We start from the raw sequence: 115343 nt of genomic DNA, 5'->3' as shown, positions 1-115343 counted from the left end.
AGTCGAGGTTGCTCAGTTCCAGCAGCAGCGGTCGCGCGCCCGGCAGCGTCGCCACGGATTCGGCGAAATCGTCGGCGTTGGTGACATCGACCTCGCCGGTCACCGCGACGGAGGGTGGGGCCCCGGTCAATCCGGCGGTGTGCAGTTCGAACGCGGCCCGTGTCATGGTGTGGCTCCGTTCCCTGGGTCGGGTGCGGCTGCGGCCGAAAGGTCGAACCGCAGGGTGATACGAGTGCCCCGCGCCGTGCGGACGGTGTCGACGCGCTCGGCCAGCCCGTTGATGAGCCGCAGGCCCCGCCCGCCCCGGGCGGTGCGATGGCTGGCCGAGGAATCCCGGAACCAGCGGCCGGTGTCGCTCACCGTCGCCGTCAGTCGCCCGTCGTGCCGGAACAGCTCCACCGCGACGGTGTCGCGCGGGTGCAGCCGGGCCCCGTGTTCGATCGCGTTGGTGACCGCCTCGCCGACGGCCAACAGGATGTCGTGGCGGCGCTGCGGTGCGATGCCGAGCCCGATCAGCCACTGCCGCAAGCGATCTCGCAGCGCGGGCAGGTGCGCGGGCGTGGCGGGCACGACGGTGGTCAGGCTGTTCGGGCCGATGTGGGTGGGCCGCACGGCCAGCAGCGCGACGTCGTCGGTGTAGCCGCCGGGCGGGGCCATCCGGCGGACCAGTTCGTCGCAGAACTCGCCCACCGGCAGCCGGGCGCAGTCGGCGACGGTCGCGCGCAGCCGCTCGAAGCCGTCGTCGAGCGTCTCGTCGTGCCGCTCGATCAGGCCGTCGGTGTAGAGCAGCACCAGGCTGCCGGGTGGAAGTTGTTCGTGCCCAGGATGTTCCACCCAGCGCCCCGCCCACGCCGCGACGGGCGGGCGACGGCCCGCGGTGAGATAGCGCGCGGTGCCGTCCGGGGTGACCAATAGGGGATAGGGGTGTCCGGCGCAGGTGTAGTCGAGGGTGCCGCGGGTGGCGTCGAGCACCGCGTAGGCGACGGTCGCGCACCGGGCCCCCGAGACCGTCGCCGCGTACCGGTCCAGGGTGTCGAGCACCGCGGCGGAATCGTCGGCGGTCAGCGCCACCGCCGCCAGGGCCGCGCGCAGGCGGCTCATCACGATCGCGGCCGACAGCCCGTGCCCGACCACGTCGCCGACCGAAATGCCCAGGCGCCCGGGCTGTTCCAGCGGCGAGACCAGATACCAGTCGCCGCCCACCCGCATCGCCTCACCGGCGGGCTGATAGACCCCCGACACCACCGCGTCGGTCGACCGATGGTCCAGATCGAGCAGATGCTCCTGGAAGTCCACGGCGATGCGGTGCTCGCGTTGCAGCACCCGCAGCCGGGCCAGCGCCGATTCGGTCATCTCCGCGGTGCGCGCGAGCACGTCGAGTTCGGTCGCGGCGAACGGATGCGGGCGCGACCAGAACAGCACGAGGGCCCCGAAGATCCGGCTGGCGTCGTCGCGCAGCGGGTACACCGCGAGCGCGCGCACGTGCTCGGCCACGTCCCGGGCGAAGTTCCGGTAGCGGCCGTCCAGGGTCAGCGTGTCGGGCACGACCATCGAGTGCCCGGTGCGCACCACGTCGGCGACCGGCATCGGCGCGTCCGGATCGAGCACGTGATAGCGGTCGCGCAGTTCGGTGGGCAGGGCACCGGCGTATTCGATTCGGACACGCTCGGTTTCGGCCTCGAGCGTCGCGATGCCCAGCCCCTCGGCCTCGGCCACCCCGATGCTCGACTCGAGCAGCGTCGCGAGGATCTCGCTCGCGGTGTCGGTGGCCTGCAACGCGGCGTCGAGCTGGGCCAGCGCGGTCGTGCGCAGCACATCGGCGTCGCGGTGGCGGCGCCGCGCGCTCTCCCGGGCCGCGGCCGCGAGCCGGGCCGCGACCCGGTCGATCAGCTCCCGCGAGCCGAACGGCTTGGGCAGGTAGTCGTCGGCGCCGTGGGCGAAACCGTCGGTGGCCGCCTCCGCCCCCGCCCGCGCCGAGAGCAGGAGCACCGGGGTCGCGGCGGTGCGCGGATCCGCGCGCACGGCCCGGATCAATTGGAAACCGTCCATGCCGGGCATCATCACGTCGGCGACGATCACATCGGGCCGGTGTTCGCGGACCGCCCGCAGCGCCGACTCCCCGTCGGCCACCAGCAGCGTGCGCCACCGGCCGGACAGCACGCGATCCAGGTGGCGGCGCATGTCGGCGTTGTCGTCGGCGATCAGGACCAGTTCGCGGCCGTCGTCGTCCGGGTGGGGCGCGGTGTCGAGATCGCTCAGCCACTGCCCGGCCTCGGTGACGTAGGGATTGTCGGAATCGATCGCGGGGGGTTCGGCGAGCGCGGGGTTCGCGGCCGCGGGCAGCCGGACGGTCACCGTGGTCCCCTGCCCGAGTTCGCTGTCGACCTCGATGGTCCCGCCCTGCAACTCGACCAGCCCGCGCGCCAGCGACAGGCCGATGCCGCTGCCCTCGACGCTGCGCCCGCGCGCGTTCCCGGCCCGGTAGAACCGTTCGAACAGCCGGGCCAGGTCGGCGCGGGAGATGCCGGTTCCGGTGTCGCGCACGGTGATTCGGCTGCCGTCCGGTTCCGCCCGCACCCGCACCTCGATCGATCCGGTGAAGGTGAACTTGACCGCGTTGGACAGCAGGTTCAGCACCACGGTCTCCCACATCGCGGTGTCGATCTCCGCCGTCACCGGCTCGCAGTCGATGACCAGTTCCAGCCCGGCCCGCCGGCACAGTTCGGTGAACGATTCCGCGAGTTGCGCGGTGAGCGCGCCCACGTCGACGGTCACCGGATCGGCGGTCGCGCGCCCGGCCTCCACCCGGGCGAAGCCCAGCAGCGAGTCGACCAGCCGCAGCAACCGGCCCGCGTTGCGGCGCGCGGTGGTCAGCCGATCGGCCAGCACCGGATCGTCGGCCTCGGCGAGCGCGTCGTCGAGCGGTCCCAGCAACAGCGTGAGCGGGGTGCGGAACTCGTGGCTGACATTGGTGAGGAAGGTCGTCTTCGACCGGTCGATCTCGGCGAGCGCGTCGGCGCGCTGCCGCTGCTGCTCGTAGGACACCGTGGCCGCGAAGGCCGAGGCGAGCTGATCGGTGAGCAGGCGGCAGAAGGCGCGGTACTGATCGTCCAGCGGCCGACGCGGATTCAGGCCCAGCACCACCGCTCCGCGCACCGGCCCGTCGCCCAGGGAGAGCACCAAGGCCTGTTCGAGCGCGTCGCCGCCGGTGCCCGTCAGTTCGGGACCCAGCTCGACCATCTCGGCGCGGGTCCGCGACCACCCGGCGGGATCGGAGGCGACGAGCGCCGTCAGCGCCGCCGGGGCGGCGTCGGCGACCTCGGGGGTCACCCCGCGCAGGCGCGGCTCACCCGTCTCGGCGTCCTGCGCGTAGACGGCCAGGAACGGCACATCCGCGGGTTGTTTGGCGCACGCGAACACCGCGGCCCGGACCGCGTCGTCGATCGTGCGGGTCTCCAGCACCGCGGCGGCCACCGCGTTCAGCGCGTGCAGGCGGCGTTCGCTGAGCACCTGCTGGGTGGTCTCGCGCACCGCGCAGAAGATGCCGTCGACGCCGCCGTCCGTGCCGAACAACGGGCTGTAGCTGAAGGTGAAGTACCGCTCCTCGGCGCGCCCGCCGGTCTGCAACGGCAGCATCAGATCGTCGGACCAGGTGGCCTCGCCGGTGCGCAGCACGCTCGCGATCAACGGTTCGATGGAATCCCAGACGTCGTACCAGACCTCGCGCGCGGGCCGGCCCAGCGCCTCGGGATGCTTGTCCCCGGCGATCGGCAGATAGGCGTCGTTGTAGAACTGGTACAGCGACTCCGCGCCGAGCCACAGCACGATGGGGAACCGGGAGGTCAGCGCCGTCGCGATGATCGACCGCACCGCCGCGGGCCAGGTATGCAGCGGCCCCAACGGGTGTGTGGCCCAATCGAATTCGGCGAGGCGGCGGCCCATCTCCCCGCCCAGTGCGAGCGCGGAGGCCAGATCGGCGGGGATCGCCGATGCGTCGCGCCCCGCCGCCGCGCCGGTCACGGCCGGTGCTCGGAATCCTCGGGCAGCAGCGCCTTCTCGAGGGTCGGGTAGACCGCGAGCACACTGTCGAGATTGGTCACCTGCAACGGCCGCAGCACGCGCGCGTGGTCGGCCACCAGCCGGACCGTGACGCCCGTCTCGCGGCCCTGCACGTGACATTCCAGCGCGGCGTTGAGCCCGGCGCTGCCGAAGTAGGTGACCTCCTGGAGATCGAGCACGAGTAGTCGGCGGGTGTGGGCGGCCGCCAGCCGCAACCCCTCGGTCAGCTGTTCGGCCAGTACCCCGACGGTGCTGATGTCCACGTCGCCGGCGGCGCGCACGATCACCGCGTCCACACCGACCTCGTGGTCGACCGTCAAACGTCTCACCTGAGTCCGCCTTGGTTCTTCGATCCGTTCGCTGCCGTACTAGAGATTACGGCCGCCGCGCCGCCGACGTCGGTCGCACCTGCTCGTCCGGGGTGGGCTCGGGCCGAATCCGCTCGTGCACGGTCAGCAGCAGATGATCGAATCGGCTCTGCACCGCGGGCGGCGAGGGCGGCAGCTGATCGAGTTCCTCGATCAGCCGGGCGGCCAGCGTGCGCAGCTTGACGTTGGTCTCCTGGGACCGCCAGCGCAGGATTCGGAACGCCTGATCGGCGTTGATCCGGTAGATGCGCATCAGCACGCCCTTGGCCTGCTCGATCACCGCCCGCGACTCGAACAGTTCGGGCAGCGTCTCGTCCAGGACCTCCTGCCGCTCCTCGGCCAGGGTGTCGGTGACGTCGATGTAGTAGCCCGAGGTGCCGATCACCGCGCCCGACTCGCCGAACATGCGGTCCGCCACCACGATCACGTTGTGCAGGCCGCCGCGGGTGTCGATGAACCGGTGGCGGCTGGAGAAGGACTCACCCGAGTGCAGCGCGTAGTCGAGCAGATCCTGAACGTGCGCGCGATCGTCGGGATGTTTGTGCGCGAGCAGCAGTTCGGTGGTCGGCACGACCGTCCCCGGTTCGTAGCCGTGCATCCGGGCGACCTCGTCGGACCACTCCCAGCGCTGACCGACGAAATAGAACCGGAAACTCCCGACGACCGGACTCGGCTCGGCGGTCGGCGTCTCTCGATCCGTCTCGGAATGGTCGGGCCCCTGCACCCATGGAGTATCCCACTAGCGCGACGACGCCACGAGCCCAGGCGTCGAAATTACGCATCGAGCATTGACTTTCGGCGGTGTCGAGTGTTACCGGGTGACAACGGTTCTCGCCTCGTAGATGGCGATCTTGTGGTCGAGCGCGCCGAGCGTCTGCTCGAGTTCCGCGATGCGGGAGAGCACCTCGGCGCGCGTCTTGCGGAACATCTCGAGCCGCTGCGGCGTCGTGGCGTCCCCGGCGCGGACCAGTTCCGCGTAGTGCAGCATGTCGGCCACCGACATGCCGGTGCAGCGCAGCTTGCCGATCAGGTCCAGCCAGTTCAGGTCCCGCTCGCTGAACCGGCGCTTGCCCGAGGCGTCGCGGCCGACGTAGTTCATCAGGCCGATCCGCTCGTACCAGCGCAGCGTGTCGCGCGACAGGCCGGACCGCTCGGCGGCCTCGCCGATCGAGTAGCGCGGCAGTTCGTAGCCGTCGTCGACGGGCTGTTCGGTTGTCACGGTGCTCATCGCCTCCACCTTCCACGCGAATCCCTCTCACGGTACCCACCTGGAGTCGACTCCGAGCAAGTCGGCGCGGACCGGCCTACGCTTGACGCATGGCAAAAGAGATCGACCGGATCCGGGCGCGTTCGGCCCTCGAGACGGTCCGCGAGAGTCCCGTCATCGCCCTCATCGCGGCGCTGCCGGTCCTGGCCGTGCTCGGCGTGGTCTGCTGGCTGACCAACTGGTTCGTCGCCCTGATCGTGCTGGTCCTGCTCGGCGCGGTCGTGGTGGTCCGGGGCCGGCTGATCCGCTAGCGCGGGACGTGGAATCGGGTCAGTTCACCCGTTCCGGTGTCCACGTCCGCCCACGGCCGATCGAATTCCAGCACCGCCAGCGCGGAGGTGGGGAACTTGCGGCTGAGTTCGGTCGCCGCGTCGGAGTCCCGATCGGCCGCCAATTCCCAAGCGGTCTGCGGCATTCCGGGCGCGTGCCCGATCACCAGCAGCGTGGCCACCTCGGGCTCGGTGAGCCGGACCAGTTCGATGAGCGTGCGCGGCACCGCCTCGTAGATCGCCGGTTCGAAGATCACCGGCGCCTCGATACCGGTGGCGGCGAGCGTCTCGCGGGTGCGCACGGCGGTCGAACAGCGCACGGCGTCGATCGGTGGCTGGGTCGCCCGCAGCCAGTCCCCGGCCAGTCCCGCCTCGCGGACGCCGCGCGGCGCCAGCGGTCGTTCGTGATCGGCGACGCCCGGCGGATAACCGGATTTGCCGTGCCGCATCAAGATCAGGGTCCGGGCCATGAGCACCACCGTAAGCCCGCTCAGGCCCCGGACCGGGCAGCCGTGCGGAGATGTAGCTCACTCTCGAGGCACACTGAATGTGGCGTCACAGCAGCCGCCGTGCGTAAATGGCTGTGAGGCATGCCCTGGCCCACCGGGTTTGGGTACCACCGAGATGTTTCGAGGATCTGCGAGATATGGCCTACGTGATCACGCAGCGCTGTTGCAACGACGCCAGCTGCGTACCCGAGTGCCCGGTCGATTGCATTCGTCCCACTCCCGAGCAACCCGAGTTCGCGACGACCGAGCAGCTCTACATCGACCCCGATACCTGTATCGACTGCGGTGCCTGCGTGGACGCGTGCCCGGTGGAGGCCATCTTCTCCGAGGACGATCTGACCGCGTCGCTCGCGCGGTTCCGGGAGATCAACGCCGGGTACTTCGAGCGGCATCCGCTCGAGTCGAACTTCGATCCGCTGGTGACCCCCGCGCGCCCGCCCAAGGAACTGGGCACGCTGCGGGTGGCGATCGTGGGCGCGGGCCCGGCCGCCTGCTACGCCGCCGACGAACTGCTGCGGCGCGCCGACGTGGAGGTCGAGATGTTCGACCGCCTGCCCACCCCGTGGGGGCTGGTGCGCGCCGGGGTGGCCCCGGATCATCCGGGCACCAAGACGGTGTCGAACATGTTCGACAGCGCCTTCCGCCGCGACACGCTGCAATACCACCTGAATGTCGAAGTGGGACAGCACATCTCGCACGAGGAGCTGCTGGCCCATCACCACGCGGTGATCTACGCGGTGGGCGCCTCCACCGATCGCCGCCTCGGCGTGCCGGGCGAGGAGCTGCCGGGCAGCCATTCCGCGACCGAGTTCGTGGCCTGGTACAACGGCCATCCCGATTTCGCCGAGCGCACCTTCGACCTGTCCGGCGAGCGGGCGGTGATCGTCGGCAACGGCAACGTCGCCCTGGACGTGGCCCGCGTGCTCACCCTGAGTCCCGACGAGCTGGCCAAGACCGATATCGCCGATCATGCCCTGGACGCCTTGCGGCAGAGCAACATTCGCGAGGTCGTGGTGCTGGGTCGGCGCGGTCCGGTGCAGGCCGCCTACACCTCGTCGGAGTTCCTCGCGCTGGGCTACCTGAAGGGCGTCGACGTCGTCATCGATCCCGCCGAGCTGGAACTCGATCCGCACAGCCGGGCGCTGCTCGACGATCCCGACGCCGAACCGTCGCTGGTGCTGAAGTACAAGCTGGCCCAGGAGTACGCGGCGAAGACGCCGGATCCGGCGAACAAGCGCATCGTCTTCCGCTACCTCGCTTCGCCCACCGCGGTCACCGGCGACGGCCGGGTCGAGGCGCTCGAGTTCGCGCACAACGAACTGGCCGACGAGGACGGGACGCTGGTGGCCCGCACCACCGACCGGACCGAGACCATTCCGGCCTCGCTGGTGCTGCGCTCGATCGGCTATCGCGGCGAACCGGTTCCGGATCTGCCGTTCGACGAGCGCGCCGGGATCATCCCGAACGAGGGCGGCCGGGTGCTCGCCGACGGCGAACCGCTGACCGGGGTCTACGTCGCGGGCTGGATCAAGCGCGGGGCGCGCGGGGTGATCGGCTCCAACCGCGTCGACGCCGCGCAGACTGTCGACCACCTGCTGGTCGACTTCACCTCGGGCCACCTCGCCACCCCGTCGGGCGACCGCGCCGCGCTGAAAACCCTTCTGGGACAACGGCAACCGGACCTGGTCGGCCGGGAGGGCTGGAAGGCCATCGATACCGCCGAGCGGTCGGCGGGTAAGTCCGGTGGGCGTCCGCGCGTCAAGTTCACCTCGCGCGAGGATCTGCTCAAGGCCGCGCGGCCGTAGCGCGTCCGGGCCGTTGCCGGGATCAGCTCGGCAACGGCCCGATCCGCACGGCCGTGGTCGTGGTGCCCGCCACCACGAACCACAGGCGTAAGAGGGGGTGCCCGGTGCGATCGCCGGGCTCGTACCGGCTGCGCACGCTGATGTGCTCGCGGGCCAGCACCGGCGCGATGTACTCGATCACCGCGCGGTGCGGCCCGGCCACCAGCTTCGGGAAGTCGACCAGGTAGTGCTCCACGCCCTGCCAGTAGGCGGCGTTGTTGACGTGGTTGAACTGGTCGATGTCGGTGGCGCGCACGGGGAACGGCAGATCGGTGTCGGACTCCGGCGGCGTCGGGTCGGTCAGCCAGGGCCGCCACCGCAGCCGGTGCTCGGTCGCGGTGCGGGCCAGATGCGCCAGCCCCTCGTCGCTGATCCGGGTGGGCCGATCGGTCATCTCGTTGATATTGATCCAGAATCCCTCGGTCTCGATGAGACCGCCGTTCGCGCTGGTGATCCGGACCCGCATATTCGTCCAGCGGGTCGACATCGCCGAGCACCATCGCCGCAGTTCGACCCGGTCCGGCCACAGCACCGGCCGTACCACGTCGATGACCGTCCGGCGCACGATCCACTGCGGATCGGTGCGATGGAAGAATCCGGCGTGCAACTCCTCTTCCGCGATGTCCTGGAGATAACGGGCCACGGCGTCGAACCGCAGCCGGTTGTAGGGATCCACATCACCAGCCCGGACGGGCCACGCCGAGGCAAAGCCCATGCCCTCCTGGGGAAGCGGGGCGAGTGGCTGATCGAGTGACACTGGTGCTCCTCGCGCTGCACGGTGTGCCGCGTTCTCGTGCGTGCTGTTGTGACACGACTTTACGGGTCCTACATCACACTGTGACGTCCAGTCCGCTCTACTGACGCGTAGCCAATGCCCGATTTGCGTTGTTGCGGACCGCCTGCTCCGGGCCCCTGCCGGTACTATCCCCCAGATGTCGCGCACCGGCCAGGTCGATGGTCATAGGGGAGGGGTGACGGGGTGAAACCGCTGGGGCCGCACGATCCGCGCAGCGCCGGGAGGCATCGGCTGATCGCGGTGATCGGTCAGGGCGCGATGGGCCGCGTCCTGCTCGGCAGCGCCCCCGACGGCCGTCCGGTCGCGGTCAAGATGATCCACCGGCATCTGGCCCGCCGCCCCGAGTTCCGCGCCCGCTTCCGGATGGAAGTGCTTGCGTCGCAGCGGGTTACGGGGGTGCACACCGCCGCGGTCGTGGACGCCGACCCCGACGCCCCCGAACCCTGGCTCGCCGCGCACTATGTCGCGGGCCCGTCGCTGCGCGCGGCCGTCGACCGGTTCGGTCCGCTGTCCCTCGGCGGCTTACGCCTGCTCACCGCGGGTCTCGCCGGGGCCCTGCTGGAGATCCACCGCGCCCGCGTGATCCACCGCGACCTCAAACCCGGCAATGTCCTGCTCGCCGCCGACGGCCCGCGCGTGATCGACTTCGGCATCGCCCGCGCGCTCACCCTCGACGCCCGGCTCACCGGCACCGGCGCCCTGGTGGGTTCGCCCGCGTTCATGTCCCCCGAACAGGCCGAGGGCCGCGAACTCACCCCCGCCAGCGATGTTTTCGCGGTCGGCGCCCTGCTGGTCCTCGCCGCCACCGGCCGCAGCCCCTTCCTCGGCGCGTCGACGACCCAGACGCTCTACAACGTCGTCCACGCCCGCCCCGACATCTCCGGCGTCCCCGAATCCGCCCGCGAGATCGTCGAGGCGTGTCTGGCCAAGACCCCCGCCGATCGCCCCACCCCCGGGCAACTGCTCGACGCCGCCGACCGCATTGCCGCCCGCCCGGCCTGGCCGCCCGCCGTCCGCCAGCGCATCGCCCAGGCCCAGCGGGAGGCCGAGCACCGCCGCGCCGAACCCGGCCCCCTCGAATCCGCCCGCGCGCCACGCCGTTCCGGCCGTCGCGTCCTGCTCGCCGCCGCCACGGCCACCACCCTGGCCGCCGTCCTCACCGCCGGAACCCTCCTCCTCGACCACGACCCCGCCACCCCGGCGCCCACCCGTCTCGACCTCCCGCCCGACCGCCTCCGCCTGGTCGACGCCTGCGCCCTCCTCACCCCCGACGTCCTGCCCCACCCGACCACCCCCGAACCGCGCGACACCACCACCTGCGCCGCCCACACCGACCGCGCCGACCTCACCCTCCGCGTCGGCGCCCCGATCGACTTCCCCGCCGCCCGCCCCACCCCCGGCACCGCGGGCGGCCTGGCGGTGCTGGACACCACGGCGTCGGCGACCACCTGCGGCCGAGCGATCGTCACCCCCGCGGAACCGCAGTCGGCGGTGGAGGTGACGGTCTCGGGCGAATCCGATTGCGGGCTCGCGGATTCGGCGTTGCGGGCGATCGTGGACCGGCTGTCGACGAATCCCCCGCTGCTGAATCCCGCCCGCGACTCGGTGCTCCGCCTCGATCCGTGCGCCACCGTCGGCCCTGCGATCATCGAGGCCGTGGTCACCGCACCCGCGACACCCCGGGGCGTGCACCAATGTCGTTGGAGCGGAGCCGATTACGAGCTGACGCTGGACCTCCAGGAGGCGAAGCGGGTGGACGCCGCGGACGATCCCCTGGACCAGATCGACGGCGGCGCGCTCGGCCCCCTACCGGTGTCGGTGCACACCGATCCCGACGGCACCGTCCGGACCTACCACCTGGTCCGGGCCACGACCGCGGACCGCGGCGAACTGATCACGCTCTCCGCCCGCCCGCACATCGCCACCCCGACCGAGGACGTCTTCCAGAGGCTCGCTCCCGTGCTCGTCGCCGTGGTGGATCGGCAGCGGAAACAATGAGGGCGACAATGCGATTCGCGGGATCTCCGAGCGCTCAGTACCCCTGGTAGTGCCCGGTCTGCTCGAACGATTCGACGCCGGGATGCCGCAGCGTGCCGTAGCGGTCGAGCGCGTACCGGGCGCCGGCGACGATATTGTCGACCGGATTCCAGATATCGGTATGGCCCGGCGCCGCATACGAATTGAAGGTGCTGTCGATGGTCTGCATCAGCCCCTTCGAGGGATGTCCGGCCGAGGCGTTGGAATCCCACAGGTTGATGGCGTTGGGGTCGCCGCCGGATTCGGCCTGGATGATGATCGCCAGGGCGTTCTCATCGATCTGGTCGGGGCGGTAACCCATTTGGAGGAGGATCTCCTTGGCCTGGGCGATCCACTGCTTCACATCGCCGCTCGCCGCGATCGCGGGCGGCCCGCCCGATGATCCCGTGCCCAGCCCGCCGCTGAAAGTCGTTCCGGTGAGCCCGGATCCGCCGTGATAGCCCGCCCCGTTCCCGCCGTAATGGCCCGAGCCGCCGTGGGAGACATTGCTGACCAGATGCGGGGTCTGCGCGGCGACGGGCGGGGCGGCGGGCGCCGAGGCCGCCGCGGGGGTGGTCGGCGCGGGCGCCGCCGTCCCCGCGCCCGTCACCGGATCCCCCAGAGCCGCTGTCGCGCTGTCCACTTTGCCCTTCGCCGTCGCGACCGCCGTCGCCGCCGATTCGGCCACGCTCTCCGCCTGCGACAGCGCCCGCGTCAGCTCCACCGTCCGCTGCTGCGCCTCCACGTCCTGGTGCAGGATCATGTCGGCCTTGCCCGGGGTGTCCTCGGGCAGGTTGGTCCGCAGCCACTTCTTGCGTTCCTCGGCGGTGACCGTGCCGTTGGCCGCGACCTCGAAGGCGCCGGGCGGGAAGGGCGCGTTCTCGGCGAGGTCGCGCAGCTTGAGCACCTCGTCCTTCACGTGCTGCAGATTCTCGACCTGCTGGCCGATCGCCCCCTGCAACTCCACCAGCGCCTGACTCACCGCCGACGCCCGCGTCTTCTCCGTCGTCATCCGCGTCTCGGCGACCTCGGCCGCCTGCCCGGTCCACTTGTTGTCGGTGCGCAGCGTCTGGGTGTCGGTGAGGCCCTTGTTCACGGCCTGGTCGAGGTCGGCGCCGAGTTTTCCGACCGCCGCGGCGGCGGTGGTGAGCTGGCCCGGGTTCCATTTCTCGACGTCGGGGATGCCGAGTGTCATTGGCGCAGTCCGATCGTGGTGAGTTTGTCGCGGAACTCGTCGTCGGTGAGTTGGACGGCCTTGCCGGACTGCTCGACGGCCCCGGCGATGGCGGTGAGGCGGTCGCCGATGCGGTGCAGCGCGCCATCGATCGAGGTCTTGGTCTGCGCGCAGGTCTCGGCCCAGCGGGTGCCCGGTAGCGCGCCCGACGCGTCGGCCAGGCCCGATTGCAGGCCGGTGATGCCCTGCGCCTCCGCGGTCAGATTGTTCGCGAAGGTGTGCAGCGCAGCGAGATCCACGAACATGCCGGTGCCGGACGACTCGTCGTTGCCCATGACTCCCCCTCGGACTCGGTGCGGCGTCTCAGCGTAACAAAATCCGGTCCCGTGGACAGGCCGATGCGAAGACCGGTTAACTTGGCGGCAGGCATCCGGACAGAGAGGTCGTTACATGCGCGCAGCCCAGGTCAGCAAGCTCGAGGGACCGGAATCCATCGAGATCGTCGACATTCCGGAGCCCGCCCCGCAGCCCGGCGGCGTGGTCATCGACGTGTACGCGGCGGGCGTCGCGTTCCCGGACGTCCTGATGACGCGCGGGCTCTATCAGATGAAGCCGGAACTGCCGTTCGTCGTCGGCGGCGAGGTCGCGGGCGTGGTCCGCTCGGCCCCCGAGGGCGCGCACGTCGCGGCGGGGGACCGCGTGCTGGCGCTGACCATGCTGGGCAATGCCATCGCGGAGGTCGCGGTGGTCCCCGCGGCGATGGTTTTCAAACTGCCGGACGCGGTTTCGTTCGAGGCGGGCGCGGGCGTGCTGTTCAACGACCTGACCGTGCACTTCTGCCTGCGCACCCGGGGTCGGCTGACCGCGGGCGAGACGGTCCTCGTGCACGGCGCCGCGGGCGGCATCGGCACCGCCACGCTGCGCCTGGCCGCCCCGCTCGGCGCGGGCCGGGTGGTCGCGGTTGTGAGCACCGAGGAGAAGGCCGAGGTCGCGCGGGCCAACGGCGCGACCGACGTGGTGCTCACCGACGGCTGGCTGGCCGCCGTCAAGGAACTCACCGGCGGGCGCGGCGTCGATATCGTGCTCGATCCGGTCGGCGGGGACCGCTTCACCGACAGCATCCGCTCGCTCGCCCCGGCCGGGCGGCTGCTCGTGGTCGGCTTCACCGGCGGCGACATCCCGACGGTGAAGGTGAATCGCCTGCTGCTCAACAATGTCGAGGTGGTCGGCGCGGGCTGGGGCGCGTGGGCCATGACCCATCCGGGCTACCTCCAGGAACAGTGGGCCGAACTGGAACCGCTGCTCGCCGACGGCCGGATCGCCCCGCCGGCGCCCGTGCTCTACCCCCTCGAGCGCACCGCCGAGGCGGTCGCCTCCCTCGAAAACCGCACCGCCACCGGCAAAGTCGTCGTGACGCTGCGCTGAACCCATGACCGACCGCCTGTCCGACCGGGTGCTCAATCGCACCCTGCTGGCCCGCCAGCATCTGTTGCGCCGCGAGCCGCTGTCCCCGGCGACCGTGTGCGAGCGGCTGGTGGGCTTGCAGGCCCAGGACGTCACCCCGCCGTTCGTCGGATTGTGGAGCCGCACAGCCGATTTCGATCCCGAGACCGTCTCGCGCGGGCTGACCGATCGCTCGCTGGTGCGCATCACGTTGCTGCGCGGCACGATTCACCTCGTGACCGCGCTCGACGCCCGCCGCATCGCCCCGCACGTCCAGCCCGAACTGGAGAAGATCCCGTTCCGCAAGGGTTTCAACTACGGGGCGATGGTCGGACTCGATCCGGAAGAGGTTCGCGCACACGGTGATCGGGTATTCGGCGACGAACCCGTGTCCGCCGCCGACCTGCGCGCGCGGGCGGCGCGGGTGTATCCCGATCGCGATCCCGGCGCGGTCGTGCAGACGTGGCTGTACCAGTTGCCGGTGTTGCAGACGCCGCCGCGCGGGCTGTGGCGGAACAACAGCCGCCCGGTGTGGTCGCGCATCGAACCCTGGCTCGGCGCGCCGCTGATACCCGATTATCCCTTGGGGGAGTTGGTCATTCGCTATCTGCGCGCGTTCGGCCCCGCCACCGCGCCGGACGTGCAGACCTGGTCCAAACTGCTCGGCATCAAGGAGGCCCTCACCGGACTGGGGGACCGGATCCGCACCTACACCGACGAGCGCGGCCGCACCCTCTACGACGCCGCCGACGCCGAACTCGCCGATCCGGACACGCCCGCCCCCGTGCGCTTCCTCGGCTGGTACGACAATGCCGTGCTGTCGCACAAGGATCGCTCCCGCATCGTGCCCGACAACGCCGCGCCGCCGCTGCGTCACCTCGCCGCCCAGGTCTCGCCCATCCTGATCGACGGCTACCTGTGGGGGATCTACAAGATCTTCCCCGACCGCGACCGGGCCCGGCTGCGCATCGTGCCGGGCCGGGAGTGGACCGGGGCCGAACGCGCGGAGGTCGAGGCGGAAGGGCTTGCGCTGCTGGCCTTCCTGGAACCAGACCGCGCCCCGAGCGTCGAAATCCTCACGCCCGGAGCGGATCCGCGCGTCTGAGTCAGGAGTTGGCGTTGCGGTAGGCGGGCGCCTTGCTCGTCCCGGCGGGGGTGAGGGTGCGCAGCAACGGCAGCGTGCGCTGGGGCACCACCGTCGACAACACGATCACGCTGTGCGAACGGGTCACGGCCGCACTGCGATCGATGCTCAGCAGCACCGCCTGTAGGCCCGCGTGCGACTCCGCGCCGATGCGGCACAGCACATCCGCCGAACCGGTGGTGGCGTACGCCTCGAGCACGCCCGGGATCGCCTCGAGGTCCTCGGCCACGGCGTCGAGCGCGCCCTGGGCGATCTCGAGGGTGACGAACGCCTGCACGTCGAATCCGGCCGCGGTGACGTCGATGTGCGGATCGTAGGAGGCGATCACCCCGGCCTCCTCCATGCGCGCGATCCGGGACTGGACGGTCGCCCGCGCGACCCGGGTGCGACGGGACAGCTCGAGGATGCCCGCCTTCTGGTATTCGTGCATGGCCGACAGGATCGCCAGGTCCAGTTCGTCCAGCTTCGCGACGGTGCGTCCCATGGCCCTCTTCCTCAGCTCGCGGGTGTGCTATTCAAATTGTCCAGCACGACGGGCGATCTGGTGACGCAATTCACCAGGGTGTCCAAATAATGTGGTCGATATTGCTCAGTGCGGCGGTTCGGCGATTCGCTTGTCGCATGACTACCGAGCAGCTGTTCAGCGATACCCGGCTCGTCGGGCTGGTCGACCACGATCCGCGTCGCGACCCGTTTCCCGTGCTCGGGTGGGACGCGCTGGTGTGGGTGGTCGGCAACGCCACCCAGTGCGCGCACTACCTGGAGTCGGCGTTCGGGATGCGGCTCGAGGCGTACTCGGGACCGGAGACCGGCAATCGCGATCACAAGGCGTACGTATTGCGCAGCGGCGGTGCGCGTTTCGTGATCCAGGGGGCGGTGGATCCGGACAGTCCGCTGGTGGCCCATCACGATCGGCACGGCGACGGGGTGGTCGACATCGCGCTCGAGGTCCCGGATGTGGACAAGTGCGTCGCGCACGCCCGCGCGGCCGGGGCCACGGTGCTCACCGAACCGCACGACGAGTCCGACGACTTCGGGGTCGTGCGGCTGGCGAGCCTGGCGGCCTACGGCGACACCCGGCACACCCTGGTCGACCGGTCCCGCTACGACGGCCCGTACCTGCCGGGCTATGTCGCGCGGCGCAGCGGCCTCGTCCCGCCCGCGGACGCGCCGCCGCGGCTGTTCCAGGCCATCGACCATGTGGTCGGCAATGTGGAACTGGGCCGGATGGACGAGTGGGTCGAGTTCTACCGGCGGGTCATGGGATTCGAGAACATGGCCGAATTCGTCGGCGCGGATATCGCCACCGAGTACTCGGCGCTGATGAGCAAGGTCGTCGCCAACGGCAATCACCGGGTCAAGTTCCCGCTCAACGAGCCCGCGGCGGGCCGCCGGAAATCCCAGATCGACGAGTACCTGGAGTTCTACCGCGGGCCCGGCGTACAGCACATCGCCCTGGCGACCGGCGACATCCTCACCACCGTCGACGCGCTGCGCCGCGCGGGCGTCGAATTCCTCGCCACCCCGGACGCCTACTACGACGACCCGGTGTTGCGCGCCCGCATCGGCGAGGTCCGCGTCCCCGTCGCCGAGCTGCGCTCGCGCGGCATCCTCGTCGACCGCGACGACGACGGCTATCTGCTCCAGATCTTCACCAAGCCCATCACCGACCGCCCGACCGTCTTCTTCGAACTCATCGAGCGCCACGGCTCCCTCGGCTTCGGCAAGGGCAACTTCAAGGCCCTGTTCGAGGCCATCGAGCGCGAACAGGAGGCGCGCGGGAATCTGTAATCCCAGTAGAGTTCCACCCATGCGGAGGATCTCGGCGGCCCTCGTCACGGCGACGGCCCTCGCGGCGCTGCTGGCGGCGTGCGGTTCGGGCGATTCGGGCGACAACACTCCGCCGGTGCGCCCGCCCATGAAGGTCGCCGCGCTCGGCCCGTTCACCGGCGAGTGCGGGAATGTGACCGACGACGAGGTGCGCGATCTGGGCGGGCTGGGACAGATCACCCAGACGTTCAAGAATTCGGTGGGCTGCAACTGGCAGGGCGGCGGCATCGACGGTCCCACGGTCACCTTCGCGTCCTACCGTGGCAGCCCGATCGAGCGGGAGCGGGCGTGGGTCACCGCGCAGGGCCGCAATCCGGAGGCGGTCGACGTCGGCGGGCACAAGGGGTTCCAGGACACCGATCCGCAGGGCCTGATCTGCGACTTCGCGGTCCAACTCGGCGACGACTTCTTCGAGTGGTCCACGTACGCGGGTTCGTTCGGGCGGCCCAGCGCCAACCCGTGCGAGAAGAACCGCAAACTGGCCGAGCTGACCGTGCAGCGATTGAAATGAGGGGCGCGATGAGATCACGAGCCGCGGTGGCCGCCTGCGCGGTGCTGGCGTTCGCGGCCACGCTGTCCGGCTGCGGCAAGACCGTGACCGGCACCCCGCAGCCCGCCGGGGGCAGCGGCGGCGGGGTCAACATGAACTTCGACAAGCTGCTGCGCGAGTGCGAGGTGGTCCAGCTCGACCAGATCGCCAAGATCACCGGCACCCAGACGCTGCCGCAGAGCAGCTTCAACGGCGCGGTCTGCATGTGGTCGCTCGCGGGCGCGCCCGGCGGGGACGGCATGGCCACCCTGAACTGGTACGAGATGGGGACGCTGAGCAACGAGAAACAGAACAACGACCGGCTCGGTTATCAGACGACGGACGTCAATGTGCAGGGCCGCCGCTCACTCCAGGTCCATCGCCCCAACGATCCCGACTCCTGCGGGGTGATGGCCCCGGCCGCGGACACCGGCATCATCGGCTGGTGGATCAACTATCGGCCGGGCGGCGGACACCCGGATCCGTGCGACGCGGCGCAGAAACTGGCAGAGTTGACGTTGAACCTCGCCCGCTAGACCGCACAACGCACCGACCCGTCGAACTACCACGGGGTACCCGCTTTTGCCCCCCGCCGCGCCGACGGGTATCGTGGATCGCTGTGCCCGGAAGCATGCGGGCAAGCTTGTGTGCAGGACGTAAGCCAGCGAGAGCGGCCGACCGTTTCAGCGTGCCCGAAATGACCGGTACGCGCTGCGCGCGACACGCCCGACCTCGGGGCGCGAGGAACGCGACTCGGGCCAGTGGGTGAAGGCTCGAAAACACAGACATGAAGAGTTCCAGACACCTGGTTACTGAATAAGGAAAGCCGGTATATGCCAACCATCAACCAGCTGGTCCGCAAGGGTCGCCGCGACAAGGTCGCGAAGACGAAGACCGCGGCCCTGAAGGGGAGCCCGCAGCGTCGTGGCGTGTGCACCCGCGTGTACACCACGACCCCGAAGAAGCCGAACTCCGCGCTGCGCAAGGTCGCGCGTGTTCGCCTGACCAGCCAGGTCGAGGTCACGGCCTACATCCCCGGCGAGGGCCACAACCTGCAGGAGCACTCGATGGTGCTCGTCCGCGGCGGTCGTGTGAAGGACCTCCCCGGTGTGCGCTACAAGATCATCCGCGGCTCGCTCGACACGCAGGGCGTGAAGAACCGCAAGCAGGCCCGCAGCCGCTACGGCGCCAAGAAGGAGAAGAGCTGATATGCCGCGCAAGGGCCCCGCACCCAAGCGTCCCCTGATCAACGATCCGGTCTACGGTTCGCCGCTGGTCACCCAGCTGGTCAACAAGGTGCTGCTGGACGGCAAGAAGTCGATCGCCGAGCGCATCGTCTACGGCGCGCTCGAGCAGGCGCGCGAGAAGACGGGCACCGATCCGGTCGTGACCCTCAAGCGCGCGCTGGACAACGTCAAGCCCGCCCTCGAGGTCAAGCCCCGGCGTGTCGGTGGCGCCACCTACCAGGTTCCGGTCGAGGTCCGTCCCGGCCGCGCCAACACCCTGGCCATGCGCTGGCTGGTGAACTTCTCCCGGCAGCGTCGCGAGAAGACCATGGTCGAGCGTCTCGCCAACGAGCTGCTGGACGCCAGCAACGGTCTGGGCGCTTCGGTGAAGCGTCGCGAGGACACCCACAAGATGGCCGAGTCCAACCGGGCGTTCGCGCACTACCGCTGGTGATTGGTCACCCGGCCCGCCGGTGAAGGAACGGCGCCGGGAGGCGAGTCACAGTCGGGCGTGGCACTTCTGGGCCACGCCCGACGTTGAAAAAGTGATGGCCTCGAGCTTCGCAAACGGAGCCAGGGTCGTTCCCGTCAATCCCAACTAGCTACGAGCGGGGAAGATTTCCGTGGCACAGGACGTGCTCACCGACCTCAACAAGGTCCGCAACATCGGCATCATGGCCCACATCGATGCCGGTAAGACCACGACAACCGAACGCATCCTCTTCTACACCGGCATCACCTACAAGATCGGTGAGGTCCACGACGGCGCGGCCACGATGGACTGGATGGCTCAGGAGCAGGAGCGCGGCATCACGATCACGTCGGCCGCGACGACCTGCTTCTGGAAAGACAACCAGATCAACATCATCGACACGCCGGGACACGTCGACTTCACGGTCGAGGTGGAGCGGTCGCTGCGCGTGCTCGACGGCGCGGTCGCGGTCTTCGACGGCAAAGAGGGCGTTGAGCCGCAGTCCGAGCAGGTCTGGCGGCAGGCCGACAAGTACGACGTCCCGCGCATCTGCTTCGTCAACAAGATGGACAAGCTGGGCGCCGACTTCTACTTCACGGTCCAGACCATCAAGGACCGGCTGGGTGCCAAGCCGCTGGTCGTGCAGCTGCCCATCGGCGCCGAGGACACCTTCGAGGGCATCGTCGACCTGGTCGAGAACAACGCCAAGGTGTGGCGTGGCGAGACCAAGCTCGGTGAGCAGTACGAGGTCGTCGAGATCCCCGAGGATCTGAAGGAGCGCGCCGAGCAGTACCGCCAGGAGCTGCTCGAGACCGTCGCGGAGTCCGACGAGGAGCTGCTCGAGAAGTTCCTCGGCGGCGAGGAGCTCTCGATCGAGGAGATCAAGGGCGCGATCCGCAAGCTGACCGTCAACTCGGAGCTCTACCCCGTGCTCTGTGGCTCGGCGTTCAAGAACAAGGGCGTGCAGCCCATGCTCGACGCCGTGATCGACTACCTGCCCAACCCGCTGGACGACGGCGGCACCGACGGCCACGTCCCGGGCAAGGAAGAGGAGATCATCCATCGCGACGCCGACGTCACCGCGCCCTTCGCGGCGCTGGCGTTCAAGATCGCGACGCACCCGTTCTTCGGCAAGCTGACCTACGTCCGCGTGTACTCGGGCAAGGTCGACTCCGGCGCCCAGGTCATCAACTCGACCAAGGGCAAGAAGGAGCGTCTGGGCAAGCTGTTCCAGATGCACTCCAACAAGGAGAACCCGGTCGGCGAGGCGCAGGCGGGCCACATCTACGCGGTCATCGGCCTCAAGGACACCACCACGGGCGACACCCTGTGCGATCCGCAGAACCAGATCGTGCTGGAGTCGATGACCTTCCCGGATCCGGTCATCGAGGTGGCCATCGAGCCGAAGACGAAGGCCGACCAGGAGAAGCTGGGCACCGCCATCCAGAAGTTCGCGGAGGAGGACCCCACCTTCAACGTGAAGCTGGATCAGGAGACCGGCCAGACCGTCATCGGCGGCATGGGCGAGCTCCAGCTCGACATCTACGTCGACCGCATGAAGCGCGAGTTCAAGGTCGAGGCCAACATCGGCAAGCCGCAGGTGGCCTACCGCGAGACCATCACCAAGCCGGTCGAGAAGTTCGAGTACACCCACAAGAAGCAGACCGGTGGCTCGGGCCAGTTCGCGCGCGTCATCATCGCCCTCGAGCCGTTCGTCGGCGAGGACGGCGCGACCTACGAGTTCGAGAACAAGGTCACCGGTGGCCGCGTGCCCAAGGAGTACATCCCCTCGGTGGACGCGGGCATCCAGGACGCCATGCAGTACGGTGTCCTCGCCGGCTACCCCCTGGTGAACCTGAAGGCCGCGCTGCTGGACGGCGCCTACCACGAGGTCGACTCCTCGGAGATGGCGTTCAAGATCGCTGGCGCGCAGGCCCTCAAGGAAGCGGCCCGCAAGGCCGGTCCGGTGATCCTCGAGCCGCTCATGGCCGTCGAGGTCACCACGCCCGAGGACTACATGGGCGAAGTGATCGGCGACCTGAACTCCCGCCGTGGTCAGATCCAGGCCATGGAGGAACGCAGTGGTGCCCGTGTCGTCAAGGCGCTGGTTCCGCTCTCGGAGATGTTCGGCTACATCGGTGATCTGCGGTCGAAGACCCAGGGCCGGGCGAACTTCTCCATGGTGTTCGATTCGTACGCGGAGGTTCCGGCCAACGTGTCGAAGGAGATCATCGCCAAGGCGACCGGCGAATAATCCGGGCGCGCTGTACGACCCAATCCCCGCGTACGCGGGGGTGATCCCACAACCGCACTGCTGCTTAGCAAGCACCAACAAGTCCAGGAGGACATCAAGTGGCGAAGGCGAAGTTCGAGCGGACGAAGCCCCACGTCAACATCGGCACCATCGGTCACGTCGACCACGGCAAGACCACGCTGACCGCGGCGATCACCAAGGTGCTGGCTGACAAGTACCCGGACCTGAACGCGGCCTTCGCGTTCGACCAGATCGACAAGGCTCCGGAGGAGAAGGCTCGTGGTATCACGATCAACATCTCCCACGTCGAGTACCAGACCGAGAAGCGGCACTACGCCCACGTCGACGCCCCGGGCCACGCCGACTACATCAAGAACATGATCACCGGTGCGGCCCAGATGGACGGCGCCATCCTGGTCGTGGCGGCCACCGACGGCCCGATGCCGCAGACCCGTGAGCACGTGCTGCTCGCCCGTCAGGTCGGCGTGCCCTACATCCTGGTCGCGCTGAACAAGTCGGACATGGTCGACGACGAGGAGATCCTCGAGCTCGTCGAGATGGAGGTCCGCGAGCTGCTGGCCTCGCAGGAGTTCGACGAGGACGCCCCCGTCGTGCGCGTCTCCGGCCTGAAGGCGCTGGAGGGCGACGAGAAGTGGGCCGAGTCGATCCTCGAGCTCATGAACGCCGTCGACGAGTCGATCCCGGACCCGGTCCGTGAGACCGACAAGCCGTTCCTGATGCCGATCGAGGACGTCTTCACGATCACCGGTCGTGGCACCGTCGTCACCGGTCGTATCGAGCGTGGCGTGATCAACGTCAACGAGGAAGTCGAGATCACCGGCATCCGCGAGAAGACCCAGAAGACCACCGTCACCGGTGTCGAGATGTTCCGCAAGCTGCTCGACCAGGGCCAGGCCGGCGACAACGTCGGTCTGCTGCTGCGCGGCCTCAAGCGTGAGGACGTGGAGCGCGGCCAGGTCGTCATCAAGCCGGGCACCACGACCCCGCACACGGAGTTCGAGGGCCAGGCGTACATCCTGTCGAAGGACGAGGGCGGCCGCCACACCCCGTTCTTCAACAACTACCGCCCGCAGTTCTACTTCCGCACCACCGACGTGACCGGCGTCGTGACCCTCCCCGAGGGCACCGAGATGGTCATGCCGGGCGACAACACCGAGATGAGCGTCAAGCTCATCCAGCCCGTCGCCATGGAAGAGGGCCTGCGCTTCGCCATCCGCGAGGGCGGCCGCACCGTCGGCGCCGGCCGGGTCACCAAGATCATCAAGTGATCTAGCCCCACCGAAAGGGCCGCTTCCCTTGGGAGGCGGCCCTTTTCGCGTGGGTACGCCTACTCCGGCTCACTCGCCGCCAGCAGCGCCCGCGCGAAATCCCGCATCTGTTCCGCCCCGCCGAACCACGCCGACACCAGATCCACGGCGGTCGAGCGGGTGTGCCGGGCGGCCCGGACGAACTCCGACAGCACCGCCTCGCCCGATTCCGCCTTGGCCGCAACGGTTTCCAGGTTGTGGCTGGCCAGCAGCAGGCGCATCACCAGGTGGATGTCGACGGTGGCGGGGGAGTTGTCGAGCGGGTTCGCCTCCCGTTCGGCGGCCGCGCGGCGGGCGGCGCGAGGCTGGGTGGGGCGAGCGGTTTCCGGGGGCTGGGCCGAGGTCTCCGGCGCGGCGCGGCGGGTCGGTTCCGCGGCGGGGCGGTAGGAGTTCTCCTCCAGACGCCGGGCCAGTTCCGTGGCGGACCGGTAGCCGTTTTCCTCGGCGCGGTGGCCGCTCTCCGAGCGCGGCTGCGCATCGGGCATGCGGTGCCCGCTCTCGGAACGCGGTTGCGCATCGGGCATGCGGTGGCCGCCGTCCGAGCGCGGCTGCGCATCGGGCACGCGGTGCCCGCTTTCCGAACGCGTCGAATCGGGCCGGGCCGCAGGGCTTTCCGGGATCGGTGGGGTGGGTTCCGGCCGGGCCGTGGGGGTTTCGGGCCGGGGGGTGGCGCCCGTCGGCCATGACGAACCCATATCGGGCTGGGTCCACTGCACACCGCTGTCGTGACCGAGGGTGGTCCGGCCCGTCGGATTGTCGTAGCCGGTCAGTCCGCTCGACGATGCCGGGGTGCTGTCGTTCACCGGATTGGTGAGGCGATATCCCTCCGGCCGCGAACGATTGGGCTCGCCGAAGGCGGCGAAATCGGCATCGGTCATAGTGGCCCATGCTAAGCCAGGGCGTCCCGTCGCGCCGGAGGGCATCGGAGTGAGTCCGATCGCGCCAGCGATTTGTCACTGACACCGGCCCGCCGAATCAACAGTCGCTGGGCGCGGGCTCACCCCGGAAACGCGCGTCGAGCCAGCTCACCATGGCGGGCATCCCGAGCACCGCCGCCGACAGATGCTCCGGCGAGGGCGTCAGCTGGGACTGCAGCCGAACCCCTGCCGCGCAGTACCGCCGATCGGTGTCGACGATGGCGTCCACCGGAATGAGCGGGTCGGTGGGCGAATGCCATTCGAAGATCGGCATGGTCGGCACCCCGTCGAACAGATGGAGGCTGTTGTCCTCCACCACCTTCCACGCCTCCGGATCGTCCACCAGCGAGGTGCTCGCCGCGTAGTCGAGCACGCTGTGCCCGGCCCCGATGCCCAGGATCTCGTTGACGCACCCGTTGGCCATGGCGTCGCGCGCCGCCACCCCGCGCCCGTTCAGATAGTCGCTGATCGGCAGCCGCTCCGGATACTCCCGCTCGAGCCCGATCGCCGCGGCCATCGCCAGCCCGAACGCCGGATGCGGATTGGTCCACAGCGCCCGCACCATCGTCTCCAGATTCATCGGCACCCCGCCGAGCGCCGCGCCCGCGATCTCCAGTTCCGGCGCGTAGGTCGGCTGCAATGCCGCCGCCCACGCCGTCGCCATCCCGCCCCCGGAGTACCCGGCCATGGTCACCGGACTGCGCCCCAGCGTGAGTTCCGGCACCCGCCGCACCGCCCGGATCCCGTCCAGGGTGATCTGCCCGCCCAGACGTGCCGCGCCGTAAGCGAATTGGGGCCCGAGATGATCCGGCAGCGCGATGCTCCAGCCGCGCAGCAACAGCGCGTTGAGCGCGGGCGCCTCCCGCACCGCCTTGTCGGGATCCCCGGTGTAGAGCACGTGCGACACCGCGCACTGCGTCCCCAGCCCGTTGATGATGTGCTGATACGACAGCAGCGGCGCGTCGGCCACATGCGTGAACGGCGTCAGCACGGTCGTGGTCGCCGCGATCGGATCGCCGTGCGAATTCGTGGACCGGAACTTGACCAGCGTGACCGAGGTCCCCGGAAAGGCGGGCACCGGCGGCATCGCCCGCACCGCCAGCACGTCACCCGCCGCGTGCGCGGCCAGGTCCGGCGGCGCGGCGTAGAAGGGATCGGGATCGGGCACGGGATAGATCGGCTGCGCCCCGGCGGGCACGGCCCCGAACAGGCCGAGCAGCACGCCGGTCGTCACGCCCAGGAACCGGCCGATACGGCCGACAACCGAACCCCTACAGGTCACGTCCAAAACCTCCCGGCAATCGATCAGTTACGAAACGGGCCGGTGGGTATTCAAATGGACCGCGCGCCTCCCCGGGCGGACGCGCCGAACCGGAAGCGAAATGGTTATCGAAGAAATTTCAGCCGAGCTGGGTCATCCCCGCCGCGACCACCCGCGAGATGTTGCGGATCTCCTCGGCCGTCGGCAGCGTCAGCCCGTCCAGGGCGTGCAGCCGATCGGTCGTGGCCACGGCCAGTACGGCCGAGACCCACGCCCCCGCGCAGGCGCGCAACGTCCCGTCCCGCACCGGGCCGGGCGCGCTCGCCGCCAGCACCCGCGAGGTGACGTCGAGCAGCTGATCGCGCATGCGCCGCAACTGTTTTCGCACATCGGGATGGGTATCGGCCTCGCGCCACATGATCACCCGCAGCACCGACGAGTGATGATCCCGAAGATTCAGCGCCGCATCGAGATTCACCAGGCTGCCCGCCGGATCGCCCGGCGTGACGAGGTTTTCGATGTCCTGCACCGGCGGGGCCGGGACGCGCTCGGCCATCAGCGCCGACAGGATGGACTCCTTGGTGGGGAAGTAGTAGAACACCAACCCCTTGGGCACGCCCGCGGTGGCCGCGATGGCCGCCGTCGCCGTGGCGTCGAAACCGTGTGTGGCGAACAGGCTTTCGGCGGCGTCCAGAATGAGTTGCCGGGCGTCGCCGTCCACCTCGCGGCTGCGGCGGCGCCCGGCCCGGCGGGGCCCGGCCACGTGCGTCAGTGGGCCGTGTGCATGCGCCCCGTCACCTGTGGCAGCGCCGCCACCGCGACCACCACGGTCAGCACTCCCACGATCCACGCCGTCCACGAGGCGCCATTGTAGGCGTGGAAGTCCATCACCCACGGGGAGATGAACAGCAGGACGCCGAGCGCGCCCATCGCGTAGTCGAGGCCGGTCATCGCCGGACGCGACAGCAGCGCCAGACCGGTGAGCGCGATGAGTATGCCCAGCACGATGAGCGTCCACATGCCTCGGTCGTTGTGGTCCACCCAGATGGGGGACAGTGCGGTGAAGACGCCCAGCACGACTGCGATGTAGTCCTGTGCGCGGCTATCGGTGAACATCGGGTGCCTCCTCGATGGGCAGGAAATATGTCCTCCCTTCGGTATAACTCTGATTGACCGCCCGATCAATACCTGATCGGCAACAATCGCCGTCGGCTATCACCGTGTCGGGCATCACGATAGAAATTAGAACGCGTTCTACAATATCGTGGGCTGATGACCACCGATGCGCGTCCGATCGTGATCGTGGGCGCGGGCCTGGCGGGCCTGCGCACCGCGGAGGAACTGCGGCGCGCCGGATACCCCGGCGGGCTGGTGCTGGTCGGCGACGAGCCGCGACTGCCCTACGACCGCCCCCCGCTGTCCAAACAGTTCGTGCGCGGCGAGACCGACGACACCACCCTGCGCCCGGCGGAGTTCTTCACCGAGAACGCGATCGACCTGCGCCTCGGCGTCCCCGCCGCGCGGGTGGACACCGCCGCGCGCCGGGTGTGGCTGTCCGACGGCTCCGCCCTCGACTACGACCAGCTCGTTCTCGCGACGGGCCTGCGCCCCAAGCGAATTCCCGGCCTGCCGGACGCGGCGGGCGTGCATGTGCTGCGCCGCCACGAGGACGCGGCCGCGCTGCGCGCCGAGACGGCCCGCGCGACAAGGGCTCTGGTGGTCGGCGCGGGCTTCATCGGCTGCGAACTCACCGCCAGCTTCCGCGCCCTCGGCCTCGAGGTCGTGCTGGTCGAACCCCAGCCCACCCCGCTGGCGGCCGCCCTGGGCGAGCGGGTCGGCGGACTCGTCGGGCGGCTGCACCGCGAGCAGGGCGTGGACCTGCGCTGCGGTGTCGGCCTGGATTCGCTACGCGTACAGGACGGTTCGGCCCGCGGCGCGATCCTGAGCGACGGCGGCGCGGTCGACGCCGATCTGGTGGTGATCGGCGTCGGCTCGGTCCCCGTCACCGAGTGGCTCGCCGATTCGGGCATCCCGCTGGCCGCCCCGGCCGCGGGCGGTGGCGTCCTGGCCGACGAGGTCGGCCGCACCTCCGTGCCGGGCGTGTGGGCGGTCGGCGACGTCGCGGCCTGGCGGCACGCCACCGGCGCACATCGCCGCGTCGAACACTGGACCAATGCCGGGGAACAGGCGCAACTGCTGGCCGCCGCCCTGCTCGGCGCGGAACCGCCCGCCGCCGCGCGCGTCCCGTACGTGTGGAGCGATCAGTACGACCTGAAGATCCAGGTGCTCGGCACGCCCGCGGCCGCCGACGCGGTGGAGATCGTCGAGGACGACGGCCGCAAGTTCGTGGCGCACTACCACGCCGACGGCGTGCTCACCGCGGTCATCGGCGCGGGACGTTCCGGTCAGGTCATGAAGATGCGCGCGCGGCTCGCCACCACCACCCCCGTCGGCCGATAGCGCGGGCCGCTAATACAGTTGGGCGTGTGATCGTCTCGCTCATCGACTCGGGACTGGGCCTGTTGCCCACGGGGGCGTGGCTGCGCACGCTGCGGCCGGATCTGGATCTGCTGCTGCAAACCGATCCCGACGGCGCGCCGTGGGGACCGAAACCCGAGTCGTGGGTGGTCGATCGGGTGCTGGAGGCCGCGCGCCGGGCGCTGCGACTGGGCGCGGAAGTGCTCGTGCTGCCGTGCAATACGGCCAGTGTGACCGCGCTGGAACACGTCCGCGCGGAGGTGGGCCCGGAGGTCCCGGTGATCGGCACGGTCCCGGCCATCAAACCGGCCGCCGCGGTCTGCCGGACGGTGGCGGTCTGGGCCACCGCAGCAACCACCGCGAGCCGCTATCAGGCCGATCTCATCGCCCGGTTCGGCGGCGACGCCGAGGTGATCGGCGTGGCGTGCCACGGCCTGGCCGACGCCATCGACCACGGCGATCTGCCCGCCATCGCCGCCGCGATCGAGAGCGCGGCCGCGCGCACCCCGCCCGACACCGAGGGCGTCGTCCTCGGCTGCACCCACTATCCGCTCGTCACGGAGTCGATCCTCGCCGCCCTGCCCGACCGGGTGCGCCTGTTCGACAGCGCGGAAGCCGTTGCGGCGCAGACTCTTCGGCGGATGGACGCGCTCGGCCGACCCGCCGCCGGAACCGGTACCGTCACCGTCCTGAACTCCGGCCGTCCCGGCGCGCTGCCCCCGGGCGCGGCGGCCTTCGAATCGGGCCGGGTGCTCGGCGCCACCGCCGATGTCGTCGCCCGCGGCTGAGCCGACCGCCGACGCGGTCCGCGACGCCCTGGCCGCCGTGGCCGACCCCGCCGACGCCATCCACCTGCAACGCTTCTTCAAAACCGGTCGCGGCGAATACGGCGAGGGCGACGTCTTCGTCGGCGTCCGCGTGCCCGCCACCCGCGCCGTCGCCAAGCGCTTCGCGGGCCTGCCGCTGTCCGAGATCGACCAACTGCTCGACAGCCCGATCCACGAACACCGCCTCGCCGGGTTGATCATCCTGAATGCCGCCATGGCGAGAGCGGTCAAGCCACGCGTGAACGACCTTGCCGCGCAACGCGATATCGTCGATCTCTACCTGGCGGCCGTGCGCCGCGGCCGGGTGAACAACTGGGACCTGGTCGACGTCTCCGCCGAGAACATCCTCGGCCCCTGGCTCCTGGACCGCCCGCGCGAGTTGCTGTTCGATCTGGCCGCCGCGGACTCGCTGTGGGAACGTCGCGTGGCCCTACTGACCACCTTCGCCTTCATCAAATCCGGCGACGCCACCACCACCCTCGCCCTGAGCGAGCGCCTGCTCACCGACCGCCGCGACCTCATCCAGAAGGCCGTCGGCTGGATGCTGCGCGAGGTCGGCAAGCGGGTCGACCGCGCCCTGCTGCTCGACTTCCTCGACCGGCACGCCGCCGAGATGGGCCGCACCGCTTTGAGTTACGCCACGGAACATCTCGAAAGCGCGGTGCGCCAACACTATCGAGATGTCCCGCGGCGATAATCACTGTGCCGCAACGACATCCGGCGACAGCGCCTAGAACTGGATCCGCAGATGGTCGGTCACCGGGTGCGCCTGGCAGCCCAGGATGTAGCCCGCCTCGATGTCCTCGGGATCGAGGATGTCGCAGGTGTCCATCTCGACCTTGCCCTCGAGCACCGTGCACGCGCACGAACCGCACTCGCCCTCCTGGCAGGAGTACGGCACGTCGATTCCCTTGGCCAGCATGATGTCCACCAGCGTCTGCCGGCGCGGCCAGCTCAGCTCGTGCACCTCGCCGTCGAGTTCGACCTCCACGGTCGCGGCGTCGGCGGCCTCCTCGGCGCTCACCTCCGCCGGGGCGGTCACCGAGAACGGGTCGCCCGCAAGGGAATTGAACACCTCGGCGTGGGTGCGGCCGCGCGGCACGCCGAGCTGGGCCAGCGCGTCGTGCACCCGATCCATGAACGCCCTGGGCCCGCACAGGAACGCCCGGTACCCGCTGTAGGGCCCGGCAAGCGCCGCCAGCCCGTCCACGCTCGGCAGCCCCTGCAACGTCTCCAGCCAGTGCACGACCGTCAGCCGCTGCGGATGCTTGTCGCCCAGCTCGCGCAGTTCGGCCGCGAAGATGACCGACTCCGCGTCGCGATTGGCGTACACCAACACGATTCGCCCGCTCCCACGCGCCAGCGCCGACTTCAGGATCGACATCACCGGGGTGATCCCGCTGCCCGCGGCGAACAACAGCAGATCCTCGTCGAGGTCCTTGGGCGTGAACACCCCCGACGGCGGCAGCACCTCGAGCTCGTGCCCGGCTTTCACGTTGTCGCACACCCAGTTCGACGCGTAGCCGTCGACCGTGCGCTTGACCGTGACCTTGGGCCGGTCGTCGGTGTGCGGCGAACTGGCCAGGGAGTAGCAGCGCGCCACCGATCCGGTCAGCTCGCTGGGGATGCGCAGGGTGAGGAATTGCCCCGGCTGATAGTCGAACCGCTCGCGCAGCTCCTCGGGCACGTCGAAGACCAGCGAGCACGCGTCGGCGGTCTCGGGGATGACCGCGGCGACCCGCAGCACGGCGGAGCGCGAGCCGTGTGGCACTTCAACCGTCGTCATGATGTCCTCTCGGGGGCGGGCAAAAGTAGAACGTGTTCTAGTTTTACTATACGTGGCCGTCCCGCTGCCGGACAAGCTGGGCCTCGAGCCCCGCGATCAGCACCCCGATGCCGAAGTCGTAGGAGTATTTCCCGCGCAGATCGCCGATGTACTTCACGGCCCGCTCGACCGACTCGGGCAGCGCGGCCTCGGTGAGCGCCGCGCGATCGCGCGGATTCACCCGCGCCCGGCCGAACAGATAGGTGTGGATGGTCGCGTAGGCGGCCAGCACATTGCGATCGTCGAAGCCCGCCTCGAACAGGATCTCCATCACCGCGGCGATCAGATCGAGCTGTTTGCCGAGCATCTGCTCGATGAGCACATCGCCGAGTCCCGGGTGTTTGCGCAGCTTTTCGTCGATCTGATCGATGAGTTCGCGCAGACGATGTTGCCAGGGACCGGATTCCGGCGGCGGTTTGCGGACTCCGGTCAGCGCCGCGCTGGCGACGAGATCGAGCAGTTCGCGTTTGTCGGCGACGTAGTAATAGGGGGCCATCGGGGAGACGCCGAGTTCGCGGGACAGCCGGCGCATGGATAGTTTGTCCACGCCGTCCTCCCGCACCACCCGCAACGCGGCCTCGACGATCTCGGATTCCGACAACGTATTGCCGCCCCCGCTCGTCTGCATCCGTCCGACTCCCATGTCACCTCGAGACCCGTGCCGCAGCCCCAACCGTCCGTCGGCAACCCGTCATCTACTGTTCAGCGTGCTTTTTCCCGCCACAGTCTAGAGCGCGGGTCCGGCCGCCGGTCCGTGTGTGCTCGGGTTGCCCGTCGCACGCTGAACGGCGGAATTAGCCGATCGTGCGCGGGCGGGTCGGCCGGGGTGATCTTCATCGCAACCAGCTGGAAGTTGCGACATGATTGCCAGCAACTCTCGCGAATGGCGTGTGGCGCGCCGCTCCGGGATGTGGCGGCCCACCGCGGTATTCGCATCGAATTCGATCCTCTTTTTTCGACACGATGTGCCCGAACGGCAATGACCGCATAGCATTCCAGGAATGCGCCATGATCGACTGCCCGACGGGTTCGGGGTGCGAATCGATCCGAGGGTGCGCACCTACTCCGGTGGCCGGTACCTGGTCGGGGGTTCGCCGACGAGGTTGCTACGACTCGCGCCGGAGGCGGCCGCCCTGATCGGTGACGGGTATCTGGAGGTGACCGACCACCGGTCGGCGGTGGTTGCCAGACGGCTGCTCGACTCCGGTGTCGCCAATCCCCGTCCGCGCCTGCTGCCCTCGCCCGAGGACGTCACGGTGGTGGTGCCGCACCACAACGACGCGGCCGGGCTGGAGCGGCTGCTCGGCACCCTGCGCGGGCACAGCGTGGTCGTGGTGGACGACGGGTCGGATCGGCCGGTGCGCATCCCGCGCACCCGCGGGCGCTGCCGGGTGACCGTGCTGCGGCACGACCGCAGGCAGGGCGCCGCGGCCGCGCGCAATGCCGGATTACGCGCCGCCACAACCGAATTCGTCGCCTTCCTCGATTCCGATGTGGTGCCGCGCGCCGGTTGGCTCGAGGTGATGCTGGGCCATTTCAGCGATCCGGAGGTGGCCCTGGTCGCCCCGCGCATCGTGGCCCGCGAACCCGACACCACCGTGCTCGGCCGCTACGAGCACACCCGCTCCTCGCTGGATCGCGGCCGCCGCGAGACGGCCGTCAGCTGGCACGGCGCGGTCTCCTATGTGCCGGGCGCCGCGCTGCTGGTCCGGCGGCAGGCGCTGCTGGCCGAGGGCGGTTTCGACGAGCGGATGCGCTCGGCCGCCGATATCGATCTGTGCCGCCGCCTGGAGCAGGCGGGCTGGCGGCTGCGCTACGAACCGGCCGCGCACGTCGGCCGCGAGTCCCCGGTATCGCTGGGAAAGTGGTTGCGCCGCAAGGCTTCCCACGGCGCGAGCGCCGCCCCGCTGGCCCGTCGCCATCCGGGGGTGGTGGCCCCGCTGTCTGTGCCGTTCTGGACCGTGGTGGCCACCGCCCTGCTGGCCGCGGCGACCCGCTGGAGCGTGCTGGGCGGGCTGGCCACGCTGCTGGCCGCGTTGGTCCGGTTGCGCCGCGTCTTCGCCGAACTCGACAATCCGACCCGGGTCGCCGCGATCCAATTGGCGCGCGGCTTCTCCGGCGGCGTGTGGCGGATCGTCTCCGCGCTGTCGCGGCACTACTGGCCGGTGACCGTGCTGGCGATGGTGTTCTCCGCGCGGGTGCGGCGGATCGCGATGACCATGGCGATCGCCGACGGCCTGGCCGACTGGTACACCCATCGCGAGCCCGGCGGCCTGGATCCGCTGCGCTATCTGTGCTGTAAACGGCTCGACGATCTGGCCTACGGCGCCGGTCTGTGGTGGGGCGCCGCGCGGGTCCGCAATGTCACCGCGCTGCGCCCGTCGGTGCCCCGTCGATAGGCGCTACCTCACATTTCGCGGTGGTCCCGTCGCCCTGTGACCTGGCGGACAAACGGCAGACTTCCGACGCCTCGCACCATTCCCGCCGGTACAGTTTGGAGCGGGAAGAAAGGCAAATGGTCAGCAATCTCGCCGGCGGCGGTGCCGGACAAGGGGTCGAGCCGGGCACGCAGCTCGGCGCGCTGGAATCCTATGCCGCCCAGGCCCACGGCTATCTGACCGTCGGTGGCGAGCAGTTGGCTCAGCTGCCCGGTCTGCTCCGGCCGCTGGTACTCGAATCGTGGCTGCGCAGTCTGCGCGGCGGCGTCGATCCGATGGACGAGGTCGACGGGCGCGGGCTGCGCGGCGCGGACCTCCAGCGCTATCGCGACAATCATCCGATCGCGGCGGTGATGCCGTTGGTGGACAAGCTGTTACTCCAGGACGCCACGAGCACGGGTCTGATCGTGGTGATCGCCGACCAGTTCGGCCGCGTGCTGTCGGTGCACGGCAACCCCGATCGGGTGAACGCCGCCGCCGAGGCCGGACTGCGCGAGGGCAACGACCTGAGCGAACGCCGCGTGGGCACCAACGCCATCGGGCTCGTCGTCCGCACCGGCCGCGCCGCCTGGATACACGGCCCCGAACACTATCTGCATCGAATGCACCGGATCACCGGCGCCGCGGCGCCCGTGCACGATCCCGACGGCCGTCCGGTCGGGGTGCTCATGATCGCGGGCGGGGTGCGGGTGGCCCGCCCCGAGATCCTGGCGCTGGTCAAGGCCGCGGCGACCGCGGCGGAGATGGATCTGGTGCTGGCCGCGGTCCGCTCCCGCCAGCGCGGCGCGGAACGCCTTGCCGCGGACGGGGATTCGCCGCCCCCGGCCCCGGCCGGGCGGCTCGCCTTGGACGTGCTGGGGCTCGGCCAGTCCCAGCTGACCGTCTCGGGGGAGCGAGTCCCGTTGTCGCAGCGGCACGCCGAGATCCTGCTGTTGCTCGCCGAACACGCCGAGGGCCTGTCGGCCGATCACCTCGCGCTGCTGCTCGACGACACCGATCTCGACAACGGCACCATCCGCGCGGCCATGTCCCGGCTGCGCGCGGTGGTCGGCCCGCAGGTCTTCGGATCCCGGCCCTATCGGCTGCGGGTCCCCCTCGCCACCGATGTCGAGGCGTTGCGCGCGGCCCTCGATTCCGGCGATGTCGACACCGCCGTGCGCCTCTACGCCGGACCGGTACTCCCGCGCTCGACCGCCCCGGGAGTCATAGACATTCGCGATGAACTGCGCGTCCGGCTGCGCACCGCGGTGCTGCGTTCCGGCGATCCGGCCGTGCTCAGCCGGTGGACCGCCGGGGCCGAGGGCCGCGACGACACCGCCGCGTGGATCGCGTATCGCGCCACGGTGGACCGGGATTCCGCCCTGTATGCCCAGATCGAGGCGAAGATCCGGGTGCTCGATCGGCGGATGGGCGCCGATGCAACGCAGATGCAACGTTTCGACTCATAGGCTCCGCCCCGAATCGTGTGGTGTCTCACAACGGCACCCCTACGGTTCTCGCGCGCGCCGATTCGGCCGCTCATCCGCCGATCGGACGCTTGTCCAGCTTTTTTTGAAGGAAACTATCCCGTTTTATTTCGTTAACGCCTAGTCTTCGCTGCATGGAACGAGGCCCCCGGAAGTGGGGGCCCAGAGGTAGGAGACAGCGCATTGCCGGGGTCGGCCCGGGTCTTGCGCGATTCGTTGAATTCACCATGGTGGGGCGGTGGCCGCTTGGTTCGTGCTGCCCGAAAAACGTTCGGCCACAGGTCGATTCGTGGATTTCGAGGAGGCTCTGGTGCAGATGGTCCCGCTGGCCCCGGCGCAGCTCGGCGTCTGGTACGCCCAGCAGCTCGACCCGGCGACGCCGATCAATATCGCCCAGTACGTGGACGTGCGCGGCGAGGTCGACGCGGCGGTGCTGCAAGAGGTTTCGGTGGCGGCCGCGCGCGAGTTCGGTTCCACCGTGGCGCGCGTGGTGGTTTCGGACGGGGAGCCGTGGCTGTGCGTGGATCCCGGCCTGCCGGTCGAGATTCCGCTGATCGATCTGCGGGGCGAGGCCGATCCGGTCGCGGCCGCGCGGACGTGGATGCGCGCGGACTACACCGCCCCGATCGATCTCACCGTCGACCGCCTGTTCGCGGGGGCCCTGCTGCGCGTCGCCGACCGCCGCTACTTCTGGTATCTGCGCGTCCATCACCTGGTGCTCGACGGGTACGGGGCGCTCACCAACACCCGCCGGGTCGCCGAGCGGTACACCGCGCGGCTGCGCGGGACCGATCCCGGCCCGAACACCGCGGGCGAGCTGTCGGACCTGGTCGCGCGGGAGCTGTCCTATCGCGACAGCACCCGGTTCGCCGCGGACCGCGACTACTGGGCCGAACGCGTGGCCGGATTGGAGCCGACCACCCTCGACGGCCGCAACGCCCCGCGCGCGGCGGGCAATCTCGTCTTCGGCCGCCGACTACCCGGCCGGGTCGTCGAACGCCTGAACGCGCGCGCCGCGGAACAGGATTCGACCCCGGCCGTCGTCCTGCTCGCCGCGTTCGCCGCGTACCTGGCCCGGATCACCGACCGCGACGAGGCCGTGCTCAGCCTTCCGGTCACCGCCCGCACCACCGCGCTCGCGCGCCGCTCGGCGGGGATGCTGTCCAATATCGTGCCGCTGCGACTGCCCGGGACGGGGAGCTGGGGTGCGCTGCTGCGCGCGGTCCGGGTGGAAGTGGCCGGGGCCCTGCGGCATCAGCGGTATCGGCACGAGGACATCCGCCGCGATCTGGGCCTGGACGGCGGCGCGGGTCGCGCGCTGTTCGGGCCGCTGGCCAATCTCATGCTGTTCCGGAGCGATCTGGCGTTGGGCGACACCGTCGGTCGCTATCACGTGCTGTCCACCGGCCCGGTCGAGGATCTGAGCCTGAACGTCTACTACGGCGACAGCGACCATGTGCACCTCGATCTCGAGGCCAATCCGAATCTCTACGACGCCGACGCTCTCGCCCGTCAGCACGCCCGCTTCGTCGGTTTCCTGGATCGGCTGCTCGACCTCGCCCCCGAACAGCCCGTGACCTCGGTCGAGGTGACCACGGGACTGGAACGCGAGGTGACCCTGCGGATCTGGAACGACACCGCCGTCGACATCCGCGAGTTGGCGGCGGGCGGCGCCCGCGCCACGCTGGTGTCGATGTTCGAGGCGCAGGCCGCCCGGACCCCGGACGCGGTGGCGCTGCGGTTCCAGGACCACCCCGACCACACCTACGCCGACCTGGCCTCGCGGGTGAATCGCCTTGCGCGCCACCTCATCTCGCTGGGCGTGGGCCCGGAGTCGCGGGTGGCACTGCATCTGGACCGCTCCCCGGAGCTGGTGGTGGCGGTGCACGCCGTGCTCGCCGCCGGGGCGGCCTACGTTCCGCTCGATCCGGACCATCCCGCCGACCGCACCGCCTACGTCCTGGCCACGGCCGAGCCGGTCTGCGTGCTCACCACCTCCGGCGGTTTCCCCGAATCGCCCGTCCCCCGGGTGGAACTTGATCGCCTCGACCTGTCGGGGCTGCCCGCGGGTCCGGTGTGGGATCGGGAGCGGACCGCGCCGCTGCGCCCGGAGCATCCGGCCTACGTGATCTTCACCTCCGGTTCGACCGGGCGACCCAAGGGCGTCGCGGTCGCCCACGCGGCGATCGTCAACCGGCTGGTGTGGATGCAGCGCGCCTATCGGCTGGGTCCCGGCGATGTCGTGTTGCAGAAGACCCCGGCCACCTTCGACGTGTCGGTGTGGGAGTTCTGCTGGCCCTTGCAGACCGGTGCGACGCTGGTGCCCGCGCTGCCGGACGGTCATCGCGACCCCGCCTACCTGTGCCGGACCATCGCCGAATACGGTGTCACCGCAATCCATTTCGTGCCGTCCATGCTCGAGGTCTTCCTCGCCGAGGCGGAGGTGACCGCGCTGCGGTCGCTGCGGCTGGTCTTCTGTTCCGGGGAGGCGCTGCCCGCGTCGACCGCGCGGCGGCTGCTGGCCGCGACGCGGGCCCGGCTGCACAACCTGTACGGTCCCACCGAGGCCGCGGTCGACGTGACCGCCCACGAGGTGACCGAGGCGGACTCGACCGGGGTGCCGATCGGCGCCCCGGTGTTCAACACCCGGCTGTACGTACTGGATTCACGGTTGCGGCCGGTGCCGGTCGGAGTCCCGGGTGAGCTGTATCTGTCGGGGGTTCAGCTCGCCCGGGGCTACGTCGGCGGATCGGGCCTCACCGCGGGCCGTTTCGTGGCCGACCCCTTCGGGGTACGTGATGGCGCCTCCGGCGATGACTCCGGTGGCGCCTCCCGCATGTACCGCACCGGCGATCTGGTGCGCTGGACGGCGTCGGGTGAGCTGGAGTATCTGGGCCGCACCGACTTCCAGGTGAAGCTGCGCGGGCAGCGGATCGAACCGGGGGAGATCGAGGCCGTACTCACGACGGTGGACGCGGTCGCGCGGGCCGTGGTGGTGGTGCGCGACGACACCGGCCTGGGCGAACAGCTGGTGGCCTATGTCGTCGAAACCGCCTCCGGCACAATCGATCCGCTGATCCTGCGGGCCGCGGTGGCCCGCCGCTTGCCCGCCTACATGATCCCCGCGGCCTTCGTCGTGCTGGACGCGCTGCCGGTGAACTCCTCCGGCAAACTCGACCGCGCCGCGCTGCCCGCCCCCACTCGCGCCGAGTCCCGCCGCGACCCGGAGACGGCGACCGAACGCGCGATCGCCCGGGTCTTCGCGGAGGTGCTGGGCCGGGACACGGTCGGCGCGGACGACGACTTCTTCGCCCTCGGCGGCAATTCGCTGGTGGCGACCCGGCTCGCGGCCCGGCTCAACGCCGACCTCGGCGCACGGCTCGGGGTGCGCGAGGTGTTCGCCGCGCCCACGGTCGCGGCCCTCGCCGCGGCCGTCGACACCGCGTTTCTCGACGAGGACGCCGCCGCGACCCGCCCCCTGCGGACGCGTCCGCGCCCGGAGGTGCTGCCGCTCTCCCCCGCGCAGCAGCGGATCTGGTTCTTGAATCGGCTCGAACGCGCGGGCGCGGCCTACAACATGCCGTTCGTGGTGCGGCTGTCCGGCGCCGCCGACCTTGACGCCTTGCGCGCGGCGCTGGCCGATGTGGCGGAGCGGCACGAGGTGCTGCGCACCGTATTCCCCACCCGCGCCGACGGTTCGGCCGAACAGCGGCTCGCCGCCTTCACCGCGCCCGCGATCGAGCCCGTCGCCGCGACCGAGCTCGACGCCGAACTGCGCCGGTTCGCGGCCCGCGGCTTCGACCTTGAGCACGAGATTCCCTTGCGCGCCAGACTGTTTCGCGTCACCGAGACGGACTGCGCGCTCGCCGTCGTGCTGCACCACATCGCCGCGGACGGCCTGTCGCTGCCCGTGCTGGCCCGGGAGGTGGCGTTCGCCTACACCGCCCGCCGCGCCGGACACGCGCCCGGCTGGCCGCCGCTGCCGGTGCAATACGCCGATTACACGCTGTGGCTGCGGGATCGGCTCGGCGATCCGGCCGATCCGGAATCGCTCGCGGCCGCGCAGCTGGCCCACTGGACCGCGGCCCTGGCCGGTGCGCCCGAACACCTGGACCTGCCCGCGGATCGGCCGCGCCCGGTGGTCGCCAGCGGTCGCGGCGCGGTGCACGCCTTCGCGATTCCCGACGACCTGTTCCACGCCGCCGCCGCGGCCGCGCGGAATCACGGGGTGTCGCTGTTCATGCTGGTACACACGGCCCTCGCGGTGTTGCTGGCCCGGCTGGCGGGCACCGACGACATCGTCATCGGCACCCCGGTATCGGGTCGCGGCGAGCGCGCGCTGGACGACCTGATCGGCATGTTCGTCAACACCCTCGCCCTGCGCACCCGGGTCCCGGCGGAACGCTCGTTCGCCGCGCTGCTCGCCGAGGTCCGGGACGCCGATCTGGCCGCCTTCGCGCACGCCGAGCTGCCGTTCGAACAGCTGGTGGAGGCCCTCGAACCGACCCGGTCGCGGGCCCGGCACCCGGTGTTCCAGGTGATGCTGTCCTTCGCGGGCGCCGACGCCGCCGCCCTCGAACTCCCCGGCCTGTCGGTGCGCACCGAGACCCTCGACACCGGCGTCACCAAATTCGATCTGCACCTCACCATCACCGAGCGCGCCACCAGCATCGACGCCGAATTCGCCTACGCCACCGACCTTTTCGACCCCGAGACCGTCGCCGGATTCGCGCGCGGATTCGTGCGGCTGCTGAGCGCGGCCCTCGCCGACGACGGCCGGGCCGTCGCCGATCTGCCCCTGCTGGACGCGGCCGAGCAGCGCCGGATCGAGGCGGCCGGACTGGGCGAGCGGTCGCCGCACCCCTACGAATCCGTGGTGGACGCGTTCCGGGCGCAGGCGCGCCGCACACCCGACGCCCTCGCCATCGTCGACGGCGAACACCGGCTCACCTTCGCCGACACCGCCGCCCGGGTCGACCGGCTCGCCCGGCACCTGCGTGCCCGCGGCGTCGGCCCCGAGACCACGGTCGTGCTGAACATCGGCCGCTCGGCCGAATTCGTCGTCGCCGCCTGCGCGGTCCTCGCGGCCGGGGGCGCGTACGTGCCGGTCGATCCCGACCAGCCCGAGGCCCGCCTGCGGCACGCGGTCGAGGTGGCCCGCCCGATCCGGGTGCTCACCGCCGAGGACGTGCGCGACCTGGATCGCCGCGAGCCGCCCGCGGCCGTCACGCCGTCGCCGCGGCCCGCCGGGCTCGCCTACGCGATCTTCACCTCCGGATCCACCGGGCAACCCAAAGGTGTTGCGATCCAGCATGATTCGCTGGCCAACCAGATCTCGTGGATCGCCGACGAATACGACATCACCCCCGCCGATGTGGTGCTGTTCAAGACGCCCACCACCTTCGACGTCTCGGTCTGGGAGATCTTCGCGCCGCTGTGCCGCGGGGCCCGGCTGGTGGTGGCGGCCCCCGGCGCGCACCGCGACACCGCCCAGCTGGCCCGCCTCATCGCCGAGCACGGCGTCACCATGACCTCCTTCGTGCCCGCGCAACTGGCGGTCTTCGCCGAGGAGATCGATCCCGCGCGCCTCGGCTCGCTGCGGCTGGTGTTCGCGGCGGGGGAGGCGCTGACCGGTGAGGTCGCCGCCGCCCTCCCGCCACACGTGCGGGTGCACAATCTCTACGGACCCACCGAATTCACCGTGCACGCCACGTACTTCGCGGTCACCGGCGCGCTCTCGGGGCCGGTCCCGATCGGCACGCCGGTGCGCGAGGGCCGGGCCCGCGTCCTCGACGCCCGGCTGCGCCCGGTGCCGGATCTCGTGCCCGGCGAGCTGTACCTGTCCGGCGTCCAGCTGGCCCGCGGCTATCTGGGCCGCGCGGGTCTGACCGCCGAACGCTTCGTGGCCGCGCCCGGCGGGGAACGCATGTACCGGACCGGGGATCTGGTGCGCCGCCGCCGCGACCGCGGGCTGGAATACCTGGGCCGCGGCGACTTCCAGGTCAAGGTGCGCGGCCAACGGGTCGAACTCGGCGAGATCGAGGCCGCGCTGCTGGCCGTGCCGGGCGTGCGCGCGGCGGCCGTCCGCGTCGTCGCGCACCGCGCCGGTGATCTGCTGGCCGCCTACCTCGTCACCGACCTGGCCGACCCGGAAACCATTGTGGCCGAACGACTCCGGGCCACCCTGCCGTCGTATCTGGTGCCGACGGTGTACCAGCGGCTCGACGCCCTGCCGCTGACCGCGTCCGGCAAACTCGACCGCAAGGCCCTGCCCGATCCGGTGCTCGCGCCGGTGCGGTTCCGGCCGCCGCGCACCCCCGCGGAGCGGACCGTCGCCGCTGTCTTCCGCCAGGTCCTCGGCGTGGATCGGGTCGGGCTCGACGACGACTTCTTCGCCCTGGGCGGCACTTCCCTGGCCGCCACCCGCATTTCGGGTCGGCTGGGCGGGCTGCTCGGCCGGGAGGTGCCGGTGCGCGCGCTGTTCGAACACCCGACCGTCGCCGCGCTGGCCCGGGGACTGAGCGGGGAGGTCGCGCGCGCGGTGCCCGCCCCCGCGGCGGGCGTGCGGCCCGCGGTGGTGCCGTTGTCGTACGCCCAGCAGCGCATGTGGTTCCTCAACCAGTTCGACGCCGACGCCGTGCACAATCTGATCGCCGCGATCGCGCTGCGCGGACCGCTGGACACCGCAGCGCTCGGCGCGGCCGTCCTCGACGTGCTGGACCGGCACGAGGCGCTGCGCACCCGGTACCCGGCCGTCGACGGCGTGCCCCGCCAGGAGATCCTCCGCACCGACGAGCTGACCCTCGATCCACGTCCCCAGGACGTACCGGAAAGCGCGGTGCCGGAATACCTTCGGACCCTGTCGGAAACCGCGTTCGCCGTCGCCGAGCAGCCCCCGATCCGAATCGAATTGCTGCGCACCGCACCCGGCGTGCACGTCCTGATCGTCGCCGTCCATCACATCGCCGCCGACGGCTGGTCCATCGGCCCGCTCACCCGAGACCTCCTGTGCGCCTACGCCGCCCGCGTCGACGGCACCCCGCCCGGCTGGCCCGAACTGCCTGTCCAGTACGCCGACTACACGCTGTGGCAGCGGGCGGTACTCGGCGCCGAGGACGATCCCGACTCGCTCATGGCCCGTCAGATCGCCTACTGGACAAGCGAACTCGACGCGCTGCCCGACGTGCTCGCCCTCCCGGCGGACCGGCCGCGCCCCGCGGTCGCCTCCGGCCGGGGCGCGCGCCACGAGTTCGTCCTCGACGCGCGGCGCGTGCACCGGCTGCGCGCGCTCGCCCGGGACGCGCACGCCTCGCTGTTCATGGCGCTGCACGCGGTGTTCGCGACGGTGCTGGCCAAGCTCGCCGCCACCGCCGACATCGCCATCGGCACCCCGGTCGCCGGGCGCGGCGCGCCCGAACTCGACGATCTCGTCGGCATGTTCGTCAACACCCTGGTACTGCGCACCGAGGTCGCGCCCGAGCGCTCGTTCACCGACCTGCTGGCGAGTGTGCGGGAGACCGACCTGCGCGCCTTCGCCCACGCCGACCTGCCCTTCGAGCGCCTCGTGGAGATCCTGAACCCGCCCCGCTCGCGGGCGCGGCATCCGCTGTTCCAGGTCATGCTCGACCTGCGCGACGCGGCGCCCGCCGCCCTCGAACTCGCGGGCCTCGCCGCCGAGCGTCTCGACATCGCCTCGGACACCGCCAAATTCGACCTGCACGCGATCCTCACCCCGCGCCCCGACGGCGGCCTGGCGGCCACCCTCGAATACGCGACCGATCTGTTCGACCCCGCGACCGTCGCCGATTTCGCCCACCGCTTGCCGCTCGCCGTCGACAAGCTCACCGCCCGGCCGCACGACCCGCTCGGCGCGGTGGACCTGCTGACCGACGCCGAACGTTCCCGGCTGCTCACCGCGTGGAACGACACCGCCCGCCCCTTGTCGGACACAGTGTTGGCCGCACTGTTCGCCGAGCGGGTGCGGCGCGCGCCCGACGCGCCCGCGCTCACCTTCGAGGGCACGACGCTCACCTATCGCGCCCTGTCCGATCGGGCCAACGCCCTCGCCCGGTATCTGCTCGACCGAGGCGCGGGCCCGGGAACCTGTGTCGCCCTGGCCCTGCCGCGTTCGCTCGATCTGGTGGTGGCCGTCTACGGGGTGACGCTCAGCGGCGCGGCGTACGTGCCGCTGGACCCGGATCATCCCCGCGCCCGGATCGAGGACATGCTCGCCACCGCGCGCCCGGTGTGCGTGCTGACCGAACTGCCGGACCTGTCGGGCGTCGACACCGCGCCGGTGACCGACGCCGACCGCCCGCGTCCGTCGCGGCCGTCGGACACCGCGTACATCATCTTCACCTCGGGCTCGACCGGTCGGCCCAAGGGTGTAGCGGTGCCGCAGTCGGCGATCGTGAACCGATTGCTGTGGATGCAGGCGGAATACGGGCTCACCGCGGCCGATGTGGTGTTGCAGAAGACCCCGGCGACCTTCGACGTGTCGGTGTGGGAGCTGTTCTGGCCCTTGCAGATCGGCGCGCGCCTGGTCGTGACCGAACCCGGCGGACATCGGGATCCGGCCTATCTCGCGGACCTCATCGCCGCCGAGGGTGTGACGGTCGCCCACTTCGTGCCGTCCATGCTGGCGGTGTTCGTCACCGAAAGCGCCGCCGCGCAATGCGTCTCGCTGCGGATGGTGTTCGCCTCGGGAGAGGCGTTGTCGCCCAGGCCCGCCCATCGGCTGCGCGAGCTGACCGGGGCGGAGCTGCACAACCTGTACGGGCCGACCGAGGCCGCGGTCGACGTCACCTATCACCGGGTCACCGACGCCGACACCGAGTCGGTGCCGATCGGCCGTCCCGTCGCCAATACCCGGGTCTATGTGCTGGACAACCGGTTACGTCCCGTCCCGCCAGGGGTGACGGGCGAGCTGTATCTCGCCGGTGTCCAGCTGGCGCACGGCTATGTCGCGCGCCCGGATCTGACCGCCGAGCGCTTCACCGCCGACCCCTTCACGGGACCGGAGGGCGGGCGCATGTATCGCACGGGCGACCTCGCCACCTGGACCGCCGACGGCGAACTGAAGTACCTGGGCCGCACCGACTTCCAGGTGAAACTGCGCGGCCTGCGGATCGAGCTCGGCGAGATCGAGGCCGCGCTCACCGCGATCGACGGCGTCGCCGGGGCGGTCGTCGCCCACCTCGACGAAACCTTGGTCGCCTATCTCGTGGCCGCCCCCGGCGTGGCCCTGGACGTTGATCTCGTCCGTGCCCGGCTCGCCGAGCGCGTGCCCGGGTACATGGTCCCGGCCGTCGTCATGGTCCTCGACGCATTCCCGCTCACCGCCTCCGGCAAGCTCGACCGCAAGGCGCTGCCCGCACCGGTGTTCGCGGCCACCGAGTTCCGTGCCCCCACCACCTCGGTGGAGGAGGCCGTGGCGGGTATCTTCGCCGATCTGCTGGGTCTGGAGAAGGTCGGTGCCGACGACGATTTCTTCGCCCTCGGCGGCAATTCCCTGCTGGCCGCCCGCGTGGTGGCCCGGCTCGGCGCGCTGCTGGGCGCCCGGTTCCCCGTCCGGCTGATCTTCGACGCCCCCACCGTCACGGCCCTGGCCGCGCGCGCCGAAGTCGCTGCCCGCCATCACCATCTGCCCGCCCTCACCCCGCGCCTGCGCCCCGCCCGCGTCCCGCTGGCCCCGGCCCAGCACCGGCTCTGGTTCCTCAACCGCTACCGGGCCGATCACCCCGACGGCCCGGCCGCGGCCGTCGACAGCATTCCGCTCGCCATCCGCCTCTCCGGCCCTCTCGACCGCGCGGCCCTGGCGGCGGCCCTGGTCGATCTCGTCACCCGGCACGAGACCCTGCGTACGATCCACCCCGACGGTCCGGACGGCCCCGAACAGGTCGTGGTGGCCCCCGACATCCGCCTCGAGGAGCTCCCCGATTCCGCCACAACGACTTTCGCGAGCCGCGGATTCGATCTCACCCGGCAGACCCCGTTGCGCGCGGCGCTGGTCCCGCTCGCGCCCACCGAACACGTCCTCGTGCTGGTGCTGCACCACATCGCGGCGGACGGGTTCTCCCTCGGCCCGCTGGCCCGGGATCTGGTGACCGCCTACGACGCCCGGCGGCGCGGACACCCGACGCACTGGCGGGAGCTGCCGGTGCGGTACGCGGATTACGCGCTCTGGCAGACCGAAATGCTCGGCGCCGCCGAGGATTTCGGCTCCGAACTGCACCGCCAGCTCACCTACTGGCGCGACGCGCTGGCCGGTGCGCCGGAGGCGCTCGCCCTGCCCACCGATCGCCCGCACCCGGCCGAACCGTCGCACGCGGCGGGCACCCACCGGCTGGGCATCGATTCCGATCTGCACGGCGAACTCGCCGAACTGGCCCGCAAATACGACGCCACCCTGTTCAGCACGGTGCACGCCGCGCTCGCGGTGCTGCTGGCCCGATTGTCGGGCGGGTCCGATATCACCATCGGCACACCGGTCGCCGGACGCGGTGACGCCGCCCTGGACGATCTGGTCGGCATGTTCGTCAACACCCTGGTGCTGCGCAGCGAGATCGATCTGCGCGAACGCTTCGACGACCTACTGAGAAAGGTTCGCGCCCAGGATATCTCGGCCCTCTCGCACGCCGATGTCCCGTTCGATCGGATCGTCGAGGAACTCGCCCCCGCCCGCGCCGCGCATCGGCATCCGCTGTTCCAGGTCGCGCTGACCTTCCAGAACTTCACCATCCCGGCGGTGCGGCTGGACGGCCTCACGGTGCGCCCCGAGCCGATGGACGCGCTCGGCGCGAAATTCGATCTCCAGTTCACGGTCACCGAGGCGCGTGGCGGCGACGGCCGGGCCGCCGGGATGGATATCGAGATCACCTACGCCACCGACGTTTTCGACGCCGAGACGGTCGCCGTGCTGGCCCGCCGCTTCGCCCAGGTCCTCGCCGCCGTCGCCGCGGACTCCACCGTGGTGGTCGGCGATATCCAGTTGCTCAGCGCCGAGGAGCAGCGCCGCGCCCTGCGCGAATGGGCCACCACCGCACCCAGCGTCGCCGAAAAGCACACGCTGACAGAAAGATTCGCGGTCGTGGCAGCCGCCCGCCCCGGGGCCGTGGCCGTCCGCGCGGGCGGCACGAGCCTGACCTACCGCGATCTCGACATCCGCTCCGACCGGCTGGCGCGCCGCCTGATCGAGACGGGTGTGGGCCCGGAAACACTGGTGGCCGTGGCCTTGCCGCGTTCGGCCGAACTCGCGGTGGCCCTGCTGGCGGTGCTGAAGGCCGGGGGCGGCTATCTGCCGGTCGATCCGGCCTACCCCGCCGATCGCATCGCCTACGTCCTCGCCGACGCCCGCCCGCTGTGCGCGGTCACCGGGGCCGGTGCGACCCTGCCCGCGGACCGGTTCCCGGGCCCGATCATCGATGTCGACCAGCCGGACGTCCCGGCCGGGGCGATCACCGACGCCGACCGGCGGACGCCCCTGCGGCCGGAACACCCCGCCTACGTCATCTACACCTCCGGCTCCACCGGCCGCCCCAAGGGCGTGCTGGTGCCGCACACGAATGTCGTTGCGCTGCTGGACAATACGAGCCACCTGTTCGACTTCGGGCCGTCGGATGTGTGGACACTGTTCCACTCCTACGCCTTCGACTTCTCGGTCTGGGAGCTGTGGGGCGCGCTGCTGCACGGCGGCACGGTCGTGGTCGTGGACTACTTCACCGCCCGCTCGCCGCAGCAGTTCCGGGAGCTGCTGATCACCGAGGGTGTGACCGTCCTCAACCAAACACCCTCGGCCTTCTACCAATTGGCCGCCGCCGACCTCGCCGAACCGCCCGCCGACCACGTCCTGCGCTACGTGATCTTCGGCGGCGAGGCCCTCGAACCGCGGCGGCTGCGCGACTGGTCGGCCCGCTACGGCGACACCCCGCGGCTGATCAATATGTACGGCATCACCGAGACCACGGTGCACGTCTCGCACCGCCCGATCGCGCCGGAGACCGACGCCTCCGGCGTCATCGGCGGCCCACTGCCGGGACTGACCGTGCGCCTACTGGATTCGCGGCTGCGTCCGGTTCCGGTCGGCGTGCCCGGCGAGATCTACGTCTCCGGCCCGCAGCTCGCCCGCGGCTACCTCGACCGGCCCGCCCTGACCGCGGCCCGCTTCGTCGCCGACCCGTACGGCGACACCGGCGCGACGGCCTACCGGTCCGGCGATCTGGCCCGCTGGACCCGCGACGGCGAACTCGAGTATCTGGGCCGCGCCGACCAGCAGGTGAATCTGCGCGGCTTCCGTGTCGAACTCGGCGAGATCGAGTCCGCCCTGCTCGCCGAGGACGAGGTGCGGGAGGCGGCCGTCGTCGTCCGCTCCGGCGACACCGCCGACCGGCTCGTCGGCTATGTGGTGGCCGCCGCCGCGACCGATCCGCGCGCGCTGCGCCGCCGCCTGGCGCTGCGGCTGCCCGAGCACATGGTGCCCGACGCGGTGGTCGTGGTCGACCGAATCCCGTTGACCGGCAACGGAAAACTCGACCGCGCCGCCCTGCCCGCCCCCACCTTCGAGGCCGCCGCCTACCGCCGCCCCGCCACCGTCACCGAACAGCTGGTGGCCGACGCCTACGCCCAGGTCCTCGGCCGCGCGACGGCGGTCGGCGCGGACGACGACTTCTTCGCCCTCGGCGGCAGCTCCCTGCTGGCCGCCAAGGCCGTCGCCCGCCTCGGCGCGGCCCTCGGCGCCCGGGTGCCGGTGCGCGCGGTCTTCGAGGCCCCCCGGGTGGCCGACCTCGCGGCTCGTCTCAGTGCGGACACCGACGCGCGCCCCGCCCTGATCGCCCGGGAACGGCCCGCCCACGTGCCGCTCTCGCCCGCCCAGCGGCGCATGTGGTTCCTCAACCGCTTCGACCGCACCACCACCGCCTACAACATCCCCCTCGCCCTGCGCCTCACCGGCCGCCTCGACCTCGCGGCCCTGCGGGCGGCCGTGCGGGACGTCGTCGAACGGCACGAAACCCTGCGCACGGTGTACCCGGAGACCCCGGACGGCCCGGCGCAGGTCGTGCTGCCGACGGACGCGGCCGTGCCCACCCTGCACCCGGCGGTCGTGCCGAATGCCGTTCTGGGACAACACCTCCGACAGCTCGCCGCGACCACCTTCGATGTCACCACCCGCGTTCCGGTCCACCTCGAACTGCTCGAATGCGGCGACGACGACCACGTACTCGCCGCGGTGCTGCACCACATCTGCGCCGACGGCTCCTCGATCGTGCCGTTCACCCGGGACCTGATGACCGCCTACACCGCCCGCCGCGGCGGCTCGGCGCCCGCCTGGGATCCGCTGCCGGTGCACTACGCCGACTACGCGCTGTGGCAGCGGGAATTGCTGGGCAGTGAACCGGATCCGGCGTCTCTCGCCGCCCGTCAGCTCGGTTTCTGGACCGAGACCCTGGCGGGACTGCCCGATCAACTGGAGCTGCCCACCGATCTGCCCCGGCCTGCCGTGCGGAGCCTGCGCGGCCGCACCCTGGACCTCACCGTGGACGCCGACCTGCACGCCCGGCTCGTCGCGGTGGCCCGCGCCCACGGGGCCACGCTGTTCATGGTGGTGCACGCCGCCTTCGCCGCCTGGCTGGCCCGGCTGTCCGGCACCGGCGACATCGCGGTCGGCACGCCGGTCGACGGTCGCGGGGACGCCGCGCTCGACGACGTCATCGGCATGTTCGTCAATACCGTGGTGCTGCGCACCGCCGTCGCCGAGGACGAACGGTTCATCGATCTGCTCACCCGGGTCCGCGCCGCCGACATCGCGGCCCTGTCGCACTCCGACATTCCCTTCGAACGCCTGGTGGAGGTGCTCAATCCGGACCGCTCCACGGCCCGGCACCCGCTGGTCCAGGTGGGCCTGTCGTTCCACAACCACGAGCGCCCGGACCTCCGGCTGCCCGGCCTCACCGTCGCGCCGATCGAAACCGCCCCGGACACGGCGCAATTCGATCTGCACCTGTTCGCCGTCGACAACTACACCGCCACCGGCGACCCGATCGGCATGGACCTCACTCTCGGCTGGGCCACCGACCTGTTCACCGAGCCGACCGCGCACCGGCTGCTCACCCAGCTGCGCGATGTGCTGGAAACCATTGCCGCCCAACCGGGTATCACGATCGGCGACCTGGATCTGCTCGGCGCGCAACGCGAGCTGCTTGCCGGATGGAACGACACCGATCACCCGCTGCCGCCCGCGACCCTGGCCGAACTGTTCGACCGGCAGGCCGCGGCCACCCCGGCCGCCGTCGCCCTCGTCGACGAGTCCGGCGCCACCCTCACCTACGCCGAATTCGACGCCCGCGCCAACCGTCTCGCCCGCCATCTGATCGCCGCCGGGGTGCGCCCGGAGACCACGGTCGCGCTGACCCTGCGCCGCTCGGCGGATCTCGTCGTCGCCATGTACGCGGTGGTCAAGGCGGGCGGCGCCTACGTGCCCCTCGACCCCGACCACCCCGCCGACCGCATCCGCCACATCCTCGACGCCGCCGCCCCGATCCGCGTGCTCGACACCCTCGACGGGCTGGACCTGTCGGACCACTCGCCGCTCCCGGTGACCGACGCCGACCGGCTCGCGCCCCTGCGTCCGGAGAACCCGGCGTATGTCATCTTCACCTCCGGATCCACCGGCACCCCCAAAGGCGTCGCGGTGCCGCACGCCGCCGTGGCCAACCAATTGCGCTGGCTGCGAGTGTGTTTCGGCCTCGACGGCGACCAGTGCGCCCTGCTGAAGACGCCCGCCACCTTCGATCTGTCGGTGTGGGAGTTCTGGTCGCCCCTCACCAGCGGCGGCCGGATCGTGGTGACCGCGCCCGGGGACGAACGCGATCCGGACCGGTTGCGCGCGGCGATGATTCGCCACGGCGTGACCGTTCTGCACGCGGTGCCCTCGCTGCTCGGCTTGCTGACCGCGACCGACGCCCCGCTGCCCGCCACGCTCCGCACGGTGCTCGCCATCGGCGAGGCGCTGCCGCCGTCGCTGGCCGCCGAGGTCCGCCGCCGCGGCGACGCCCGGCTGTACAACCTGTACGGACCCACCGAAACCGCCGTCTCCGTCACCGCTTTCGAGGTGACCGGCGACCACGAGCACACCGTCCCCATCGGCACACCGGTGTGGAACAGCCGCGCCCACGTCCTCGACCACCGGCTGCGGCCGGTCCCGGTCGGGGTGCCGGGCGAGTTGTACCTGTCGGGCGCGCAACTCGCGCGCGGCTACCAGGGCCGCGCCGCGCTCACCGCCGCCCGCTTCGTGGCCGATCCCTCCGGTGACGGGACGCGCGTGTACCGCACGGGCGATATCGTGCGCCGCCGCGCCGACGGCGGCCTCGAATACCTGGACCGTGCCGACTTCCAGGTCAAGGTCGGCGGTTTCCGCATCGAACTCGGCGAGATCGAGACCGCCCTGCTGCGCCGCCCCGGCGTGACCGCCGCCGTCGCGGTGGCCCATTCGGACCCCGACGCCGGAACGCGGCTCATCGCCTATGCCGCTGTGCCGCACGGCGATTCGACCGGCGAACGACTACGCGCGGCGCTGCTGCGGGAACTGCCCCGCTATATGGTCCCCGCGGCCGTGGTGGTGCTGAAGACGCTGCCGCTCAACGCCAATGGCAAGATCGACCGCGCCCGGCTGCCCCGCCCGGTGTTCACCGAGGCCGTCTTCCGCGCCCCGGTCGGCGCGACCGAGAACCGGATCGCCGCGGCCTTCGCCGAGCTGACCGGTGTCGCCGCCGCGGGCCGCGACGACGACTTCTTCGCCTTGGGCGGCAATTCGCTGCTCGCCACCCGGCTCGCGGCGCGGCTGGCCGCCGACCTGGGCGTCGGCGTCCCGGTGTCAGCGGTGTTCGCGGCACCCACCGTGGAAGGCCTTGCGGCCCTGGTCGATTCGGCCGAAACCGCCGCCGAACCGGCCCTCGTCCGCCGGCCCGGCGCCGAGCCCGCGCCGCTGTCCCCGGCCCAGCGGCGCATGTGGGTGCTCAACCGGCTGACCCCGGATTCGGCCGCCTACCACGTCCCGGTCGCCCTGCGGCTGCGCGGCGACCTCGATGTCGACGCCCTCGCGGCCGCCGCCATCGACCTGCTGGACCGGCACGAGATCCTGCGCACCCGCTATCCCGAACTCCGCGACGAACCGGTGCAACAGGTGTGCCCGGCCGCCGAGGTCGACCTCGACCTCACCCCGCGACCGATCAATCCCGACGAAACCGCCACGCGCATAGCCGAATTCGTCTCCCGCGGGTTCGACGTCACCGCCGCCCCGCCGATCCGGACGACGCTGCTGCGCCTCGGCCCCACCGAGCACATCGTGGTGGTGGTCGTGCACCACATCAGCGCCGACGGCTACTCCATGCTGCCCCTCGCCCAGGACCTCATGACCGCCTACACCAGCCGCCGCGCGGGCCGCGCCCCCGGCTGGCCGCCGCTCGCGGTCCAGTACGCCGACTACAGCCGGTGGCAGCACGAACTCCTCGGCTCCGACACCGACCCCGACAGCCGCGCGGGCCGCCAGCTCGCCTACTGGACCCGGCGGCTCGCCGACGCGCCCGACCTGCTGGACCTGCCCACCGACCGCCCCCGTCCGGCCCGCCGCGACACCCGCTGCGCCACCGTCGAATCGGAGCTCGACGCGGCCACCGCCGCCGCGCTGGGCGAGCTGGCCCGCGAGCACGGCACCACCCTGTTCACCGTGCTGCACAGCGCCTTCGCGGTGCTGCTGGCCAAGCTGTCCGGGGCCCGCGACCTCACCATCGGCGCCCCGGTCGCGGGCCGGGGACGGCGCGAACTCGACGGGATGATCGGCATGTTCGTCAATACGGTCGCGCTGCGCATCGAGATCGATCCGCGCGCGAGTTTCGCGGAACTGGTGCGGCACACCGGCGCCGGGAATCTGGCCGCGCTGCACCACACCGAGGTGCCCTTCGAGCGCGTGGTCGAGGCCACCGGCCGCCGCCGCGCGAGTTCGCACACCCCGCTGTTCCAGGTGCTGTTCACCTTCCAGAACCTGCCGCGGGTCGAGCTCGAACTGCCCGGCCTGACCGTCGAGGCCCTCGACCTCGGGGTGGGGGAGGCGAAATACGATCTGCACCTGACCGTGGTCGACCGGGACGACGCGGGCCTGGGCCTGCGATTCGACTACGCCACCGACATCTTCGACCACGACACCGTCGCGCGGCACGCCGAACGCCTGCTGCGCGTGCTCGCCGAGGTCGCCGCGGACCCGTCGATTCCCGTGCGCGCCATCGACATTCGCACCGACGCCGAACGCGGCGCACCCCCCGACCCGGACCGGCTCGACGACCTCCCCGACGTGATCGCCGCCGCCCCGCCCGCCGCGGTGGCCGTGCGGCACGACGGGCGCGAGATCACCTTCGCCGAACTGCACACCACCCTCACCGCCGTCCGCCGCGCGCTGGGCGCCGCCGCCACCGCGGAGGCCGTCCTGCACGTCGCCCTCGCGCGACTGGTCCCCGGCCTGCCCGCCGCCCTGGGGGCCGACGGCCTCACCCGAATCCTGCGTTCCCTGCGCGACCACGCCCGGGGACCGATCCGCTCGGAAGGAACTCTCTGATGTCGCACGCCGAGTACATCGCCTCCCTCCGGCCCAGCCGTCCCCGGCCGCCGCGCGACGCCTACGGCCTCGCCGACCTGCCGGACCTCGTCGCCACCGTCGCCGGGCTCGACCCCGGCCGCATCGCCCTGCGGCACGACGGCCACGCCCTCGCCTACGGTGAGCTCGCGGCCGAACTGGCCGCGCTCGGCGCGACGCTGGGCGGCGCGCTCGGTCCCGACGCGCTCGTCTCGATGGCCGTCTCCACCCGCCTGCCCGGCCTGCTGGACGCGGCCGAGGGCGCGCTGGCCGCCGCGCTCGACGACCTGCTCACCGACGCCCTCGACGCCGCCGCCGACGTGCTCGAGCCCAACCTCGCCCCGCCCGACACCCTCGCCACGCTGTTCGCCGAGCAGGTGCGCCGCACCCCCGACGCCGTCGCCCTCGAATTCCGGGGCGACACCCTCACCTACGCCGAAGTGGACGCGCGCGCAACGGCTCTCGCGCATCGCCTGGTCGATCTCGGCGTCGGCCCGGACGCGCTGGTCGGCATCGCGCTGCGGCGCTCGCTCGAGCTGCCGATCGCGCTGCACGCCGTGCACAAGGCGGGCGGCGCGTACGTGCCCCTCGATCCGGATCACCCGGCCGAACGCCTCGCCCACGTCCTCGAGGTGGCCGCGCCCGTCGTCGTGCTGACCGCCGCCGGTGACGAACCGGCCCTGCCGCCGGGCACCCCGGTGCTGCGCGTCGACGCGGCCGGGGGCGAGATCGGCTGCGACGCACCGCTGCCGACCGCGCTGCCCGACAATCTCGCCTACGTCATCTTCACCTCCGGCTCCACCGGCCGTCCCAAAGGCGTTGCGGTGTCGCATCGTTCGATCGTGGCGAACCTGCGCTGGCGGCAGCGCCGCTATCCGCTGCTGCCCACCGACGTGGTGGTGCAGAAGACCCCGGCGACCTTCGACGTGTCGGTGTGGGAGTTGTTCTGGCCCTTGCAGATCGGCGCCCGCCTCGTCGTCGCCGAACCCGACGGGCACCGCGACCCGGCGTATCTGATCCGCGTGATCACCGAGAAACGCGTCACCGTCGCCCATTTCGTGCCGTCCATGCTGGCCGTATTCGCCGACGCGGCCCGCGACCGGTCGGCCGGACTCGACTCGCTGCGTACCGTCTTCGCCTCCGGTGAGGCGTTGCCCGCCGAAACGGCCGCCGCCTTCCGCGAGATCAGCGGCGCCACCCTGCACAACCTGTACGGGCCGACCGAGGCGGCGGTGGACGTCACCGGCCACGAGGTGACCGGCGAGGATCGGCTGAGCGTGCCGATCGGCGCGGCCGCCGACGACGTCGAGCTGCTGATCCTCGACGACGCCCTGCGGCCGGTGCCGCCCGGCGTGGTGGGGGAGCTGTATCTGGCCGGGGTGCAGCTGGCGCGCGGCTACACCGCCCGCCCTGCCCTGACCGCGGAGCGTTTCGTCGCCGCCCCGGACGGCGCGCCCGGCGATCGCATGTACCGCACCGGCGATCTCGTGCGCCGCCGCCCGGCCCGCGACGGCGGACCGGGCGAACTGGAGTACCTGGGCCGCATCGACTTCCAGGTCAAACTGCGCGGCCTGCGGATCGAACTCGGCGATGTCGAGGCCGCGCTGCTGCGGCAGCACGCGGTCTCGCAGGCCGCGGTGGTGCTGCGTCCCGGAACCGCGGGCGATCGACTCATCGGGTACGTGGTCGCCGCCGCGGGCGAGACCGTCGACCGCGCCGCCGTGCTCGCCGACGCGCGGACGCGACTGCCCGACTACATGGTGCCGTCGGTGCTGGTCGAACTGGACGCCATGCCGGTGAACCCGAGCGGGAAACTGGATCGGCGTGCCCTGCCCGAACCCGAGATCGACACCGGGACAGCCGAATTCCGTGAACCCGGCACGGACGCGGAACGTGCGGTCGCGGAGATCTTCGCCGACCTGCTGGCCGTCGACCGGGTGGGCGCCGACGGCGACTTCTTCGCCCTCGGCGGCAACTCCCTCATCGCCACCCGGGTCATCGCCCGCATCGGCGCGGCGCTCGGCGTCGACCTCGATGTGCGCGACTTCTTCGACCGGCCCACCCCCGCCGGGCTGGCCGCCCGGTCCGCCGCCGCCCCGGCCCGCCCGCCGCTGGTCGCCGGACCGCGCCCCGACCGGATCCCGCTGTCCCCGGCGCAACGGCGCATGTGGTTCCTCAACCGCCTCGCGCACGACGAATCCGGTTCCGGCGCTGCGGCGGTCGACAACATCCCCGTCGCGCTGCGGCTGCGCGGCGCGCTGGACGTTCCCGCGCTGGCCGCCGCCGTCGCCGATGTGCTCGCCCGGCACGAGGTGCTGCGCACGGTCTACCCGGAGACCCCCGACGGCCCGGCGCAGCTGATCACCGCTGCCGGAGCGGTCGAACTCGACCCGATCGAGGTGCCGGAGCACGAACTCGCCGAGGTCGTCAGCGCCGTCGCCGCGACGGACTTCGACGTGACCCGCGAGGTGCCGGTTCGAATCCGGCTGCTGCGCACCGGAATCGACGACCACACGGTGGTCCTGGTCGTGCACCACATCGCCGCCGACGGCGTCTCGCTGGGCCCCCTGCTGCGCGATCTCGGCGCCGCCTACGCGGCCCGCCGGTCCGGGCACGCACCGGAGTGGACGCCGCTGCCCGTGCAGTACGCCGACTACGCGCTGTGGCAGCGCCGCGTGCTCGGCGCGGAGAGCGATCCCCGTTCCGAGGCGGCCCGCCAGATCGCCTTCTGGACAATGGAATTGGCCGATCTGCCCGCCCAGCTCGACCTGCCCGCCGACCGTCCCCGGCCCGCGGTGTCGAGCTATCGCGGCGCGACCACCGAATTCGCTATCGACGCCGCGACGCGCGCGGCGGTCGAGCGGCTCGCCGCGCGCCTGCGGGCGACGCCGTTCATGGTGCTGCACACCGCGCTCGCGATGCTCGCGGCCCGCCTGTCCGGCACCGGCGATATCGCGATCGGCACGCCGGTCGCCGGGCGCGGCGAACGCGGTCTCGACGACCTCGTGGGCATGTTCGTCAATACGGTCGTGCTGCGCACCGAGATTCGGGGCGAGCGCGGTTTCGCCGACCTCGTGGCCGCCGTCCGCGAGACCGACCTGCGCGCGTTCGCCCACCGCGACATCCCCTTCGAACGCCTGGTGGAGGTGCTCGACCCCGCGCGTTCCCGGGCCCGGCACCCGCTGTTCCAGCTGGCGCTGTTCATGCAGGACCTCGGCCTTCCGGCGGCCGCGTTCCCCGGGGCCGAGGCCGAACCGGTCGACTTCGACCCCGGTTTCGCCAAATTCGATCTGCAACTGACAGTTTCGCCCGCCGCGACCGGGTATCGCGCCGAATTCACCTACGCCACCGACCTTTTCGATCCCGCTACCGTGGACGAGTTCGCGGCGAAGTTCCTGCGCCTGCTCACCGCGGCCCTCGCCGACCCCGACCGCCCGGTGGGCGATCTGGAACTGCTCGACCCGGGCGAACTCGACTACGTCACCGGCACCTGGAACGCCAGCGGCCGCCGGGTGCCCGACCGCTTCCTGCACGAGGGCTTCGACGCTCAGGTGCGCCGCACCCCCAGCGCGCGGGCGCTCGTGTACGGCGATACCGAACTGACCTACGCCGACCTGTCCGAACGGGCCAACCGGCTGGCCCGCCTGCTCATCGAGACCGGGGTCGGCCCCGAGACACTCGTGGTGCTGGCCCTGCCGCGGTCGATCGATCTGGTGGTCGCCATGTACGCGGTGCTGCGGGCGGGCGCGGCCTATGTGCCGGTCGATCCCGCGCACCCGGCCGAGCGCATCGCGCACGTCCTCGCGGTCGCGCGCCCGCACACCGTGCTCACCACCTCGGCCGTGACCGTCGACCTGCCGCACGCGGGGCCCACGCACCGCCTCGACGAACTCGACCTGTCGGACCGGTCCGGCGTGCGGGTCGAGGACCGGGACCGCCGCGCCGCCCTGCACCCCGACCATCCGGCCTACGTCATCTTCACCTCCGGTTCGACCGGCGCCCCCAAGGGGGTGGCCGTGCCGCATCGCGCCATCGCCAATCAGCTGGCCTGGATGCGGGAGTGGTACGACGTGCGCGCGGATGACGTGTACCTCCAGAAGACCGCGACCACCTTCGACGTGTCGCTGTGGGGGTACTTCCTGCCGCATCGCGTCGGCGCGACCGTGGTCCTCGCCGATCCCGAGGGTCACCGGGACGTTGCCTATCTCGCGGAAACCATTGCGCGCCACGGCGTCACGCTCACCGATTTCGTGCCCTCCATGCTGGCGGTGTTCGCCGCGCATGTCCGCCGCGCCGACATCGCCTCGCTGCGCGACGTCTTCGTGATCGGCGAGGCCCTGCCGCCGGAGGTCGTCGCTGCCTTCCGGGCGGTGAGCGACGCCGGACTGCACAATCTGTACGGACCGACCGAGGCGGCGGTGTCCATCACCGCGCACGAGGCCACCGACGCCGATACGCGCGGCGTGCCGATCGGTGAGCCGGAATGGAATTCGCGCGTCTACGTGTTGGACGCGCGCCTGCACCCGGTCCCGATCGGGGTGCCCGGCGAACTGTATCTGGCGGGCGTGCAGCTGGCCCGGGGTTATCACGGCCGCGCGGACCTCACGGCACAGCGTTTCGTGGCCGACCCCTTCGGGGTCCATAGGAGCGCCGCTGGCAATCACAAGAGCGCCGCTGGCGATCGCAGGAGCGCCGCTGGCGAGCACAAGGGCGCCGCTGGCGAGACCGGCGCGCGCCTGTACCGCACCGGCGATCTCGTGCGCTGGACCGCCGAGGGCGAGCTGGAGTACCTGGGCCGCACCGATTTCCAGATCAAGTTCCGCGGGCAGCGGCTGGAACCGGCGGAGATCGAATCGGCGCTGCTGCGCTCGCCCGCGGTGAGCCAGGCCGTGGTCCGGCTCGTCGATGGCGATCACCTCGTCGCGTACGTCATCCGCCGTCCCGGAACCGAACTCGACACCGAGCGGCTGCGCGCGGATCTGGCGGCGGTGCTGCCGCCCGCGCTCGTGCCCACGGCCGTGCTGGAACTCGACGCGTTCCCGCTCAACACCAGCGGCAAACTCGATCGCGCCGCACTGCCGGTACCGGTGTTGCGCGCCAACGCCTTCCGCGCCCCCGCGACCCCCACCGAACGGCTGGTGGCGCGGGTGTTCGCGGAGGTGGTGCGGGCCGAACGCGTCGGCGCGGACGACGACTTCTTCGCCCTGGGCGGCGGCTCCCTGGCGGCCACCCAGGTCACCGCCCGCCTCGCCGCCGAATTCGGCACCCGGGTCCCGGTGCGGCTGCTGTTCGACGCCCCCACGGTGGCGGCCCTCGCGCACGCCCTGGACGCCCGCGGCGCGGACATCCCCCGGCCGCCGCTGACGACACAGCCACGGCCCCAACGGATTCCGCTCTCCCCGGCGCAACGGCGACTGTGGTTCCTCAACCGGGTCGAGGTCCAGGAGGGAGCCGCCCCCGCCTACAACCTGCCGGTCGCTTTCCGCCTCACCGGGCCGCTGCGGGTAGCCGCTCTCGAACACGCCCTGCGGGATGTCATTGCGCGCCAAGAGGTTCTGCGCACCCACTATCCGGACGACGGGGACGGCCCGTACCAGCACATCGCCGCCCCCGGCGAAATCGCCCTCGAGCTGACCCCGATGCCGGTCACCGAAGCCGAACTGCCCGCCGCGCTCGCGGCCGTGGCCGGTCGCACCTTCGATGTCACCCGCGCCGCGCCCGTCGCCGTCGCCCTGTTCCGGATCACCGCCACCGACCACGTTCTGATCGTGGTCCTGCACCACATCGCCGCGGACGCCCTGTCCGCGGCCCCCTTCGCCGCGGACCTGCTGCGCGCCTACCGCGATCGCCGCGCCGACACCGAACCCGGCTGGGACGCACTGCCCGTGCAGTACGCCGATTACAGCCTGTGGCAGCACGACCTGCTCGGCCCCGACACCGCGCCGAGCCCCTGGGCGCGCGAGCAACTGCGCTTTTGGCGAGACGCCCTCGCGGACCTGCCCGCCCAACTGCCCCTGCCCACCGACCGTCCTCGCCCCGCCCGGCCGACCGGCGCGGCCGCGGCCGTGGACTTCCCGCTCGATGCGGACCTCGAGGCCCGGCTGCGCGATCTGGCCGCCCGGCACGGCGCCACCCTGTTCATGGTGCTGCACGCCGCCTTCGCCGTCGTCCTGGCCCGCACCTGCGCCACCACGGATATCGCGGTGGGCACTCCCGTCGCCGGTCGCGGCGAGCGCGAAACCCGGGATCTGGTCGGCATGTTCGTCAACACGCTCGTCCTCCGCACCCCGGTCGCGGGCCACGACTCGTTCGCCGATCTGCTGAACCAGGTCCGTGACACCGATCTCGACGCCCTCGCCCACCCCGAACTCCCCTTCGAACGCCTGGTGGACGAGCTGGGCGTGGACCGCACCACCGGCGCCCACCCCCTGTTCCAGGTCATGTTCAGCGTCTTCGAGTCCGAGGACACCGCCCTGCCCGCGCTCGGGACGACCGACCTCACCCTCACCCCGCTCGACCTGCCCGACCCCACCGCCAAGGCCGACCTGCACCTGATCCTGCGCGCCGGGAACGGCATCGCCGGAAGCCTCCGCTTCGCGACCGACCTGTTCGACCCGGCCACCGCCGCCGCGCTGGCCGACCGCCTCACCCGCGTCCTCCGCGCCGTCGCCGCCGATCCCGGTGTGCCCGTGGGCGATATCGATCTGCTGAGCGCGGACGACCGCGCCCGGCTCGCACCCGTCCGGCACGTCGAGGCGTCGGCGGAGACGCTGGTGTCGTTGTTCGAGGCACAGGTGACGCGGACGCCGACGCGGCCCGCCATCTCGTTCGAGGACGTCACGCTGTCGTACGCCGAGTTCGCGGCCCGGGTGCATCGACTCGCGCATCATCTGGTCGAGCGGGGCGTGGGGCCGGATTCGGTGGTGGCGCTGCGATTCCCGCGCTCGATCGATCTGGTGGTGGGGATGTACGCCGTGGTGGCGGCGGGCGGGGCGTATCTGCCGCTCGATCCCGAGCATCCGGCCGAGCGGATCGCGCACATCCTCGCGGTCGCGCGGCCGGTGTGCGTGCTGTCGGCCGACGACGCGCCGGATCTGTCGGGCTATCCGGAAACCCCGCTGCCGCATCGTGATCCGCGCCCGGACAGCCTCGCCTACGTCCTGTTCACCTCCGGATCGACCGGCCGCCCCAAGGGCGTCGCGGTCACCCATCGCGCGATCGTGAACCGGCTGCGCTGGATGCAGGAGGAGTGCGTCACCCTGGACGGCGCCGACGCCGTCCTCCAGAAGACGCCCGCGACCTTCGATGTGTCGGTCCCCGAGTTCTTCTGGCCCTTACAGGCCGGGGCCCGGCTGGTGCTGGCGCGTCCCGACGGGCACCGCGATCCGGGATATCTGGCCGAGGTGATTCGCCGGGAGGCAATCACGGTCGCGCATTTCGTGCCGTCCATGCTCACCGCGTTCCTCGCCGAAGGCGCTGCCGCGCAGTGCGTTTCGCTGCGGCACTTGCTCTGCTCCGGGGAAGCGCTGCCCGCCCCCGCCGCGCGCCGCGCGCGGGAGCTGCTCGGGGCCCGCGTCCACAACCTCTACGGCCCGACCGAGGCCGCGGTGGAGGTCACCTGGCACGAGGTCACCGACGCCGACACCGAGACCGTCCCCATCGGCCGCCCGATCCGCGCCACCGGCTGCCACGTGCTGGACGCCCGGCTGCACCCGGTGCCCGTGGGCGTCGCCGGTGAGCTGTATCTGACCGGGCCGCAGCTGGCCCGCGGCTACCTCGGCCGCCCCGACCTCACCGCCGACCGTTTCGTCGCCGACCCCTTCGCGGCGACGGGCGCCCGCATGTATCGCACGGGCGACCTGGTGAAGCGGACCCGCGCGGGTGACCTGGAGTACCTGGGCCGCACCGACTTCCAGGTGAAGCTGCGCGGCCTGCGCATCGAACTCGGCGAGATCGAGGCCGTGCTCACCGCCCACGACACCGTGACCCACGCGGTGGTGACCGTGCGCGAGGACCGCCTCGTCGCCTACGTCGTCCCCGCCGGTCCGGACGAGGTCCACCCCGAAGACTTGAAAGCCACGCTCGCGCAACAGCTTCCGTCCTACATGGTCCCGGTCGACTGGATGGTGCTCGACCGGCTCCCGGTCACCGCGTCCGGCAAACTGGACCGCGCCGCGCTCCCGGCCCCCGCCCGCCCCGACACCGCCTTCCGCGCGCCGGAGACGGATGCGGAAATCCTGGTGGCCGAGACCTTCTCGGCCCTCCTCGGCATCGAACGAGTCGGGGCCGACGACGACTTCTTCGCCCTCGGCGGCAATTCCCTCGTCGCCACCCGGCTCACGGCCCGCCTCGCCGCGGCCACCCACACCGAACTGCCCGTCCGCGCCGTCTTCGACGACCCGACCGTGGCGGGTCTGGCCCGCGCCCTCGAAGTCGCCGAAACACGCACCGCGCCGATCCCCCTGGAGCCGCAGGAGCGCGGCGAACACGTGCCGCTCTCGATCGCCCAGCGGCGCATGTGGTTCCTCAACCGCTTCGACACCCGGGCGGGCGGCTACAACATCCCCTTCGCCCTGCGCCTCACCGGTGTCCTGCACGTCCCGGCCCTGCGCGCGGCCGTCGCCGATGTCATCGCCCGCCACGAAACCCTGCGCACCGTCTACCCCGACCGCGGCGGCGAACCGGCACAGCTGATCCTGCCCGCCCCCGCGGTCGACCTCGTGGCCGAGGACGTGACCGCCGTCGCCGCGGCCCGCCTCGTCGAGGACCTCGCCACCACCGCCTTCGACGTCACCGCCGAGGTTCCGCTGCGCGTCCGGTTGCTGCGCGTCACCGACGACCCGGACGCCGCGCACCTCCTGCTGTTCGTCGTCCACCACATCGCCGCCGACGGCTGGTCCTTCGCCCCGCTGGCCCGCGATCTGGCCGCCGCCTACGCCGCCCGCGCGGCCGGGACCGCGCCCCACTGGCCCGAATTGCCCGTCCAGTACGCCGATTTCGCCCTCTGGCAGCGACGAACCCTGGGCCACGCCGACGATCCCGCCTCGCCCCTGGCCCGCCAGCTGCGCTACTGGATCGACCGGCTCGACGGCATCCCGGACGTGGTCGAACTGCCCGCCGACCGCCCCCGCCCCGCCGTGGCCAGCGCCCGCGCCGGAGCCGTCACCGCCCGCCTGGACCGCGAAACGCACCGGGCCATAACGGAACTCGCCGCGACCCGGCGGGCCACCCCGTTCATGGTGCTGCACGCCGCGCTGGCCGCGGTGCTGGCCCGGCTCACCGGTTCCGAGGACATCGTGATCGGCACCCCCGTCGCCGGACGCGGCGCGGCGGCGCTGGACGAGCTGGTCGGCATGTTCGTCAACACCGTCGTCCTGCGCACCCGCGTCGATCCCGCCGGGGATCTGCTCGGCCTGCTCGACCGCGTGCGCGCCGACGATCTCGCCGCCTTCGACCACGCCGCCGTCCCCTTCGAGCAACTGGTCGACGCGCTGAATCCGGTGCGCTCCCAGGCGCATTCGCCGCTCTACCAGGTCTCGCTCACCCTCCAGAACCAGACCGAGCCCGAGTTCCGCCTGGGCGACCTCGCCCTCGAGGCCGTCGATCCGGGCGTCACCCCGACCACCCTCGATCTGGACTGGACCTGCACCGACCGCTACGACGCCACCGGCGCGCCGGACGGCATCGACGTGCACGTCCAGTACGCCCGCGACCTGTTCGACGAGGCGACCGTCCTCGGCTTCCTCGCCGCCGTCGAACGCATGGTGCGGGCCCTGGTCCACGCGCCGCACACCCCCGTCGGCGACGTCGACCTGCTCACCCCCGCCGAGCGCGAGCTGGTGCTGTCCCGCCCCAACGCCACCGCCCACCCCGTGCCGCGCGAAACCCTGGGCGACCTCCTCGACCGCCGCGCCGCCGCCACCCCGCACGCCGTCGCGGCGGTGTTCGAGGGCGCGTCGCTGACCTACGCCGAACTGGATGCCCGCTCGAACCGCTTGGCGCGCGGCCTGATCCGCGCGGGCGTCGGCCCCGACACCATTGTCGGCCTCGCCGCCCACCGCTCCCTCGATATGCTGGTGGCCCTGTTCGCCGTCGTGAAGGCGGGCGGCGCCTACCTGCCCGTGGACCCCGCGCACCCGGTGGAGCGCATCACCCAAGTGCTCGGCACCGCCGACGCGGAACTGGTCCTGCTGGCCGGGGGCGCGACGCTTCCGCCGCTTCCCGGGATACGGCTGCTCACGATCGACGAGAGCGTCTGCGGCACAGGCGATTCCGCGACCGTCACCGATGCCGATCGGCGCGCCCCGCTGCGCCCCGACAACCTCGCCTACGTCCTGTTCACCTCCGGCTCGACCGGCGCGCCCAAGGGCGTCGCCACCAGCCACCGCGCCATCGTCAACCAATTGCACTGGCTGCGTGCGCGGTACGACGTCACCGCCGCCGACCGCGTCATGCAACGCGCCCCGCTGACCTTCGACGTCTCGGTGTGGGAATGCTTCCTGCCCGCCCTGGTCGGCGCGACCCTGGTGATTCCCAAGCCCGGCGGACACCTGGATCTGGACTATCTGGCCGGGCTGATCCGCCACCACGAGATCAGCTTCGCCGAACACGTGCCGTCGGTGCTGGCCGCCCTCGTCGCCGAGGGCCACGGCGAGGTGCTGCGCTCGTTCCGGCACCTGCACTGCGGCGGCGAGGCGCTGCCGCCGGAACTGCTGACCGCCCTGCGGCGCTATGTCGGCGGGGCCGTCCACAACGCCTACGGCCCCACCGAGGCCGCCATCTCCACGATCTTCCACGAATTCGGCGACGGCGACGCGGGCGGCCTCGAGGTCCCCATCGGGCGGCCCTGCTGGAACACCCGCGCCTACGTGCTCGACGCTCGGCTGCGGCCGGTGCCGGTGGGCGTGACGGGTGAGCTGTATCTGGCGGGCGATCAACTGGCCCGCGGCTATCAGGGCCGCGGCGCGCTCACCGCCGAACGGTTCGTCGCCGACCCCTTCGGGGCGCACGGCGGCGGCGCTGGCGGGATCGGCGGCCGCATGTACCGCACCGGCGATCTGGCCCGCTGGAACCGCGCCGGGGAACTGGTGTACCTGGGCCGCAACGACTTCCAGGTCAAGGTGCGCGGTCAGCGCATCGAACTCGGCGAGATCGAGGCCGCCCTCACCACCGTGCCCGGCGTCACCCACGCCGCCGTCGTCGTGGCCGCCGACAGCACCGGGACCGACTGCCTCGTCGGCTACGTCAGCGGCGCCGAGACCGCGCCGCGCGTGCTCGCGCGGCTGCGAGACCTGTTGCCCGGCTACATGATTCCCGCGCATCTGGTGGTGCTCGACGAGCTGCCGCGCACCCCGGTCGGCAAACTGGACCGCAAGGCCCTGCCCGCCGTCGAATTCACCCGCGCCGCCGACGATTTCCGCGCCCCCGCCGAGGGCGCCGAAGCCGTGCTCGCCGCGATCGTCGCCGAACTGCTGGGCGGCGCGACCCCGGTCGGCGCGACCGACGACTTCTTCGCGCTCGGCGGCAACTCGCTGCTCGCCATGCGCCTGATCGCCCGCGCCAACGCCGCCCTCGGCGCCGACCTGAGCGTGCGCGAGGTGTTCGAGACCCCGACCGTGGCCGGACTCGCCGCCCGCGCGCTGCGCTCCGCGTCCGCACCGGCCCCCGCCCTCGTGCCCGTCGCCCGCCCCGCGCGAATCCCGTTGGCCCCGGCCCAGACCCGGATCTGGCTGCTGAACCGGCTCGACCCCGCCTCCCCGGTCTACAACATCCCGTTGGCGCTGCGCCTGACCGGCACCCTCGACGAGGGCGCGCTGCGGGCGGCCGTGCACGACATCCTGGAACGGCACGAATCGCTGCGCACGGTCTTCCCCGACGACGCGGAGGGGCCACACCAGGTGGTGCTCGCCACCGCGGACCTGCCGCCGCTCGCCCCGCACGTCCGGCCCGCCGGATCGGCACCGGCCGACGCCGCCGCCGAGGTCGCCGCGCGCGGATTCGATCTGCGCGTCGAACCGCCCGTCCGGGTCGCGCTGCTCCGCGTCGACCGCGACGACCACATCCTGGTCGTCGTCGTGCACCACATCGCCGCCGACGGCGTGTCGACCGGCCCGCTGGCCCGGGACCTCATGACCGCCTACGTCGCCCGCGCCGCGGGCCACGCCCCCGACTGGGCGCCGCTGCCGGTGCAGTACGCCGACTTCACGCTGTGGCAACGCGACCTGCTGGACTCCGTGCTGGCCGGCCAACTCGCCCACTGGCGCACCACCCTCGCCGGACTTCCCCCGGTGCTGGAACTACCCGCCGACCGCCCGCGCCCACCGGTGGCGTCCGGGCGCGGCGCGGGCGTCGAATTCGATCTGGACGCCGAAATCACCACGGCCCTGGGCGAATTGGCGCGCCGCGGTGGCACCTCGGTGTTCATGGTCGTGCACGCCGCCTTCGCGGCCCTGCTGGCCCGGCTGGCCGGAACCGAGGACATCGCCGTCGGCACCCCCATCGCCGGGCGCGCCCACGCCGAACTCGACGATCTGGTCGGCATGTTCGTCAACACCCTCGTGCTGCGCACCGCCGTGCCGCTCGGGGCCACCTTCACCGAACTGCTCACCGCGGTGCGCGCCGCCGACGTGCGCGCCTTCGCCCACGCCGACATTCCGTTCGACGTCCTGGTCGAGGACCTGAATCCGGTACGCTCCCCGGCCTATTCGCCGCTGGTGCAGGTGTTGCTCACCTTCGAACACCGCGACGACACCGTGCTGCGGCTGCCCGGCCTCGAGGTGAGCGGCGTGCCGATGCCGAACACCACGGCCCAGTTCGACCTGTCGCTGGCCCTCGCCGAATACGCCACCCCCGACGGCGACGCCCTGCACGCCGTGCTGCGCTACGCCACGGACCTGTTCGACGCCCCGACCGCGCGCGCCTTCGCCCGCCGCTTCACCCGCGTGCTGCGGGCGGCCGTGGCCGACCCCGAGATCCGGATCGGCGATATCGACCTGCTCGACGACGACGAACGGCTCCGGGTGCTGCACGCCTGGAACGACACCCGGCACCCGGTCGACGGAAAGCTCACGCTCGCTTCGATGTTCGCCGCCCGCGCCGCCGACAGCCCGGACGCCCCGGCGGTGACCTTCGACGGCGAGACGCTGACCTACGCGCGATTCGCCGCGCGCGTGCACCGGCTCGCCCGCCACCTGATCGCGCTCGGCGTGGGGCCGGGCGATGTGGTCGCCCTGCCGCTGCGCCGCTCCCTGGACCTGGTGCTCGGCGTGTACGCGGTGATCGCCGCGGGCGCGGCCTATCTGCCGCTCGATCCCGACCACCCGCGGGAGCGCAACCGGCACGCCCTCGCGACCGCGCGCCCCGCGCACATCCTCGCCGACCTCGATATCGACCTGTCCGGGTATTCCGCCGACCCGGTCACCGACGCCGACCGCCGCACCCCGCTGCGACCCGCCCACCCCGCCTACGTCATCTTCACCTCCGGTTCGACCGGCAGGCCGAAGGGCGTGGTCGTCCCGCACGCGGCCATCGTGAACCGGCTCGTGTGGATGCAGTCCGCGTACGGCCTCACCGCCGCCGACGTCGTCCTGCACAAGACCCCCGCCACCTTCGACGTTTCGGTGTGGGAACTGTTCTGGCCCTTGCAGATCGGCGCGCGCCTCGTCGTGGCGGCCCACGACGGCCATCGCGATCCGGCCTACCTGGCCCGGCTCATCGCCGCCGAACGGGTGACCACCCTGCATTTCGTGCCCGCCATGCTCGCCGCCTTCCTCCAGACCGGCCATGCCCACGCCGACACCACGCTGCGGCAGGTGTTCTGCTCGGGTGAGGCGCTGCCCGCCGACACCGCCCGGCGGCTGCGGGCGGCCACCGGCTGCCGCCTGCACAACCTGTACGGCCCGACCGAGGCGGCCGTGGACGTCACCTGCCACGAGGTCACCGACGCCGACACCGACTCGGTGCCGATCGGCGCGCCGGTCTTCAATACCGCTGTGCGCGTGCTGGATTCGCGGCTACGGCCGGTGCCGATCGGCGTGGCGGGCGAGCTGTACCTCGCGGGGGTCCAGCTGGCCACCGGCTACCTCGGCCGCCCCGAGCTGACCGCTGAACGGTTCGTGGCCGACCCCTTCGGCGACTCCGAAAGGCTCTACCGCACCGGGGATCTCGCGCGCTGGACCGAGGCGGGGGAGCTGGAGTACCTGGGCCGCACCGACTTCCAGCTGAAGCTGCGTGGCCTGCGCATCGAACCCGGCGAGATCGAGGCAGCGCTCACCGCCACCGACGCCGTCACCCAGGCGATCGTGACCGTCTCCGGCGATCGGCTCGTCGCCCATGTGGTCGGCGCGGCGCCCGATCCGGCCGCGCTGCGCGACCACCTCGCCACCGTGTTGCCCGAGTACATGGTCCCGGCCGCGATCGTCGTCCTCGACGCCCTCCCGCTCGGCCCCACCGGCAAGATCGATCGCCGGGCCCTGCCCGAACCGCCCGCCGAGACCCGCGCCTACCGGCCCCCCGCCACCGCCCTGGAACGCGTCGTCGCCGAAACCGTCGCCGACCTGCTGGGACTCGACCGCGTGGGCCGCGACGACGACTTCTTCGCGCTCGGCGGCAACTCCCTGCTCGCCACCCGGCTCATCGCCCGCCTCGGCGCGGATCTGCCCGTGCGCATCGTCTTCGAGGCGAGGACCGTCGCCGCGCTGGCCGAACGAATCCCGGTGGCGCACACCGAGACCGTGCCCGGACCCAGCGCCCGGCCGCCCGCCGACCTGGAACCGCTCGCACCCGCCCAGCAGCGCCTCTGGTTCCTCAACCGCCTCGATCCGGACGAGACCGCGCACCTCGTCCCGGTCGTGCTGCGCCTGACCGGCGATCTAGACCGGGCCGCGCTGCGCGCCGCCGTCGCCGATGTCGTCGCCCGCCACGACACTCTGCGCACGGTCTATCCGGACATCGAGGGCGTCGGGTACCAGCGCGTCCTTCCCGCCACCACCGTGCCCGACATCGTCGCGGTCCCCGCCGCCGAACTCGTCGAATTCGTCGCCGCCCCCTTCGATGTCACCGCCGCGGTGCCGCTGCGGATCGGCCTCGTCACCGTGCGCGCCGACGAGCATCTGCTGGCCCTGGCGGTGCACCACATCGCCGCCGACGGCTTCTCTCTCGGCCCGCTCGCCCGCGACCTCGCCGCCGCCTACGCCGCTCGCCGCACCGGCGCCGCGCCGCACTGGCCCGCCCTGCCCGTCCGCTACGCCGACTACGCGCACTGGCGGCGCGAAACCCTCGGCGAGGAAACCGATTCCGGCACTCCCGCGGCGCGGCAGTTGGCCTACTGGCGAGAGGCGTTGCGCGGCTTGCCCGCTCACCTGGATCTGCCCACCGACCGTCCCCGCCCCGCCGTGGCGAGCCACGCCGCCGCGGCGGTCACCGTCCCGCTCGAACCCGGCCTGCGCGCCGGAATCGACGCGCTCGCGGCCTCGTTCGCGGTCACCCCGTTCATGGTCGTGCACGCGGCCCTCGCCGCGCTGCTGGCCCGGCTGTCGGGCAGCGCCGACATCGCGATCGGCACGCCGATCGCCGGGCGCGGCCGTCCCGAACTCGACGATCTGGTCGGCATGTTCGTCAACACCCTCGTGTTGCGCACCCGCGTCGCCGAGACCGGGACCTTCGCCGACCTGCTCGACGCCGTCCGCACCACCGATCTGGACGCCTTCGCCCACGCCGACCTCCCCTTCGAACGGCTCGTGGAGGCCCTGGACCCGCCGCGCTCCCAGGCCCACCATCCGCTGTTCCAGGTGGCGCTGTTCTTCCAGAACCTCGCCCCCGTGGCGATCGAACTGCCCGGCCTCACCGTGACCGAGGCCGAATTCGACCGGGAGACAACCCGATTCGATCTCCAGGTGACCGTGGACGATCGGACGCTGCGCTGCACCTATGCCACCGACCTGTTCGACGAACCCACCGTGGCCCTGCTGGCGGTCCGGCTCGTGCGGACACTGCGCGCCGCCGTCGCCGACCCGGACCGCGTCGTCGGCGACATCGACCTGTTCGACACCGGCGAACGCCACCGCGTCGTGGTCGACTGGAACGACTCCGCACACCTCGCGTTCGCCCCCGAAACCCTGCTCGACGAATTCGAGGCCCAGGCCGCCGCCACCCCCGACCGCGTCGCCGTGCGCTACGCGGACACGCTGCTCACCTACGGACAACTCGAGCGCCGCGCCCACCGGCTCGCCCGGCACCTCATCGACCTCGGGGTCGGCCCGGAAACGCTGGTGGCCCTGGCCCTGCCGCGCTCGATCGACCTGGTCGTCGCCCTCTACGCCGTCCTCGCCGCGGGCGGGGCGTACGTGCCGATCGACCCCGACCACCCCGCCGCGCGCATCGGCCACATCCTCGGCGTCGCCCGCCCGCTGCGCGTCCTCACCACCACCGCCGCCGCGCCCGCGGGCGTCGCCGATCCGCTGTATCTGGATCGGCTCGACCTGTCGGACCGCTCCGACGCCCCGATCACCGACGCCGACCGGCGCGCGCCGCTGCGGCCCGCGCATCCGGCCTACGTGATCTTCACCTCCGGTTCGACCGGAAAACCCAAGGGCGTCAGCGTCTCCCACGCGGCCATCGTCAACCAGATGACCTGGATGCAGGCGCACTACGGACTGACCGAGGACGACGTCTACCTCCAGAAGACCGCCACCACCTTCGACGTGTCGCTGTGGGGCTGGTTCCTGCCGCTGCGCGTCGGGGCGACGCTGGTCCTCGCCACCCCCGACGGCCACCGCGACCCCGGCTACCTGGCCGAGCTCATCGCCCGGCACCGCGTCTCCACCACCGATTTCGTGCCGTCCATGCTCAGCGCCTTCGCCGCCGCGGCGGACCCCGCCGCGCTCGGGTCGCTGCGGCGGGTCTTCGTGATCGGCGAGGCCCTGCCCGCCGAGACCGTGCGCGCCTTCGCCGCGCTGACCCCCGCCCGCCTGCACAACCTGTACGGGCCCACCGAGGCCGCGGTCAGCATCACCTACCGCGACGTCACCGGCGACACCGCGCGGCCCGTCGCGCCGATCGGGCGGCCGGAGTGGAACAGCCGGGTCTACGTGCTGGATTCGCGGCTGCGGCCCACGCTGCCCGGGGTGCCGGGCGAACTGTATCTGGCGGGCGCGCAACTGGCCCGCGGCTACCACGGCCGACCCGATCTCACCGCGGACCGCTTCGTGGCGAATCCCTTCGGCGCGCCCGGGGAGCGCATGTACCGGACCGGCGACGTCGTGCGCTGGGGCCACGACGGCGACCGGCCCGAACTGATCTATCTGGGCCGCACCGACTTCCAGGTGAAACTGCGCGGCCAGCGCATCGAACTCGGTGAGATCGAGGCCGCGCTCGGCGCCGCGCCCGGCGTCACCCAGGCCGCCGCCCGGGTCGTCGCCACCGCCACCGGCGACCGGCTCGTCGGCTACCTCACCGGCACCGGCGTCGACCTCGCCGAGGTGCGGGCCGGCGCCGCGCGGCTGCTGCCGTCCTACATGATCCCCGCCGCCTACGTGGTGCTGGACGTCTTCCCGCTCAACGCCTCCGGCAAGCTCGACCGCGCGGCGCTGCCCGATCCGGTGCTCGACCGGACCGCCTACCGCGCGCCGGAGACCCCCGCCGAGATCGCGGTGGCCGAGGTCTACGCCGAGGTGCTCGGCGTCGAACCGGTCGGTGCCGACGACGACTTCTTCGACCTGGGCGGCAACTCCCTCATCGCCACCCGGGTGCTGGCCCGGCTGGGGGAGCGGCTGGGCCGCCGCATCCCCGTGCGGCGGCTGTTCGAGACGCCCGTGGTGCACGCGCTGGCCGCCGCGATCGCCGCCGACGCCGCCGAAACGCTGCCACCCTTGACGAGTGGCCTACGGCCGCAACACATTCCGCTGGCACCGGCGCAGCACGGCATGTGGGTGGCCAACCGCCTCGACCCCACCTCCCCGGCGCACAACATCCCCGTCGCCGTCCGCGTCCTCGGCGAAATCGACCACGCCGCACTGAGTTCCGCGTTCCTGGACGTGGTGGCCCGGCACGAGCCGCTGCGCACGATCTATCCGGCGGACGCCGACGGCACACCCCGGCAGGTGATCCTCGCCCCCGGCGACACCGGCCTCACCCTCGAGCTCGAGACCGTCGCATCCGTGGACGACCGAATCGCCGAATTCCTCGCCGACGGATTCGACGTCGCCGCGGCGGTACCCGTCCGCGCGGTGCTGCTGCGCGAATCGGAGACCAGCCACGTCCTCGTCGCGGTGCTGCACCACATCGCCGCCGACGGCTACTCGATGAATCCGCTGCTGCGCGACCTGATCTCGGCCTACCTGGCGCGCCGCGCGGGCGCCGCCCCGGCCTGGTCGCCGCCGCCCGTGCAGTACGCCGACTACACCCTGTGGCGGCACCGCCTGCTCGACACCCTCGCCGAGGCGCAACTCGCGTTCTGGCGCGAGCGCCTGCGCGACCTGCCCGAGGACGTCGCGCCGCCCGCCGACCGCCCCCGCCCGCCCGTCGCGAGCAAACGCGGCGCGGTCGTGCGCGGCCGCGTCGGCGGCGACCTCGGCGCGCGGATCCACGACCTCGCGCGCACCCACCGGGCCACCCCGTTCATGGTGCTGCACGCCGCGCTGGCCGTCCTGCTGGCCCGGCTCACCGGCTCCGGCGACGTCGTCATCGGCACCCCCGTCGCCGGGCGCGGCGCGGCCGCCCTGGACGAGCTGGTCGGCATGTTCGTCAACACGGTCGTGCTGCGCGGCCGGGTCGACGGCGCGGAGTCGTTCGCGGCGCTGCTGGACCGGGTGCGCGACGAGGACGTGGCCGCCCTCGCCCACGCCGAGGTGCCCTTCGATCGCGTGGTCGAGGCGCTCGGCGTCGCGCCCGATCCGGCCCGGCATCCGCTGTTCACCGTCGCGCTGAGCTATCTGGAATCGGCCGGATCCGGCGCGCATCCGCTCGCGCACGCCCACGCCGTCCCGGGCCTGGTGCTGGAACCGGTGCCCTTCGACGAACCGGTGGCACGGTTCGATCTCCAGTTCACCGTCGGTGGCGAACCGGACGGCGACGGTCATCTGACGGTCGAATTGGCCTACGCCACCGACCTTTACGACGCCGCCACCGCCGCCGCCCTGCTGCGCCGCTTCGGCCGCGTCCTCGGCGCGGTCACTGCCGATCCGGACGCCGCCGTGGCCGGGATCGATATCCTCGCCCCCGTCGAACGCGCCCGCGTCCTGGGTCGCCGGCGCCCGGCCCCGGTGCCGCCGCGCACGCTGGCCGAACTCATGGCCGCCGCCGTCGCGCGGAATCCGCTGGGCGTGGCCGTCGTCGACGGCGACCGCGAACTCACCTACCGTGAGCTGGACGAGCGCTCCGCGGCGCTGGCCCGGCTGCTGGCCGCGCGCGGCGTCGGCCCGGAGGACTTCGTCGCGGTGGCCGTGCCCCGCTCGGCCGAATCGCTGCTCGCCGTGTGGGCCGTCGCCAAGGCCGGGGCCGCGTTCGTCCCCGTCGACCCGACCTATCCGCGCGACCGGATCGCGCACATGCTCACCGATTCCGGTGCGCCGCTGGGCATCACGGTCCCGCACTGCCGCGCCGCGCTCCCCGGCGACATCGACTGGATCATTCTGGACGAGACCGTGGGCGACGTCGCGGGACCGGATCCGAAACCCATTGTGCGCCTGCGCAATCCCGCCTGGATGGTGTACACCTCCGGCTCCACCGGCGTCCCGAAGGGCGTCGTCGCCACCCACGCCGGAGTCGCGGGCGTCGCCGCGGCCCAGCGGGACCGCTACGCGGTGACCGCCGACTCGCGCGTATTGCATGTCGCCTCACCGAGTTTCGACGCCGCCATGCTGGAACTGCTGCTCGCGCTGGCGGCGAGCGCCACCCTCGTGGTCGCTCCGCCCGGCGGCTACGGCGGCGACGAACTCACCGCGCTGCTGCGCGACCGGCGGGTCACCCACGCCTTCCTCACCCCGGCCGTGCTGCGCACCCTCGACCCCGCCGCCGTGCCCGAACTGCGCCGCCTCACCGTCGGCGGCGAGTCCTACGGCCCGGACCTGGTCGAGCGCTGGGCACCCGGCCGCCGCTTCCACAACACCTACGGACCCACCGAGACCACGATCATCACCACGATCAGCGCCGCGCTGACCCCCGGCGGCGACTTCGACATGGGCGCACCCATTCCCGGCATGTCCGCGGTGATCCTCGACGACCGGCTGCGGCCGGTGCCCGACGGGGTGACCGGCGAACTGTATCTGCGCGGCCCCGGCGTGGCGCGCGGCTATCACGCCCGGCCCGGTCTGACCGCGGCGCGCTTCGTCGCCGATCCCTTCGGCGGTCCCGACTCCCGGCTGTACCGGACCGGCGATCTGGCCCGCTGGGTGCCGCGCCCGGACGGCCCGGTCCTCGAATACGCGGGCCGCGGCGACGATCAGGTGAAGGTGCGCGGCCTGCGCATCGAACTCGGCGAGATCGACGCGGTCCTCACCGCGCACGACGGCGTCGGCTTCGCGGTGACCGTCGGCCACGCCGACGCCGCGGGCGCGACCGCCCTGGTGTCGTATGTCGTTCCGGCCGAGGGGAAGACGATCGACACCGACGAACTCACCGCGTTCGCCGCCCGCTCGCTGGCCGCCTACATGGTGCCCGCCGCGATCACCGTGCTCGACGCCGTACCGCTGACCCCCGTCGGCAAGGTGGACCGGAAGGCATTGCCGGAACCGGTGTTCCGCGCCGCCGAATTCCGCGCGCCCGCACCGGGTCCCGAACGCGTCGTGGCCGATGTCGTCGCCGAGGTGCTCGGCCGCGCACCCGATCGCGTGGGCGCGGCCGACGACTTCTTCGCCCTCGGCGGGAACTCGCTCACCGCGACCCGGGTGGCGGCCCGGCTCACGGCCCGTCTCGGCGTCGCGGTCGGCGTGCGCGTGATCTTCGAACACCCCACGGTGGCGGCCCTGGCGGCGGCCGTGGGCGCGGACGCCACCGCGGCGCGCCCGCCCCTGACCCGGCGGACGCACCCCGGACCGGTGCCGCTGTCGCTGGCGCAGCAGCGCATGTGGCTGCTCAACCGGATCGATCGCCACTCCGACGCCTACCACATCCCGCTGGCCGTGCGGCTGGTCGGCGACCTCGACGTGGCCGCGCTCGACGCCGCCCTGGCCGATGTCGCCGCCCGGCACGAGGTGCTGCGCACCACCTACCCGATGACCGACGACGGACCGGTGCAGGTCGTGCTGCCGCCCGCCGCCGCGGGCACGCCCACCCTCACCGCCGTCGAGATCCCCGCCGCCGATCTGCCGGTGGCCGTCGCCGATCTCGTCGCCGAGGGTTTCGACGTGACAGCCGGAGTTCCGTTGCGCGCCAGGCTGTTCGCGCCCGTCGCCGCCGATGCCGCGCGCGAACACGTGCTGGTGGTGGTGATCCACCACATCGCCGCCGACGGGTCCTCGCTGGCCCCGCTGGCCCGCGACGTGATGACCGCGTACACGGCCCGCCTGCACGGCCGCGCGCCCGACTGGGCGCCGCTGCCGGTGCAGTACCGCGACTACAGCGTCTGGCAGCGCGAGGTCCTCGGCGCCGAGGACGATCCCGATTCCCTCGTCGCCCGCCAGATCGCCTTCTGGCGAACCGAATTGGCGGATCTGCCCACCCAGCTCGAGCTACCTGCGGATCGACCGCGCCCGGTCGTATTGTCCACGCGCGGAAAGCATCTCGACTTCACCGTCGACGCCGAACTGCACGCGGGACTGACCGAGCTGGCGCGGGCGCACGGGGTCACGCTGTTCATGGTGGTGCAGGCGGCCTTCGCGGTGCTGTTGGCGCGGCTGTCCGGCGGCACCGACATCGCGGTCGGCACCCCGGTCGCCGGGCGCGGGGACGCCCAACTCGACGATGTGGTCGGCATGTTCGTCAACACCCTGGTGCTGCGCACCCCGGTCGATCCCGCCGCCGATTTCACCGCCCTGCTCGACCGGGTGCGCCGCGCCGACGTGGCCGCCTTCGAACACGCCGACGTTCCCTTCGAGCGGCTCGTCGAGGTGCTCAACCCGGAACGCTCCACCGCCCGGCACCCGCTGTTCCAGGTCGGCTACTCCTTCCACAACCAGACCGCGGTCGATTTCACGCTCGCCGGACTCACCGCGACCGCGGCCGATTTCGACTCCGAGGTGTCCCAGGTCGATCTGCATCTGGTGGTCACCGATCGGTACGGCGAGGACGGGACCCCGGCGGGTCTGGCCGCCTCCTTCACCTACGCCACCGCCCTGTTCGACGAATCCACCGTCGCCGGATTCGCCGGGCGGCTGCACCGCCTGCTCGCCGCGGTCCGCGCGAATCCCACTGTGCCCGTGGGCGATCTGCCGATCCTCGACGCCGCCGAGGCCGAGCGGTTGCTGACCGTCTGGAATCCGCCCGCACCGGTTGCGCCGCCGCAAACCTTGCCCGCCGCCTTCGAGGCGCAGGCCGCGCGGACCCCGGGGGCGATCCTGGTCGAGGACGGCGCGACCGCGCTCACCTACGCGGAGTTCGCGGCCCGCGTGCACCGGCTCGCCCGCGTCCTCGTCGAATTCGGCGTGGCCCCGGAAACCCGCGTGGCGCTGGCGATTCCGCGCAGCGCCGACCTGGTGGTGGCCATGTACGCGGTGGTGTCGGCGGGCGGCGCGTACGTGCCGCTCGACCCGGACCATCCGGCCGACCGCACCGCCGCGGTACTCGCGGCCGCCCGGCCCGCACTGGTCTTGACCGCCGCGGCGCATCCCCTGCCGCTGCCCGCGGAACATCCTGCGACACTGGATATCTCGTCCGTCCCGGGCGATGCCGATCCGGGTCCGCTGACGGACGCGGATCGGCGCGCGCCGCTGCGCCCGGACCACACCGCCTACGTCATCTTCACCTCCGGTTCGACCGGCACCCCGAAGGGCGTGGCCGTCCCCCATGCCGCCGTCACCCACGAATTGACCTGGATGCAGGACGAATACGCGCTCGACGCCGACGACGCCGTGCTGCTGGCGACCTCGGCGGCGTTCGACCTGTCGATCTGGGAGTACTGGTGGGCCCCCCGTACCGGCGCGCGCGTGGTGGCCGCACCCGCTGGCGCGCAACGGGATCCGCGGGGTCTGCTGTGCCTTGTGGACCGGGCCGGGATCACCACCCTCACTCTGGTGCCGTCGCTGCTCGCCATGCTCGCGGAGGTCGCGGGGGAGCGGCTGCCGGAGAGCCTGCGCCGCGTCCTGGTGATCGGCGAGGCGCTGCCCGCCGCCACCGCCGACCGGGTGCGCGCTCTGACCGACGCGCGGCTGGACAACCTCTACGGCCCCACCGAGGCGGCCGTCTCGGTGACCCGCCACCGCGTCACCGCGGCCACCCCGCATCCGACCGTCCCCATCGGCACCCCGCAGACCGGGGTCCGGATGTACGTGCTCGACGACCGCCTGCACCCGGTCCCGGCCGGGGTGATCGGTGAACTGTATCTCGGTGGGCCGCAACTGGCGCGCGGCTACCTCGGCCGGTCCGCCGCCACCGCCGAACGGTTCGTGGCCAACCCCTTCGGGGTCCAAAAGAGCGCCGCTGGCGAGCACGAGAGCGGCGGACGGCTCTACCGCACCGGCGATATGGTCCGCTGGACCGCCGACGGCGAGCTGCGTTACGTCGACCGCCGCGACTTCCAGGTCAAGGTGCGCGGCTACCGCATCGAACTCGCCGAGATCGAACACGCCCTGCGCGCGCATCCCGCGGTCGCCGAGGCGGTCGTGGCCGCGCACGCGGATCAACTCGTCGGCTGGTACACCGCCACCGACCGGATCGAACCCGGCGACCTGCGGACCGCGCTGGCCGCCACCCTGCCCGGCTACATGGTGCCCCGGCACCTGATCCGGCTCGACGCGCTGCCCCGCACCGCCAACGGCAAGATCGACCGCGCCGCCCTCCCGGCACCGCGCCCGGTCTCCACCGAAACACGCGCAGCCGCAACGGAACTCGAGGAACTGGTCCGTGCCACCGTCGCCGACGTGCTCGGCGTGGCGCGAATCGGCATGGACGACAACTTCTTCGAACACGGTGGCAACTCGCTGCTCGCCACCCGGCTGAGCGTGCGGCTGGGTGCCGCACTGGCCGAACAGGTTCCGCCGCTGTGGGTGTTCCTCGCGCCGACCCCGGCCGGGCTGGCCGCCCAGCTCGAGGCCCGCCGAGCGGGCCGGGCCCGCGTCGACGCCGACGCCGCCTTCGACGTGCTGCTGCCGCTGCGCACCACCGGAAGCCGCGCACCGCTGTTCTGTATCCACCCGGCGGGCGGCGTGGCGTGGTCCTTCGCGGGCCTGGCCGCCCACGTCGAGGACCGCCCGATCTACGGCCTGCAATCACCGGCGCTGAATGCGGCCGCGCCGCCGCCGGATTCGATCGAGGCGTGGGCCCGCCGCTACGTCCGCGAGATCCGGGCCGTCCAACCCGAGGGCCCCTACCATCTGCTCGGCTGGTCGCTGGGCGGCGTCCTCGCCCACGCCGTCGCCGTCCAACTCCAGGACGAGGGTCAGCGGGTGGCGCTGCTGGCGGTCATGGACAGCGCGCTGCGCGTCGACCCGGACGCGACCGCCGCCGTCCCGCTCGCCGATCTGGCCGGGGGACTGCTCGGCGACGCCGCCGCGGACACCGACGCGGTCCTCGACCCCGCCGGGCTCACCGCCCGCCTCGCGGCCCTGCCCGAACCGTTCGCCTCCTTCGGCGCGGACCGCCTCGAGCGGGTACTCGCCGACGGCCTGCGCTCGCTGACGCTGATCGCCCACTACCGGCCCCGCCCGTTCAAGGGCAACCTGCTGTATTTCACCGCCGCACACGACGATCCGACCGGCGCCACGGGCGCGGGCGAATGGCTCGACGCCGTCTCCGGCACCGTCCACAACCACGCCACCCCGGCGACCCACTGGCGGATGACCTCCGGCGCCGCCCTGGAACGCGTCGGCCGCGTCCTGTCCGCGCACTGGGAGACCATCGATGGATGACGACGACCCGCCCTGCTACGTGCTGATCGACGCCGACGGCCGCCCCACGGTATGGCCCGCCTTCGCGGCCGTCCCCGGCGGCTGGACCGTCGCGCACGGCCCGGCCCCGCGCACGGACTGCCTCGACTACGCCGAAACCCACTGGACCGCCCTGCGACTGGCCGCGCTGCTCGCCGCCAGCCGCCCCGAGCCCACCTGAATCGAGCGCTCGCCCCCGCTTTATCGTCATTTTGACGATTACACTCCGATTCATGGGCAATGCTTTTCGCCTCAATGCGGCGGTCGCGGTGGAACTGGTCGTGCTCACCCTCGGCGCACGTCAGATCCCCAACGACACGCTGTGCGCCCTGCTGGTCCAACGCCTTTTCGCGCCCAATCGCGGACGCTGGGGACTGCCCGGCGGATTGGTGCAGACCGACGAGAGCCTGTCCGCGGCGGCCGTGCGGGTCCTGCGCGAGGAGACCGGGATCCGTGGTGACCGCCTGCACCTGGAACAGCTCGCCACCTACGGCGAACCGGGTCGCGATCCGCGCGGGCGCATGATCAGCATCGCCTATCTCGCGCTGGTGCCGAATCTGCCCGCCCCGACCGCCGGACCCGAGGCCGCCGCGGCCGCCATCTGGTCGGTGGATCAGATGCTCGCCGACCGCAACCGGCTGGCCTTCGACCACCACCGCATCCTCGCCGACGGCGTCGAACGGGCCCGCGCCAAACTCGAATACACCCCGCTCGCCACCGCGTTCTGCGGGCGTGAGTTCACCGTGGCCGATCTGCGGCGGGTGTACGAGGTGATGTGGGGCACGAGCATCGATCCGCGCAACTTCCACCGAAAGGTCACCAGCACACCGGGTTTCGTGGAGGCCACCGGCCGCACCACCGCCCGCGACGGCGGCCGCCCGGCGCAGCTCTACCGGGCGGGTCCGGCGCGCGTGCTGCACCCGCCGATGCTACGACCCAATTGACCCCGACCCTCGCTACGGCCGCGGACCGCCGAACAGCGTGACCTCCAGCAGCCGGATCACCTTGTCCTGCGGGCAGATCCGATCGTCGTGGAACGCGCGGCCCAGATCGACCACCAGGGCGAACGCCGCCTGCACCAGAATGCGGGCCTGCCCCTCGGACAGTTCGGGCCGCACCTGGACCAGCAGTTTCACCCATTCGGCCACGATCAGCCGCTGGATATTGCGCAGCACCGTGCGCTCCTCGGCGGGTACGTGCCCGAATTCGGCGTAGTAGACGAAGGTGAGTTCCCGCTCGGCGAACGAGCCCGCCACATAGAGGTCGATCAGCTTCGCCAACGCCTCCGCCGGACTGTTCGACGACGCCGTCGCCGGGCCGATCGCGCCCGAAACCCGGTCCGCCGCACGGCGGAACGCGGCGGCCAGCAGATCGCTCTTGCTGCGGTAGTACCGGTAGACCGCCGACGCCGCCGACAGATCGGCCGCCGTCGCGATGTCCTCGACGCTGACGTTCGGGTACCCGCGCTCGTGGAACAGCTCCACCGCCTTCTTCAGCAGCAGTTCATGTTTGAACGACTGCGGGATCTCCGCCGCCCGATGGGTGTCCGAAACCGGTTGCGGCGCGGGCAGATCCGCGCGCACGATCGTCCACGCGGCCGAATTCAGCGCCGCCGCCAGCGGTTTCACCGGCAGCGTGGCGTGGTGATCGCCGATGCTGCTGATCACGCTGAAGATCGCCACCGAGCGCACGCCGCGCTCGCGCCGCGACAGCTCCGGGCGCAGTTCCCCGATGAGGTCGCGCACCACCGCGACCGCCCTGGTGAATTCGCCGTCCAGCGTCTCGCGGTCGGTGTCGTCGAGATAGCGCCGCTCCCACCGCACCAGCGCCACCGTGGGGCGGTTGGCGATCGTCTCCGCGATGACGGCGTCGATCACGTGCCCCAGCCGCCGCTCCGCGGACCACTCCGCGGCCTCCTCGGGCAGCGTCACCGCGGCCACCGTCGCACCGCTCAGCCGCAGCAGTTCCTCCCGGAACAACGCGTATTTGCTCGGGTAGTGCCGGTAGAGTGCCGCGGAGGAGATGCCCAGGCGGGTGGCGATGTCCTCCATGCTCACCCCGTGGTAGCCGAGCGAACCGAAGGCGGCCGCGGAGGTCGCGGCGATTTGTGCACGGCGATTCTTCGGGCGTCGACGGATGACCCGCTCCGGCGGATCGCCGGCGGGCTGCTCGGTCGGCTGCGCGGCCCCGCGCTGTCCTCGGCTCAAGGTGATGGCCTGTCTCTCGGTTACGGCACGTCGCGCCGGGTTCCGGCGGGCGCGCTCGGGCTGGGGAACGGTGTCGCTGCCCGCACGGGCACGGCGGCGTTCCTCGACATTCATGGTCGCTATCGTAGCGAGCAGCGGTTTTGTGACTGATCAGTGTTACCGACGGTTTCGGCGAAACCGCACTATCCGGTATCGAAACGGCATCGGTTCGTCCCGTTGTACTGGTTCGCCCGGCGGCGCGGGCCGTAGGCTCCCCCAGTCCCAACTCTCTCATCCCCACCCCCGGTCGCCCGAACGGAGTACCCATGCGCACGTTGGACCTGGAACGCACCATCCAGGCGCCCATCGCCGACGTGTTCGAATGGTTGTCCGATGCCACGAATTACCAACGGGTACACCTGATTCGGCGCGTCACGCTGGTGCGGCCGGGCGATGTCGCCGAGCACGGCGTGGGCGCGGTCCGGCTGATCGTCACCCCGCTCGTGCGCGTCACCGTGCGGATCGTCGAATACGAGCCGCCGCGCCTGGTCCGCTACCAGCTCCTGAAGTCCGTTCCGCCGCTGCGCTATCAGGACGGCTTCCTCGCCTTCGCCGAGTCGGGCGCGGGCACGCGCGTGCACTGGCACGCCCGATTCGAGGTCGCCGCACCGCTTTTCGGCGGCCAGTGGACGCTCGCCCTGGCTCCGATCATGTCGCTGGGGGTACGCGGCGTGCTCGCCCGCGCCGATTTCGAACTGCGCCGCTGACTTACGCGTGAAGTAGGTGAACGCCTCCCCGCTACATCAGCCGCCGCATGAAATAGGTGAACCGCAGCGCCGTCGTGGTCGCGGACTCGTCGATGTTCGCGCCGGTGCCGTGTCCGCCCTCGGTGCCCTCGTAGAACAGATACGGATGGCCCTGGGCCGCGAGTTTCGCCGCGAACTTGCGGGCGTGCTGCGGGCCGACGCGGTCGTCCTTGGCGGTGGTCCACAGGAACGGCTCGGGATAGGTGACCTCCGGGCGCAGTTGCTGATAGGGCGAGATCCGTTCGAGGAAGGCCCGCTGCGCCGGATCGTCGACGCTGCCGTACTCCCCGGCCCAGGACGCGCCCGCCGCGATGTGCTCGTAGCGCAGCATGTCCAGCAGCGGGACGCCGATGTCGACCGCGTTGTACAGCTCCGGATGCTGGGTCATGGCCACGCCCATGAGGAGTCCGCCGTTGGAGGCGCCGGTGATGCCGAGGTGGCGGGGCGAGGTGATCCTCCGGTCCGCGAGATCGCGGCTCACCGCCGCGAAATCGTCGAAGGCCCGCTGCCGGTTCGTGGTCAGCGCGGCATCGTGCCAGGCGGGCCCGAATTCGCCGCCGCCGCGAATGTTCGCCAGCGCGAACACCCCGCCCCGCGCCAGCCACAGCCGTCCCGTCTCCGCGCCGTAGTGCGGGGTCATGCTGGCCCCGAAGCCGCCGTAGGCGTTGAGGATCGTGGGATTGGAGCCGTCGTAAGGCATTTCGGCCCGATGCACCACGAAATAGGGGATAGGGGTGCCGTCGGCGGAGGTGGCCTTCAGCTGTTCGACCACCAGACCCGTCGAATCGAATTGCGGTGGAACGCTTTTCACCGCTGCCGCCGCGTTGGTCGCGGTGTCGAGCCGCCACAGCGTGGGCGGTTCGAGAAACGAGGTCACGGTCAGGTAGGCCAGCCCGCTGTGATCGTCGGCCGCCGTGGCCGAGATCGTCGCGTTGTCGGGCAGGGCCAGCGGCGTGGCCGCCCAGGTTCCGTCCGGCCCCGGGTGGTAGACCGTCGCCCGGCCGCGCACGTCGTGCAGCGACAGCACCACCACCTCGTCGCGCGTGGTGAGCACGTCCTCGAGGGCGTCGGCCGGTCCGGGCGCGTACACCGCCGTCGGATGCGGGTGGGCGGGGTCGCGGACGAGCGCGTCGGCGTCGAGCGCGACCAGCGTCCCGGCCGGGAAGGAGATCCCGTCAACGGCCCAATCCTGTTGCAGCGCAATCAGTATCCGCCCGGCGACCATGCCACGCAGTTCGGCCTTGGCGGGCAGCGCGAGCGCGGGGGAGCCGTCGGCGAGCAGCCGGTATTCGTGGTCGAAGAACGACGCGCTGCGGTCGAGCAGGGCCACCCGGCGGTTCGTCCCATCGGTCAACACGATCGGGCGGGTGCTCACATCCTCGCGCGCGCCGCGCCCGACCTCCACCGCGGCGTCCAGCGGCCGCCCGCGCTCCCAGCGCTTGACCACATACGCGTACCCGGAGCTGGTCAGCTCGCCCGGCTGCCATTCCCGCCCGACCAACAGGGTGTCGTCGTCGAACCACGACACCTCCTGTTTGCCGCGCGGCAGCACGAATCCGTCGGGAACGAATCGCGCTGTCTCCAAATCGAATTCGCGAGCCGTGACCGCGTCCTCCCCGCCCTCGGACAGGATCACCAGGCAGCGGGTCTGCCGGGCAGGCGCGCAATCCACCCCCCGCCACACCCAGTTCTTGCCCTCCTCGGCCGCAAGCGCGTCCACATCCAGCACGGTGACCCAATGCGGTTGCGCCGCTTCGTAATCGGCAACCGAAGTCTTCCGCCAAATACCTCGAGTATGGTCCGGATCCTGCCAGAAATTGTAGATCTCGCCATGGATCACGCTCGGCTCGGCCAGCCGATCGGGCGAATTCCCGACCTCCTGGGCGGCGGCCAGATTCCCGGCCCAACGCGGATCCTGTTGCAGCACACCAAGCGTCTTGTTGTTCTCCGCCCGCACCCACTCCCGCACCCGCGCGCTGTCGTTGTCCTCCAGCCACTGATAGGGATCGGTCACCGCCGAAGCCGAGTCCCCGCAAGCGGCCACCACGATCGCGACCACCGCCACGCCCAGCGCGCCGAACCACCTGCGTCCCATGCCAACCTCCCCGCATCAACCCCCGCCGCACAGGTTAGACCACCCCCAACTGGCACGCCGCCCGAACAAACCGCCGCCGCGCCACGAACGATGAGCCCAGCTGACAGCTGAGGATGTAGCGACCTCGGCTGCCGCTCGGGACCCGCGGAAATGACGGCGGATATGGGTGCCGCTGCTGGACCCGATGGCTCATACTGGACCGCGCCGCCGACGCCTTGTCCGGTCCCCTCGGCGCGGTGCCGTCGCCGTGGGTCAGCCCTTTCGATGAAGCGTCATTGGCCAGTGACGCGGCGCGCTGTCTGCGCGTGCTCGGCGACCACCACGGTGCCGCCACCTGGACCGAGCGCATCATCGCGTTGCGGCCCAAAGGAACTCGCTCACGCGCCCTCGCCCAGGTCACCCTCGCGTCCACGCTGATCGATCAGGGCCAGCTCGACGGAGCGGTCACCGTCGCCCAAGACGCCCTCGACGGCATCGACGAGGTGAATTCACACCTGCTCACCGCGCAGCTCCGCCGTGTCGCGGCGCAACTGCGGCCCTACCACCGCAATGCGACAGTGCGACAATTCGCAGACCACCTCGATACGGTGATCTGCGAAAGGACATCCATGCACCGATTGGCAGACACCCGATGACCGGCGCCGAACCGCTCTACCTCCGCGATCCCGCCGCGTACGAGCGAAAGTTGCAGGAGGGCAACCGCAAACAGGCCAAGAAGATCGTCGTCGCCGACGGAGTGTTCCGCGACGAGGCCGGGCGAGTGCTGCTGGTCGACCCGAACTACAAACCGTTCTGGGACCTGCCCGGCGGGATGTCGGAAGCCAACGAGGCCCCCGACGCCACCCTGCGCCGAGAACTCGCCGAAGAACTCGGACTCCACCTGCCTCCGGAACCACCGCCCTTGCTCGTTGTCGACTGGGTACCCCGTGACGAGAACTGGGACGACAAACTGATGTTCGTGTTCGACGGCGGCGTGCTGACCGATGCGCAGATCGAGACCCTCCGTGTGGTCGACGACGAACTCGACGATTTCGGCTTCTTCACCACCAACCAAGCCAGACAACGGCTCCGCCCCGACATCTGGCGACGCCTGGAAACCGCCCTCCGAGCGCTCGACAACGGCCGAACTACCTACACCCGGACACCAGGCACCCAAGCCGACCGGGGCTGACCGTCACCTTCCACCCATTGCTGCTGAGAGTTAATTGAAGGTGACGAGTCGACGCGGATCTTCGCCGAACAGGCGCTCCCGCCGCGTCATCCGTGGGGCGATGTGGCGGTTGACCTTGACCTTTCGGACCGGATTCCGAGTGCTTCTTCGCAGATACTGTCAGTCCCGTTCGGCACCCTCCGGCCATACGACGGTCACCGGCAGCCCTTGCCGTCGTGCCGCCTCCACCACATCGGCGGTCCCGCCGTAGCCGCGGGCGGGTTTGCCGTCCCCACACGGCGAACAACTCGTCGGCATGCTCGAGCATCCGCTCGCTGCCGACCTGATGGGCCTCGGGCGTCGACTCGTCATAGTCCAGCCGGATCGTGTCCGACGCTGCGGCCATGAGTTTGTCGTAGACGGCGTGGTGGTCGACCGGCAGCCCGTCGCGGTACCGGCGCGTGGGCACGATTACGACCAAGGAGCGGGCCCGGCAGCGAGGCTACGCGCCGGAGCTACGACCCATCCTGGAACTGGTGAACCAGGGCAGGCCCGCGCCGGGCATCGCCCTCCCCGGCGCGCCCGCCGAGACCCCGGAGGTGCAGCGGGGAGGCCGCGCCGCCGAACGGGCGCTGGAACTCCGCAAGCAGCAAGGGCTCGAGAAAGGAATCTGACAGCCGGGAGCGAACCCATGGCGGGCGAGATCGAAACCGGCGGAGTGAGCCGAATTGCGGCTGCGGCCGAACGAGCCCCCGATGTCGGTAGGCCCGGCAGGCCGTCGTGCACTGCGACTTCCGTTGGGATGACCTGGAACTCGACACTATTTCAAAGCTTCGATTGTCGTGAAGCCAGAGCGGGAATGGCGGCGATCTTCTCGGGCGGTAGCGACTCCCACCTCAAAGATCGCTCTCGGACAGGTCCGGGTCGACCCGGCGCAGCGCCGACGCGAGCCATTCCGTACCGCGATGCTCGATCGGCATCTCAGCGAGCCCCGCTGTGGCTTCCTCGACCGCTCGGGCGGTATTTCCCAGCAGGGCCAGAACGCCGGCCCGCTGCACGGCTCCAAACCCAGGGGTCCACCAATACATCGCCTCGGGTGGCGTGCCTGATGACGCCGCCGCCTTGTCGGCTGCTGTCAAGGCGCGTTGCGCTTCCCGCGTCTCGCCACGTGCCGCTAGCAGCTCGGCCCGCCGCATCCGGGCGTAGGCGACAAGGACCGGGTGCGCGTTCCGGACACTCAGCGCCGCGTCCGACAAGGCGATAACTTCGTCGTAGTCTCCCGTTGCGCTCCAGGCGACGTAACCGGCAAAGCCCAAGCTGTGCACGAGCCGGTCCGGGTCACGGGATTCTCTCGCCAGGTCCACCGCTGTGGCCAGACTGCGCCGGGCGGCATTGTCCGCCCCGACCGCGTGCTCCAGCCAGCCGCGATACTGCGTCGCCTCCGAGGCAAGCGCCGCTGCTGCTGTGGACTCGGCGGTGTGTGCATGACGTGCGAAGTGCTCGGTCATAGCGGATATGCCTCGCACAACCGGGAGAACCGAGAGTGCGCCCGTCGCATCTTCCACCCGGCGAGCAGATGTCAGTATCGAAGCCACCTCGGACAGGGTGCTGACACCCACTCTGGAAGCTGATCTCACAGCGGCTGTGAGTCGCCCTAAATCCGTTGTGCCCAGCACCCTTTCGTAGGCGACTGTAACCCCAGTAGGGACCGGACGTTGCCCCGTCTCGATCGCACTCAGGTACGTCCGACTGTAGAAGGTCCGTTCGGCCATCCCGCGCAGCGAAATCCCCGCCGCCTCGCGAGCGGCACGTAACAGCGCCCCAGGGTCCACAGTTCCAGCGTAGCGAGCACTGAGGACGCATGTGGACACCGACCGGCGCATCTCCAGTCGTATCGCGTGGTTATCTGGGTCGTGGCTCCGCTGGGGAGTTCGAATCAGCCGTCCGGCTTCCTCTCCAGCGGACTCCTCTCCATCCGAGACGCGACGGAAGAGCGTGAATTGCTATGGGAAACAAGGTTATTGGCTTGATTCGAGCCGAAATGGTCGAAGATGTCCAGATCACCGAGAACGCACTGCACGCTTACGCGGCGGACCGGGGCGATTGCGAATGCAGGTGCACGTGATGGTGCAGTTCCCGGAAATCCCTGTGCCGCTGCACTTCCGGGCCGAGGAGACGGCGGCGCGAGTGTTTCTGAACGAAATGGCGCGCTGGCATGACCGCGCCGTGGTCCGGCTGGATACAGCGGTGACGGAGAGTATGCGCCTGCTGCCGTGTCACCGGCTTTTCGAGGGCTCCTGATCGTGGGGCCGATTGTCTCCCCTCGCGGGCGGAGTGCCCGCCAGATCCAAAGAATTCGGACATACAACCAACTTCGAAGAATCAAGGAGCTGAAATGCCCGCTGAAGGTTCGACTTCCGCGCGCCGCACCCTCGGCCAGAAACTGCGCGCCCTGCGAAAGAAGGCCAGCGTGAGCCAAGCCGCCGCGGCCCGCGTCCTCGGAATCTCCCCCCAAACCATGGGCCGCCTCGAAGAAGGACTCTCCGCACGCTCGGCCAGCGACCTCTACATGAACACCCTCTGCAACCTCTACCACGCCACCGACGACGAGCGACGCCTGATCCTCGCCCTGGCCTGCGAAACCCGCCGCACCGCCCAATGGGGCGGCGGGTGGTGGCAACCCCACCTCGACCGCGAAATTCCCGACTTGGATCCCTACATCGCGCTCGAGGAGCAAGCCATCCGCGTAACGGCGTGGGCGGTCATCCGCTTGCCCCTCCACGTCCGCACTCCCGACTACTGCCGCGCGATGGCCTGGACCGACACCCCCAACGCACCCACCGACCAGATCGAAGAACGCGTCCAACGCCAGCTGAAACGCCAAGCCCGCCTTGATGATTCGTCCTTCGCCGCCGAGATCTTCCTGTCCGAGGCCGCGCTGCGCGAGGAATGGGGTGGCCCTGCCGTCATGGCCGAACAACGCCAACACCTCACCGAACTCGATCAGCGCCCCAACGTGTCGATCCGAGTCGTCCCCTTCACCACCCGCAACCATGTTGGCGCGCTACTCGGCTCCTTCACGCTCCTGGAGTTCCCGATGATGCCCAAATCCCGCATGACCCAACCCCCGATCGTCCACATCGAAGAACACATCGGAGACCTCTACCTCGAACGCGCCCAAGAGATCGCCCGCTACAGATCCGCCATCACCGAACTCCGAAACTCGGTATCGACGTAGCGCTCCTCGGCGTGGGTTCAGCCGAGCGCCGCCAGGGCCATGGCCCGCAGGATGGGCCGAGCCCGGTTGGCCTGGGCGGCCGGGGCGCTGTGCGGGGTGGAGTTGAGCAGGCCGAAGGCCGCGTGGGCCTGCACGCGCGCCGACGCCTCGGGGAGATCCGGCCGAATCTCGCGTAGCACCGACACCCAGACCTCGACATACCGGCGCTGAAACCGGCGCACCTGGCGTCGGGCCGCGTCGGGCAGATTCTCCAGGTCGCGATCCTGGATACGGATCAGCTCCGGCTCACCCAGCGCGAAGTCGAGGTGGAAATCGACCAGCCCGGCGAGCGCCCGCTTGGGCGAATCGGACTGCGCGACAACGGCTTCCCCGCCCGCGAGCAGCCGTCGACTGATCCCCACCAGCAGCTCGACCAGCACCGCCTCCTTGTTGGGGAAGTGCCGGTACACCGCCGGTCCGCTGATCCCCGCGGCCGCGCCCAGATCCTCGAGCCGCACCCCGGGGAAGCCCCGATCGGCGATGAGCCGCGCACCGGCCCGCAACAGCTGCTCCCGGCGCTGCGCCTTGAGCTGTTCGCGGCGGGTGGGCGCGACGGGATCGCTGGTGGTCATCGCGCCTCCTCTCCTCGACCCTCGACATTTCGGTTAATCCACATTATCTTGAATTTCAGTTATTGGCGATTAACCGATCGGGCAGGATGGCGTGATGACGGTTACCCAGGACACCCGGGTCGGCAACCGGGAGGCGCATCGAGCGCTGGTGGCCGAGCTGCGGGACCGGCTCGCGACGGCCGCGCTGGGCGGTCCCGAGCGGGCCCGCGAGCGGCATGTGGCGCGCGGCAAGCTGCTGCCGCGCCAGCGCGTGGACCGGTTGCTCGATCCGGGCAGCCCGTTCCTCGAGCTGTCCCCGCTGGCCGCGGACGGCATGTACGGCGGGGATTGTCCGGGCGCGGGCGTGATCGGCGGCATCGGCAGGATCTCGGGGCGCGAATGCGTCGTGGTGGCCAACGACGCCACGGTCAAGGGCGGCACCTACTACCCGATGACGGTCAAGAAGCATCTGCGCGCGCAGGAGATCGCGCTGCAGAACCGGCTGCCCTGCGTCTATCTGGTCGACTCGGGCGGCGCGCACCTGCCGCATCAGGACGAGGTGTTCCCCGACCGCGACCACTTCGGCCGCATCTTCTACAACCAGGCGACCATGAGCGCCCAGGGCATCGCCCAGATCGCCGCCGTGCTCGGTTCGTGCACCGCGGGCGGGGCGTACGTACCCGCGATGAGCGACGAGGCCGTCATCGTGCGCGAGCAGGGCACCATCTTCCTGGGCGGCCCGCCGCTGGTGAAGGCCGCCACCGGCGAGGTGGTCACGGCCGAGGAACTCGGTGGCGGCGAACTACATTCGCGCGTCTCGGGCGTCACTGATCACTTGGCCGAGGACGACGAGGACGCGCTGCGCATCGTGCGCCGCATCGTCGCCACGCTCGGCCCGAAATCCGCTGCGCCGTGGGAGGTTTCGCCCACCGTCGAGCCGATCGCGCCGCAGGAGGAGCTCTACGACGTCGTCCCGGTCGACGCGCGCACCCCCTACGACGTGCGCGAGGTCATCACCCGGATCGTCGACGGCGGCGAATTCGGCGAGTTCAAGGCCGAATACGGCCGCACCCTGGTCACGGGTTTCGCCCGCATCCACGGCCACCCGGTCGGCATCGTCGCCAACAACGGCGTGCTGTTCGCCGAATCCGCCCTCAAGGGAGCGCATTTCATCGAACTGTGCGACAAGCGCTCGATCCCGCTGATCTTCCTCCAGAACATCACCGGCTTCATGGTCGGGCGCGACTACGAGGCGGGCGGCATCGCCAAACACGGCGCGAAGATGGTGACCGCCGTGGCCTGCGCGCGGGTGCCCAAGCTGACGGTGGTCATCGGCGGCTCCTACGGCGCGGGCAACTACTCCATGTGCGGGCGCGCGTACTCCCCGCGCTTCCTGTGGATGTGGCCCAACGCCCGCATCTCGGTCATGGGCGGCGAGCAGGCCGCCTCGGTGCTGGCGACCGTGCGCGGCGATCAAGTCGGCGACTCCTGGAGCGAGCGGGAACAGGAGGAGTTCAAGGCGCCCATCCGCGAACAGTATGAGCGCCAAGGCAATCCGTACTACTCGACGGCGCGGCTGTGGGACGACGGCGTGATCGATCCGGCCGACACCCGCACGGTGCTGGGCCTGGCCCTGTCGGTGTGCGCGCAGGCGCCGCTGGCCCCCGTTTCCTACGGCGTCTTCCGGATGTGATGGCGATGATGATGCGGACCACCCAACCCCTCCCCTTCGACACCGTCCTCGTCGCCAATCGCGGCGAGATCGCGGTGCGCGTCATCCGCACGCTGCGCGCCCTGGGCATCGCCTCGGTCGCGGTCTACAGCGACGCCGACGCCGACGCCCGCCATGTGCGCGAGGCCGATGTCGCGGTGCGCCTCGGCCCGGCCCCGGCGCGGCAGAGCTATCTCGACATCGAGCGCGTGGTGGACGCCGCGCTGCGCACCGGCGCGCAGGCCGTGCACCCGGGTTACGGCTTCCTGTCGGAGAATCCGGCCTTCGCCGCCGCGCTGGCGGCCGCGGGCGTCGTATTCCTCGGGCCGCCCGCGCGGGCCATCGAGATCATGGGCGACAAGATCGCCGCCAAGAACACCGTCGCCGCGTTCGGCGTCCCCGTGGTGCCCGGCATCGCCCGGCCCGGTCTCACCGACGACGAATTGATCGGCGCCGCAACCGAAATCGGCTATCCGGTGCTGGTGAAGCCGTCCGCGGGCGGCGGCGGCAAGGGGATGCGGCTGGTGCACGAGCCCGCCGGGCTGCCCGACGCGCTGGTGAGCGCCCGGCGCGAGGCGGCCGCGGCCTTCGGCGACGACACCCTGTTCCTGGAGCGGTTCGTCACCCGCCCCCGGCACATCGAGGTGCAGATCCTCGCCGACCGCTACGGCGGGGTGCTGCATCTGGGCGAGCGCGAATGCAGCCTGCAACGCCGCCATCAGAAGGTCATCGAGGAGGCGCCCTCCCCGCTGCTGGACGCCGAGACCCGGGCGCGGATCGGCGCGGCGGCCTGCGACACCGCCCGCAGCGTCGACTACGTGGGCGCGGGCACGGTGGAATTCATCGTCTCCGCCGACCGCCCCGACGAGTTCTTCTTCATGGAGATGAACACCCGCCTCCAGGTCGAGCATCCGGTCACCGAATTGGTCACCGGCGTCGATCTGGTCGAATGCCAGATCCGGGTGGCCGCCGGGGAGAAGCTCGCCGCCGAACAGGACGACATCCGCCTCACCGGGCACGCCGTCGAGGCCCGCGTCTACGCCGAGGATCCGGGCCGCGACTTCCTGCCCACGGGCGGCACGGTGCTCGCGCTGGCCGAACCGGACGGCGACGGCGTGCGGGTGGATTCGGGTCTGCGCGCGGGCACCGTGGTCGGCAGCGACTACGACCCGATGCTCGCCAAGGTCATCGCGTACGCCCCCGACCGGGACCGGGCCCTCGCGAAACTCGATCGCGCCCTGGCGGATACGGCCGTTCTGGGGGTGCGCACCAATACCGATTTCCTCCGCTTCCTGCTCGCCGACCCCGATGTCCGCGCGGGCCGCCTAGACACGGCCCTGCTCGACCGCCGCGCCGCCGACTTCCACCCTGCCGACCCCGGCGACGGCCATTTCATCGCCGCGGCCGCGCTGCGCTGGCTCGCCCACTGGCCCACCGACCCCGCCACGCCCTGGGACCAGCCCACCGGCTGGCGACTCGGCGCCCCGGCCCCGACCATCTTCCGCCTCACCGGCGGGGACCGCACCGTGCACGTCTCGCTGACCGGCACCCCGGCCGACGCGCGGGTGTGGCTCGACGAGGGCGAAAAGCGTTCTCTCGCCGTGACTTCGGGCCGCGACCTCACCCTGACCCTCGACGGCGTCCGCACCACCTACCTCGTGGCCCACCACGACGATCAGATCTGGGTCGCCGATCGCACCGCCGTCACCCTCATCCGGGAGGTGGCCGAGGCGAGTCCGCGCGCCACCACCGAACAGGCCGCCGACGCCGAGATCCGCAGTCCCATGCCGGGTTCCGTGATCGCCGTCCCGGCCACCCCGGGCGCGGTGGTCCCCGCGGGCGCCCCGGTCGTCGTCGTGGAGGCCATGAAGATGGAACACACCCTCACCGCCCCCATCGCCGGAACCGTCGAACTGCTGGCCGGACCGGGCGATCAGGTGCGGGTCGACCAGGTCCTCGCCCGCATCGTCCCCGACACCGATCCGAAGGACACCCCCGCATGACCGAATTCCTGTCCACGGGAACGCTTCCCGACCACTACCGCGATCTGGCCCTGACCGTGCGCGACTTCGCCCGCCAAGTGGTCGCCCCGGTCGCGGCGAAACACGACGAGGAGCACAGCTTCCCCTACGAGGTGGTCGCGGGCATGGCCGATATGGGCCTGTTCGGCCTGCCGTTCCCCGAGGAGTACGGCGGGATGGGCGGGGACTACTTCGCCCTGTGCCTGGCCCTCGAGGAACTCGGCAAGGTCGACCAGAGCGTGGCCATCACCCTGGAGGCCGGAGTCTCGCTGGGCGCCATGCCGATTCACCGGTTCGGCACCGAGGAGCAGAAGCGGGAGTGGCTGCCGCAGCTGACCAGCGGGCACGCCCTGGCCGCGTTCGGCCTCACCGAACCGGGGGCGGGCAGCGACGCGGGCGGCACCCGCACCACCGCGGTCCTCGACGGCGACGACTGGATCATCAACGGCAACAAGCAGTTCATCACCAACTCCGGCACCGACATCACCCGCCTGGTGACGGTGACCGCGGTGACCGGCCGCTCTGGGGACAAGAAGGAGATCTCCACCATCCTGGTCCCCACCGACACGCCCGGCTTCACCGCCGAACCGGCCTACAGCAAGGTCGGCTGGAACGCCTCCGACACCCACCCGTTGACCTTCACCGATGTCCGTGTGCCGCGGGCGAATCTGCTCGGCGAACGCGGCCGCGGCTACGCCAACTTCCTGCGCATCCTCGACGAGGGCCGGATCGCCATCGCCGCGCTGGCCGTCGGCGCGGCGCAGGGCTGTGTGGACGAGAGCGTGCGCTACGCGGGCGAACGGGAGGCGTTCGGTCAGGTCATCGGCCGCAATCAGGCGGTCGCGTTCAAGATCGCGCGGATGGAGGCGCGCGCCCACGCCGCCCGCGCGGCGTACTACGACGCCGCCGCGCTCATGCTGGCGGGCAAGCCGTTCAAGAAGCAGGCGTCGATCGCCAAACTCGTCGCCAGCGAGGCCGCGATGGACAACGCGCGCGATGCGACGCAGATCTTCGGCGGCTACGGTTTCATGAACGAATACGCTGTGGCACGGCATTATCGGGACAGCAAGATTCTGGAAATCGGTGAGGGCACCACGGAGGTGCAGCTGATGCTGATCGGACGGGAGCTGGGCCTGTGAGCGCACCGCTACGCCGCGAGGTGCAACGCGGCCTGTGGTTCGAGGAGTTCGCCACCGACGTGATCTACGAGCACCGCCCCGGCCGCACCATCACCGAGGCCGACAACGTGCAGTTCACCACGGCCACCATGAACACCCAGGCGCTGCATCTGGACGCGGCGTTCGCCGAGGCGCAGCCGCCGTTCCATCAGCGGCTGGTCAATTCGATGTTCACGCTGTCCACCCTGGTCGGGCTGTCCATCACCCAGCTCACCCAGGGCACGATCGTCGCCAATCTCGGCTTCTCCGAGGTCGCCTTCCCCAAGCCGCTGTTCCACGGCGACACCCTGTACGCGGAGACCGTGGTCACCGACAAGCGGGAGTCGCGCAGCCGCCCGGGGGAGGGGATCGTGACCTTCGCCCACACCGGCCGCAATCAGCACGGCGACGTGGTGGCCACCGCCGTGCGCAAGACGCTCGTCCGGATGAGGCCCGCATGACGTGGGAGATGGCCGGTCCGGCCTGGCTGTTCTGCCCCGCCGACCGCCCCGAACGCTTCGCCAAGGCCGCCGCCGCGGCCGATGTGGTGATCCTCGATCTGGAGGACGGCGTGGCCCCCGCCGACAAGGCCGCCGCCCGGGAGGCGCTGCTGTCCACACCGCTGGATCCGCGGCACACGCTCGTGCGCGTGAACGCCCCCGGCGGGGCGGACCACGCGCTCGACCTGGAGACCCTCGCCCGCACCTCCTACGAGCGCGTCATGGTCCCCAAATGCGAGAGCGCCGAACAGCTTTCGGCGCTGCCGTACCAGGCCGTCGCGCTCATCGAATCCCCGCTGGGCGCGCTGGCCGTCGACGCGATCATGCGCTCGGACACCGCCATCGGCGTGATGTGGGGCGCGGAGGATCTGGTCGCCGCGCTCGGCGGCAACGCCAGCCGCCGCGCGGACGGCGAGTACCGCGACGTCGCCCGGCACGTCCGCTCGGCGTCCCTGCTCGCGGCCAAGGCGTACGGCAAGTTCGCCCTCGACTCGGTGTATCTGAACATTCGCGACCTGGACGGGTTGCGGGCCGAGACCGAGGACGCGGTGGCGGTCGGCTTCGACGCCAAGGTGGCCATCCACCCCACCCAGGTGCCGGTCATCCGCGCCGCCTACACCCCCACCGACGACGAATTGTCCTGGGCCCGGCGGATACTCGCCGCGGTGCCGGACAATCGGGGCGTCTTCGCATTCGAGGGCCGCATGGTCGACGGCCCGGTCATCCGCCACGCCGAACGGATCGTCCGGCGCGCGGGCTAGGACAGGAGAGTGATCGCGATGCAGCCGCAGTGGGTGCCGGATCAGCGGGACGTCGCGCGGGCGCGCGTCACCGATTTCGCCCGGTTCGCCGGTGCGCGAACCGGACTCGACTTCCCGGACTACCACGCGCTGTGGCGCTGGTCGGTCGACGACCTGTCCGGCTTCTGGGGTGCGCTGTGGGCGTACTTCGACCTCGGCCCCACCCCGGAGACGGTGCTGTCCGACACGAGTATGCCGGGCGCGCAATGGTTTCCGGGCGTGCGCCTGAACTACGTCGATCAGGTGGCGCGGCAGGCGCGCACCGATCGGCCCGCCATCGTGTATCTGAGCGAGGGCGGCGCGGCGACCGAGATCTCCTGGGCCGAGCTGCTGGGCCGCACCGCGACCTTCGCGGCGGTGCTGCGCGCGCGGGGCGTGCAGCCCGGCGATCGGGTCGTCGGCTATCTGCCCAACATCCCCGAGGCCGTGATCGCCTTCCTCGCCACCGCCAGCCTCGGCGCGGTGTGGAGCGCCTGCGGCCAGGACTATTCGGCCAAGGCCGCGCTGGATCGGCTCGGCCAGCTCGAACCGGTCGTGCTGGTGACCGCCGACGGTTACCGCTACGGCGACAAGGCGCACGACAAGACCGCGGAAATCGCCGAGCTGCGCGCGGGCCTGCCGACCCTGCGCGACACCGTCGTGGTCTCCCGGCTCGGTGCGACGGTGCCCAACTCGCAGGACTGGGCCGAGATCACCGCACCCTCCGGGGCCGAGATCAATACGGGCGAGGTCGATTTCGACCACCCGCTATGGGTGCTGTACTCCTCGGGCACCACCGGCAAACCCAAGGGCATCGTGCACGGCCACGGCGGCGTCGTGCTGGAGCATCTCAAAGCCGTTGCGCTGCAAGCCGATATCGGCCGCGACGACGTGTTCTTCTGGTACACCAGCCCGAGCTGGATGATGTGGAACTTCCAGGTGGCGGGCCTGCTGGTCGGCGCGACCATCGTCTGTTACGACGGCAGCCCGGCCTGCCCGACGCCGGACGCGTTGTGGGACTTGGCCGCTCGCACCGGAACCACGGTGCTCGGCACCAGCCCCGGCTATGTGCTGTCGTGCGTCAAGGCCGGTGTCGTGCCGAAGCGCGACCACGATCTGTCCGCGTTGCGCGCGGTCGGCATCACCGGCTCGGCGCTGCCGCCGTCGTCGTCGCTCTGGTTGAGCGAGAACGTCGGCGAGCGCGTGCAGGTGTCCTCGATCAGCGGGGGCACCGACGTGGTGTCGGCCTTCCTCGGCGGCGTGCCCACGGTCCCGGTGTGGCCCGGCGAACTGTCGGTGCCGTTCCTCGGCGCGGCGGTCGACGCGTGGGACGTCACCGGGCATCCGGTGCGCTGTGAGGTCGGCGAGCTGGTGCTCACGAAACCCATGCCGTCCATGCCGCTGAAGTTCTGGAACGATCCGGACGGATCCCGGTATCGCGCGGCGTATTTCGACATGTTCCCCGGCGTGTGGCGGCACGGCGACTGGATCACCATCACCGACCACGGCAGTTTCGTGGTGCACGGCCGCTCCGACTCCACCCTCAACCGGCACGGCATCCGGATGGGTTCGGCCGATATCTACCAGGCCGTGGAGGCGTTGCCGGAGGTCGCGGAGTCGCTCGTCATCGGCGTCGAGCGGCCGGACGGCGGCTACTGGATGCCGCTGTTCGTGGTGCCCGCCGAGGGGGCCGAACTCACCGACGAACTGGCCGACCGGATCAAGGCCGTGATCCGCGCGGAGGTCTCGCCCCGGCACGTGCCCGACGCGATCATCCCCGCGCCGGGCGTCCCGCACACCCGCACGGGCAAGAAGCTCGAGGTGCCGATCAAACGGCTGTTCCAAGGCGCGGATCCGGCGAAGGTGGTGGAGCGCACGGCCGTCGACGATCCGGCGCTGTTGGACTGGTACGCGGCGGTGACCCCGCCGTGCTGAGCGTCCCGTCCACCATGCGGTAAACCGCGTCCATCCGGTCCAGGTGGTCCACGTCGTGGGTGACCAGCAGGGTCGCGGTGCCGTGGGCACGCGCGATGTCGAGCAGCAGGTCCAGGACGGCCGCGCCGCGCTCGCGGTCCAGGGCGCTGGTGGGCTCGTCGACCACCAGCAGGTCCGGATCGTGCACGAGGGCGCGGGCGATGTCGACGCGCTGGCGTTGTCCGCCGGAGAGTTGCTCGGGGCGTTTGTGCTCGTGCCCCGCCAGACCGACCGCGGCGAGGAGATCGGTTGCGCGCGAACGGATTCGGCGGCGTTCGCGCGGCGGCACCAGCGGACGGCCGCCGAGGTGGGCCATGACCTCGAGCTGTTCGAGGGCGGTGAGGGCGGGGAGGAGATTCGGCTGCTGGAAGACGATGCCGATCCGCTCCCGGCGCAGCCGCGCGGCCTCCCGTCGGCCCAGCGCAGTCAGTTCGATTGCGCCGGAAGGGGTTTCCAGGTCGATGCGGCCGGAGTCCGGGCGGATCAGCGTCGACACGGCGGCGAGCAGGCTCGACTTCCCCGATCCCGAGGGGCCGGTCACGGCGGCGATCTCGCCGCCGCGCACCCGCAGGTTCACCGCGTCCAGCGCGGTGACGCGCCCGGCGCCGTCGGGGTAGGTGAGGGTCAGGTCGGTCACGGTCAGTGTGGTCATCGAAATACCCTGTCGCTCAACGGTTCCGGTTTAGGGCGGTCAGCGGATCGGCGGTGGCGAGGAAGCGCACCGCGCCCGCCGCGCCCAGCAGGCCGAGCCCGATCAGCGCGGCCGCGGGGGTAAGCGTCGTGGCGGCGGTCAGCGCGAATGGCACGGCGTCGCCGAGGAATCCGGCGGCCATCGCCGTCACCCCCACCCCGAGCCCGACGCCGAGCACCAGCACCAGCAGCGCCTGGCCGAGCGCGTCGCGCACCAGGGATCCGGTGGTGGCGCCCAGGGCCTTCAGCGTCGCTACGTCGGGGGTGCGCTGAATCGTCCACACCACGAAGAACGCCCCGATCACCAACGCGGAGAGCGCGAACAGCAGGACCGTCATGAGGGTCAGGGAGGTGTTCTCGGCCTGGTACGACGAGATCGCCTGCGGCGCATCGGAAACGGGGATCGCGCGGGTGCCGGTGGCCGGGGGGTGCGGGACGCCGGAGACCACGAGGACCGTCGCCGCGCCGCCGCGCGGCAGCACGGTTCGCCAGTCCGCCAGGGTCGTCCAGACCACCGGCGTGTGCGCGTACCAGTCGTCGCCGCCGACCGCGGACACCGTGAACTCGGCCGGGCCGATCGTGATCCGATCCCCCGTCGTGGCTCCCAGCCGGTCGGCCGCGGGCGCGCTCAGCACCACGGTCCCCGGCTCGGTTGCCATGCGATTGCCGAAGGCGTCGCCGTCCACCCCGAACACGGCGATCGGCGTGGGCGCGCCGCCGTCGCGGGTCGCCTGCGCGCGGCCGATGCCCACCGGGTCGACCACCCCACCCGAATCGTGCCATTCCCGTACCTGTTCCGCGCTCAGCGCCGACGCGTCGAACGACGGCGACGACCCGGTATCGGCGAAGACCACCGCGTCCCCGCGGATCCGCTGCACCGCGGCGATGTTCTGATGGGCCAGCCCGGCGGTCAACCCGCTCAGGAAGCTCACCAGCAGCGCGACCAGCACGACGACCGAGGTGATGAGCAGGAAGCGGCCGCGGGCGGCCCGCAGATCCCGGAGTGCGACGAACATGCCTCCACCCTGTCGGCGATCGGCGCGCGTGCCATCGGGCGCGGGAACCATTCGCGGCCCATCGCGCGATGGCCGCCGAATCCGTCTTTCGATGGATGCCGTCCCGATAACCCCGCATAAGCTGACACGGTGCACCGCTCGCCGCTCGCCCCCGTCTTCGCCGCGTTGCAGGTCGGCCTGCACGCGCTCATGGTGGCGCTGACGGTCGTGGTGGTCGTGCGGGGTTTGCTGCTCGACAGCGGACATCGGTGGGCCGTGGGCGTGCTGGCCGCGGTGTTCCTGCTCACCTACTTCGCGGGCGTCCGGCTGCGCGGGCGGCCCATTGCGGCCCGGATTTGGCTGGGCGTGCTGACCCTGCTGTGGGTGGGGTTGGTGGCGATCGTGCCGGACGCCGTCTACCTGGTGTTCCCGCTGTACTTCCTGTATCTGCATCTGCTGCCCCGGTTGTGGGGCGTGCTCGCGGTCGCGATCGCCACCGCGGCGGCCGTGCTCGGCTACGAACTGCACAAGGGCTGGAACGTCGGCGGCGTGATCGGCCCGATCGTCGCCGCGCTGGTGGCGATCGCGATCGGCCTCGGCTACCGGGCCCTGTTTCGCGAGGCCGCCGACCGGCAGCGCCTCATCGACGAATTGCTCACCACCCGAGCCACTCTCGCCGAACAGGAACGCACCGCCGGGAAGCTCGCCGAACGCGAACGGCTCGCCCAGGAGATCCACGACACGGTGGCGCAGGGCCTGTCGAGCATCCAGCTGCTGTTGCACGCCGCCGAACGCGCGGCCCCCGATCATCCCGCGCTGCCGCAGATCCGCCTGGCCCGCGACACCGCCGCCGACAGCCTGGTCGAAACCCGCCAGCTCATCGCCGAACTCACGCCCGCTCCGCTGGACGGCCAATCGCTGACCGACGCGCTCGACCGCATCGCCCAGCGCGCGGGCGCGGCCGGGGTGCGGGCGCAGGTACTGGTCGAGGGCGAACCCGAGCGGCTGCCCATGCCCGTCGAGGCCGCGCTCGTGCGGGTCGCCCAGGGCGCGGTGTCGAACGTGGTCCGGCACGCCCGCGCCGAACGCATGCGCATCACGCTCACCTACGCGGGCGACGCCGTGCATCTGGACGTGGTCGACGACGGCGTCGGGATCGACCCGGAGGTGTTCGGGCGCGGCACATTCGGGCTCAACGCCATGCGCAGCCGCGTCGAACAGCAAGGCGGCGGCATGAGCGTGGAATCCGAACCCGGCCACACCGCGGTCACCGTCTCGTTCCCGTTGGAGGAGCCGTGATCCGGCTGCTGCTCGCCGACGATCACGCCATCGTCCGCGCCGGGCTGAAGGCGCTGCTGGATTCGGGCGAGGACATCCTCGTCGTCGGCGAGGCCGCCACCGCGGAGGAGGCCGTCGCCTTCTGTCGCGCGCACCCCGTGGACCTGGTGTTGATGGACCTGCGCTTCGGCGCGGGCACCTCGGGCGTGGCCGCCACCGCCGCGGTGCGCGGGCTGCCCGACCCGCCGAACGTCCTCGTGGTCACCAACTACGACACCGACGCCGACATCCTCGGCGCGATCGAGGCGGGCGCGTGCGGCTACATCCTCAAGGACACCCCACCCGCCGAACTCCTCGCCGCCGTGCGCGGCGCCGCGGCCGGGGAGAGCGTGCTGTCCCCGTCGGTCGCCTCCAAACTCATGACCCGCGTCCGCAAACCCGACACCACCCTGAGCCCGCGCGAGATCGAGGTGCTGCGCCTGGTGGCCGACGGCCACTCCAACCGGGAGATCGGCAAACGCCTGTTCCTCAGCGAGACCACGGTGAAATCCCATCTGGTGCACATCTATTCGAAGCTCGGCGTCAAATCGCGCACCTCCGCCGTGGCCCGCGCCCGCGAACGCGGCGCGATCTGACCCCGCCGCGCTTCACCCCCGTTCCCGCCGGCGCCCCGTACGCTCCCCCCATGGCCTCACTCACCGACCCGCAGGTCCGCGACTTCCTCTCCGAGGGCACCCGCACCGCCAAACTCGCGTTCGTGACCACCGACGGCCGCCCCGTCATCAACCCCGTCTGGTTCATAGTCGAAGACGACACCCTGATCTTCAACACCGGCAAAGCCACCGCCAAGGGCAAGGCGATCCTCCGCGACCCCCGCGTAGCCCTCTGCGTAGACCTGGAGGAACCCCCCTACGGCTACTTCCAAATCCAGGGCACCGCAACGACTTCCGAGGACCCCACCGAACTCCTCCGCACCGCCACCGCCATCGCCGCCCGGTACATGGGGCAGGAACGTGCGGAGGAATTCGGCAAGCGGAACGGGGTACCGGGGGAATTGGTGGTCCGGGTCCGGCCGACGAAGATCCTGGGCGGTCTGAATATGACGGAATAGCCTGCTGATTTCGGCCATTATCAAAACGGGCTTGTTTCACTGTAACAGTTCCGGCGGTCTTTCCTATGCATCGGGTGTCGATGCGGCCACTCGCCGTATCTCATTCGATGCGCAGGGGATACCCCTGCCTTTCGCACAGACAGGGGAATTCCATGACCGAGCCGCAGTATCCCGCCCAGAACGGTCCACAATATCCGCCGCCTCCTTATCAGCAGCAGTATCCGGTGCCGCCGAAACAACGGAAGCGGCGCGTATGGCCGTGGATCGTTCTGGCGCTGATCGTCTTGATGTTCGGTGGGTGTTTCGCCCTGCTCGGCGGCGCCGTGCACGAGGCTTCGAAGGTGGAGGACAAGCGCACCACCGCGGCTCCGGTGGGATCCGAGGTGCGTGACGGCAAATTCGCCTTCCGGGTCACGGGAATCGATCCGGCGGTGGCCACGGTCGGGGACAACCCCTATCTGCGCAAGCAGGCGCAGGGCGAATACGTGCTGGTCCATGTCGATGTCACGAATGTCGGAGACGCGGCGCAGAGTTATTTCGGGGACAATCAGAAGCTGATCGACGATCAGGGCAAGTCCTACACCAACGACACCGCCGCCGAGATGAACGTGAATCGTGACATCACCGCCGAGATCAACCCGGGCAACAAACTCTCGGTAACCATTGTCTTCGACCTGCCCAGAGGTACCGTTCCGGCGGCAGTCGAATTTCACGATTCCGCGTTTTCCGGCGGCGCCCGGGTCGCCCTGAAATAAGGTCGACTCAATAATCGGCGACGGTTTCCTCGATCACCGTCTCGACGTCCTCCGGCAATAGGAACCCTTGATCGACGAGTTGTTCCGCCGCGGCCCGCACGGCGTCGGCATATGCCGCGCGGGTCGGGTAGCGCTCCTGGACCGTGGGACGGTCGGGTGGGAAGGGGAGTTTGCTGCCGAGGCGTTCGTAGAGGACGTTCGGCAAGCCCTCGATCGGGCGGCGGGGATTCCAGCCCGTGTAGACGGCGAGCGGGGCGGCGACGGCCGGGAGGCGGATACCGGCGATCTCGTTGCCGTCCTCGTCGGTGGCGGAGACGAGGCTCGGGTACGGCTCGCCGCGGACGACCGGCCAGCGGCCGATGCCGTGGTCGGCGTCCGGGCCGAGGTCCAGGTGATGGATGCGGGGGAGCAGGGCCGGATCCGGGTGGCGGACATGGGCGAACGGGTCGAGCGCCCGCTCGGGCGGGACGGCGGTTCCGTCGGCCACGCGCGGGACCCGGCTGGCCGGTGCGGGCACGCCCTCGGACACCCAGCGTTGTAGTGCCATCATCAGCGCGCGCAGCACGGGCTGGGAATCGAGGTCGTGCGGCGGATTGCTGCCCGCCATAACGCTTTTCAGCGGATTCGGCCCGAAATGATCCGTCCCCGCGATCGAGTAGACCCGCACGTCGGGGTCCTCGCCCGCGTCCACACCCTCCGGCGCGTGCACCAACGAGCCGTCGCCGCGCCAATACTCCGAGGCGCTGTTGCTCAGCAGCACCTTCGGCACGCCACCCGATTCCCGTTGCCGCGCAAGCAATCCCGCACTGTCGAACGGTGGCAGACTCCCGAACCCGTCCACCCCCGTCAACGACGGCTGCGCGTACCGATGGTTGAACTCTCCCCGTGCCCCGCTCGCCACATGCGCGAACACCCCATCGAAAACCTGACGCCCACTCTCGTCGAGATTCATCCCGTCCCAGAGGAACTGCCGCAGAAACCGCCCCGACTGCGAAATCCCGAACCCGAAGGCCCGCTCGATCCCTCCCTCGGACCGCAAGTGCGCCACCACATCCCGAACCGCCAGCAACCCGCACCCCGCCACCGGTGCCCGATCGGTCCGGTAGAACAACTCGTACCAGTGAAACGCCTTGAATCCCCCCTCCAGCTCGACATGCGTCGAATCGGTGAATCGCCAAGCCCCCCGCGGGATCTCGGTCCGCTCCCCGTCCGGCGCGGTCCGCACGGTCAACACCGCCTCCGGATCATCCACATCCACCGTCGGATACGCCGAGAACCGAAAGAACACCCCCATCCCCGGCATGGTGTCACTCACCGAATGCCGCCGCTCATCACTGTCCCCCCGCCACTCCACCCGCATCCACCCCGGCCCCACCGCAACCTCCGGCACGGTCACCCCCAAACTCCCCACCCCCCTCCGCACATCCCACTGCCACCCACACCAGACAATCGTCCACCCCCGCTCCAACAAAAACCCATCCCCCGGATCGACCCGCTCGAGATCCCGGAAATCCACCACAGCCCCCCGACTGAACGGCAACGTCCCCAACCGCCCCCGATTGGGCACCACCAACAACAAATCCCCGTTCCCCCCACCCACCGGCCGCAACACCCGAAGATCGGCATCGAACCGAACCTTGCCATCGAGCTCCCGCTTCACCCGATCCAGATCCACGATCCGTGCGTTAGCCGGATGCCCCGGATCCACCGCGAACCCGACCGTCCCCGTGACCAATTCGTACCGGTCATCGATGTACGGCGAAACCGATTGCACCCGAACTGCTTCCACTGCCATGGGGTGAGTCTATGGCCAGGGGATGCGGCCCGCCGAGGACTCCGAATGGTGCATTCGGGTCGAATGGATTCGCGCGTGAGCCGCGCGCTCTCGACCGCACGTCCCCGGATTCGCTAGGCTCGACCAGCGTGATCGAAGGAGGGGGAGTATGGGTTTCGCGGTGAATCCGGATGGCCTGCGCGCGGCGGCCGGAGCGCTGGCCTTGTCGACCGCGGACGTCGACAACGCGCCGAAGCTCGGCGCCGCTCCGGTCGCCGGGCGGCTGGCGGGGTTGGCGGTCGGGCTGGAACTCGGCAAGTCGGATGCCGCGAGCCAGCAGGCGAAGGACGTGCTGAAGGCCCGGCTGAATCAGTTCGCCGCCCTGCTGCTGGTGTCCGCGGACACCTTCGCCGGTACGGATCTCGACGCGGCACAGCGCCTCGCGGCCGTCGCCGATCTGAACTCCGGTGATCCGCACGGAGGGAAGTAGCGATGCCGACGCCCCGCGAACTGCTCGTGATGGACGTGTCCGGGCTGGCCGAGGTCGCCGATCGTGCCGTCCGCATCGCCGACGCGATCGTCAAGGTGTCCAATGCCATGCACACCACCATCCACGACGATCTGGCGTGGCAGGGTGTGGCCCGTCAGGCGGCGGGTGACAAGGCCGATCGGGAGCAGACGCAGATGCGCGCGATCGCCACCGCCTACGACGACCTCGGGGCGGCGTGCGCCGGTGCCGCCCGCGATCTGGAGCACCCCATCGCCGAAGCGAAGACCATCCTCCAGCACTATGCCGTGCCGCCCGTGGCGGTCGCGGACGACTGGACGGTCACCGGTGTCGAGGACTGGGATTCGGAAGCGGGCGTTCAGCTTTCGCGATTGCCCGCCCTCGTGGACTCGCTCGCGCGGGCGGACACGACCTGGTCCGCCGCGATCGCCGCGGCCAATGGCGAATTGGCCGCGCTGGCCCCGGCAGCCGCGCTCGCCGCGGCGAATTCCGCTGTGCAGCAGGACAAGCAGCGAGACGACCGCGCCGATCCCGATCGAATCCGCACCTCCGCGGCCGCTTTTCAACAGATGTTCGGCCGCCCGCCGGTGACGCCCACCGATTGGACGACCGCCGAGGCGCTGAATCCGAAAAGCTACGACCCGAAGTACCAGGGCGTCGATCCGGCGATCCGGGTGGTCCGGATCCGTCCCGTGCCCGGCCAGGGCGTGGTCCGCACCAGTCAATACATCGAGCAGCGAGATGTCAGCAATCCGTTCAATGGCGGCGATTCCCTGAATCCCGTCGCCCGTGATCGCGGCGACGACCGAACGGCCGCCGCTGATTTCGACCCCGAGCACGCTCGCGTGACGATGTACGTCGACTACGAGAACGGGATCGTCGTCATGCGGCAGAACCCGTCGGTGGAGCAGAACAGCGACGGTAGCCCGGGCGCGGCCAAGGTGACCGAGCCCGAGGGCCGCGTCTGGCAGAATCCCGACGGTTCCGTACGTGTCCAGTACTCGGCGGCGAATCCGTTCGCGCCCGGCATATCCAAGAATCCGCCGTTGCTTGGCGATCATGCAATGACGGTCAACGGCGACCTGGTGTTCTCCCCGGGGCAGCACGGGGTCGAGATCAACGGGACGCGAACGAACTATCCCTCGCTCGAGGCATACCAGGACTGGCCGGACGGAAGAACGAACACGCTCGTGATCGACCCGGCGGCCGCGGGCAATTCGGGCGGGCCCGGGATGAATCTGCCCTTTCATCACGACCTCGGCCCCCGAGGCGGGAGCGCGTTCCACGCGTTCGACGAACCCGACGGCTGGAATTATCAGTACGATGTCCGCGAACCCGGCGGCCCGAAACCGTCGACTCCCTTCGGTCCGGTCGGCGCCGCGCCCTCCGTTCCGCCCGTGCCGATTCCGAAGGGGATGATCTGATGGTTCGCTCCCGATTTTGGCGGGTCGCGACGATCGGAGCCGCGGTGTTCTTCATGGGACAGCTGCTGGTTCTGGTGGCCGCCACCGCGGCGTTCCGAGGCGACGATTCCGATCGGGCCGTGCCGCTCGTCGCGTATGGAATCGCCGCTGCCGCAAGCATTTTGGTGGCGGCGTTGGCGCGAGGGCTGCTCGGCGGCGTCCGGCGGCATCCGCTCACCCTCGCCGCGGTCGGCACGACCGGGATGTGGGTGCTGTCATCGCTCTCGGCGATCGTCGTCCTTCAGGGAAGCTGAGGTCGATTCCATGACGATGGAGGAACCATCCCACTCGCGGCGCGATCGCTCTCGTTCCTGGTTCGGTCCGGCGTCTTTCGGGACCGCGTTGGTCGTGATGTTCTCGAACATCGTCCCGCTGACGATCCTGCCCGCGCTCACACTGTTCTTTGCCGTCGGATACCTCGCGGAGACCGTCCTCGCCGCGGTGCTGTGCGCGCTGGGCGGGCGGGCTCGCGAGATCGGCACCGGACTCGCGGTCGCGGTCGTCACGACGATGGCACTGTTCGCGACCGCCCTGGCGGCGACCTTCCTGGCCGAACATCTCTGAATCGTTCCATGCCCACCCCCATGACCGTGCACTTCATCGGCGCAGGTCCCGGCGCCGCGGACCTGCTCACCGTTCGCCACGGCCGGATACGCCGAGAACCGAAAGAACATCCCCGAGCCATGTCGAGGATCCGTCCGATAGCTGATTGCGCAGGATTCACCGTACCCTTGACCAATTCGTATCGGTCATCGACGTACGGCGAAACTGATTCGCGGCTGGGGAGGCCTCTGAGATTCGTCCTGCGAGCTTCATTCGCTCAGTCTGACGTATGTCCCCGATGCGGGGCTATTGCGAAGGGGGCAGTACCGGTACCAGTCTTTCGGCTAGATTCTCCAGATCCTCGCAAGGGTCGTCCTTGTTATTCGAGCCGATAAATTCGATTCCGCCGCCCTTGATATCGACCACCAAATCGCAGAGAGTCGTCGAATCTCGTCGTACGGCTGCTTCTCGGTTACCGATTTTTATCGAATGACCATGATGTCTACCCGTGGGGTCGATCGAATCGACATCAAGGAAGTACCTGGCATTCATATTAGTGACTTCGATCATCACCCCCAGGCCACGTTCTTTCGCTACTTCAAAAGATCGGCGGTATTCGCATCCGCGCAGCTTCACCTCCCCGTTCTCATGCTCGGGCCACACCTCGGGATTGTCCAAGAACTGCTGCTCGGCTTTTATTTCCAGCGGTATGTCCCGGCAAGGATCGAACGAGGACGGAATCTCTCTCGGCAAGGTCTGCTTTTTCCCTTGCCCTTCCGCACCGCACCCGGCGGCAAGAGACGCGGCTAGCAAGAAGCCGAACGAATAGAGCACGTATCCCTTCACTTCGGCCATGGGAGTGAGTCCGAGGAGTCGGACAGCACTACTCCTGATCGTGCGAAATGGTCCTCGATCACGTTCGTGACAATTGGCGTGAGTCGATTGCACACCCCGTCGTCCGGGCGGGCCGGGTCGATCGCGAGACTCTTCGGGTCGGGCTCGACCTTGATGTACACATCGCGCCGTTCGCTGAAATACGCTGTGGCCGAACATCATCCACCCTTCTCGTCCGCGGTGTCGTACGACCGAACATCGATCCTGCGCCCAACCGCTCACTCGACTGCCTGCTGCGAGCATTATCGCCCGACGGGTAATCCTTCTGCGCGACAGCGAAATCGACTGAAAACTGACCGTTCCGTTTTGCCATGGTCGGAACATCCTGTCCGTTGGACAAGGCCTGGATCCGATCCGGCGTCAGCGCGTGAGTCGGTAGAGGCGAAGCGATTTCGTCGAGTTTGGCCGTGTCGTGGTTGCAGGAGGCGTCCGCTACCGCGCGGCCGGTCGATGTCGGAGCCGAAGAGATCGCCTGAGATGCGGACGAATTCGGCCGCCTCGCCGATCTTGGTGCATGCGGTGGCGACAGCGTCGAAGAACGGCCGCAGGGCGCCGCTGATCGCGTCCTGGTGCGATTGCACGACACGTGCCGAGACGCCGTCCTTTTCGGCGACCAGCCAGTTGTCGGCGACGGTGAGACTGGCCGACCGGGCCTCGTTCACCTTGGCCAACAACACGTTTCGGTACGACTCGACGGTCGGGGCGGCGGGGTTCACCTCCGTGACCACGTCATCCACGTACGCCCAGACCTTGGATGCCTGAATGTGATCCTCGCCGACCCAGTCGTAAGCCGCACCCTGCCAACTGTTTCCGGCCTCGGTGAAGAACCTCTTCGGGTTGTCGATGTTGGTGCGGGAGGTGTCGCTGTTGGCGGTCGCCAGCGCGGTCGCGAAGTCGGACAATGCGGATGTCCGCCACTTCTCCACCTTGGCGAGGAGCAGGGTGGTGGTACAGGGGGCGACGAAGGGCCGCTGCCGTGCCCGCCAGCTTGTGAAGCTCATCGATGTCGGCCTGTAGCACGCCAACTCCCCGCCTGTTGGTCCTGAATGTCCGGGAAATGACGATAGTCGATCTCCCTGCGACGGGCATCGAACGTTTCCGGACGTCCCCACCCCCACCCCTACACTCACCCCATGACCGTCCACTTCATCGGCGCAGGCCCCGGCGCCGCGGACCTGCTCACCCTCCGCGCAGTCCACCTGATCCAACGGTCACCCGTCTGCCTCTACCCCGGCACCTACCTCGACCCCGACATCCTCACCCACAGCGCACCGAACGCCGAGCTGATCGACACCCAGCACCTGAACCTCGACCAGATCATCGCCCACTGCCGCCGAGCCCACGCCGAGGGCAAGGATGTGGCCCGGTTGTGTTCCGGGGACCCCTCGATCTATTCGGCCGTCACCGAGCAGGCCCGCCGCCTCGACGCGCATGCCATCCCCTGGGACGTCACGCCCGGCGTGCCCGCGTACGCGGCGGCGGCCGCCGTGCTCGGTGCGGAACTCACCGTGCCCGAGTTGGCGCAGTCCGTCGTGCTCACCCGCGCGCAGGCCCGCTCGACGGCCATGCCCGAGTCGGAGGCGCTGGCCGGGTTCGCTCGCACCCGGGCCACCCTCGTCCTGCATCTGGCCATCACCCGCGTCGCGGAACTCGCCGACGAACTGGCCGAGCACTACGGCGCCGACTGTCCGGCGGCCGTCGTGTACCGGGCCAGCCAGCCCGAACAGCTCGTGTTGCGCGGGACCCTCGCGACCATCGCCGACCGGGTTCGGGAGGCGGGGCTGCGGCAGGCGGCGGTGATCCTGGTGGGTCGCGCGCTCGAACCGTCCGTGCACTGTGTCCAATCGCACCTCTACGATCCGGCCCGGAGCAGGTCCGGGGGCGAGTGAGACCGAGGGGTATGTCCGCATCCCGAAATTTTCGGGCGACACCCGGGAAGACCAGCGCCGATGCCCTTCGGCTATGGCGCTTTTTGGCCGCCGGGGGCTCGTAAACGGTAGATTGGTTCGGTGTTCATCAGCGAGGTTCAGTGTGTGACCGATCCGCGGCCGACCGGCATGGTCAGGGCCATGTAACAAGATCGGCCTACGGGGCGTATAGGTCCTATGAACATCTTTGTCTGATTGAGTTTCGAAGTGAGCCCCGACCGCCGGACGCCACAATTGAGTGAGCGTCGGCGTCGGTGTGCCGTCGGGGAGCGCTGTAGGGCGTTTCGGAAGCGAGGTTACGGTTGGACCGGCTGGATTTCGGCGGAAACGGCGAATCGGGGGAGGAACTCTTCCCGCTGTCTCCGGCGCAGCTCGGCATCTGGTATGCCCAGCATCTGGATCCGCAGGTGCCGATCACAATCGCCCAGTACGTCGATCTGCGCGGCGAACTGGACGTCGAGGTGCTCGAGCGGGCCGGTATCGACGCCTCGCACGAGCTGGGTTCGGGTTTCCTGCGCATCGTCGAGCGCGACGGTGAGCCCATGCAGTTCGTCGATCACTCGATCGGCGACTACGACAAGGTCGTCTATGTAGACCTGCGCTCGGCCGAGGATCCCGAGGCCGCCGCGCACGAGTGGATGCGCGCCGAGTACAGCGCCCCGCTGAACCTGGTCACCGACCGCTTGATCAAGATGGCGGCCCTGCGGCTCGCCGACGACCACTGGTTCTGGTACACCCGCGCCCACCACATCGCGCTCGACGGCTTCGGCGCGATGACCAACATGAACCGCATCGCCGAGCTGTACACGGCGTATCTGGCGGGCGCCGAGCCCACCCCCTCCAAGGCCGCCGACCTGCGCACGCTGGTCGAATCCGAATTCGCCTACCGCGAGAGCACCCGCTTCCAGACCGACAAGCAGTACTGGGCCCAGCGCGTCGAGGGGCTCGAGGAGGGCACCAGCCTCACCGGCCGCAACGCCGCGCCCGCCCCGCTGAACGGCGTGGTGACCGCCGCGCTGTCCGACGAGCTCGGCGCGGTGCTGAACGAGGCCGTGCGACGGCATGATTCGTCGCCCGCGGGTCTGCTGCTGGCCGCGTTCGCCGCGTATCTGGCGCAGTGGACCGGCAGCGAGGACGTCATCCTGAGCCTGCCGGTGACCGCCCGTACCACCGCGGTGATGCGGCGTTCCGGCGGCGCGTCGTCGAACATCGTGCCGCTGCGCCTGCACGTCGGCTTCGACGACACCGTCGGCGATCTGCTCAAGGCCGTGCAGGTGGAGGTGTCGGGCGCGCTGCGGCATCAGCGGTACCGGCACGAGGACATCCGCCGCGACAGCGCCGGGGGCGGCGCGGTCACCAAGGAGTTCTTCGGTCCGTGGGTCAATATCATGTTGTTCCACGACGAGCTCGCCCTGGGCGCCGAGGTCGGCAAGCTGCACGTCCTGTCGACGGGCGCCATCGAGGATCTGGGCGTCAACTTCTACCAGTCCGAGGGCGGGGCGCGGTCGCGGATCGACTTCGAGACCAATCCGAACCTGTACTCCGAAACCGAAGCCCGCCAGCATCATTCGCGGTTCCTGGAGTTCTTCGACCGGTTCCTGTCCGCGGGCGCGGACGCCGCGCTGTGGGATCTGCCGATCACCACCGAGGCCGAACTGGATCGGACCCTCGCGGCGTGGAACGACGCCGACCACGACGTGCCCACGACGACGCTGCCGGAGTTGCTGGACGCCCAGATCGCGCGCACGCCGGACAATGTCGCGCTCGAGTTCGAGGGCGAACAACTGACATACGGTGAATTCGGTGCGCGGGTCAACAGACTCGCACGCTACCTGATCGCCGACGGCGTCGGGCCGGAATCGCTTGTGGCGCTGGGTATGCGGCGTTCGCTGGACCTGGTGGTCGGTATGCACGCCGTGCTGAAGGCCGGCGGCGCGTACGTGCCGATCGATCCGGATCACCCCGCCGACCGCACCGCCTACATCCTCGAATCCGCCTCTCCGGTCTGCGTTCTCACCGTCTCCACCGATGGCCTGGAGCTCCCGGAGACCGTGCGCCGGGTGGAGATCGACACCCTCGACACCAGTGCGCACTCGCCCGAGCCGGTCACCGACGCCGACCGCCGCGCCCCGCTGCGCGCGGGCAACACCGCCTACGTCATCTACACCTCCGGTTCCACCGGCCGCCCCAAGGGCGTCGCGGTCACCCATCACGCGATCGTCAACCAGCAGCTGTGGATGCTGCACGAATACCGGCTGACCGGCGACGACGTCTACCTCCAGAAGACCGCGACCACCTTCGACGTGTCGCTGTGGGGCTACTTCCTGCCGCTCATGGTCGGCGCGAAACTCGTCGTCGCCACCCCCGACGGGCACCGCGACCCGATCTACGTCGCGGAAACCATTGCCCGCCACAAGGTCACGGTCACCGACTTCGTGCCCTCGATGCTCACGGTGTTCGTCTCGCACGCCACCGCCGCCCAATGCGAAACGCTGCGAGCGGTTTTCGTCATCGGCGAGGCCCTGCCCCCCGAGACGGCCGCCGGATTCCGGCAACTCACCACCGCCGGACTGCACAACCTCTACGGCCCCACCGAGGCCGCCGTCTCGGTGACCTACTGGGAGGCGACCGAGGCCGACACCACCACCGTGCCGATCGGCGTGCCGGAGTGGAATGTCGAAGTCTACGTACTGGATTCGCGGCTGCGACCGGTCGCGATCGGCGCGCCGGGTGAGCTGTATCTCGCGGGCCGTCAACTCGCCCGCGGGTACCGCGGCCGCCCCGATCTCACTTCGGATCGGTTCGTCGCCAACCCCTTCGGGGGACAAGAGGGCGAACGCATGTACCGCACCGGCGACCTCGTGCGCTGGCGCGAGTCGGGCGCCCTGGAGTACATCGGCCGCACCGACTTCCAGGTGAAGTTCCGCGGCCAGCGCATCGAACTCGGCGAGATCGAGACCGATCTGCTCGCGCATCCGGCGGTCAGCCAGGCCGCGGTGCTGGTGATGGACACCGCGACCGGTCAGCAGCTGGTGGCGTATGTCGTTCCCGCGCCGGGACTTTCGGTGGATCCGGCGGATCTGACGCGGTTCGTGGCGGAGAAGCTGCCGAGCTACATGGTGCCCGCCGCGATCATGGTGCTGGACGCCTTCCCGCTCAACACCTCCGGCAAGCTGGATCGCAAGGCGTTGCCGGAACCGGTGTTCAGCGCCGACGCGGCCGGGTACCGGGCGCCGCGCACACAGGCCGAGGAGATCGTGGCCGGTGTGTTCGCCGATGTGCTGAGCCAGGAACGGGTCGGCGTCGACGACAACTTCTTCGACCTGGGCGGTAACTCCCTGGTCGCCACGCAGGTGGTGGCGCGGATCTCCGCGGCGTTCGGCATCCAGCTCGGGGTGCGGGCGCTGTTCGAGACCCCGACCGTGGGCGGGATCGCCGCGCGCGCCGAATCCGCCACGGCCAGTGAGGTTCCCGCGGTGGTGCGGCCGCCGCTGGTGGCGCAGCGGCATCCCGAGCGGGTGCCGTTGTCGCTGGCGCAGCAGCGGATGTGGTTCATCAACCAGTTCGATCCGAGCCAGCCCACTTACAACCTGCCGTTCGTGGTGCGGTTGCGCGGGCGGGTCGATATCGACGCGTTGACCGCGGCGCTGCGCGATGTGATGCAGCGGCAGGAGTCGCTGCGCACGATCTTCCCCGAGTCCGGCGACGGCGGCTACCAGCAGGTGCTGCCCATGGACCGGGTCGATCTGGGTGTCGAGGTGCGGCCCATCTCCGCGGCCGAACTGCCCGGTGAGCTGGCCGCGTTCGCGTCGCAGGGCTTCGACGTGTCGCGGGAGCTGCCGATCCGGGTGCGGATCTACCAGACCGCGGGCTCCAACGGGCACGGGGCCGACTACGCGGTCGCGTTCGTCGTGCACCACATCGCCGCCGACGGCTTCTCGTTCGGGCCGCTGGCCCGCGACGTCACCGCCGCCTATCTCGCGCGCGCGAACGGCGAGGCCCCCGGGTGGGAGCCGTTGCCGGTGCAGTACACCGATTTCAGCCTGTGGCAGCGTCAGGTGCTGGGGTCGGAGGACGATCCGGAGTCGATGGCCGCGGGCGAGATCGCCTACTGGCGTTCGGTATTGGCGGGTCTGCCCGATCAGCTGGATCTGCCCGCCGATCGTCCGCGCCCGCCGGTGCAGAGCTTCCACGGCAGCCGGGTCGCGTTCGACATCGACGCCGAGTTGCACGCCCGGCTCGCGGGTTTGGCTCGCGCGCAAGGCGTTTCGCTGTTCATGGTGTTGCATTCGGCGCTGGCGGTGCTGCTGGCCCGGCTGTCGGGCACCAGCGACATCGCCATCGGCACCCCGGTCGCGGGGCGCGGTGAGCAGGCCCTCGACGATCTGATCGGCATGTTCGTCAACACGCTGGTGTTGCGGTCGCAGGTCGACGGCGCGGAGTCGTTCGCCGAATTCCTCACCCGCACACGGGAGACCGATCTGGCGGCGTTCGCGCACGCGGACGTCCCGTTCGAGCGGCTGGTCGAGGTGCTCAACCCGACCCGCTCGCAGGCGCGGCACCCGCTGTTCCAGGTGATGCTGTCGTTCCAGGAGCTCTCGCACGCCACGATGGAGATGGCGGGGCTGTCGGTGTCGGCCGAGGAACTCGAGGTCGACATCGCCAAATTCGATCTGCAATGGACGCTGACCGAACAGCGCGGCTCGAGCGGCGAGCCGACCGGGGTGTCGGCGGTCGTCTCCTACGCGACCGATCTGTTCGACGCCGAGACCGTCGCCGAGTTCGGCCGCCGCTATCTGCGGGTGTTGGAAGCGGCGGTCACCGACCCCGCGGCGCGGGTGCGCGAGATCGAGATCCTCGACGACACCGAACGCGTCCAGGTCCTCGAGGCGTGGAACCGCACCGCCCGCGACCTGCCCGCGGTGACCACGGTCGCCGAGCTGTTCGCCGCGCAGGTCCGGCAGCGTCCGCAGGCGACCGCGCTGATCTTCGATCCGGGCGAACGCTCGGGCGGCGAGTTCGGCCCGCTGGTCGAGCTGTCCTACGCCGAGTTCGCCGCGCGGGTCAACCGGTTGGCCCGCAGACTGGTCGAGGCCGGTGTGGGTCCGGAATCGCTTGTCGCCGTGGGCATCCGGCGCTCGCCGGAGATGCTGGTGGCGATCTACGCGACCATGGTCGCCGGGGGCGGCTACGTGCCGATCGATCCGGACTACCCGGCCGAACGCATCCACTACATCCTCGACACCGCCGATCCGGTGGTCGTGCTGAGCACCGACCGCGACGCCGAGGATCTGGGCACCGACCGCGACGTGCTCACCATCGACACGCTCGACCTGTCCGACTACTCCGACGCACCGGTCACCCCGGCCGAGCGGCGCGGGCCGCTGCGCGGGCACAACGCCGCCTACGTGCTGTTCACCTCCGGCTCCACCGGCCGCCCCAAGGGCGTGGCGATCCCGCACTCCGCGGTGGTCAACCAGATCGCCTGGATCACCGCCGAATACGACATCGACGACACCGATGTGATCCTGCAGAAGACGCCGGTCACCTTCGACGTGTCGGTGTGGGAGCTGTTCGCCACCCTGGCCGTCGGCGCGCGGATGGTCATCGCCGCGCCCGACGGGCACCGCGACCCGATGTACCTGTCGGAGATCATCGGCCGCCACCGGGTCACCATGACCTCGTTCGTGCCGTCGATGCTGTCGGTGTTCGCCACCAGCGCCTCGCCCGCGGAATGCCTGTCGCTGCGCGCGGTCCTCGTCGCCGGTGAGGCCCTGCCCCCCGCGACCGTCACCGCGTTCCGCAAGTTCTCCACCGCCGCGGTCCACAACCTGTACGGCCCAACGGAATTCACCGTCCACGCCACCGCCTGGCATCTGGCCGAACCGAATCCGGCCTCGGTGCCGATCGGCCGCCCCGTCGCCAACGCGCAGGCCTACGTGCTCGACGAGGGCCTGCGGCCCGTGCCCGCCGGAGTGCCGGGCGAGCTGTACCTCGCGGGCGCGCAGGTCGCGCGCGGCTACCACGGCCGCCCCGACCTGAGCGCGGAACGATTCATCGCCAACCCCTTCGGGGACGCCGCCAGTGGAATGGGCACCCGCCTGTACCGCACCGGCGACCTCGTGCGCTGGCGCGGGGACGGGGTCATCGAGTACATCGGCCGCACCGACTTCCAGGTGAAGTTCCGCGGCCAGCGCATCGAACTCGGCGAGATCGAGACCGCGCTGCTGGCCCACCCCGCCGTCAGCCAGGCCGTCGTGCTGGTCATCGACACCGTCGCCGGGGATCAGCTCGTCGCCTACCTCGTCACCAGCCCCGGACCGGTCGACCTCGACCACATCAAGAACACCCTGCACCGCACCCTGCCCGCCTACATGGTGCCCTCGGCGTTCGTGCTGCTGGAAGCGTTGCCGCTCAACGCCTCCGGCAAACTCGACCGCCGCGCCCTGCCCGCCCCCGTGTTCGAGGTCCGCGAATTCCGCGCTCCCACAACCCCGATCGAGGAGATCGTCGCCCAGACCTTCGGCGAGGTGCTCGGCGTCGCCCGCGTCGGCGTCGACGACGACTTCTTCGAACTGGGCGGCAACTCGCTGATCGCGACCCAGGTCGCCTCCCGGCTGGGCACCGCGCTCGACACCCGGGTGCCGGTGCGGATGCTGTTCGAGGCCAGCACCGTCGCGGCGTTGGCCGCGCGCATCGAATCGCACGCCGGGGACGGCGCGCGCAAGGCGCTGGTCGCTCGCGAACGGCCCGAGCGGGTGCCGTTGTCGCTGGCCCAGCAGCGCATGTGGTTCCTCAACCGCTTCGACACCGGTTCCGCGGTCAACAACATCCCGGTAGCCATCCGGCTCAGCGGGGAACTGGACGTGGCCGCCTTGCAGGTGGCCGTCATCGACGTCATCGACCGGCACGAATCGCTGCGCACGGTGTTCCCGGAGACCGGCGACGGCCCGGTGCAGGTCGTGCTGGACGCCGCGCAGATCGTCCCGGACCTCACCCCGGTGCCGGTCACCGAGGACAACCTCATCGACCACCTGGTCGAGCTGGCCTCGATGGCCTTCGACGTCACCTCCGAGGTGCCGCTGCACGCCCGGCTGTTCGAGATCAGCGAGACCGAGTACGTGCTCGGCATGGTCGTGCACCACATCTCCGCCGACGGCTGGTCCATGGGTCCGCTGGCCCGCGACGTCATGGTCGCCTACGCCGCGCGCACCTCGTGGGAACAGCCCGCGTGGGCCGAACTGCCCGTGCAGTACGCCGACTACGCGCTGTGGCAGCGCGAGGTGCTCGGCTCGGAGGACGATCCGCACTCGTTGATCTCCAGCCAGATTCGCTACTGGACCGAGCAACTGGCCGATCTGCCCGCCGAACTCGTGCTGCCCGCGGACCGGCAGCGGCCCGCGGTCGCGAGCTACCGCGGCGGCACCTATCCGTTCGTGATCTCCGCCGAGACCCAGCGCCGGCTGATCGAGTTGGGGCGCAAGCACAACGCGTCGCTGTTCATGGTCATGCACAGCGCGCTCGCGGTGCTGCTGGCCCGCATGTCCGGCACCGGCGACATCGCCATCGGCACCCCGGTCGCCGGTCGCGGCGAGGCCGCGTTGGACGACCTCATCGGTATGTTCGTCAACACGCTCGTGCTGCGCACGGCCGTGGACGGCTCGGCCACCTTCGCCGATCTGCTGGCCCGCTCGCGCGACACCGATCTGCACGCGTTCGCGCACGCGGACGTGCCGTTCGAGCGGCTGGTCGAGGTGCTCAACCCGGCCCGTTCGCAGTCGCGGCACCCGCTGTTCCAGGTGATGCTGACGTTCCAGAACACCCGGCAGGCGACCCTGGAACTGCCCGGTCTGCGGGTCAACGGCATCGAGTACGACGCCCGCCTGGCCAAGTTCGATCTCCAGCTGACCTTGCAGGAGGCGCAGGACATCGGCGGCGAGGCCGGGGGCATGTCGGCCGAATTCTCCTATGCCCTGGACCTTTTCGACGAGCCGACCATCGCCGCGTTCGCGCGCCGCCTGGATCGGGTGCTGGCCGTGGTCACCGCCGATCCGGAGGCCGTGATCGGGGACATCGACCTGATGTCCGCCGACGAGCGCGTCCGGGTGCTCACCGCCTGGAACGAGACCGAACACGACGTTCCGGCCGAGACGCTGGTCTCGCTGTTCGAGCGGCAGGCCGCCGCCACCCCCGACGCGATCGCGGTCGTGTTCGAGGACGAGCGGCTCACCTACGGCGAGTTCGCCGGGCGCGTGCACCGGCTCGCGCGGCGGCTCATCGCCGCCGGGGTGGGTCCGGAAACCCTTGTGGCGCTGGCCATTCGACGTTCGGTCGATCTCGTGGTCGCCATGTACGCGGTGCTCGAGGCGGGCGGCGGGTACGTGCCGCTGGATCCCGATCAGCCCGCGGATCGCATCGATTACGTGCTCGACGTCGCCCGCCCGGCGGCCATCCTCACCACCGGCCGCGACGACTTCGTCACAGGTCGCAATGTGACCGTGCTCGAGGTGGATTCGCTGCCGCTGGACGGCTTCGCCGACGGCCCGATCGCCGATGCCGAACGCGTGCGACCGATCCGGTCGCACAACACCGCCTACGTCATCTTCACCTCCGGATCCACCGGCCGCCCCAAGGGCGTCGCCGTCGCGCACGGCGCGATCGTGAACCGGCTGCTGTGGATGCAGGCCGAATACGGGCTCGGCCCCGACGACGCGGTCCTCCAGAAGACGCCCGCCACCTTCGACGTATCGGTGTGGGAGTTCTTCTGGCCCTTGCAGGTCGGGGCCCGCCTGGTGGTCGCCAAGCCCGACGGCCACCGGGA

At 70.8% G+C, this 115343-nt stretch carries 69 protein-coding genes and 2 pseudogenes (2 of these 71 cut by a window edge); 44 read left to right on the top strand and 27 right to left on the bottom strand.

The window, feature by feature from the left end:
- The 5 genes from ACWDSJ_RS08670 to ACWDSJ_RS08650 all read right to left on the bottom strand — a co-directional run.
- Positions 1–166 carry the 5' portion of an STAS domain-containing protein gene (locus ACWDSJ_RS08670; RefSeq protein ID WP_387359629.1) on the bottom strand. Its footprint begins 158 nt before the window's first position, so 166 of the gene's 324 nt are visible here — the first part of the coding sequence; its start codon is at positions 164–166; the stop codon falls past the left edge of the window.
- Positions 163–4020: a SpoIIE family protein phosphatase gene (locus ACWDSJ_RS08665; protein WP_450030322.1), complete on the bottom strand. Its 3858-nt coding sequence runs from the start codon at positions 4018–4020 to the stop codon at positions 163–165. The genes ACWDSJ_RS08670 and ACWDSJ_RS08665 overlap by 4 nt, the downstream gene beginning before the upstream one ends.
- Positions 4017–4388 (bottom strand): STAS domain-containing protein, encoded by a 372-nt coding sequence (locus ACWDSJ_RS08660; RefSeq protein ID WP_387359633.1) that lies wholly within the window; start codon positions 4386–4388, stop codon positions 4017–4019. The genes ACWDSJ_RS08665 and ACWDSJ_RS08660 overlap by 4 nt, the downstream gene beginning before the upstream one ends.
- Positions 4389–4434: 46 nt before the next feature.
- Positions 4435–5151, bottom strand: a complete 717-nt coding sequence (locus ACWDSJ_RS08655) for a PAS and ANTAR domain-containing protein (protein WP_450030320.1) — start codon at positions 5149–5151, stop codon at positions 4435–4437.
- Positions 5152–5238: 87 nt separating this feature from the next.
- Positions 5239–5655 carry a MerR family transcriptional regulator gene (locus ACWDSJ_RS08650; RefSeq protein WP_450030318.1) on the bottom strand — a complete coding sequence of 139 codons (417 nt, stop codon included), beginning with the start codon at positions 5653–5655 and terminating at the stop codon, positions 5239–5241.
- Between the two features lie 89 nt (positions 5656–5744).
- Here ACWDSJ_RS08650 and ACWDSJ_RS08645 point away from each other — a divergent pair, with 89 nt between their 5' ends.
- The gene (locus tag ACWDSJ_RS08645) at positions 5745–5945 is read left to right on the top strand and encodes a hypothetical protein (protein ID WP_450030316.1); all 201 of its coding nucleotides are present in this window, start codon (positions 5745–5747) and stop codon (positions 5943–5945) included.
- On the opposite strand, the gene ACWDSJ_RS08640 is transcribed toward ACWDSJ_RS08645, so the two are convergent.
- Positions 5942–6433 carry a SixA phosphatase family protein gene (locus ACWDSJ_RS08640; RefSeq protein WP_450030314.1) on the bottom strand — a complete coding sequence of 164 codons (492 nt, stop codon included), beginning with the start codon at positions 6431–6433 and terminating at the stop codon, positions 5942–5944. The genes ACWDSJ_RS08645 and ACWDSJ_RS08640 overlap by 4 nt on opposite strands.
- Positions 6434–6609: 176 nt before the next feature.
- Here ACWDSJ_RS08640 and ACWDSJ_RS08635 point away from each other — a divergent pair, with 176 nt between their 5' ends.
- On the top strand, positions 6610–8277 hold the full coding sequence (locus ACWDSJ_RS08635) for an FAD-dependent oxidoreductase (protein ID WP_450030312.1): 1668 nt from the start codon (positions 6610–6612) through the stop codon (positions 8275–8277).
- 22 nt (positions 8278–8299) lie between these two features.
- On the opposite strand, the gene ACWDSJ_RS08630 is transcribed toward ACWDSJ_RS08635, so the two are convergent.
- Positions 8300–9073 carry an acyl-[acyl-carrier-protein] thioesterase gene (locus ACWDSJ_RS08630; protein ID WP_387359645.1) on the bottom strand — a complete coding sequence of 258 codons (774 nt, stop codon included), beginning with the start codon at positions 9071–9073 and terminating at the stop codon, positions 8300–8302.
- Positions 9074–9295: 222 nt separating this feature from the next.
- On the opposite strand from ACWDSJ_RS08630, the gene ACWDSJ_RS08625 reads away from it, so the two are divergent.
- On the top strand, positions 9296–11110 hold the full coding sequence (locus tag ACWDSJ_RS08625; RefSeq protein WP_450030309.1) for a serine/threonine-protein kinase: 1815 nt from the start codon (positions 9296–9298) through the stop codon (positions 11108–11110).
- 34 nt (positions 11111–11144) lie between these two features.
- Here the strand turns inward: ACWDSJ_RS08625 and ACWDSJ_RS08620 are convergent, their stop codons facing one another.
- Together ACWDSJ_RS08620 and ACWDSJ_RS08615 are read right to left on the bottom strand one after the other, a co-directional pair.
- Entirely contained in the window at positions 11145–12323 is a 1179-nt protein-coding gene (locus tag ACWDSJ_RS08620) for a transglycosylase SLT domain-containing protein (RefSeq protein ID WP_450030307.1), read from the bottom strand.
- A complete protein-coding gene (locus ACWDSJ_RS08615) occupies positions 12320–12637 on the bottom strand; it encodes a hypothetical protein (RefSeq protein WP_450030305.1) in 318 nt (105 codons plus the stop codon). Before ACWDSJ_RS08615 ends, ACWDSJ_RS08620 begins: the two co-directional genes overlap by 4 nt.
- Positions 12638–12752: 115 nt before the next feature.
- Between ACWDSJ_RS08615 and ACWDSJ_RS08610 the strand changes: the two genes are divergently transcribed.
- On the top strand, positions 12753–13727 hold the full coding sequence (locus tag ACWDSJ_RS08610) for an NADPH:quinone oxidoreductase family protein (RefSeq protein WP_450030303.1): 975 nt from the start codon (positions 12753–12755) through the stop codon (positions 13725–13727).
- 4 nt (positions 13728–13731) lie between these two features.
- Positions 13732–14850: a winged helix DNA-binding domain-containing protein gene (locus tag ACWDSJ_RS08605; RefSeq protein ID WP_450030301.1), complete on the top strand. Its 1119-nt coding sequence runs from the start codon at positions 13732–13734 to the stop codon at positions 14848–14850.
- A gap of 1 nt (position 14851) precedes the next feature.
- Here the strand turns inward: ACWDSJ_RS08605 and ACWDSJ_RS08600 are convergent, their stop codons facing one another.
- Positions 14852–15373: an Lrp/AsnC family transcriptional regulator gene (locus tag ACWDSJ_RS08600; protein WP_387359658.1), complete on the bottom strand. Its 522-nt coding sequence runs from the start codon at positions 15371–15373 to the stop codon at positions 14852–14854.
- Between the two features lie 137 nt (positions 15374–15510).
- Here ACWDSJ_RS08600 and hppD point away from each other — a divergent pair, with 137 nt between their 5' ends.
- The 7 genes from hppD to tuf all read left to right on the top strand — a co-directional run bounded on the left by hppD (position 15511) and on the right by tuf (position 22489).
- Positions 15511–16680: a 4-hydroxyphenylpyruvate dioxygenase gene (hppD, locus tag ACWDSJ_RS08595; RefSeq protein ID WP_450030299.1), complete on the top strand. Its 1170-nt coding sequence runs from the start codon at positions 15511–15513 to the stop codon at positions 16678–16680.
- Positions 16681–16699: 19 nt separating this feature from the next.
- Entirely contained in the window at positions 16700–17230 is a 531-nt protein-coding gene (locus tag ACWDSJ_RS08590) for a DUF3558 domain-containing protein (protein WP_450030297.1), read from the top strand.
- A gap of 8 nt (positions 17231–17238) precedes the next feature.
- Complete coding sequence (locus tag ACWDSJ_RS08585) at positions 17239–17784, top strand: DUF3558 domain-containing protein (RefSeq protein ID WP_387359665.1); 546 nt, start codon at positions 17239–17241, stop codon at positions 17782–17784.
- A 297-nt stretch (positions 17785–18081) separates the two neighbouring features.
- A complete protein-coding gene (rpsL, locus tag ACWDSJ_RS08580; RefSeq protein WP_011211612.1) occupies positions 18082–18456 on the top strand; it encodes a 30S ribosomal protein S12 in 375 nt (124 codons plus the stop codon).
- A 1-nt stretch (position 18457) separates the two neighbouring features.
- On the top strand, positions 18458–18928 hold the full coding sequence (gene rpsG / locus ACWDSJ_RS08575) for a 30S ribosomal protein S7 (protein WP_062514302.1): 471 nt from the start codon (positions 18458–18460) through the stop codon (positions 18926–18928).
- Between the two features lie 169 nt (positions 18929–19097).
- Complete coding sequence (gene fusA / locus ACWDSJ_RS08570; protein ID WP_387359668.1) at positions 19098–21200, top strand: elongation factor G; 2103 nt, start codon at positions 19098–19100, stop codon at positions 21198–21200.
- 98 nt (positions 21201–21298) lie between these two features.
- Entirely contained in the window at positions 21299–22489 is a 1191-nt protein-coding gene (tuf, locus tag ACWDSJ_RS08565; RefSeq protein ID WP_387359670.1) for an elongation factor Tu, read from the top strand.
- A gap of 59 nt (positions 22490–22548) precedes the next feature.
- Here the strand turns inward: tuf and ACWDSJ_RS08560 are convergent, their stop codons facing one another.
- From ACWDSJ_RS08560 to ACWDSJ_RS08545, 4 genes are all read right to left on the bottom strand, one after another.
- Positions 22549–23406, bottom strand: coding sequence for a hypothetical protein (locus ACWDSJ_RS08560; protein ID WP_450030292.1), 858 nt, complete (start codon positions 23404–23406; stop codon positions 22549–22551).
- A 97-nt stretch (positions 23407–23503) separates the two neighbouring features.
- Positions 23504–24697 (bottom strand): lipase family protein, encoded by a 1194-nt coding sequence (locus tag ACWDSJ_RS08555; protein WP_450030426.1) that lies wholly within the window; start codon positions 24695–24697, stop codon positions 23504–23506.
- A gap of 148 nt (positions 24698–24845) precedes the next feature.
- Entirely contained in the window at positions 24846–25469 is a 624-nt protein-coding gene (locus tag ACWDSJ_RS08550; RefSeq protein WP_387359676.1) for a TetR/AcrR family transcriptional regulator, read from the bottom strand.
- A gap of 5 nt (positions 25470–25474) precedes the next feature.
- Positions 25475–25822 (bottom strand): SPW repeat domain-containing protein, encoded by a 348-nt coding sequence (locus ACWDSJ_RS08545; protein WP_387359679.1) that lies wholly within the window; start codon positions 25820–25822, stop codon positions 25475–25477.
- 156 nt (positions 25823–25978) lie between these two features.
- Here ACWDSJ_RS08545 and ACWDSJ_RS08540 point away from each other — a divergent pair, with 156 nt between their 5' ends.
- Genes ACWDSJ_RS08540 through ACWDSJ_RS08530 form a run of 3 tightly spaced genes read left to right on the top strand, consistent with a single transcriptional unit; the run spans position 25979 to position 28708 of the window.
- Positions 25979–27166 carry an NAD(P)/FAD-dependent oxidoreductase gene (locus ACWDSJ_RS08540; protein WP_450030289.1) on the top strand — a complete coding sequence of 396 codons (1188 nt, stop codon included), beginning with the start codon at positions 25979–25981 and terminating at the stop codon, positions 27164–27166.
- Positions 27167–27192: 26 nt separating this feature from the next.
- On the top strand, positions 27193–27972 hold the full coding sequence (locus ACWDSJ_RS08535) for a glutamate racemase (protein WP_450030287.1): 780 nt from the start codon (positions 27193–27195) through the stop codon (positions 27970–27972).
- Positions 27953–28708 carry a DNA alkylation repair protein gene (locus ACWDSJ_RS08530; protein WP_450030285.1) on the top strand — a complete coding sequence of 252 codons (756 nt, stop codon included), beginning with the start codon at positions 27953–27955 and terminating at the stop codon, positions 28706–28708. The genes ACWDSJ_RS08535 and ACWDSJ_RS08530 overlap by 20 nt, the downstream gene beginning before the upstream one ends.
- A 33-nt stretch (positions 28709–28741) precedes the next feature.
- Here ACWDSJ_RS08530 and ACWDSJ_RS08525 read toward each other — a convergent pair whose 3' ends face one another.
- Together ACWDSJ_RS08525 and mftR2 are read right to left on the bottom strand one after the other, a co-directional pair.
- Positions 28742–29797 (bottom strand): 2Fe-2S iron-sulfur cluster-binding protein, encoded by a 1056-nt coding sequence (locus tag ACWDSJ_RS08525; protein ID WP_450030283.1) that lies wholly within the window; start codon positions 29795–29797, stop codon positions 28742–28744.
- Between the two features lie 46 nt (positions 29798–29843).
- Entirely contained in the window at positions 29844–30464 is a 621-nt protein-coding gene (mftR2, locus tag ACWDSJ_RS08520; protein ID WP_450030281.1) for a mycofactocin system transcriptional regulator MftR2, read from the bottom strand.
- 373 nt (positions 30465–30837) lie between these two features.
- Here mftR2 and mftF point away from each other — a divergent pair, with 373 nt between their 5' ends.
- The 6 genes from mftF (at position 30838) to ACWDSJ_RS08490 (ending at position 77320) form a co-directional block, all read left to right on the top strand.
- On the top strand, positions 30838–32235 hold the full coding sequence (gene mftF, locus ACWDSJ_RS08515; RefSeq protein WP_450030279.1) for a mycofactocin biosynthesis glycosyltransferase MftF: 1398 nt from the start codon (positions 30838–30840) through the stop codon (positions 32233–32235).
- A 116-nt stretch (positions 32236–32351) separates the two neighbouring features.
- Positions 32352–33722 carry a GAF domain-containing protein gene (locus ACWDSJ_RS08510; RefSeq protein WP_450030277.1) on the top strand — a complete coding sequence of 457 codons (1371 nt, stop codon included), beginning with the start codon at positions 32352–32354 and terminating at the stop codon, positions 33720–33722.
- Positions 33723–33978: 256 nt separating this feature from the next.
- Positions 33979–51342, top strand: a complete 17364-nt coding sequence (locus tag ACWDSJ_RS08505; RefSeq protein ID WP_450030275.1) for a non-ribosomal peptide synthase/polyketide synthase — start codon at positions 33979–33981, stop codon at positions 51340–51342.
- Positions 51342–76358: a non-ribosomal peptide synthase/polyketide synthase gene (locus tag ACWDSJ_RS08500; RefSeq protein ID WP_450030273.1), complete on the top strand. Its 25017-nt coding sequence runs from the start codon at positions 51342–51344 to the stop codon at positions 76356–76358. Before ACWDSJ_RS08505 ends, ACWDSJ_RS08500 begins: the two co-directional genes overlap by 1 nt.
- Positions 76351–76557 carry an MbtH family NRPS accessory protein gene (locus tag ACWDSJ_RS08495; RefSeq protein ID WP_450030271.1) on the top strand — a complete coding sequence of 69 codons (207 nt, stop codon included), beginning with the start codon at positions 76351–76353 and terminating at the stop codon, positions 76555–76557. Before ACWDSJ_RS08500 ends, ACWDSJ_RS08495 begins: the two co-directional genes overlap by 8 nt.
- A 52-nt stretch (positions 76558–76609) precedes the next feature.
- Positions 76610–77320: an NUDIX hydrolase gene (locus ACWDSJ_RS08490; protein ID WP_450030269.1), complete on the top strand. Its 711-nt coding sequence runs from the start codon at positions 76610–76612 to the stop codon at positions 77318–77320.
- Between the two features lie 12 nt (positions 77321–77332).
- Here ACWDSJ_RS08490 and ACWDSJ_RS08485 read toward each other — a convergent pair whose 3' ends face one another.
- On the bottom strand, positions 77333–78697 hold the full coding sequence (locus ACWDSJ_RS08485; RefSeq protein WP_450030268.1) for a TetR/AcrR family transcriptional regulator: 1365 nt from the start codon (positions 78695–78697) through the stop codon (positions 77333–77335).
- Positions 78698–78888: 191 nt separating this feature from the next.
- On the opposite strand from ACWDSJ_RS08485, the gene ACWDSJ_RS08480 reads away from it, so the two are divergent.
- Entirely contained in the window at positions 78889–79329 is a 441-nt protein-coding gene (locus ACWDSJ_RS08480) for an SRPBCC family protein (protein WP_450030266.1), read from the top strand.
- Positions 79330–79360: 31 nt separating this feature from the next.
- Here the strand turns inward: ACWDSJ_RS08480 and ACWDSJ_RS08475 are convergent, their stop codons facing one another.
- Entirely contained in the window at positions 79361–81463 is a 2103-nt protein-coding gene (locus ACWDSJ_RS08475; protein ID WP_450030264.1) for a prolyl oligopeptidase family serine peptidase, read from the bottom strand.
- Between the two features lie 275 nt (positions 81464–81738).
- Between ACWDSJ_RS08475 and ACWDSJ_RS08470 the strand changes: the two genes are divergently transcribed.
- On the top strand, positions 81739–82098 hold the full coding sequence (locus tag ACWDSJ_RS08470) for a hypothetical protein (protein ID WP_450030262.1): 360 nt from the start codon (positions 81739–81741) through the stop codon (positions 82096–82098).
- The gene (locus tag ACWDSJ_RS08465) at positions 82095–82634 is read left to right on the top strand and encodes an NUDIX domain-containing protein (protein WP_450030260.1); all 540 of its coding nucleotides are present in this window, start codon (positions 82095–82097) and stop codon (positions 82632–82634) included. Before ACWDSJ_RS08470 ends, ACWDSJ_RS08465 begins: the two co-directional genes overlap by 4 nt.
- 159 nt (positions 82635–82793) lie before the next feature.
- Here the strand turns inward: ACWDSJ_RS08465 and ACWDSJ_RS08460 are convergent, their stop codons facing one another.
- Positions 82794–82931: a hypothetical protein gene (locus tag ACWDSJ_RS08460; protein ID WP_450030259.1), complete on the bottom strand. Its 138-nt coding sequence runs from the start codon at positions 82929–82931 to the stop codon at positions 82794–82796.
- A gap of 143 nt (positions 82932–83074) precedes the next feature.
- Here ACWDSJ_RS08460 and ACWDSJ_RS08455 point away from each other — a divergent pair, with 143 nt between their 5' ends.
- The gene (locus ACWDSJ_RS08455) at positions 83075–83287 is read left to right on the top strand and encodes a hypothetical protein (protein WP_450030257.1); all 213 of its coding nucleotides are present in this window, start codon (positions 83075–83077) and stop codon (positions 83285–83287) included.
- A 222-nt stretch (positions 83288–83509) separates the two neighbouring features.
- Here the strand turns inward: ACWDSJ_RS08455 and ACWDSJ_RS08450 are convergent, their stop codons facing one another.
- Together ACWDSJ_RS08450 and ACWDSJ_RS08445 are read right to left on the bottom strand one after the other, a co-directional pair.
- The gene (locus ACWDSJ_RS08450) at positions 83510–84121 is read right to left on the bottom strand and encodes a hypothetical protein (RefSeq protein ID WP_450030435.1); all 612 of its coding nucleotides are present in this window, start codon (positions 84119–84121) and stop codon (positions 83510–83512) included.
- Positions 84122–84283: 162 nt separating this feature from the next.
- A pseudogene (locus tag ACWDSJ_RS08445) lies at positions 84284–84496 on the bottom strand (helix-turn-helix domain-containing protein); the annotation flags it as partial.
- Between the two features lie 226 nt (positions 84497–84722).
- On the opposite strand from ACWDSJ_RS08445, the gene ACWDSJ_RS08440 reads away from it, so the two are divergent.
- Positions 84723–84914: a hypothetical protein gene (locus tag ACWDSJ_RS08440; protein WP_450030255.1), complete on the top strand. Its 192-nt coding sequence runs from the start codon at positions 84723–84725 to the stop codon at positions 84912–84914.
- A 94-nt stretch (positions 84915–85008) separates the two neighbouring features.
- Positions 85009–85851, top strand: coding sequence for a helix-turn-helix domain-containing protein (locus tag ACWDSJ_RS08435; protein WP_450030253.1), 843 nt, complete (start codon positions 85009–85011; stop codon positions 85849–85851).
- A gap of 17 nt (positions 85852–85868) precedes the next feature.
- Here the strand turns inward: ACWDSJ_RS08435 and ACWDSJ_RS08430 are convergent, their stop codons facing one another.
- The gene (locus tag ACWDSJ_RS08430) at positions 85869–86462 is read right to left on the bottom strand and encodes an SACE_7040 family transcriptional regulator (RefSeq protein WP_450030251.1); all 594 of its coding nucleotides are present in this window, start codon (positions 86460–86462) and stop codon (positions 85869–85871) included.
- A 94-nt stretch (positions 86463–86556) separates the two neighbouring features.
- Between ACWDSJ_RS08430 and ACWDSJ_RS08425 the strand changes: the two genes are divergently transcribed.
- The 6 genes from ACWDSJ_RS08425 to ACWDSJ_RS08400 are packed head-to-tail and all read left to right on the top strand — an operon-like array spanning position 86557 to position 94544.
- Complete coding sequence (locus tag ACWDSJ_RS08425; protein ID WP_450030249.1) at positions 86557–88134, top strand: carboxyl transferase domain-containing protein; 1578 nt, start codon at positions 86557–86559, stop codon at positions 88132–88134.
- 11 nt (positions 88135–88145) lie between these two features.
- Entirely contained in the window at positions 88146–90155 is a 2010-nt protein-coding gene (locus ACWDSJ_RS08420) for an ATP-binding protein (RefSeq protein WP_450030424.1), read from the top strand.
- Entirely contained in the window at positions 90152–91312 is a 1161-nt protein-coding gene (locus ACWDSJ_RS08415; RefSeq protein WP_450030247.1) for an acyl-CoA dehydrogenase family protein, read from the top strand. The genes ACWDSJ_RS08420 and ACWDSJ_RS08415 overlap by 4 nt, the downstream gene beginning before the upstream one ends.
- Complete coding sequence (locus ACWDSJ_RS08410) at positions 91309–91791, top strand: MaoC family dehydratase (protein WP_387359745.1); 483 nt, start codon at positions 91309–91311, stop codon at positions 91789–91791. The genes ACWDSJ_RS08415 and ACWDSJ_RS08410 overlap by 4 nt, the downstream gene beginning before the upstream one ends.
- Positions 91788–92591, top strand: a complete 804-nt coding sequence (locus ACWDSJ_RS08405) for an HpcH/HpaI aldolase/citrate lyase family protein (protein WP_450030245.1) — start codon at positions 91788–91790, stop codon at positions 92589–92591. The genes ACWDSJ_RS08410 and ACWDSJ_RS08405 overlap by 4 nt, the downstream gene beginning before the upstream one ends.
- Before the next feature lie 18 nt (positions 92592–92609).
- Complete coding sequence (locus ACWDSJ_RS08400; protein ID WP_450030423.1) at positions 92610–94544, top strand: acetoacetate--CoA ligase; 1935 nt, start codon at positions 92610–92612, stop codon at positions 94542–94544.
- Here the strand turns inward: ACWDSJ_RS08400 and ACWDSJ_RS08395 are convergent.
- The gene (locus tag ACWDSJ_RS08395) at positions 94438–95235 is read right to left on the bottom strand and encodes an ABC transporter ATP-binding protein (protein ID WP_450030243.1); all 798 of its coding nucleotides are present in this window, start codon (positions 95233–95235) and stop codon (positions 94438–94440) included. The genes ACWDSJ_RS08400 and ACWDSJ_RS08395 overlap by 107 nt on opposite strands.
- A gap of 16 nt (positions 95236–95251) precedes the next feature.
- Positions 95252–96289: an ABC transporter permease gene (locus ACWDSJ_RS08390; protein WP_450030241.1), complete on the bottom strand. Its 1038-nt coding sequence runs from the start codon at positions 96287–96289 to the stop codon at positions 95252–95254.
- A 129-nt stretch (positions 96290–96418) separates the two neighbouring features.
- On the opposite strand from ACWDSJ_RS08390, the gene ACWDSJ_RS08385 reads away from it, so the two are divergent.
- The 4 genes from ACWDSJ_RS08385 to ACWDSJ_RS08370 all read left to right on the top strand — a co-directional run bounded on the left by ACWDSJ_RS08385 (position 96419) and on the right by ACWDSJ_RS08370 (position 99412).
- Positions 96419–97567, top strand: coding sequence for a sensor histidine kinase (locus ACWDSJ_RS08385; protein ID WP_450030239.1), 1149 nt, complete (start codon positions 96419–96421; stop codon positions 97565–97567).
- On the top strand, positions 97564–98181 hold the full coding sequence (locus ACWDSJ_RS08380) for a response regulator (RefSeq protein ID WP_450030237.1): 618 nt from the start codon (positions 97564–97566) through the stop codon (positions 98179–98181). The genes ACWDSJ_RS08385 and ACWDSJ_RS08380 overlap by 4 nt, the downstream gene beginning before the upstream one ends.
- Positions 98182–98231: 50 nt before the next feature.
- Positions 98232–98657: a PPOX class F420-dependent oxidoreductase gene (locus ACWDSJ_RS08375; protein WP_450030235.1), complete on the top strand. Its 426-nt coding sequence runs from the start codon at positions 98232–98234 to the stop codon at positions 98655–98657.
- A 152-nt stretch (positions 98658–98809) separates the two neighbouring features.
- Positions 98810–99412 (top strand): DUF4352 domain-containing protein, encoded by a 603-nt coding sequence (locus tag ACWDSJ_RS08370; protein ID WP_450030233.1) that lies wholly within the window; start codon positions 98810–98812, stop codon positions 99410–99412.
- Positions 99413–99419: 7 nt separating this feature from the next.
- On the opposite strand, the gene ACWDSJ_RS08365 is transcribed toward ACWDSJ_RS08370, so the two are convergent.
- On the bottom strand, positions 99420–101207 hold the full coding sequence (locus tag ACWDSJ_RS08365; RefSeq protein WP_450030231.1) for an alpha/beta hydrolase domain-containing protein: 1788 nt from the start codon (positions 101205–101207) through the stop codon (positions 99420–99422).
- A gap of 148 nt (positions 101208–101355) precedes the next feature.
- Here ACWDSJ_RS08365 and ACWDSJ_RS08360 point away from each other — a divergent pair, with 148 nt between their 5' ends.
- The 5 genes and pseudogenes from ACWDSJ_RS08360 to ACWDSJ_RS08340 form a co-directional block, all read left to right on the top strand.
- Positions 101356–101676: a hypothetical protein gene (locus tag ACWDSJ_RS08360; protein ID WP_450030229.1), complete on the top strand. Its 321-nt coding sequence runs from the start codon at positions 101356–101358 to the stop codon at positions 101674–101676.
- Positions 101677–101678: 2 nt separating this feature from the next.
- A complete protein-coding gene (locus ACWDSJ_RS08355; protein WP_450030227.1) occupies positions 101679–103118 on the top strand; it encodes a hypothetical protein in 1440 nt (479 codons plus the stop codon).
- Positions 103118–103411 carry a hypothetical protein gene (locus tag ACWDSJ_RS08350; protein ID WP_450030225.1) on the top strand — a complete coding sequence of 98 codons (294 nt, stop codon included), beginning with the start codon at positions 103118–103120 and terminating at the stop codon, positions 103409–103411. The genes ACWDSJ_RS08355 and ACWDSJ_RS08350 overlap by 1 nt, the downstream gene beginning before the upstream one ends.
- A 94-nt stretch (positions 103412–103505) precedes the next feature.
- Positions 103506–103721: a hypothetical protein gene (locus tag ACWDSJ_RS08345; protein ID WP_450030223.1), complete on the top strand. Its 216-nt coding sequence runs from the start codon at positions 103506–103508 to the stop codon at positions 103719–103721.
- Between the two features lie 20 nt (positions 103722–103741).
- A pseudogene (locus ACWDSJ_RS08340) lies at positions 103742–103819 on the top strand (precorrin-4 C(11)-methyltransferase); the annotation flags it as partial.
- A gap of 187 nt (positions 103820–104006) precedes the next feature.
- Here the strand turns inward: ACWDSJ_RS08340 and ACWDSJ_RS08335 are convergent.
- Positions 104007–104555, bottom strand: coding sequence for a DUF3558 family protein (locus ACWDSJ_RS08335; protein ID WP_450030221.1), 549 nt, complete (start codon positions 104553–104555; stop codon positions 104007–104009).
- A 281-nt stretch (positions 104556–104836) separates the two neighbouring features.
- Positions 104837–105595: a hypothetical protein gene (locus ACWDSJ_RS08330; protein WP_450030219.1), complete on the bottom strand. Its 759-nt coding sequence runs from the start codon at positions 105593–105595 to the stop codon at positions 104837–104839.
- Between the two features lie 132 nt (positions 105596–105727).
- On the opposite strand from ACWDSJ_RS08330, the gene cobM reads away from it, so the two are divergent.
- Entirely contained in the window at positions 105728–106483 is a 756-nt protein-coding gene (gene cobM / locus ACWDSJ_RS08325) for a precorrin-4 C(11)-methyltransferase (RefSeq protein WP_450030217.1), read from the top strand.
- Positions 106484–106824: 341 nt separating this feature from the next.
- Positions 106825–115343, top strand: the 5' end (the start) of a protein-coding gene (locus tag ACWDSJ_RS08320; RefSeq protein ID WP_450030215.1) for a non-ribosomal peptide synthase/polyketide synthase. It continues 35113 nt past the right edge of the window; 8519 of the gene's 43632 nt are visible here — the first part of the coding sequence; its start codon is at positions 106825–106827; its stop codon lies beyond the right edge, outside the window.

The sequence above is a fragment of the Nocardia sp. NPDC003482 genome (genome assembly GCF_053588115.1).
This window is presented reverse-complemented; position numbering and strand designations above follow the sequence as displayed.

Excerpts from the sequence above, each read along its gene's own strand:
- ACWDSJ_RS08650 (WP_450030318.1), bottom strand. The coding sequence starts at position 5,655 with ATGAGCACCGTGACAACCGAACAGCCCGTCGACGACGGCTACGAACTG.
- ACWDSJ_RS08645 (WP_450030316.1), top strand. The coding sequence starts at position 5,745 with ATGGCAAAAGAGATCGACCGGATCCGGGCGCGTTCGGCCCTCGAGACG.
- ACWDSJ_RS08640 (WP_450030314.1), bottom strand. The coding sequence starts at position 6,433 with ATGGCCCGGACCCTGATCTTGATGCGGCACGGCAAATCCGGTTATCCG.
- ACWDSJ_RS08635 (WP_450030312.1), top strand. The coding sequence starts at position 6,610 with ATGGCCTACGTGATCACGCAGCGCTGTTGCAACGACGCCAGCTGCGTA.
- ACWDSJ_RS08620 (WP_450030307.1), bottom strand. The coding sequence starts at position 12,323 with ATGACACTCGGCATCCCCGACGTCGAGAAATGGAACCCGGGCCAGCTC.
- ACWDSJ_RS08615 (WP_450030305.1), bottom strand. The coding sequence starts at position 12,637 with ATGGGCAACGACGAGTCGTCCGGCACCGGCATGTTCGTGGATCTCGCT.
- ACWDSJ_RS08610 (WP_450030303.1), top strand. The coding sequence starts at position 12,753 with ATGCGCGCAGCCCAGGTCAGCAAGCTCGAGGGACCGGAATCCATCGAG.
- ACWDSJ_RS08605 (WP_450030301.1), top strand. The coding sequence starts at position 13,732 with ATGACCGACCGCCTGTCCGACCGGGTGCTCAATCGCACCCTGCTGGCC.
- ACWDSJ_RS08600 (WP_387359658.1), bottom strand. The coding sequence starts at position 15,373 with ATGGGACGCACCGTCGCGAAGCTGGACGAACTGGACCTGGCGATCCTG.
- hppD (WP_450030299.1), top strand. The coding sequence starts at position 15,511 with ATGACTACCGAGCAGCTGTTCAGCGATACCCGGCTCGTCGGGCTGGTC.
- ACWDSJ_RS08590 (WP_450030297.1), top strand. The coding sequence starts at position 16,700 with ATGCGGAGGATCTCGGCGGCCCTCGTCACGGCGACGGCCCTCGCGGCG.
- ACWDSJ_RS08585 (WP_387359665.1), top strand. The coding sequence starts at position 17,239 with ATGAGATCACGAGCCGCGGTGGCCGCCTGCGCGGTGCTGGCGTTCGCG.
- rpsL (WP_011211612.1), top strand. The coding sequence starts at position 18,082 with ATGCCAACCATCAACCAGCTGGTCCGCAAGGGTCGCCGCGACAAGGTC.
- rpsG (WP_062514302.1), top strand. The coding sequence starts at position 18,458 with ATGCCGCGCAAGGGCCCCGCACCCAAGCGTCCCCTGATCAACGATCCG.
- ACWDSJ_RS08560 (WP_450030292.1), bottom strand. The coding sequence starts at position 23,406 with ATGACCGATGCCGATTTCGCCGCCTTCGGCGAGCCCAATCGTTCGCGG.
- ACWDSJ_RS08545 (WP_387359679.1), bottom strand. The coding sequence starts at position 25,822 with ATGTTCACCGATAGCCGCGCACAGGACTACATCGCAGTCGTGCTGGGC.
- ACWDSJ_RS08540 (WP_450030289.1), top strand. The coding sequence starts at position 25,979 with ATGACCACCGATGCGCGTCCGATCGTGATCGTGGGCGCGGGCCTGGCG.
- ACWDSJ_RS08530 (WP_450030285.1), top strand. The coding sequence starts at position 27,953 with ATGTCGTCGCCCGCGGCTGAGCCGACCGCCGACGCGGTCCGCGACGCC.
- ACWDSJ_RS08525 (WP_450030283.1), bottom strand. The coding sequence starts at position 29,797 with ATGACGACGGTTGAAGTGCCACACGGCTCGCGCTCCGCCGTGCTGCGG.
- mftR2 (WP_450030281.1), bottom strand. The coding sequence starts at position 30,464 with ATGCAGACGAGCGGGGGCGGCAATACGTTGTCGGAATCCGAGATCGTC.
- mftF (WP_450030279.1), top strand. The coding sequence starts at position 30,838 with ATGCGCCATGATCGACTGCCCGACGGGTTCGGGGTGCGAATCGATCCG.
- ACWDSJ_RS08510 (WP_450030277.1), top strand. The coding sequence starts at position 32,352 with ATGGTCAGCAATCTCGCCGGCGGCGGTGCCGGACAAGGGGTCGAGCCG.
- ACWDSJ_RS08500 (WP_450030273.1), top strand. The coding sequence starts at position 51,342 with ATGTCGCACGCCGAGTACATCGCCTCCCTCCGGCCCAGCCGTCCCCGG.
- ACWDSJ_RS08495 (WP_450030271.1), top strand. The coding sequence starts at position 76,351 with ATGGATGACGACGACCCGCCCTGCTACGTGCTGATCGACGCCGACGGC.
- ACWDSJ_RS08490 (WP_450030269.1), top strand. The coding sequence starts at position 76,610 with ATGGGCAATGCTTTTCGCCTCAATGCGGCGGTCGCGGTGGAACTGGTC.
- ACWDSJ_RS08485 (WP_450030268.1), bottom strand. The coding sequence starts at position 78,697 with ATGAATGTCGAGGAACGCCGCCGTGCCCGTGCGGGCAGCGACACCGTT.
- ACWDSJ_RS08480 (WP_450030266.1), top strand. The coding sequence starts at position 78,889 with ATGCGCACGTTGGACCTGGAACGCACCATCCAGGCGCCCATCGCCGAC.
- ACWDSJ_RS08475 (WP_450030264.1), bottom strand. The coding sequence starts at position 81,463 with ATGGGACGCAGGTGGTTCGGCGCGCTGGGCGTGGCGGTGGTCGCGATC.
- ACWDSJ_RS08465 (WP_450030260.1), top strand. The coding sequence starts at position 82,095 with ATGACCGGCGCCGAACCGCTCTACCTCCGCGATCCCGCCGCGTACGAG.
- ACWDSJ_RS08460 (WP_450030259.1), bottom strand. The coding sequence starts at position 82,931 with ATGCCGACGAGTTGTTCGCCGTGTGGGGACGGCAAACCCGCCCGCGGC.
- ACWDSJ_RS08450 (WP_450030435.1), bottom strand. The coding sequence starts at position 84,121 with ATGACCGAGCACTTCGCACGTCATGCACACACCGCCGAGTCCACAGCA.
- ACWDSJ_RS08440 (WP_450030255.1), top strand. The coding sequence starts at position 84,723 with ATGCAGGTGCACGTGATGGTGCAGTTCCCGGAAATCCCTGTGCCGCTG.
- ACWDSJ_RS08435 (WP_450030253.1), top strand. The coding sequence starts at position 85,009 with ATGCCCGCTGAAGGTTCGACTTCCGCGCGCCGCACCCTCGGCCAGAAA.
- ACWDSJ_RS08430 (WP_450030251.1), bottom strand. The coding sequence starts at position 86,462 with ATGACCACCAGCGATCCCGTCGCGCCCACCCGCCGCGAACAGCTCAAG.
- ACWDSJ_RS08425 (WP_450030249.1), top strand. The coding sequence starts at position 86,557 with ATGACGGTTACCCAGGACACCCGGGTCGGCAACCGGGAGGCGCATCGA.
- ACWDSJ_RS08420 (WP_450030424.1), top strand. The coding sequence starts at position 88,146 with ATGCGGACCACCCAACCCCTCCCCTTCGACACCGTCCTCGTCGCCAAT.
- ACWDSJ_RS08415 (WP_450030247.1), top strand. The coding sequence starts at position 90,152 with ATGACCGAATTCCTGTCCACGGGAACGCTTCCCGACCACTACCGCGAT.
- ACWDSJ_RS08405 (WP_450030245.1), top strand. The coding sequence starts at position 91,788 with ATGACGTGGGAGATGGCCGGTCCGGCCTGGCTGTTCTGCCCCGCCGAC.
- ACWDSJ_RS08400 (WP_450030423.1), top strand. The coding sequence starts at position 92,610 with ATGCAGCCGCAGTGGGTGCCGGATCAGCGGGACGTCGCGCGGGCGCGC.
- ACWDSJ_RS08395 (WP_450030243.1), bottom strand. The coding sequence starts at position 95,235 with ATGACCACACTGACCGTGACCGACCTGACCCTCACCTACCCCGACGGC.
- ACWDSJ_RS08390 (WP_450030241.1), bottom strand. The coding sequence starts at position 96,289 with ATGTTCGTCGCACTCCGGGATCTGCGGGCCGCCCGCGGCCGCTTCCTG.
- ACWDSJ_RS08375 (WP_450030235.1), top strand. The coding sequence starts at position 98,232 with ATGGCCTCACTCACCGACCCGCAGGTCCGCGACTTCCTCTCCGAGGGC.
- ACWDSJ_RS08370 (WP_450030233.1), top strand. The coding sequence starts at position 98,810 with ATGACCGAGCCGCAGTATCCCGCCCAGAACGGTCCACAATATCCGCCG.
- ACWDSJ_RS08365 (WP_450030231.1), bottom strand. The coding sequence starts at position 101,207 with ATGGCAGTGGAAGCAGTTCGGGTGCAATCGGTTTCGCCGTACATCGAT.
- ACWDSJ_RS08360 (WP_450030229.1), top strand. The coding sequence starts at position 101,356 with ATGGGTTTCGCGGTGAATCCGGATGGCCTGCGCGCGGCGGCCGGAGCG.
- ACWDSJ_RS08355 (WP_450030227.1), top strand. The coding sequence starts at position 101,679 with ATGCCGACGCCCCGCGAACTGCTCGTGATGGACGTGTCCGGGCTGGCC.
- ACWDSJ_RS08350 (WP_450030225.1), top strand. The coding sequence starts at position 103,118 with ATGGTTCGCTCCCGATTTTGGCGGGTCGCGACGATCGGAGCCGCGGTG.
- ACWDSJ_RS08335 (WP_450030221.1), bottom strand. The coding sequence starts at position 104,555 with ATGGCCGAAGTGAAGGGATACGTGCTCTATTCGTTCGGCTTCTTGCTA.
- ACWDSJ_RS08330 (WP_450030219.1), bottom strand. The coding sequence starts at position 105,595 with ATGAGCTTCACAAGCTGGCGGGCACGGCAGCGGCCCTTCGTCGCCCCC.
- cobM (WP_450030217.1), top strand. The coding sequence starts at position 105,728 with ATGACCGTCCACTTCATCGGCGCAGGCCCCGGCGCCGCGGACCTGCTC.